Genomic DNA, 115343 nt, shown 5'->3' with positions numbered 1-115343 from the left:
CAGCGCCGCCTGCAGATCGGGAAAGCCCTCAAAGCCGATGGCCTGCGCGGTGCGGACGACGGTCGAATGGCTCACTTCCAGAATTTCGGCGATGCGCGCCGCCGATAGGTACAGCGCTTCTTCACTGGTGATGAAGAACTCGGCGACTTTTTGCTGGCTCTTGCCCATATCTTCGTAATGGTCGCGGACGCGCTGAATCACATCCCCGTCGTGCATATCCCCTCCTTGATGGCCAACGCGCGGCTAGACGTAGGCGTGCATCGCCTCCCACGCGGCGGTCGCTTTTTCGATGCGGTCGAGTTGTACGGCCACCCCAATGCCCGGTCCGGTGGGAACGGTGATCGTGCTGTCGGCATTCAAGCGGAAGGGCGGTTCCGTTATATCTTCCACATAATAACGGTCAGTGGCTGAAATGTCACAGGGCAAAGTCACGGCGGGCAGCGACGCCAGCGCGAGGTTGGCGGCGCGGCCGATACCCGTCTCCAGCATGCCGCCGATCCACAGGGGGAGTTGATGTTCGGCGCACACGCGGTAAATGCTCAAGGACTCGGTGAAACCGCCAACGCGCGCAGGCTTAAGGTTGAGAATACGAATTGCGCCGATTTCCAGCGCGAGGTGCAGGTCGTCAGTCGATTTGATGCTCTCGTCCAGGCAGATGCGCGTTTTGAGCTGCGGTTGGAGTTTGCTGTGCTGGTAAATGTCGTCGTGGCCAAGCGGCTGTTCGACCATGAGTAGATTAAAGGCGTCCAACTGTTTGAGGTGCTCGGCGTCGGCCAGCGTGTAGGCGCTGTTGGCGTCCAGCATGAGCAGAATCTCGGGGAATTCCGCGCGAACGGCGCGCGCTAGTTCGACATCCCAGCCGGGGGTGATCTTCAGCTTGATACGGTTGTAGCCTTCTTTGACGCGCTTCCGAATAATCGCTAGTGTCGCTTCCGCAGTGGGCTGCATGCCAATGCTCACGCCGACCGGGGCAGTCGCGCGCGGGGTGTGGCCTTCCGGCAGGAAGGTCGCGAAGTAGTGGGCGAGCGATAGGTTGTTGAACTGGGCGAAAGCATCCCACGCCGCCGCTTCGACCCCGGCACGCGTGTGTTGATGCCCACGAATCGAACGCATCGCTTTGGCGACGGCGGGCGGATCAGCGAACGTTTTGCCGATCAGCAGCGGTTCGATGAAATTGCGGATCACGTGGATCGCAGTGCCGACCGTCTCCGAGCCATAGCCGGGGCTGAGTTCGACCGAGGCTTCGCCCCAGCCGCACACCCCTTCGGCGGTGCACAATTGGACGACAACGGCAGCTTTGAGCGCATTATCGCCGAAGCTTGTCTTCAGCGGTTCAACATAATTCAGGGCAATGGGGTACACCGCAAGCGACTGGATCGTTAGGGGCATAGCATCCTCCTCTTCGACACGATATTCAATATTATGTGTATAAGTGATGAATTGTCGCAATGTTTTGTGCAAAGTGAAAGGGGGAGTTGCCGATCCAACCTAATGAACACCCCCAGACCGCAGCTTGAGACCGCCCTCTGGGGGTGTTGGATTACAGGTGTTTTGCTTAATGCAACGGCCGCTGTGGATTCGCCCTTACGCGGGCTGAATGTTGTGGTTCAGCCGGAAGAGGTTGCCGGGATCATAGCGCCGCTTGATCTGCGCCAACCGGGCGTATGTCGCCGCCGGATAGGCTTCACGTAGACGGGCTTCGCCCTCATTCCCAAGGAAGTTGGAGTACACGCCGGTCTCGTCGCCGCGCAGCGCCGCCATGAAGTCGTCCGTCCACGTTTCGTGCAGTGCCGCTTCCGCTGGATTGTTGTAGAGGGCGGCGACATTCAGCATCAGCCGCCGCTGACGGTGCGCGAAGGCGGTCGCGTCGTTTGGAACGCGGGCCATCGCTCCGCCGAGCACTCGGATCTGGGTCACGGCCATAAACGCGGTCGAGGACTGTAAGCGGTCGACGATCAAGTGGGCGCTGCGCTCGTCAAACGTGTCGACGAACAGGTTGCGGCCTGCCGCCAACGGATGATAGTCTTCCTCATCCGGCGGGTACGAATCGACATAGCGCATCGGGCGCACCATATCAGCGAGCGGCGGCGCCAGTGCGCGGAACCGGGACATGATGCGCTCACCCTCGTTCACATCCCCGACATAGGTCAACAGCCCCATGATGATCAGCTTACCGTGGACTTCGGGCGGCAGGAAGGGCATGGGCGGGGCGGTCATCACATTGGCGATGGTCGAAAGTTCATCGGGTGCGGCTTCCGCTGCCTGAATGAACCGGTAAATCGTGTCCGCCGTCGCAGGCAGGATGAGCATGCCGCCGACGATCTGATCGACGGGCTGCAGTTGATACTTGAAGCGCGTCACCACGCCGAAATTGCCGCCGCCGCCGCGCAGCGCCCAGAACAGATCGGGATGGTGTTCGGCGTCCGTGGTGATGAGCTGGCCGTCGGCGGTGACGATCTCCGCGGCGAGCAGGCTGTCGATGGTGAGGCCGTACTTGCGCACGAGGTAGCCGACGCCGCCCCCTAAGGTAATCCCGCCAATGCCCACCGACCCGGTATCGCCAAAGCCGACGGCCAGACCGTGTTCGGCGGCGGCATGGGTGACTTCTCCGGCGGTCAGTCCGGCTTCCGCCCATAGTGTCCGCCGCTCGCCGTCGATCTCCAACCCCTTCATAGGTGAGAGGTCGATCACGAGGCCGCCATCGGATACGCCGAAGCCCGCCATGCTGTGACCACCCCCACGCACTGCCAATTCCAGCCCCGCCGCGCGCGCGAAGTTCACGACCGCGGCGACATCGGCGGCATCAGCGACCTGCACGATAGCGCTTGGGCGACGGTCAAAGCCACCGTAGAAGACCGTGCGCGCCTGCTCATAGGCGGCGTCTGCCGCGGTGATGACTGTGCCTTTGACACTGGCACGCAGTTGTTCCAGCGGTGTTGGCGGCGAGGTGGTCGTCATGCCCGGTTGGCCTGCGCGGTTGTTCGATTCGCTTCCCATATCATCCCTCTCTGTATGTGTTTTGCTGCCAACCAGAGAGCTGCTAAACACTGCTGTAAACTACTGTGAGTCATTGTGGAGCTGTACATCTGTTCTACGGTTGACCGTTCTACAATAGCATGCTTTGGTCGATTCGCTCATCTGCCAAAAGGCCGATGCGGCCCTGTCCATCTGGGCAGGGTGGCGCGAAATTAAGCGTTGATGAAGGGCAGTATTCCAGTGCAACGGGAGGCGGAGTCGCGTGTTGTATTGTTATGTGGTGAGACTACCAATTGCTGGAGGCTGAATGCGGATTGCGCTGAGCGTCGAGACTTTTCTTCCTAAAATCGACGGTATTGTCAAGATTGCTTGTTTAACGCTGGATTATCTGCGTCAGTACAACATCGAAGCCGTCATTTATGCACCGGATCAGGGGGTGAAGAACTACAAAGACGTGCCAGTGATCGGACTGCCGTGCTTCGTCGATCCCTGGTATCCGGAGGGGAAGATCAGCATTCCTACGCCCAACACCTATCTCTCGCTCCGGCGCTTCAAGCCCGATCTGGTGCATCTGATTGATCCGGGGTTTGTCGGGCTGGCAGTCGGCTTGTCCGCGAAAGTGCTCGGTGTACCGACGGTTGGCTCATACCATCTGTCGATTTCGCAGATCGTTAAAGACTTCGGCATCCCCTTAGCCGAAAAGCCGATTCGCGCGCTGCGGGTGTGGGGCTTCAACTATGTCGATCACGCGCTCGCCCCTTCGAAGGTGGCGCGGCGGCGCATGCTTCAGCATGGCGTCCATCAGGTAGGGCTGTGGCGGCGCGGCGTCGATTCACAGCAGTTTCACCCCCGCTTTCGCTCACAGGCCATGCGTGAACGTCTGAGCAACGGCAAGCCGGACTCGGTCATCTTGCTGTACGTCGGTCGCTTGTCGCCCGAAAAGCAGGTGCACATCCTGAAAAAGGCACTGGAAGAGACGCCGAATGTCTGCCTCGCGCTGCTTGGCGGCGGGCCAAAAGAAGAGGAACTGCGCGAACTGTTCGAGGGGCTGCCCGTGAATTTCGTCGGCTATCTGCAGGGGCAGGAGTTGGCCGAGGCGTATGCCAGCGCTGATATTTTCACCTTCACTTCCCGGCATGAAGCGTTTGGTCTGGTGCTCGGCGAGGCGATTGCCTCCGGTCTCCCGGTCGTCACCACCCGCGTCGGTGGTGCGGAAGATGTGGTGCAGCACGGATCATCCGGCTACATCGTCGAGGTGGATGGCGTTGACCAGATGGCGGACTATATCCGCGAATTGGCTGCTGACCCGGACAGGCGTGCTCTGATGGGGCAGCGTGCCCGCGAAACGGCGGAAACGCTGCAGTGGGACGATATGATGCGCGAGCTGATTTACTTTTATGAGGATGTCGTCCGCACCTCAACCGGGCGTGACCCGCGCCTTTCCCCGCAAGGTCGTCCGAAAAGCCCCATGTTTCTCCCCAAAACCTAACTGCGATCTTGTGTGGCAGCAGGCTCGATGAGAGACGGCTGCCACGTGCGGCTGATGTGTCGCTCCCGTTTGGCCGCGATCCGGGGCTGGGTACACTTGTGCCACAGGCGTGAACCAAACAGCGGAGGCAGTGGGCGGCTCGACCGGAAGGCGGCCGCGTGCGCTGGACCGCGAGCCGTTACTGGGTTGACACAAGGCCAAGAGCGATGATCGGCATGAGCACACTAGCGGATCTGGGGTGGCTGCGTCCGGGAGTCAAGCGGAAACGCGCTTCCAGTTACGATCCGAAAGGCGGCAATAGCGACTGGTGGGAAGCTAGGCGTGTGGCTTGGGCGACACCCAATCTTGCAAGGGAAATCAACTCTGTCATTCTCGAAGCGGTGGGCAACGGACACTATGTCAGCTGTCATCTCGACATCGACTGTTTCACCCGGCAAGCGAACGATTGGTACATGCGCGAAGCCGGCTGCTTCCCCTGTCGGTGGCACATCCACACCAACGGCATGCCATCGGGGGTGACGAGCCCGACCTCGTTACGAATTTTGAGTAAATTGAGGTCCATCACCCCATGCACGCCCGTAATCGTGACGTAGTGCTGTTCCCGCTTTTAGTCCATCCGTCAATCGTTTGCAGTGCAAGTTTCAGACTGATCGCACTGACCTAGGCACCAGAACAGTTACGCGTTCGATCACAGGCGACATGGGTTGCTAACCTCTCAATGATGGGAATGTTGTCGCTATTTGCCGACGGCCACCGACGCGGCAAGCTCCGGATGGGCTTCCAGCTTCGCCTTCACCTGCGCTTCGATCCATTCGTAGGTGCGCGCCAAGCCCGCTTCCAGCGAAATATCCGGCTCCCATTTGAGGACTTCGCGCAGGCGAGTGTTGTCGGAATTCCGACCACGAACGCCCTGCGGACCGGGGATGTGCTTCTTTTCGATCTTCACGCCCGCGATCGAAGCGACCAGGTCGGCCAGCTCATTGATCGTCACCATGCGATCCTGACCGAGGTTGATCGGTTCAGAGTAGTTGGAACGCATGAGCTTGTCGATGCCGACGACGCAGTCATCCACGTGGCAGAAGGAGCGGGTCTGTTCGCCGTCGCCCCAGATTTCGACAACCGGGTTGCCCGTGAGCTTGGCCATCGCCACCTTGCGGCACATCGCCGCCGGGGCCTTTTCGCGGCCACCTTCCCATGTACCGTATTCGCCGAAGATGTTGTGGAAGCGCACGACACGCATTTCCATGCCGTAGTCGAGGTGATAGTGGTGCGCGAGCACCTCGGTCACCAGCTTTTCCCAACCGTAGGCGTCCTGCGGTTGCGCCGGGTACGCGTCTTCCTCCTTGAGCGGTACCACCGCAGCATCGGTCTGACGATATTCCGGGTAAATGCAGGCCGACGAGGTATACAGATAACGCTTGACTCCATGAAGGCGAGCGGCTTCCATCGTGTGAATGTTGATCAGAGCGTTGTTGTGCAGGATCAACGCATTATTAGACGAGATAAAGCCCATCCCGCCCATGTCAGCGGCCAGAGCGTACACTTCGTCGATCCCACCACGCATCGCGCGCAGCGCATCATCGGAGCGGCGCAGATCCAGTATTTCGAATTCGTCGGCTTCAGTCTTTCGATAGTCGGGATACTTCAGGTCCACACCACGAACCCAATACCCTTGCTTCTTAAGATGAGCAACCAGATGATGACCAATGAAACCGCCAGCGCCGGTAACGACAACTTTTGTGCTGGTGTTTGACATGTTGCTTTTGCCTCGCTAGGTAGTTCGAGTTTTATAAGGACTTAGAACGCGCCCTTGCCCGTCAAGTTACTGGGTATGTCCATCAACATGATATTGAGATCCAGCCGGAACGAATAGTGCTGGAAATAGTATAGATCTTTTTCGGTGTGAGATGCAGAAGCTTTGCTTGCTTACGACCGCTCACCTGCCACCACCCTGCGATCCCTGGACGAACGGTAAAGCGCTGCTTCTGCCACGATTCATACTGGGTATTCACGCGCAGCGGCAGTTCGGGGCGCAGACCAACAAGCGACCTATCACCCTTCAGCACATTGAGGAGCTCTTCCGCGCGTTTATTGCTGTGCGGCGCTCGCCGATGTCGTGCGCAAATCAACAAGGTGCTGCCGGAAGGCAACGCCTTTGTGATGCACACGCTCGGCGGGGCGAACGGCGAACTGTGGGCCTACGGTGGTCAAGCGCCGCTGCCAACGGTGAGCGAGCGGCGACCAGAAAGGGCGCTGTAGGGTAGTCTTCTGGCAGGATGCCAACAACTACCCGACGCTCAACTGGAACGTCGCGCACTTTCTGGCCGTTCCTCGCAGCGTATAACAGAACCGGCCGCCTGTGCTGCAGGCGACCGGTTGTCGGTTTGAGCTGGGGGATACGAAGACGAGCTGGCGAGGTTTTTACTTCGCGGGCTGCAGCACGGGCATGGGCAAGCTGACGATCACGTCGGTGCCCGTCTCCGAAATCGCCTGATACTCGATCTTGCCGCCATGTGCTTCGATGATGCCGTGCGCGACGAGGGTCCCCAGTGACATCCCCTGTCCCCCCTGGAATGAGCGTTCCTGTAAAATTGAAACAACCGCTTGATCACGCTTCACATTGAGCGTGATGATGACCTCGGTCGACGGCATTGAACTGTTGACAACTTCGGCGATCAGTTCTGCTAGCGCGCGGGTTAGCGCCTGCGCATGCGCGAAGACCTGCACATCACGAGCCGATGTGCGGACACGAACGGGCGAGTCGGTGCGCTGCGTCAGTGTCGAACCGAGCTCGGCGGCGCGGCGCAGGGTCTGGTTCAGGCTGATGGGCTTGCCGCTTTCCTGAATCACCTCTTGCTTGAGGATGCCCGTTTCCAGATGCGTGAGGTAGACCATCTGATCGACGACGCGCGAGAGTTGATCCACGCCCGCGCTCATGCCAGCGATCAGTTCCTGCAGCATGGCCGGGGTGAGTTTGTCGACCTGCCGCTGAATGATATCGGTCACGAGACGCATGGGGACGAGCGGCGCTTGCATCTCTTCCATGACCAAGCGTGTGATCTGCGCTTTGGCGTCTTCCAGATCCGAGACGAAACTCGCGTTGATCGCCGACGAGCGTTCGAGGCGGGCATGCACCGCCGAGAGCAGTTCCGCGCGTGAGAAGGGCTTGGTCAGGTAGTCATCCGCGCCGAGTTCCATGCCGTGTCGCATGAACGAGCGGTCAGCGCGAGCGGTCAGGAAGATGAACGGGGTGCGGGCATGTTCCGGGTGGCGGCGCAGGTGATCGAGCACGCCATAACCATCCAGTTCGGGCATCGAGATGTCACACACGATCAGCGTGGGGCTGTGCGCGAGCGCCAGCTCCAGCCCGGCGCGCCCATCCCCCGCTTCCAACACGTCATAGCCTTCGAACAACAGAATGTCGGTGATTTCCGCGCGGAGGGGAGCTTCATCTTCGATAACGAGAATTTTGGTCATTGCTTTGTGCCTCAGTGAATGCGAATGGGAAGGGTGACGATGAAGGTCGTGCCAACGCCGACCGTGCTTTTGACAGAGATAGTGCCAGCGTGCAGTTCAACTGCGCGTTTGGTGATCGCCAAGCCGAGGCCCGTGCCGGAAATGGTGCCGGTGTTGGACGCCCGGTAGAACGCTTCAAAAAGATGCTTCTGATCATCCTCGGGGATGCCAATGCCGCTGTCCACGACTTCGATCACTGCGGATGTGACCGATTCCGTCAGCCGCACCTGAACGGGCGCACCGTTGGGTGAGTACTTACGGGCATTGGTCACGAGATTGGTGATGATCTGGCGCAGCAGTTTGATGTCCGCGTCCACCGAGACGGCGCCGACTGCGTTACAGGCGAACATGATTTCGCCACCCTTGGTATTGCCCGCCCGCAAATCATCAAGGACGGTCTGGCAGAACTCCACAAGATTGATCGGCTCTAGGCTGGCTATGAGGACGCCGGACTGAGCTTGACCGAGTGTGAGCACGTCTTCCAACAAGCTGACCATATGCTTGACCGTCGACTGGATTTTGTCGAAGCGCAGGTCGATCTGGTCGGGTGTCATTTTGACCGAGTAGTAGCGCAGAACATCAGAGGCGGCCTGAATAGTGGCGAGGGGCGTGCGGAACTCATGCGACACGATGGAGACGAAGCGCATCTTCATGTCGCCGAGCTCTTTTTCACGCGCCAGACTCTCGCGCAGTTCATGCTCAATGCGCTTGCGCTCGGTAATGTCGCGCACGATGCTCTGAATGTGCATGGGGCGACCGTCATCACCGCAGACCAGCGCGACGTTGATTTCAGCCTCGATGATGCTCCCGTCAGCGCGGCGAAACTGCCGCTCGTAGATCGGCACGGAACCGCACGAAAAATCCGGGAACATGGATTCAGCCGAGCTGTCACCTGACTCAGCGACAGTGAAGCGTGAAGCGTGCGAGCCGATAATCTCGTCCACTGGATAGCGCAGCATGTTCACGGCGCGCGTGTTCGCGGCGAGAATGATGTTGTCGAGCCCGATAATGAAGACCGCATCATTGTTGTTCTCAAACAGACCGCGGAAACGGCGCTCGTTCGCGCGCAGCGACTCCTCCATCTGCTTGCGCTCGGTGATGTCGCGCAGACTGCACACGATGTCACCGTTTAGTTCGGCAGGGAGGCGGGCGAGGGCGATGTCCGCCGCGAACTGACCACCATCCGCGCGGCACGCGGTCACATCGATGTGCGTGCGCTCCCCGGTTGCGATCACGGCGTTCAGGGCTTCGCTAAATTCGATCCATTGATTGGGTGAGATGGCGAGAACCAGCGGTTGATCGAGCATTTCACCTGGCGCAAGGCCAAACAATTGATTGAACAGCCCATTGGTCTGGTTGATGTGTCCGGCGGAGTTAGCCAAGACGATGGCATCGCTGCTGTTATCGAGAATCGATTCGATGCGCGTCTTTTCCGCGTTGAGATCGGCAGTATGCCGCCGAAGCATTTCTTCGACCTTGAGATTAGACAGTTCGATGACCGCGTTGCGCTCGTCCGCCACCATTTGCATCGCCTTGCGTTCGGTGATGTCGTGGGCGTTGATGATCCATGCTTCGTCAATACCGCTCACGACGTGCCGGATGCAGCATTCGAGATAGATCGGGAATTCGAGCTTATGCTGCCAGGTGGTCTCGAAAACACACAGCTCGCTGGTCTCCGCCGCGTCCAACCACAAACAGCGTACGCGTTCCCGCTCGTCCGCCTCCATGTAATCGTAGATGCTTGTGCCGACCATCTCGTCCGGGCGGTATCCGAGGATCCGTTCGGCGGAGGGACTCTGGTAAGTGATGGTCCCCTGCGCCGACACAACGGTGATCAAGTCGAACGCATATTGGAGCAGCGTACTGAGGTACGCGCGGGGTCGGGATTGTGAACTGGTTACAGAGATATTCATAATGGAGATGCAATCCGATAGTGGGAAGTACTCAATTCTTCCTTAATTTAAATTATAGGCTGTTTTCGAGAACAGATCCTTTAGAATGTGAAAATAGCATTAAATTTACCGAGTTTATGAATGTGTAATTACGGTTTTACATCAACTTAAGATTGGTAAAGTGTAGGCGAGCGGGGGATGTTGGCGTACAATGTAGCTTCCGCACATCCACTATCGCTGGAGCAGCATGAACGCGCGTTACGCCATTTTGAACCGGGTACGCCAACTGGACCCCGTACAGGATCATCAGGAGATCGTGTACCTCGTCGGGACGTATGAGTCGCCGTTTCTCATTCAGCGCGCGCTCGAATTTGCGCTGTTCCGCACCTTCGCGCTGCCGCGCACCGCGCAGCTCCTCGCCGAAACGGGGGAATTTGAGCAGCGCGGTCAGAAACGCTACGACGACACGACGCTGCTGATCTCGGAGTTTGTCGAGCATGGGTATGACAGCGAACGCGGGCGCGCGGCGATCAAGCGGATGAACCGCCTGCATCACCGCTTCGCCATCGACAACGAAGATTATCTCTATACGCTGTCGACATTTATCTACGAGCCGATTCGCTGGAATGAGCGCTTCGGCTGGCGACCAGTTGATCCCAATGAGCGCGAGGCGCAGTTCATCTTTTGGCGCGAAGTGGGTAAGCGCATGGCGATCAAAGACATCCCGGAGACGTATGCCGAATTTGAGCAGTTTAACCGGGATTACGAGCAGAAGTATTTCCAGCCGAACGAATACAGCCGCCGCATCGGGCAGGCGACGATCAACGTGTTTCTGCATTGGTATCCGGCGCTGCTGCGCCCACTAATCAAGCCGTGCCTGTACGCTTTGATGGATGAACCGCTGCGCCGCGTGTTCGGCTACCCCGAAGCGCCGGGTTGGGCGAAGGTGCTGGCCGTGGGCGGGATGAAACTGCGCGCGCGGATCATCCGCTGGCTGCCGCCGCGCCGCCAGCCGCGTTTGTTCACGCAGGAACGCAATCCGACGTATCCACACGGCTACGCCATCGACCGGTTGGGGCCGGAAGACGTGCCCTAAACCGCGGAAAAACAGACGAAGTTGAGCAATTTTTGTGAATATGCATTCGAATGCACCAAACCCCTTGCGGCCTGTCGAGTCCTCCCTTTATAATCTGCTCCTCAACTGAAGCTGATCCGAATTATTGGGTCTAAAGAACAGCTCAGCAGCGCCGCGGCGAGCGGATCGCCGCCGAAGTCACTGTTTGATCGACCACTGCTGACACAAAGGGGAATTCGCTTTTATGTCTCATTCTTCCAAAGCCCAAATCTATATTGATTCCAACCGCACCATCAGTTCGATTTCCCCACTGGTGTTCAGTGGCTTCCTCGAACACATGGGGCGGGCGATTTACGAAGGCATTTATGATCCCGCCTCGCCGCACGCCGACGCCAACGGGCTGCGCACCGATGTGCTGGCGGCGCTGCGCGAAATCAACTATCGTTCGATTCGCTACCCCGGCGGCAACTTTCTAAGTGGCTATCGCTGGTTAGACGGCGTCGGCCCCAGGGATCAGCGTCCGCGCCGCCGCGATCTGGCGTGGCAGTCGATTGAAACCAACCAGTTCGGCACGAACGAATTCATTGACTTCTGCAAGCAGATCAACACCGAACCGATGCTCGGTGTGAACCTCGGGACGGGTACAATTCAGGAAGCCGCCGATCTGGTCGAGTACTGCAACGCGCCTGCCGAGACCAAGTTCGCGCAGCTCCGCGCCGAACACGGTTATCCTGATCCGCATAACGTCAAGTACTGGTGCCTTGGCAATGAGATGGACGGCCCGTGGCAGATCGGTCACCTGGAAGCGGAAGAATACGGTCTGAAGGCGCGTGAAGCTGCCAAGATGATGCGCTGGCACGACCCGGACATCAACCTTATTCTGTGCGGCTCGTCGAATGCGTACATGCCGACGTACCCGGACTGGGATCGCACCGCGCTGGAAATCTGCTGGGATGCAGTCGACTACCACTCGATGCACCATTACGCCAACAACCGCGACAATGATACGTCCAGCTTCCTCGCGCTGGCGGCAGAATTTGAAGGCTATGTCGATACGCTGGCGAGCGTGCTGCGTTACGTCAAGGCGAAGCGCCGCTCCAAGCACGACGTCTACCTCTCGTGGGACGAGTGGAATGTGTGGTACAAGGCGACCACGCCGAGCGATTTCCGCGGTGGCTGGACGGAAGCGCCGCACCTCAGCGAAGAAATCTACAATGTGGAAGATATGCTGGTGGTCGCGCAGTGGATGAACGTGTTCCTGCGCCGTGCCGATGTCATCAAGATCGCGTGCGTCGCGCAGTCGGTCAACGTGATTTCGCCGCTGCACACCACCCGCGATGGCATCCTCAAGCACACGACCTACTACCCGATCATGCTGTTCAGCCAGTTGGCGAGCGGCGCGGCACTGGATGTCGCGGTGAAGTCACCGCGCTACGAGACGCCCAAATTTGGCGATATGCCCCTGCTCGACGTATCCGCCTCGTATGACGAAACGACGGGCAAGAGCGCGCTGTTCATCGTCAACCGCAGCCAGACGGACAGCCTCCCGGTCGAACTGAACTGGCAGGCGCTCAGCCCGCGCGCGATCAGCGCCGTGCATCAGATCTCCGGTACCAACCCGAAGGCGGTCAACAGCTTCGAGAACCCGTTCAATATTGCGCCCGTGCGCGTTGCGCCGCCGGTCGTGCAGGACGGCCGCGCTGAACTGGTGCTGCCGCCGCTCTCGTTCACGGTGGTCGAAACCGACCTCGCGTAAGTGTGCACCCCGAACCGCCGATCAGCTCATAGGCTGGTCGGCGGTTTTTTGATCCAACCCATGCTCGATCTCTGCCGCAAAGCCTGCGATAATCCCCACCAAAACAGTGACGATTGAAGCGAGTAAATGATGAAGCAGTTGGTGTCCTACCTCGAAGCACGCCTTTCCGACTATCTGGCCGATCTGATCACGCTGACGGCTATGGACTCGTATTCGTATGACCGCGACGACGTCAACCATGTGGTCGATTGGCTCGACGCGCGGTTTCAGCGTATCAACGGCGACGTGATCAACGGCCCCGGCGCGTGTGACATGAAGGGCGGTTTGCTGGCGGGCATCTACGCGCTGGAAGCGCTCGACGCGGTCGGCTTTGACGACTACGAGCAGATTGTGTTTCTGATCGTCTCGGACGAAGAGATCGATGAGCGCCACGCCGTGCCGCTCATTCGCCGCGTGAGTCATATGGGCGATGCGGTGCTGACACTCGAAGCGGCACGCGAAAATGGCGATATCGTCACGGCGCGCAAGGGCATTCGCGCCTTCGCGGGCGAGGCGTTTGGGCGGGCGGCGCATTCCGGCGTCGAACCGGAGAAAGGCCGCAGTGCGATTCTCGCCATGGCGCGGCAGATCGAGGCGCTGCACGCGCTCAACGACCCGGCGCGCGAAATCAGCGTGAATGTGGGCTACATCGAAGGCGGTCAGCTCCGCAATGTCGTGCCGGATTACGCCAAGATCAAGTTTGAGGGGCGCTCGTTCACGCCGCAGGGCTTGGCGGAGATCGAAGCGGCGGTGCGGGCGATCTTTGCACGCGCAGTTGTTCCGGATGTCACGTTCCGCCTGCACGTCGAAGAGGACAGCCTGCCGCCCATGCCGCGCACGGCGGAAGTCGAGCGGTTGGAGCGCATGGCGATTGACATCGCCACCGAACTTGGCTTTCCGCTCAAAGGTGCGAAGACGGGCGGCGCGGCGGACGGTTCGATCTGCGCGAGCGAAGGCTTGCCCGTGCTGGACGGTCTCGGCCCGGTCGGCGGACTGGATCACAGCCCGAACGAGTACATCCTCAAGAGCAGCATCGTCCCGCGCACGGCCTTGCTCGCCGAACTCATCGCGCGGATTTGCCAGTCGAATCAAACATAACTGACAGTCTCAGGTAGGGGCGCACCTATGTGTGCGCCCAAAGCGGGCAGACACACAGGTCTGCCCCTACAAACGACACAGTCTGTCTACACACGCGGGATGCTCAGCCCGGTTTCGGCTTCGATCATGAGCAGACGGTTGTACTTGGCCAACCGCTCCGACTGCGTGATCGAGCCGACCTTGATGTAATCACCGTGCCAGCCAACAGCAAGATCCGCTAACCAGTTATCTTCAGTTTCGCCGCTGCGCGCGCTGACCACGATCTGCCAGCCCGCCGACCGTGCAAGCTGTGCCGCCTGCGCTGCCTCGGTGAACGTGCCAATCTGGTTGACCTTGAGCAGCAGCGCGGTCGCCGCTTGCAGGCGAATCGCTTTGCCGATGCGTTCCGGATTGGTGCACAGCAGATCATCGCCGAGGGCGAGCACTCGCGCGGGCAGCGCCGCCGTGAGCTGTGTCCAATGTGGCCAATCTTCTTCGGATAGTCCATCCTCTACGCTGATCAGCGGGTAGGCGCGCGTCCAGCGCTCGATCTGCGCAATCATTTCCGTCCCGGTCAAGTCCTGCCCGTTCAGGTGATAGCGCCCGTCCGTATAGAAGTGGCTGGAGGCCACATCAATCGCCAAACCGACATCCTCGCCGGGACGGTAACCTGCACGTTCAATGGCTGTGACCGCGTCATGCAGCATGGTCTCGTCGTCGGGGAAGTTAGGCGCGAGGCCGCCTTCGTCGGCGGTGAGCAGGCGCATCCCATAACGCTCGAAGATTAACTCAGCGGCGGTCTGGTAAACGTCATACAGCATGGCCAGCGACTCGCGCACGCTGGTCGGCTTGAGCGGCACGAGCAGCACATCCTGAATCGCGACTTGACCGCCCGCGTGTTTGCCGCCGCTGAACAGATTGACGGTCAGGCGGGGCAGGCGGCGCGGCACGTCACCGAGCAAGCCGCTGAAGTAGGCGTAGAGCGGTAGCGCTTGTTCAGCGGCACAGGCGCGGGCAAAGGCGAGCGACACGGCGAGCAGGGCATTGGCACCGAGTCGCCCTTTGTTCGGCGTGCCGTCGAGGGCGATGAGGGCGGCATCGAGCGCGGCTTGATCGGCGCAGGGTTGACCTTTGAGCGCGGGCATGATCACTTCGTTCACGTTGTGCACCGCTTGCTGACAGCCGAGCCCGCGGTAGCGCCGTGGATCTCGGTCGCGCAGTTCGTGGGCTTCCGCCCGTCCCGTCGACGCGCCAGACGGAATCGAGCCCGCACCGATTGCGCCGCTGGTCAGCGTGCAGGTGCAGTAGAGGGTGGGGCGTCCGCGGCTGTCTAGTATTTCGAGCGCGTGCAGTGCAGCGATTTCGGGCATAAGTCTCTCGTCCTCGATGAAGCTATCTGTGAAAAGCTATCGTTGTGCGGTGAAGTGTACCGCAGTTCGCTTGACAAACGCCGAAACCTCGCATAGGATAGTAGCAGTGAATGAATACTCATTCACTTCAGTGAATGAGTATTCAGTATGGGGATAGAAACGCAGATGTGGAGCACAATCCCGTGACCGATCCGATTCAAGAGCAGTTGATCGCCGCGCGCAAGCAGCAAATACTGGATGCTGCTGCGCTGGTCTTCGCAGAGAAGGGGTTTCACTCGACGACCATTCGCGATATCGCCAAACGGGCCGGTATCGCCGATGGGACGATCTACAACTACTTCGACAGCAAACCCGCGCTGCTCATGGGCATTTTTGAACGAATGCGCGCCTCCATTCTGCAGGATGCGGTGCTGCCCGATCCTGCTTCACTGGATGTGCCGACATTCGTCCGCATGTTCCTGTATCACCCGCTGATGGCGCTCAAGCAGGACAATTTCGGCCTGTTTCGCATCGTGTTGTCGGAGATGCTGGTCAACGACAACCTGCGGCAGCGCTATCAGTCGCAGGTGCTGCAGCCGATGCTGGCCGGCGTTGAGCCGTACTTCCTCGCCTACGCGGCGCAGCAGGGCATCAACGACCTAGAAGCACGCTTGATTGTGCGGGCGATTGCGGGGATGATCCTCGGTTTGACGCTCGAATACACGCTGCACGACGACCTGCTCACCGACCACTGGGAGCACCTGCCCGACGTGCTGACCACGTTTATCCTACACGGCCTCACGCCGCGGACCGCCTGAGCAAACGACCGACTCACTACATAACATTGGAGCACACAACCCTATGACTACGATCACCGTCGTTGCGTCCGGGACGCGCGGAGACGTTCAACCCTACCTCGCGCTGGCGCGGGGCTTGCAGCGGGCGGGCTACACCGTCCGTTTGGTATCCAGTGATAATTTCGCCACCTTAGCCGCCGAAGCGGGTCTCGAATTCGGTTCGATGGGGTTCAGCGCCGAAGAACGCTTGCAGAGCGACGAATGGCGTCAGCGCGTGGAAGGCGGCAACTTCCTCAAAATCCTGCGCGGCATGCAGTCGGAAATGAAGACGGTCGCCGCCGATATGGCGCGCCGTTTGCCGCCGCTGCTCGATGGCAGCGATGTCATTGTTACCGGGGTGGCAGGAACGGGCGGCGTGTTCACGCTAGCGGAACAGTGCCGGATTCCGGTGATTCAAGCGTATGTCTTCCCGTTCACGCCGACGACCGCGTTCCCCGCGCCGGTCACGACGCAGTTACCGCTCGGCGCGGTGCTCAACCCGCTGTCGTTTCGCGTGCTGCACCAGATGTTTTGGCAGATGTCGAAGGCGGGCGATGCGGCGGTGCGCCGGGAAGTCGGGCTGCGCAAGCCGCCATTCTGGGGACCATTTGGCGCACTTGACCGCGCGGATACCCCCGTGCTCTATGGCTACAGCGCGCATGTGCTGCCACGCCCAGCCGACTGGTCAGCGCGGTACACGGTGACGGGCTATTGGTTCCTCGATGAGCCGGAAAGCTGGCAGCCGCCCGCCGATCTGGTCGATTTTCTCAACGCCGGGGCATCCACCCGTGTACATCGGGTTTGGCAGCATGAGCAGCCGTAACCCGGAAGAGTCTGGACAGATCGCGCTCGAAGCGCTCCGGCGCTCCGGTCAGCGCGGGGTGTTGGCGTCGGGCTGGGGTGGGCTGAAGCCGACCGAGCTGCCGGACAATGTGCACCTGATCTCGGCGCTGCCGCACAGTTGGCTCTTCCCGCGCATGGCGGCGGTGGTGCATCATGGTGGCGCGGGGACGACGGCGGCGGGTTTCCGCGCGGGCGTGCCGTCGATCATTGTGCCGTTCGGTCTGGATCAGCCGTTCTGGGGCAGCCGCGCGGTGGCGGTCGGCGTGGGGCCGCGACCGATTCCGCGCAAGCAGTTGACGGGTGCACGGTTAGGTGAAGCGATCACCGCCGCAGTGACGGATCAGGGGATGCGGCAGCAGGCGGCCGATCTCGGACAGAAGATCCGTGCGGAAGATGGCGTCGACAGCGCGGTCGCTAGTATAGAGCGCTATTTGCGGTCGAAACGTTAGACGGCGGCACTTGGGTTGCGGTGACAGCGGACGCGATCAAACAAGTCCCGACGAGAAGAAGTTTCTGTGTCGGGACGGCATTCAGATGGTGTCCAATCAGGTTATCACCTGTAGGGACGAGGCATGCCTCGTCCTAATTTCTAGAGAAGGATAGAGAGGACAAGGCATGTTTTGTCCCTACAAAAAACCTCTCACATCAAGATAGCGCTGTGCTTTCCAGACACCTTTTCATGGCATCCACTGTCCCCAAATCATCTCTACGCTATGCCCCCAAGTTACCGCGCGATTTCCCCGTCAAGATCCCACAGGTCTTCCCAGTCTTTCGCGCCTTCCCACAGGAACACCTGCCCCTTGATCAGACGGCAGTTCTTGTCGATGCCGGCGATGGCCTGCATGTCCGCCGCGGTGAGCGGTTCGCCAACGATGGCGCGCAGCGTGCCGAGGAACTGTGAGCGCTTGACCGAGAACGGAATCGGCACCTGCCCACGCTGAATCGCCCACTTGATGCACACCACTGCCGGGTGTAAACCGAGGCGTTCGGCAATGCGCACGATGACGGGATCGTCCACGTCGACCGTGTCATCGGCGGTGCGGTCGCGTTCCGGGCGGCTTGGCGATCCAATCGGCGAATAGCCAATCGGCACCAGACCGTTCGCCTGCACGAAGTCGAACAGTTCCGTCTGCTGGAAGTGCGGATGCAGTTCCATTTCGTTGACCGCGGGCTTGATGCGGGCGTCACGCAGCAGCAGCTTGAGCTTAGGGACCGTCATATTCGACGTGCCGATGTGGCGCACGAGGCCGCGGTCGACCAGCGTTTCCAACTGCCGCCACGTCTGCATGAAGTTCTCGTGGATGTAGGGTACGGCATGTGGATCGCGCGAGTTGACATCGACGCCCGGCGCGTGGTGATTCGGGAATGGCCAATGAATCAGGTACAGGTCAAGGTAGTCAAGCTGAAGTTCGCGCAGCGACTTCTCAAAAGCGGGGATGACATCCGCCTCCGCGTGTTTGTCGTTCCACAGCTTCGACGTAATCCACAATTCTTCACGTGGCAGCCCTTGCGCGATGGCTTCGCTCAGCACTGGGCCGATCAGGTGTTCGTTGCCGTAGACGGCCGCGCAGTCGATGTGACGGTAGCCGACGCGCAGCGCCTCTTTGACCGCCGCGGCGACTTCCGGCGGGGAATATTTGTCTGACCCGAAAGTGCCTAACCCGATAGCGGGGATTTTGCTGCCCGTGTAGAGCTGGCGGTACGGGACGAGGGCGGGATCAACTCCGTCCTCGGCGGGGAGAAAGCGCGGCGCGTTCGACATAGCGTTGGGAGTCCTTCTATCATATGAGCAGATCAAAACGCACATAAGTGTGCCGCGTTTCGCCCAAAATTCCAATTTGGGGAACTGCTACACGCGCGGCGGATTCTTCGCTACACTCAGGAGATGCAATTCGTTTGCCAGTCGCACATCAACTCTGCTTCCACTGTCTCTGACCGAAATGGGCGCTGTCTGTCATCTCAGCGAGGACTGAATGGGGAATTACATCGTCAAACGGCTCATCCAGAGTGTGCCGACGTTTTTCGGCATCACCATCATCACATTTATGCTGATCCTGTCCGCGCCCGGTGACCCTATCGCGCTGATCACGTTCAATCCGGTGTCGTCGAATAACCCAGAGCTGACCGAGGCGCTGCGGCGGCGCTTGGGGCTCGATCAGCCGCCGCTCACGCAGTACCTGTACTGGTTGGTGGGTAACGATTGGCTGATGATCGATACCAACGGGGACGGGGTCGGCGACGAACGCGGTGAGCGGCTTGGGCTGCTGCGCGGCGACCTCGGCGACTCGATCAAACAGAATCGTCCGGTGCTGGAGTTGATCGGCGAACGCATTCTGGCGACGACGTTGCTCACCTTCAGCGCACTGCTCGTCGGCTATGGGCTGGGCATCGCGCTCGGTGTGCTGGCGGCGGTCTACCACAAAACGTGGATCGATCATGTGGTGCGCGTTTTGTCCGTGCTCGGCAACTCGATTCCGGCGTTCTGGCTCGGGCTGGTGCTGATTATCATCTTCAGCGTGCAGCTTGACCTGCTGCCGATGGGTGGCATGCGCGACATTGCCAGCCGCGACACGGGCTTCAACCTGTGGGAGACCCTGCGCTTCATGATTTTGCCCGTCACCGTGCTCTCATTCGGCACAATCGCCTATGTGTCGCGTTTCATGCGCACCGAACTGCTCGAAGTCTTAGAACAGGACTATATTCGCACGGCGCAGTCGAAGGGCATGCGCGACCGGCGGGTGTGGTGGCTGCACGCCATCCGCAATGCGCTCATCCCGATTGCAACCTTCATCGGCCCAGCGCTCGGCAGTTTGCTCGCGGGAGCGGTGATCATCGAGCAGGTCTTTAGCTGGCCGGGGTTAGGGCGGTTGGTGGTCAACGCCGTGTTTCAGCGCGACTATCCGCTGGTGATGGGGTCGGTGGTCATCGCCTCAATCCTGTTCATCCTCGGCGTGTTGATTTCCGACGTGCTGTATGTCCTGCTTGATCCGCGTATTCGCCTGAGATGACACAATGAGCCGAGTTGAGAGTATGCCGAGCATTGTCAAATTAGATCCGGCTGAGAAACGCCGCGCCCGGTCGCTGTGGCAGGTCGCTTTTGCTCATTTTCTGCGCGACCGCCTGAGCATGCTGGCGCTGTTGACACTGCTGCTGTTGACGGTCGCATGTATTATCGCGCCGCCGATCCTCGAAGACACCTTTGGCTTGAACGCCACGCGCACGGCCGTCACCGACCGTTTCCAGCTTCCCGGCACGGAAGGACATCTCTTAGGCACGGATCACTTAGGCCGCGACCAGTTGATCCGCATCCTGTACGGCGGGCGGATCTCGTTGGCGATTGCCTACAGCGCCAGCGTGCTCGCCGTGCTGATCGGCGTCACGCTGGGCCTCGCCTCGGGCTATTACAGCGGGCGCATCGACGATCTCATCACCTGGCTGATCAACACGCTGAACGCGATTCCGCCGTTGTTCCTGCTGCTCGTCGCGGCAGCGCTCTGGCAACCCTCTGCCGAAGTGCTGATCCTGATTCTGGCGGCGCTCGGCTGGATTGGGACGAGCCGCCTCGTGCGCGGCGAAACGCTGGCGCTCAAGGAGCGCGATTTTGTGCTGGCCGCACGGGCGGTTGGCGCGAGCAACCTGCGCATCGCCGTGCTGCACATTCTGCCCAACATCCTGCCACTAATCATCGTCACGCTGACGATCATCGCGGGCAATCTCATCCTGACCGAATCCGGCCTGAGCTATCTGGGCGTCGGGGTGCAGCCGCCCACGCCGACGTGGGGCAACATGCTGACCGATTCACGCTCGTACTTCGTCACGGGGATCCATCTGGTCGTGTGGCCGGGGATTTTCATTCTGGTGACCGTGCTGTGCTTTTATCTGGTGGGCGATGGTCTGCGCGACGCCCTCGATCCGCGCCGGAACCGCCGATGAAACGCCGCTTACCCGCACTGATCGCGGTTCTGATCGTCGTCGCGCTGGTGGTGGCGGGGGTGATCGTGTCCACTCAGCAGAGCCGCTCGGCGCTGATTCACACCTATACGGGCAGCCCGACCGCGTTCTCGTTCCAGTATCCGGATGGTTGGCAGGTGTCGATCCCCATCCAGAACATTCTGCTGCTGGCCGACCCGGCGGCGCAGCGCGGCGAACCGGGCGCGACCTTCACCGTGCAGCGCAGCACCGCGCTGGCGGACGAGGGGAGTCTCGGCGCGGCGCTGAACACCTATTTGCGGCAGGGGGCGCTGCGCCCTGACCGAGCATGGCAGCAAATCGGCGAGGTGGTGACGACGGCGCTGGATGGCCGCGAAGCTTTACAGCTCGATCTGGAAGGCGGGGACAGCCCGACCGACCCGCAGTTTCACTCGCGGGTGGTCGCGGCGCAGGCGGCCAACGGCCTCATCTATGTGTTCGCGCTCAACGCGCCGCTGGCGCAGTGGCCGACGAGCGCGCCGCTCCTTGAAGCGGTGCTGGCGAGCGCGCGCATTCTGGAATAAAGAAAGACCTCGGCGGAAATAGGCCGCCAAGGTCTTTAGCTGCTGACCGACAAGACCTGCGTTGTCCGCAGAGGCTCTAGTCCGCCGACTGCGTGCGCGTCACGCGCTGTTCTGAGTCGACCATGGTGGCTTTTGAAATATGAAATGGGCCGCCGGCTGTCATCAGTGCCCAGAATGCGCCCCAACTGGCAAAGATCGCTGCGCCAACCACCGCGAGCGTCATCGGTGAACTGCCCGCTTGCAGCGCCAGCCCGAAGAACAGGGTTGAGATTCCTGATCCGAGGGTGCCAAGCCCGCTGTTGACGGACAGTACTCGCCCCCGCAGCCGATCTGGTGTGGTGATCTGGAGCAGAATGCTGCCCACTGCCCACACCACTCCACCGCCGAAATGCGCGACCATCAGCCCGAGAAACGCCAACCACAAGGTGTTGTTCCAAGCGGCAAGGGCGACGATCAGGTAGCCTATACCGGCCAACATAAAGGACAACCAGACCGCCCGCCGCAGCTTCTTGATGTCGTTTCCGGCAACGACGGGTACGACGAACGGACCCATGAGCACACCCAGTCCCCGCCCCGCATACAGAACCCCGATCCCGGCATCGCCCGCCTGGAAAACCTGGGTTCCCAACACACTCAGCAGCACGACGACGCCGACTCCAAAACCCCAACCCAACTCGATGCCCACCAGTGCCAGTGCGGGCAGATAGCGGCGCAGATAGCGCATCCCCTCGATGAAATCCTTGACTGGACTCAGCGGTTGGTTGGTCACATGCGGACTCGGTATCTCGACCCGGGCGATCAGGCCGGCCGCAATCAGGAATGACAGGGCATTGATGACAAACGCGATGTCGCGGCCCAAAAGTGTCGAGACAATCCCGCCCAATGCGGAACCGACCATCACCATGACGCCCCAAGACGCGCCGGCGAGGGCATTGGCGGCAAACAATTCGCCGCGCGTCACGATATTTGGGATGCTGGCCGAACTCGCCGGGCTAAAGAACGAGGCTGAGACGATCAGCAGAATATTGGCGACGTACAGCAGCCAGACCATGTCTTCCGTTTTGACGAGGATGAACAGGAGCGAGACGGCTGCCGAGAAAAGATTCGCGAGGATCATCAGGGTGCGCCGGTCAAAACGATCGGCCACGGGGCCGGCGATGGGCATCAGGAAGAACATCGGGACGGTGCTGGCCAGCAGAACCAGGCTCGCGCCGAATCCACTGCGCGTCAGCTGCAAAACCAACCCCAGCACGGCCACACTGTTGAACCAGTCGCCCGCCATCGAGATCAACTGGGCGATCCACAGCGTTCGAAAGCGAGAATTCTGTTTGATAAGCTGCCAGTAGCCAACCGGCCGATCGGCATCGTAAGTGGGATTTTGCGCTACTGACATAAATTTCTAGCCTCTACTTTTTTGTTCAGCACACGCTGTATTAAACCAGACTTCTCGTGTCACTTCTGTAACCGGACTGAATTGTGCCAAAACTACTTGAATCCTAAGCGTACATTTGGTAAGGAAATGCTGCGTGGAGTCTGTTCTGTGGGGTAGTGAAGCGCGTTTCCTAATCAGTTTAGGCCAGGGTAGGTCGGTAGCTCCGCCGAACAGCGTGAAGTCTGTTTAGGGGCGGCGGACGCAATGAGCTTAATAAAAGGGGACAAAAAAATTGCGTCCCTACACAAAAGCGATTCTTCTCGTAGGGGCTCGATCTATCGCATTCGCAAAATCCCCAAATATTCCAAAAGATCTATTCATCTTTACTTGAAGGGTTTATCGGGCACGTATTTCAAAGTGTAGGGGCGCACCGCGGTGCGCCCCTACCGAAACCAATTCAGAGAAGATTAAACGACTAGTCCCCGATAGACCACTCAGCAACGTGATCGGTGTAGCCGTAGAACACCCACGACGGGCCGGGGTTGAAGCCGTTCACGCGCGCGTTCATCACCTGGAAGATGTTCGGCGTGAAGGTGAAGTCGTAGGCGACATCGTCGTGCAGAATCTGCTGAATCTGATAGTAGGAAGTAGCCCGATCAGCGGGCGCGCAGCCGGGGGTGGTGCGGCCTTCGAGGATCAGGCGGTCGACTTCCGGGTTCACATACGACGCCAGATTGTTACCGCTGCCGGGCACGTCTTCCGCGCTGTTGACCAGCGACATGAAGTCATTCGGGTCGGGCGGGGTGGTGCCGCCGCTGTTGCTCATCGGCGTCGCATCGTACATCTGACCGAGATACACATCCTGAATGTAGTTCGCCCATTCCACCTTATTCAGCGTGACATCCATGCCGAGCTGGCTGAGCTGATCCTGCGCGACGAGCGCGGTCGTTTCGAACAGCAGCAGAATGTCGCTGTAGGTGATGGTGAAGGCGAGCGGCACACCATCCTTTTCACGGATGCCAGTCGCTTCGTTGATCGTCCAGCCCGCTTCGTCGAGCAGGGCGGCGGCGGCGACCGGGTCAAACGGATACGGCTCGATCTCGCTGTTATACGCCCATGTGATGGACGGGGCGACGGTGCCGATCAGCGGGGTGCCGCCTTCGGCGCCGCCGAGCGTTTCCAGAATGTCGCCCTTGTTATAACCCATGGCGACCGCGCGGCGCACAGCGACATCACTAAAAATCGGATGTGGCGCTTGTTCGATCAGGTTGCCCGCGTCGTCATAGGCGGCCTGCGGATTCGTCGGGTCAGCCCAGTTCATCGACAGGAAGTTGACGGTGAGCTGCGGGAACGCCTGATACTGCAAGCTGCTGGTATCGAGAATTTGCGCGAACAGATCGCCCTGGAAATAGGTGTAGTCGATTTCGCCCGCCTGAATTGCCTGCACGGCGACCGACTGCTCGCCGATCACGCGGTTGATCAGGAACGGAATCGGCACTTCACCGCCCCAGTAAGTCGGGTTGGCGCGGAAGCGCTGGAATTCGTCAGGCGCCCACTCTTCGAGGATGTAGGGGCCACCGCTGACGTCGGGGTTCATGTTGAAGTCGCTGGTTTCAAAGTCGCTGAAATCGGCAGCGAAGCGGTGCGACGGCAGAAAGCGGAACGCGCCGAAGTCGCTGAGCGCAGTGCAGCTAACGGCACTGAGCACGACTTCATACGTCCGGTCGTCGATGAGGTTGACCGAGTCGATCAGCGCCGCGTTGGATTCCCACACGGTTTCGACGTCCGACATGGTGGCATCAATGACGAACTTCATATCCGCGGAGCTGATCGGCGTGCCGTCGCTCCACATGGCGCCTTCCTGAATGGTGAAGGTGTAAGTCAGCCCATCGTCCGACACGGTCCACGTCGTGAGGCCGGGGATCGTCTCGCCCGTGAAGCTGTCCACCTTGACCGGGGACGGCCAGATCAGGTTGGACGCCTGATACGACGCGCCGTCATTGGTAAAGGCCGGGTTGAAAGTCACGATGTTCCCGAAGCCGCGAATGACGATGGTATCGCCATCCTGCGCGAGAACGAGGGATGCGGGTAGAGCAAGCAGCAGTAGGAGTGCTAAACAGAATGCCAACCGTCTCATAAAGAAGGCTCCTCGCGTGGAAATAGGGTAAATAAATCTGGTCATTCTCATCGTAACAGGCTTCTATAATGAATGCAACAAATTTGTAAAGCGCTAATCCTTCCCTGACAGCCGATTCAGTTCTCCGTGTGCCGAGCGATCGATCATGCTCATTTTGACCTGTGGCAGATGCGCCGCCGCTCGCATAGAATACGCGCCTAACCTAAACCTGATGCGAAGGATAATACTGATGACCAAACGACTGCGGTGGGGGATTATCTCGACAGCGAAAATCAACGACGCGCTGATTCATGCGATTAACGGGGCGCCGCGCAGCGATCTGCGCGCCGTGGCCAGCCGCACGACGGAAGCGGCGCGTGCCTACGCCAGCCAGCGCGGCATCCCGACCGCCTATGGAACGTATGAAGAACTGCTCGCCGACCCGGATATCGACGTGGTGTACAACCCGCTGCCGAACAAGCTCCATGCCGAATGGACGGTCAAGGCGGCGCAGGCGGGCAAGCATGTGCTGCTGGAAAAGCCGCTCGTGACCACGATGGCCGACTTCGACTTGATTGCCGCGGCGGCGCAGGCGAACAATGTGGTTGTGTTCGAGGCGTTCATGGCGCTGCACGCGCCGCAGAACCGCAAGGTCGCGGAACTGGTGCAGCAGGGGCGCATTGGCAAGCTGCATCTGATCAACAGTTGGTTCAGTTATCACCTGCCGCCGGAGAATGCGGACAATATCCGGCTGCATCCCGATCTGGATGGCGGTTCGTTCTGGGATGTGGGCGTGTACCCCAACAGCCTGTCGATCATGGTGACGGGTGGGCGCGCGCCACAGGAAGTGTGGGCGGTGCAGGAGATCGGCGAGAGCGGCGTGGATGTGAGCATGAGCGCGCAGCTCCGCTTCGCCGACGATGTGGTCGCGCAGATCTACTCCGGGTTCCGCGCGCCGTTGGTACAAGGGGCGCAGTATATCGGCACCGAGGGAATGATCCGCACGTCGGCGCCCTGGTTCCCCGGCATGCAAGGACGCACAGCTTTTGGTGCTGACCCGGTCATCCAGATCACCAATCGTGACGGCTCGGAGGAGAACATCGTCCTGCCTGCCACCAACCCTTGGCAGATGGAAGTCGAAGCGATGGAAGCCTGCCTGCTGGATGGCGCGGCGCCAGTCGTGCCGCTCAGCCTGAGCCGCGAATTCCTGCGCAGCGCGCTCGCGGTCTACGAATCGGCGCGGACCAACAAACCTGTCGCCCTCACGTCATAAGCGTCACTTAGAGAACCCGGCGATGAAGGCGTGCACGAAATCGAGCAGGTCTTCATCGCGAGGCTGACCCGCGCGGTCCGCCGCCGCGAGGATCGCCGCTTCATCGGCGCCGTGAACGGCCACCAGGTCAGCGACGAGCCGCATCTGCCCCGTCAGGCGCGTGAATTCCGCCTGTGAGACCAAGCCCGCCCCATGGCCTTCGAGATAGTGCTGCGCCCCGAATGCGCTCACCTTGTCGAGTAGCGGGAGCACGCTGGACCGCGTGTACTGCCACGTCGGCACGCCGTAGATGAGCGGATACAGGCAGTCCCCAAGGAACAGTACACGATCCGGTTCGATATAGGCGACAACCGAATCCGCCGCATGCTCGCCGCCCACGTGCTGGAGCGTGCACGTCACGCCCCCGAGGTCGAGGGTGAGGCGGTCGGTAAAGGTGAACGTTGGTGGGACGATGCGCACGCTGCGCGGAGCCGGCAGCTCAAGCTTGATGTTCTCCGCCGAAAAGCTGCTTTCTGCGCCACTTGCCACACGAGCATCCAGCGCCGCGTCGTCCCATAAATACGTTGCCAGCGGGACTAACTGCTGCGCAGTCAGCGCATGCGCGATCACGGGGACGCCGAGCGCTTCCGCGCCGAAAACGTGATCCCAATGCCAGTGCGTCAAGGCAACATACTGCGGCAGTGGGACATTGGCTGACTTGAGCTGGTCGAGGAACAGCCGCGCGTGCGCGGTCGATGCGCCCGCATCGAGCAGCAGCGTCGCCCGTTCCCCGACGACCGCGCCGAGCGTTGGGCGATCCGGCGGCCCAGGTGCCAGCCAGTAGAAGTGATCAGTCAGTTGAGCAAATTTTATCTCAGTCATGCGCGCAGTATATCCGGGACGTCGGGCCTGTCAAGCGGACTCGCGCCGCGTGAGCAGGTAGCCGATCCCCAACATCAGCGCGCCCCACACCAGAAAACCGCTATCCCACAGGGCTTGATCCGGGCCGGGACGCACATGGTGAATCTGTAAGATGTGATGATCGACGATGCCTTCGACGAGGTTGAAGATCCCCCAGCCCATGAGCACGCTGCCGATCAAGATGCTGATTGAACGCACGCGCTGTCCGCGCTGGTACGCGCGCCAGAACAGAAACAGCGCGACGACCGTCAGGATCCACGTCAAGGCATGGAACAGACCATCGGCCAGCGTGTTGATTTGCAGATTTTCGAGTGTGGTCGGCGGGTAGCCTGCGTCGCTCAATAGATGATGCCACTGCAGAATCTGGTGCAGCACAATGCCGTCGAAGAAACCGCCCAGACCCAACCCGAAGACAACTCCAGCGCGCACAAAGGTGCGCCGTCCCGTGTGTGGCGTCATCGCCTACCCCCTGACAGATGCTGCGGTCATAGCGTCATTATGGCGGTTGGAGGGTGACCAGGTGGATGATCTAGCGCGCATGCACAGCAAATTCTAAGGCGCAGACATGAGGGTGTCTGGGAAGCCAATCGAAAGATCGATTATTTTTTGCTTGTGTAGGGGGAAGGTGTGCTCGTAATTCCGTTGAATAGCGTGATCGTCGGCCAAACTGTTCAGCACGAGGCATGACGCTATTGCATAATTGGTGCAATTGCCGTATCACGCCCCTCACCCCCTGGCCCCCTCTCCCACGCAAGCGGGGCGAGGAGGAAATCGGTCTCCCCTCCCTGAATTCGGGGAGGGGCCGGGGGTGGGGTCGGAATTCCCCTTTTTTCAACGCGTTTGTGAGCCAACACTCACGCTGGATATTTGAAGTAATTCTGTGCTATAATTTCGTATCCCCAGTTTTTTCTTCCAGAACCACTGGCGCACATGCGTCTGTTGGATGCCATTCTGGGAGTCGATGTTAGAGGTTACATGAAATTTAACGAACTGAATCTAATCGATCCTTTGCTGCGCGCAGTGAGCGCCGAGGGTTATGCTGAGCCGACACCGATCCAGGTGCAGGCGATTCCGCACATCCTCGCCAGCAAGGACGTTGTGGGCTGCGCGCAGACGGGCACGGGTAAGACCGCCGCGTTTGCACTGCCCATTTTGCAGCGGCTGACCGCCCAGAAGTCGACCCGCCCGGCGGGTACGACGCGTGTGCTGGTCTTGTCGCCAACCCGCGAGCTCGCCAGCCAGATCGGCGACAGCTTCGCGACTTACGGGCGGCATTTGCCCCTGCGGCACACGGTGATCTTCGGCGGTGTCGGCCAGCAGCCGCAAGTGACGGCGCTGCGCCGCGGCGTGGATATCCTCGTCGCGACGCCGGGACGCCTGCTCGACCTGATGGGACAGGGGCTCGTGCGCCTGAACACTATCGAAATCTTCGTGCTGGACGAAGCCGACCGCATGCTCGACATGGGTTTCATCCATGATGTGCGCAAGATCATCCAGATGCTGCCCACCAAGCGGCAGACGCTGCTGTTCTCCGCGACCATGCCCGCCGACATTCAGGAACTGGCTGACCAGATTCTGGTCAACCCGGTGCACGTGGAAGTCACGCCGCAGGCGACGACCGTCGAGAAGATCGCGCAGTCGGTGTATTTTGTCGAGAAAAATGACAAGCGCGCGCTGCTCGAACACCTGCTGGACGATAAGTCGATCCGGCGCGTGCTGGTGTTCACGCGGACGAAGCACGGCGCGAACAAGCTCGTGCAGCAGTTGGAACGCTCGTCGATTCAGGCTGAAGCGATCCACGGTAACAAATCACAGAGCGCCCGCGAACGCGCGCTGGAGAACTTCAAGACCGGCAAAACGCGCGTGCTGGTGGCGACCGATATCGCCGCGCGCGGCATCGACGTGGAAGATGTGACACACGTCATCAACTACGACCTGCCCAACATCCCGGAAAGCTACGTGCACCGCATTGGGCGCACGGCGCGCGCCGGAGCGTCAGGGGTGGCGTACTCGTTCTGCGATTTCGAAGAGCGTGCCTATCTGCGCGATGTGGAAAAGCTGATCCGCCTGCGGGTGCCCGTGGTGTACGATCACCCGTGGGCATCGACGGTATCCGCCGCACCTGCAGCGCAGCCCAAGCAGCGTCAGCAGCAGAATCAGCCGCGTCGCGATCAGTCGCAGCGCAATGGTGGCGGTCGACCGGGTGCCACCTCGTCCAGCAGTGGCGCGCCGCGCACCGGGACGCAGGGCAACGGCTCGGGGCGGGCGGCTGCCAGCCCGACCAGCGGGACACCGCGCAATGGCTCGAACAACAGCGGGTCGGCGGGGCGCACGAACGCGAACACCAACGGCAGCGCGCCGCGGCACAGCTCGAATAATCGCCCGCAGTCGCGAAACAACCAATCGCGCAAGAGCAGCCAGTACGAATAGCGGCATCCGGGGCAAACTAAAACGCTCACCAATCAGGTGAGCGTTTTTGATTCAGTCACTAGCTGCCTTGGCTGTTAGTGTCCGGCGACCAGCGCGGGCTGTTCCGCGCGCAGTCGGTCGATAATCCCGGCGAGCGTATCGACCGCCGTGTCGATGTCGGCGTCGGTGGTGTGCAGCCCGACCGTGAGGCGCAGGCTGGCCGAAGCGAGTTCGCGCGTATAGCCGAGCGCGGTCAGCACGCCGGAGGGTGCAGAACTGCCCGCTTTGCACGCCGAGGCGCTGCTCGCACAAATGCCCGCGCGATCCAGTTCGCTGACGAGCACGCCGCCGGGTACATCCGCGAAGACGAAGCTGGCATGGGTGCACAGGCGATTTTCGGGATGCCCGGTGAGCTGTGCGCCCGGGATGTGGCTGAGCACACCGTCAATCAGGCGGTCGCTCAGGCGGGCGAAGTGGGCGCAGCGCGCTTCGAAATCGGCGTAGGCGAGTTCCAGCGCTTTGGCGAGACCAACGATCAGCGCGACGTTTTGCGTGCCCGCGCGGATACTGAATTCCTGCCCGCCACCCGTCTGGCTCGTACACAGATCCACGCCGCCGCGCACGTACAGCACGCCGATCCCCTTGGGACCGTAAAACTTGTGCGCTGACAGGCTGAGCAAGTCCACGCCGAGCGCCTGTACATCGAGCGGCTGCTGGCCGCCCGCCTGCACCGCATCGGTGTGGAAGATGATGCCGCGGGCGCGAGCGATGGCCGCGAGTTCGGCAATCGGCTGCACGGTGCCGATTTCGTTGTTCGCATACATGACGCTGGCGAAGGTCGTCTCCGGGCGCAGCGCGCGTTCAAATGCCGCGGGCGTGACTGTGCCGAAGCGATCTACCTCGATCAGCGTGCGGGTGAAGCCCTGCACATCGGCCAACTGCTCGACCGTCTTGAGCACCGCGCCGTGTTCAATTGGCGTGGTGACCAGATGCGTGCCCCGCGTACGGTTCGCCCACGCCGCCCCGCGCACGGCGATGTTATCGCTCTCCGAACCGCCGCTCGTGAAGATAATCTCGTTGGGTTGGCAGTTGAGCAAGCGGGCGACGGTCGCGCGGGCGGTGGTCAGCGCATGTTCGGCGTCGCGGCCAATGGTGTGGGATGAGGACGGGTTGCCGAACTGGTTGGTGAAATAGGGCAGAAGGGCGTCCACAACGCGCGGATCGGTGGGCGTGGTCGCAGAATGGTCGAGGTAAATCATGGTATAGACTCCTTTAGAAACAAAAAACCCGCAGCATCAGGCGGGTAAAAGAGTCCACTGTTTGGTAGTTGCCGCAGCACAGGGTGTGCGACCACATCTCCACAACGAGTGGATGGGCACCTTGGGCACAGTTGCCGAGGTTGCCGGACTCTGCATCAGCAGAGCCGCTCTTAATGCATGCGGATAAAGATAGCGCGCATTAGATGACTTGTCAAGTCGCTTATGTCATGTGTTGGTGGGTGACAGCGCCTTGACCCCGACCGCGATGAAGATGTTGACCGCGGCGCGCTGCGTGCCACACTCCGAATCAGCGCAGCAGTTCGAGCCTACGCTGGTCACGGTGACCTCGGTCAAACCTGCGTTCACGAACCAGCGTGCGATCTCGGCGCGGTCAAAGCGATCATGCTGCTCTTCGACCAGAAAGCGGAAGGTGTGCGGGTCGAGATCGGTGATGATCAGCTTGCCGCCGGGACGCAGAATCCGAGCCATCTCACGAATCGCGTTGGGCGGCGTTTCGACATGGTGCAGGCACATGTTGGCGAAGGTGTAGTTGACCGATGCATCGGGTAGGGGAATCGGCTCGGCTGTGCCCAGGTGCAGTTCGAGACGGTCGTTCGCCCCGAATTTCTCACGCATAATGGCGAGCATGGGCTCAGAGGGGTCGACGGCGGCGACGGTCAGCCCGGCGTTGAGCAGGACTTCGGTGATGAAACCGCTGCCCGCGCCAATATCGGCGGCACGGTCGCCGGGCTGTGCATCTGCCGCGGCGAGGGCCGCTTCGCGTACGGCATCCGGAAAGAAGCTCTGCCGCATGGTATCCCATTGATCGGCGATCTGGTTGAAATAGACGGTACTGCTCATGCTACGCCTCCGCGTTTAAGGTGAAAACGATTAGCTATCACTGTAATGAGATTTGGCGCGCGTGACCATGCACGACCGAAGGTATTTGCGCTAGGATAGTTTCAGATTGAAGGTAAAGGACGGGGGCGGCTGTGCGCTTTGAAATTGACGACACCAGTCGGCGGATTCTCGACGAATTGCAGACGAATGCGCGGGCAACTTATTCGGAGATTGGCCGCCGGGTCGGGCTGACTGCGCCGGCGGTGGCCGAACGTGTGCGCCGTCTGGAAGACGATGGCATCATCACCGGGTATCACGCCGCGATCAACCCGCGCCCGCTCGGCTTGCCGATTACCGTGTTCATTCAGGTGATTTCGAAGACGGGGCAGTGCACGCCGATCAGTGAGTTTGCGCTGCGCCAACCGGGGGTAACGGAGTGCTATCACATCACCGGAGATCGCGATGTGCTCATCAAAGCGAGTCTGGATTCAGTGGAAGCCGTCGAAGCGCTTGTCAACCGTTTGAGTATTCACGGCAACGTCTCCACGTCGCTGGTGCTGGCCGAACGGTCGCAGCCGTTAGCGTTTACGCCGCCGGAAAAATAGTCCGAATTTCGTTGATGCATGCATTTGTTTAACGTTTCAGAGCCTGATAACATCATAGTCAAACTGAGTTGTGTCCCTGCGTTTTTAATAGACCAACCCAAGCAAAACAACTTTATAGCGGGGCTGGTGGTGAAGCAAGCCGTCAGCCGCAGATCCAATCACTGGCGTGGACATAAAAGTTTGTACCTGCCGCACCTTTATCTTGCATGGATGTCTAAAGAGGTACCTCGATGACTCTCCCTCGTAGTGAATATCCTCGCCCACAGTTTGTGCGCGCGGACTGGTTATGCCTGAACGGTGAATGGCAGTTTGAGGCGGATCAAGGCGACAGCGGTCTCGACCGCGGCCTGCTCACCCGCGACCTGAAAGATCGGATTACTGTGCCATTTTGCCCAGAATCGCTGCTGTCAGGCATCAACAATCTCGACTACTACCACGCTGTGTGGTATCGCCGCACGGTGACCATCCCGGAGGCATGGGCTGGCCAGCGCGTGCTGCTGCACTTTCAGGCAGTCGACTATGACACGACCGTGTGGGTGAACGGTCAGGAAGTCGGGCGGCATCGCGGCGGTTTCGCTTCGTTCACCTTTGACCTCGACGGGGTCGCCCAGCCGGGCGAGACGGTCACGCTGGTGGTGCGCGCGCGCGATCCACGCACGGCACCGCAGCCGCGCGGCAAGCAGGCACGCGAATATGGGCCGGAAGGCGCGATCTATGTGCGCACGACCGGGATCTGGCAGACGGTCTGGCTCGAACCCGTGCCGCAGCTCGCGCTGCGCCGCCCGCGCATCACGCCGGATGTGGCGAACAGCACGATTCGCCTCGAACAGCCGATCACGAACAATCGCCCCGGTCTGCGCCTGCGTGCCGTGCTCAAAGATGCGGCGGGCGTGGTCGTGACCGCGGAAACCTCGGCGGAATACGATCTCGCCCCGCGCCTCGACCTGCCCATTCCGGCAGACCGCAAGCGCCTGTGGTCGACCACCGATCCGCACCTGTATGATCTGGAGATCAGCTTGATCGACGCGCAGGGCAACGTCGTCGACCGCGCGCAGAGCTACGCCGGGCTGCGCAGCATCGCCATCGTCGGCAAAGCGGTCAAGCTGAACGGCAAGACCGTCTTCCAGCGGCTAGTGTTGGATCAGGGCTACTACCCCGATGGCCTCATGACCGCGCCTTCAGACGAAGCGCTGCGCCGTGATATCGAACTGAGCATGGCGGCGGGCTTCAACGGGGCGCGCCTGCACCAGAAAGTCTTCGAAGAACGCTTCCTGTACCATGCAGATCGCTTAGGTTATCTCGTGTGGGGTGAGTTTGGCGACTGGGGGTGCAGTCACAACGGCCCGCTGGACGGCGAACATCAGATGCCAACGGCGGCGTACATCACCGAGTGGTTGGAAGTGCTGGAACGCGACTATTCGCACCCGGCGATCATCGGTTGGTGTCCGCTCAACGAGACGTGGCAGTCGATCACGGACAACATCACGCAGTTGGATGTGATCACGCAGGGCATGTATCTGGCGACCAAGGCGATGGACACCACGCGCCCCGTGCTGGATACCTCCGGCTACTCGCACCGCGTGCCGAACGCCGACATCTACGACAGCCACGATTACACGCAGGACCCGGACACCTTCGCCAAGCGCCACGCGGGGCTGGCCGAAGATAAACCGTTCCTCAATCACTTCAACGACTGGGGCGTGCCGTCACATATGGTACGCAACCCGAACTGGTCGCTGCCGTACAAGGGACAGCCGTATTTTGTCAGCGAGTTCGGTGGCATCTGGTGGAACCCCGATGTGAAGCCGGGTGAAGTCTCATGGGGCTACGGCGAACGTCCCAAGACGCTCGACGAGTTCTACGACCGCTTCAACCGCTTGTTCGCGGCGCTGCTCGATGATGTGAACATGTTCGGCTATTGCTACACGCAGTTGACGGACGTGTTTCAGGAGCAGAATGGCGTTTACCGCTTTGACCGCTCGACCAAGTTCGATATGGAATGCATCCGTTTGGCGCAGCAGCGTCCGGCGGCGATTGAAATGGCCGAGGGCTAATCAGCAAAGCTAGCCCAGCATCCCCTCTTCCGTGCAAGCGGTGAGAGGCGGCAGGTCAATCAGTAGGGGAGGGGCTCGCCCCTCCCCTACTGTGCGAGGCAGGCGCAGGTTGAAAATGTTCAGCTGCCGACCCCACCCCCGGCCCCTCCCCGAATTCAGTTGACGGAGGGACAGTTTTAACTATCGAGGGGAGAATTGTAGGGACGCCCAACGGGGCGTCCGCCGGAATGCGGGCGAAAACGGACGCGCCGTTGCGCGTCCCTACACAACACATTTTCCCTCAAACGAGCGCCTTAATGGTTCCCCATGTTAAAAGTGTCCTGTCCTCAACCGAATTCAGGGAGGGGAGCCAACATTGCTTGCCCAGAAGTGCGCCCCTACCATGACTCGCGTTACTTCCACACCTGCTCGAAGACGCGCAAGTAGTTGCCGCCGAGGAACTTGAGGATCGTCTCGTCGGAGTGGCCCCGTTCAACCAACCGCTGTGTAAGTACCGGGACTTTGGAGATGTCCTCCAAACCGGGTGGCGCGAGTTCCAGACCGTACAAATCTGAGCCAAGCCCCACGTGATCCGGCCCCATAATGTCTAGCGCCGTCTCGATGTCGCGGATCACGGTATCGACATCGCGCTGATAGAACCAGATGATTCCCAACACGCCACCCGTTTTGGCGACCGCTTCGAGCACGGCGCGATCCCGCTGTGGATCAAGGTGTGGGCGGGGAATGCTGCCGAGCGCCCCCGCTTCGGTGTTCTCGTCGGGGAACTGCGTGCTGGTCGAATGCGAGAGGATCACCGGGGCGGTGGTCAGACCGATGACTTCCCAGAAGGCGGGCCAACCGATGTGCACGAGATCGATGACAATGCCGAGTTCGTTCATGCGTTTGACCGCCTGCTTGCCGAGCTCAGTGAGGCCGCCGGGTTGATCGGCGGCGTAGCAGCCATCGGCGAATGGTGTACGGCGCACGTGGGTCAGGCTGGCGACGCGCAGACCCAGCTTGTAGTAGAGGTCAAGCAGGCGTAGGTCGGAACCGAGCGGTTCGAAGCCTTCAAATGAGAGAATCGCGCCAGTTTTACCCTCGCGCTTGATGCGGCGAATATCCGCCGCCGTCGTGACAAGTTCAAAGCCGGGGTTCTCGGCAACCGCCTGATGCAGTGCCCACGTCATCTCCAGCCCGCGTTTGAGACTCCAATCGAGCTGCCCGTCTTCAATGTAGATCGCGCAGATCTGCACCGTCACCCCGCCATCGACCAGCTTGGGGATGTCGTACTGACCCATCGGCCCGTAGGTGAGCGCGTGCTGCGGAAAACCGAAAACCTCGTTCATGCCGTGTGTCGCTGTAAACGGCGGTTGCCAACCGAGCGGATCCGGCACGACGACGCGGTCGCCGAGCCGCATTTTACCGTCCGTGACTGGAATCAGAATATCGCTGTGCCCGTCGATCACCAGCGCCTGCCGCTGGAGTTCCCGAGCGCGGGTGGCTGCGTCTGTCATGTGGACTGCTTTCGCTTGCATCTAGGCCGGATGGGAAAATTCTACAGGGCGCTCACGCGGTCTGCCAATGCGCTTGACTCGCCGGGTTCTAGGGCTATTATCAGGTGCGGATGAGCGGTGCGGTCAAGGAGACGTGATGATGCGTGGGCTGCTGCTGGTGAATGTGCTGGTTCTGCTGGGGCTGACGGCGTACGTCGTCTCCGCCCAGACCGATTACACCGAACCCTACCGCCCGCAGTACCACTTCTCGGCGAGCACGGGCTGGCTCGGCGACCCCAACGGCATGATCCGCTATAACGACCTGTATCATGTGTTCTGGTGGGGGCACGCGACCTCGCCCGACCTTGTCCACTGGACTGAGCAGCGTTACCCGATGGCTGGCGCGGATGGTTCATTTGACTATTTCTCCGGTTCAGTCGTCGTCGATGAGCAGAATACCTCTGGCTTAGCGCAGGGCGAGTCTGCGCCCCTGATCGCCATCTACACGATGCATGACCGCGCCACGGAAGCTGAAGCGCAAGGTTTGTCGGTTAGTCAGGATGGCATCACCTTTGAATATTTTGACGGCAACCCGGTGCTGGATACGCCCGAGGCCGTGTTTCGCGATCCGCAGGTGTGGTGGGACGCCGACCATCAGCGCTGGCTGATGATCATTGCGCTGCCGGAACGCCGTAAGGTGCGCTTCTATGCGTCCTCCGACTTGCAGACGTGGGAGCATTTGAGTGATTCTGGCCCGGTCGGCGCGCGCGCGAACTGGTGGGAAGTGCCGGACTTGATTCAAGTGTCCGTCGCTGGCGACGCAAACACGAAGCGTTGGGTGCTGATGTGCGGCATGGGGCCGAACAGCGTGCAGTACTTCGTCGGCGACTGGGATGGCACCCAGTTCACGCTCGATCCGCAAGCGAATGGCTATCTCCTGCGGGGTGATGGTCTGCCCGGCACGGTGTTCGCCGATTTCGAGGCGGGTTTGCCCGCTGGTTGGACGGCGGACGGTGACGCGCTCAGCGTGAGTGATGGCACGGATCTCGGACTTTATCGCATGAGTGGTTGGTTGGGCGGCGGCTTCCTGAGCACCTTCACGCCCGGTACTGCCTTCGGGTATCGGGGCACCGTGACGATCACCTCGCCGGAATTCACCATCGAGCCCAGCGCGATCAACTTTTTGCTGGCGGGCACGGATGACGCTGAGCAGGCGGTCGTCAATTTGCTGGTGAATGGTGAAATTGTGCGCAGCGCGACAGGGGCAGGGGATGTCCTGATGCGCTGGGTGGGTTGGGATGTATCCGAGTTCAGCGGGCAGACCGCCCAGCTTCAGATTGTCGACAGCACAAACAGCGCGGATGCGGGGTTCCTGAACGTCGATCACATTCTGTTTTCGGATGTGCTCATGCCGAGCGGGCGCGAACATGCCAACTGGCTCGACTACGGGCCAGATTACTATGCCGTGCGTGCGTACCGGGACTACGATGAGGCCGAAGACCGCGCGGTGCTGATGGGCTGGCTGGGCAACTGGGAATACGCGCGCTGGGTGCCGACGACGTGGGGCAAGGGGGTGTTGGCCTTGCCGCGCGAAATCGAACTGCGCACGACGCCCGGCGGACTGCGTATCGCCCAGCGACCGATTCCCACGTTTGAAACGCTGCGCGGCGGCACGGTCGAAGTGGTCAATGTCGATCTTGATGGCGTGCGCCCGCTGACAGAATTCGCGCCGCCGCGCAATACCTACGAACTGGATGTGGAATTCGCCGTGACCGATCCGGCGGCGCGCTTTGGGCTGCGTTTGGCGATCAGCGGACGCAATGGGATCACCGTGGGCTATGACGCGCGCACGGGCAACCTCTTCCTCGACCGAACACGCCCGGAGAACGCCAGCGTCGTTCCGGATTTCGCGAAGTACGTGCCCGCGCCGCTGCTGCCCGTCGACGGTCGGATCCACTTGCACATCTATGTCGATCAGTCGTCGGTTGAGGTTTTCGCTGACGACGGGGCGCTGGCGCTCTCCGCGGTCATGTTCCCGAGCGCAACCAGCACAGGTATTGAGCTGTTTGCGGAGGGCGGGACGGCGCAGCTCACGCACCTGCAAGCGTGGGAGCTGGCGTCAATCTGGGAGATGCCGTAGCTGAACCAACTCGCCGGACGTGGCCACGGATTGGACTCTTGTGGCACACTCCCCTTTGGCGGACCATCACGCACTCCGTCCGCGCTTTTGGACGTCATTCTCGCGGACAACTGCGCCGGACGCTGTCGTGCGCTGTCCCACTAAGGAGCAAGTGTCGTGCCTCACACTTTCACCCGCAGCCGAGCCACCTGGCTGATCTATCTGCTGCTTGGTTTTTACGCCTACTGCCTGAACATCTTCGGGCCGATCACCCCCTTTCTGAAAAATGAACTCGATCTGTCCTATACGGTGAGCAGCTTTCACTTTTCCGCCTTCGCGCTCGGGATGATCGCTGCCGGGTTGATCGGCCATGCGGTGATTCAGCGGATTGGGCGCTGGTGGGCGGCGTGGGTCGCCGTGTTCGGCATGAGCCTGAGCGCGGGGCTGCTCATCAGCGGGCAGACGCCGGTGTTGACGATCAGTGCATCGTTCCTGATGGGGTTGATCGGCTCACTGCTGCTCTCGGTCGTGCCCTCGGTCTTGGCGGATGAACATGGGGCACAAACAGCCAAAGCGCTCTCCGAGGCGAACGTGATCGCCTCGTTGATCAGTTCCGCTGCGCCGGTGCTCGTCGGTTGGCTGGCGGCGTCCAGTCTTGGGTGGCGCACGGCCCTCCTGCTGACGCTCGCCGCCGCTCTCATCCTCCGGTTGGCGTTCAATGGGGTGCAGTTGGCCTCCGCGGAGGTCACGGAACACGTGACCCAGTCGAAGCAGCGCCTTCCCCGCCGCTTCTGGGTGTACTGGCTGGCGTTGATGTTCGGCGTGTCGGTCGAATTCTGCATGATCTTCTGGAGCGCGGATTATTTCGAGACGATTTTAGGCATGCCCAAGGCGGACGCGGCGCAGGCCGTGAGCCTGTTCCTCGGCGGCATGATCGTCGGTCGCTTCCTCGCCAGCCGCCTCGTCCAGCGGTTCAGCGTGCACCAGATCCTCACGGTGTCGGTGCTCGTCGCCGCCGTGGGATTTCTCCTGTATTGGACGGCGACCGCGCCGCTCGTCGGCATGATCGGGCTGGCGCTCACGGGGCTCGGCACCGCCGCGCTCTACCCGCTGCTGCTCACGTTGACGATTGCAACCGTCCCGGGGAACACCGCCCGCGCCAGCGCGCGCGCCTCGCTCGCTTCCGGTGTGGCGATCTTCGCGCTGCCGCTGCTGCTCGGTCGCCTCGCCGACGCGCTCGGCATTCACCTGGCCTATGGCATCATCCTGCTGCTGCTGATCGCCGTATTCGCGATCTTGCAGGGATCCGGACGGCTGGCGCAATCGGCGTAAACGCCAACGGCCTTGTGCGCTATAATCGCGCCGCAAACTTTGTTGAAGGAACGCAGCGATGAAGAAACTGATTAATGCGGTCGAAAATGTCATCCTCGAACAGCTTCAAGGCATGGCACTGGCGCACCCGGAACTCAAAGTCAGCCTAGAGCCGAAATACATCATCCGCGCCGATGCGCCGCTCACCGACAAGGTCGCGGTGATCTCCGGCGGCGGCAGCGGGCACGAGCCCATGCACGGCGGGTTCGTCGGGCCGGGGATGCTGGCCGCGGCCTGTCCCGGCGAAGTCTTCACTTCGCCCACGCCCGATCAGATGTACGAGGCGGCGAAGGCGGTCGCCGGGGCGGCAGGTGTGTTGTTCATCATCAAGAATTACACGGGTGACGTGCTCAACTTTGAGATGGCCGCCGAGCTGGTGCACGGCGACGGCACTCCTGTGCAGACTGTGCTGGTCGACGACGACGTCGCAGTCAAGAACAGCCTCTATACGGCGGGGCGGCGCGGCGTGGGCACGACCGTGATCCTCGAAAAGATCGTCGGCGCGGCGGCGGAAGCTGGTTACGACCTTGACCGGTGCGCCGAACTGGCGCGCAAAGTCAACCGCTACGGGCGGTCGATGGGCATGGCGCTGACTTCGTGCACCGTCCCTGCGGCGGGCAAGCCGACCTTCGAACTCGGCGCGGATGAAGTCGAAATCGGCATCGGCATTCATGGTGAACCGGGGCAGTATCGCGAAACGCTGCGCTCGGTCGATGACCTGACGACCACGCTGGCGACGGAAATCCTCGACGATCTCGCCTACAGCCGGGTGCTGCGCGAATGGGATCGTGTCAATGGCGCGTGGGTGGAGCGCGAAGAGGTCGATGAACCGTTCGCGGCAGGCGATCAGGTCATTGCGTTCGTCAACAGCATGGGCGGCACTCCGCTCTCCGAACTGTATTCGGTCTATCGCAAGCTGACGGAGATCTGCGCGGCGCGCGGCATCATCATCGCCCGTAATCTGATCGGTCCGTATATCACGTCGCTGGAAATGCAGGGCTTCTCGATCACGCTGGTCAAGGCGGACGCGGAAATCCTCAGCCTGTGGGATGCCCCGGTCAAGACGCCGGGGCTGCGTTGGGGCGCGTGAGCCATGACGACGATCACGGCTCAGCACATCCGCGCGTGGTTGGAACGCAGCGCGCAGACCTTTGAGGCGCAGAAGGGCTACCTGAGCGACCTCGACTCCCCGATTGGTGACGCCGATCACGGCACGAACATGGCGCGCGGCTTCGCCAAAGCGGTTGAAAAGCTGGCGACCACCCCCGACGCCGACATCAGCGCGCTCCTCAAAGCGGTGAGCATGACGTTGATGTCGACGGTCGGCGGTGCGAGCGGCCCGCTGTATGGCACATTCTTCCTACGGGCGAGTGCTGCTGTCGCGGGTAAAGCGGAACTGACGCTTGCGGACCTCGCGGCGCTGCTGACGGCGGGCATGGACGGCATCATCCAGCGTGGTCGCGCCGAACCCGGCGACAAAACGATGATCGACGCGCTGCTGCCTGCCGTCAACGCGCTCAAATCCAGTGTCGAACAGGGCACTGATCTGATCACAGCGCTGGAAGGCTGCGTCAGCGCGGCGGAAGCGGGGATGCAGGCGACGATCTCGCTGCAAGCCCGCAAAGGCCGCGCCAGCTATCTGGGCGAACGCAGCATCGGGCATCAAGATCCCGGCGCGACTTCGGTCATGTACTTGCTGGCGGCGCTGCGCGACGCGGTGAAGGGCTAACGCGCCATGATCGGACTCGTCCTCGTTTCCCACAGCGCCGCATTGGCGGATGGCGTGCGCGCCTTGATCGAGCAGATGACGCAGGGGCGCGTGCCGATCGCCGTGGCGGGCGGCGTGGACGATCCCGATAACCCCATCGGCACCGACGTGATGAAAGTCGTGGAGGCGATCAGCACGGTTTACAACCCGGACGGGGTGGTCGTGCTCATGGACCTGGGCAGCGCCCTGCTGAGCGCCGAAACCGCGCTCGAATTGCTTGATCCTGATTGGCTGCCCAACATTCATCTGTCCGACGCGCCGTTTGTCGAAGGGGCGTTGAGTGCGGCGGTGCAGGCGAGCACGGGCAGCCCCATTCATCACGTACTCGCCGCGGCGCGGGGTGGTCTGGCGGCGAAACAGGGGCACTTGAACACAACCGCGGTCGAGTCACCCCCGCCGGCGTCACCCGTGCTGGTGAGTGAGCCAAGCACTTTGACCTTGACTGTACCGAATCGGCTCGGCTTGCATGCTCGCCCGGCGGCGCGCTTGGTCACGCTGGTGGGGCAGCATGCCGCACAGGTCGTTATTCGTAAAGGCGACCGGAGCGCAGACGGACGACAGATCAATGCGGTGGCGCTGCTGGATGCGCGGCAGGGCGATTCCCTGACGATCACGGCGACGGGCGTTGACGCACAGGCCGTGCTCAACGCCATTCACCAGTTAGCCGCCGACAACTTCGGCGACCGCGATGATCCAACGGACAGCCGTCCGACCGTGCCTCACGCTGTGCCCGCCGAGGTATGGGTGGGTATCAGTGCCGCGCCGGGCATCGCCGTTGGACAAATCCTGCTCTTGGATGATGTCCACCCGCAGATTCCCGCCGGAACGAGTACCGATCCTGCGAGTGAGCAAACGCGCTTCGCTGACGCGATCCATTCGGCGCTGGTTGAACTGGATGTGCTGAGCCGCCATGCCGACGCCGGGGCGATCTTCGAAGCGCAGGCCTTGATGCTTCGCGATGATGAGGTGCTGAGCGCAGTACAGTCGGCGATTATAGAGCGAGCGTGCAGCGCCGAATGCGCCTGGTGGGGCGCGATCGAAATGCTGGCGGAACGCTATCGCGCCAGCGGCAGCGAACTCTTGCGCGGGCGCGCAGCGGATGTCTTTGACGTGGGGCGGCGCGTGCTGCGTCAGCTTGCGCCGGAAACAACTGCCGCGATCACCGTCCCCGAGGGCAGCATCCTCGCCGCGCCGGATTTGTCGCCGTCTGAGGCGGCACATCTGGATCGGGCGGCGGTGCGCGGCATCGTCACGCAGACAGGCGGCGCGACGTCGCATATGGCGATCATCGCGCGTGGACAGTCGATTCCGGCTGTGGTCGGCCTGGGCACAGCGTATTCGATGCTCATGACCGGGCAGACCGTGATCATCGATGGTGATCGCGGTTGGCTGTACCCCCGTCCAACCCCCGAACAGATCATTGCGGCGCAGTGGGCGGGTGAACAGCGGCGGAGCGAGCGGGAGCAGCAGCAGGCCGCAGGGCAGGGACTAGCGTTCACACCGGATGGTCGGCGGGTTGAAGTCTCCGCCAACATTGGCAGCGCTGCTGACGCTCAGATCGCGGCGGCGGCAGGCGCGGAGAGCGTCGGCGTGTTCCGCACGGAACTGCTGTTCATGAGCCACGCGCGCCCGCCGACGGAAGACGAACAGTTCCGCGCCTACACAGCGGCGGCGGAGCAATTACACGGCCAAGCGGTGATTATCCGGACGCTCGATGTGGGCGGCGATAAACCCATCGCCTATCTCAATTTGCCGCGCGAAGCCAACCCATTCCTCGGCTATCGCGGCGTGCGCTGCTGGTTGGATCGACCGGAATTGGCGGTGACGCAGCTCCGCGCCATTTGTCGTGCCAGCGCGCAGCACCCCATCAAGGTGATGTTCCCGATGATCGGCACGCTGGAAGAAGTGCAGGCGGCGTGTCAGCTCGTGCGGGATGTACAGGCGCAGCTCTCCGACGAAGACATTGATTATGACCCGAATATGCAGATGGGCATCATGATCGAGGTGCCGTCCGCGGCGCTGCTGGCGCAGGTGCTCGCCGCGCACGTGGACTTTTTGAGCGTTGGCACGAATGACCTGACGCAGTATCTGCTGGCGGCGGATCGCGGGAACACGCACGTCAACGCGTTGGTTTCGCCGTTCCAGCCCGCGCTGCTGCGCGCGCTGCAGCAGGTGGTCGAGGCGGCGCACGCGCATGGCAAATGGGCGGGCGTGTGCGGGGAAATGGCGGGCGATCCACGGCTGACGCGGTTGCTGATCGGCTTGGGCGTGGACGAATTGAGCATGAATGCCCCGGCGATCCCGGCGGTCAAGACGATCATCCGGCAGACGAATTACGCCGACGCGCAGGCCGTCGCCGCGCACGCGCTGACCCTGTCGACTGCAGCGCAGGTCGAAGCTTACTTAACCCAGAAAGAGTCATGATGACCAAAATCACCTTTGTTGGCGCAGGCAGCGTCGTGTTTACGCGCAACCTGTGCAGCGATATTCTGCTCACGCCCGCTCTACAAGATGCGACGATCACGCTGATGGATATCGACGCGGTGCGCCTCGAACGCAGTCGCGCGCTCGTACAGGCGTTGATTGAGCAGCGCGGCCTATCCGCGACCGTCGAGGCGACACTGGATCGGCGGGAGGCGGTGCGCGGGGCGCAGTTCGTGATCACCACCTTCCAGCAGGGCGGCTTGGATGCCTATCAACTCGACATCGACCTTCCGCTCAAATATGGGGTGGGGCAGTGCGTTGGCGATACGCTCGGCCCGGGCGGAGTCTTTCGTGGGCTGCGGACGATCCCCGTGCTGCTCGATTTGTGCAGGGACATGGACGATCTCGCGCCGGACGCGCTGCTGCTCAATTATGTGAACCCGATGGCGATCAACTGCTGGGCGGTGGCGGAGGGCGCCGGGCGACCGCATGTCGGCTTGTGCCACAGCGTGCAAGGCACGTCAGAAATGTTGGCGCGCTGGATCGGCGTGCCCTACGACGAAATCACCTACCTGTGCGCGGGCATCAATCATCAGGCGTTTTTCCTCGATTTTCGCCGGGGTGCGGAAGATTTGTACCCGCGCTTGTGGGCGGCGCTCGATCGTGCGGATGTGATCAGCGAAGAACCGGTGCGCGGCGAACTCATGCGCTATTTCGGCTACTTCGTGACTGAATCGTCGGGGCACGCCAGCGAATATGTGCCGTACTACCGCAAGTCGTCGATTCACATCACCGAACACCTCGTGCCGCGCTTCACCAATCCCGGCGACTCCTGGTTCAACTTCGGGCAGACGGGCGGTTATCTGCGCCACTGTCTTGAACGGGTTGATACAGCGGAACAGGAATTCCGCGATTTGATCGACGGCACGACGCCCGCGCCCACCGAGCGCACGCATGAATACGGTGCGGCGATCCTCGAAGCCGTGGTGACGCGCCAGCCTGCCCGCATCAACGGCAATGTGCCGAACACGGGATTGATCACCAATTTGCCCGCAGGCTGCTGCGTGGAAGTGCCGTGTCTGGTCGATGCGAACGGCGTGCAGGGCGTCTATGTGGGCAAACTGCCGACGCAATTGGCGGCGCTCAACCGGACGAACATCAACGTGCAGGAGCTGACGGTCGAGGCGGCACTGCGCGGCGACCGCGACGCGGTGCATCATGCCGTGCTGCTCGACCCGCTGACGGCGGCCGTCTGCACGCCGCCGCAGGTGCACCAGATGGTCGACGAACTGCTGGCCGCCCAGGCGGAATGGCTGCCGCAGTTCAAACAGTAGATCACGGCAGCGCGCGGACGAAGTCGGCAGCAGCCTGCCAGTGGCGCACATCCCATGTGCGGATCGCCAGCCCGGAAGGTGAGGGCAGCACAAACACGGTCGTCGACCCGAACAATTCGGGTTGGCGACCGAATGCGATCCGCTTGGAGCGCAGGAAGATGCTGCCGGCGTTTTTGCTGGTGAAGGCGAGCACCCGCGGCTGAAACAGCGCGAGTTTGGCAGCGAGGGTGGGAACGTCGAAGTCGTCAGCTCGGAGTTGATCGTCCGTGCCGGAGACGAACTTCGCCAGATCCGTCAAGCCGATGCCGTACGCCAGCACGCTCGGAAATTCGGCGGGGCGCAGTTGATGCGGCGTCAAGCCGATGTGGTGCAGCGTGCGCCAGAATTTGTTGCCCGGGTGCGCGTAGTAAGCCCCCTGCCGAGCTGATTCGTTGCCCGCAGCCGTCCCGCAAAACACGATCTGCAAGTTCGGCGCGAGCACATCGGGCAGAACTTCGGCCATCTTGAACAGTTCCTTTCGTCAGCCACCAACCCATTTGGATGATAATCAAGACATAAACGCAGAACACTTTAGAAAGGACCTTTCCATGCAGGCATCAGAGCGGGGCTTGAAGTGGTTTCAGGACGTGCGTTTCGGCATGTTCATCCACTGGGGATTGTACGCGATTCTCGGCATCGAAGAATGGGTGATGCACACGCGGCGCATCCCGGTACCAGAATATGAAATGCTCGTCGGACAGTTCAACCCGACGAAATTCAACGCCGACGAGTGGGTGAGCATCGCCGCGGACGCCGGACAGAAATACATGGTGATCACCAGCCGTCATCACGACGGTTTCAGCATGTATGATACGGCGCTGAGCGAATACAAAGTCACCAATACCCCCTTCGGGCGTGACCCGATCCGTGAATTGGCGGATGCCGTCGCTCGGCGCGGTGACATCAAGCTCGGCTTTTACAGTTCGCTGCTCGACTGGCATCATCCGGCCTACCGCTTCCGGCAGGAGAGCGGTTTGGCGTGGTCAGACTACCTCGAATTTTTGCATGGTCAGGTGCGTGAACTATGCACGAATTATGGCGAGATCGCCTGCATGTGGTTTGATGGCGATTGGCCGCATCACAAACTGGACGAGAGCAACATGCACTTTTTGCCGGGCGGCTCGTTCGAGTATGAGCAGTTGTACGGCATGATCCACACGCTGCAACCGGACGCGGTCGTCATCAACAACCGCCACGAAGCGCCGCTCCCTGGCGAAGACATTCAGGGCTTTGAGCAAGACCTGCCGGGGATGAACACGGCGGGTTTCAATACCACGCAGTCCTATGGCCTGCCCGTTGAAGTCTGCACGACCATTAACGATCACTGGGGCTACAGCAGTGCCGACCGCAATACCAAGCTGCCGCGCCGCCTGGTCGAACTGTTAGCACGAAGCGCGAGCGTCGGCGCGAACTATCTGCTCAACGTGGGGCCGACGGCGGAGGGGCAGATCGTGCCCCTGCATGCGGCGCGCCTGCGGTCCGTTGGGGCGTGGCTGCGCGTCAACGGCGAGTCGATCTACGGGACACGCGCGGGCGTCATTGCGCCGACGGCGGCCAGTGTGAGCACGCATGCGGGCAGCATGCACTATGTGCATGTGCTCAATCCGATCAGCGATGAGTTGGTTTTGACGGGTGTGCCGGAGACGGTCAGCTCAGCGCGGCTGCTGCGCGACGATACCCCGCTGGAACTGTACCGGCGTGGCGCGGAAACGGTCGTTGCACTGCCCTTCGAATTGTGTGATCCGCTGGATACGGTGGTTGTGCTGGCGTAAAGAATGACCTCACCCCCAACCCCTCTCCGAAAAGAGGAGAGGGGAGCCAGATATAACGCTTGTGTAGGGACGAGGCAGGGCTGTGTTGAAAAAGGTTCTCCCCCCCCCCCCCCCCCCCTCCCCCCTCTCCCGGTGGGGGGGGGGGCAACCGCCCCCCCCCCCCCCCCCCCCCCCCCCCTTTGGGGGGGGTGGGGGGGGGGGGTGTTAAACGCCCCACCCCCCCCCCCCCCCCCCCCCCCCCGCCCCCCCCCCCCCCCCCCCCCCCCCCCCCCCTGCTCGTCCTTAGCGTCTACGAGATCCTGTGGTCAGAAATCAGTACGTTGCGCGGCCACCCGTGAGATCAAAGGTGAACGCGGTGGTGAAGCTGGCCTGCGGTGAGACGATGAACTGCACCATATCGACCAGTTCATCCAGCGAGCCGGTGCGCTTCATCGGGATTTTGTCGGTCATGTAGCGCACTTGCTCGACGGGCATAGCGTCGACGAGCGGCGTGCGAATCACGGCGGGCGCAATCGCGTTGACTGTCACGCCCGTCTCCGCCAACTCTTTCCCCTGCACCTTCGCCATGCCGATTACTGCCGCTTTCGACGCGGAGTAGGCGAGCATGCCCGCGTTGCCTTCCTTGCCCGCAATTGACGCAATGTGCAGCACGCGCCCATAGCCGCGTTCAACCATGCCGGGGAGCAGCGCGCGCGACGTGTGATACGAGCCGAAGAAATTGACGCGAAAGACAAGCTCGACATTCGCGGGATCGACCTCATAGCTGCGCAGATTGGTCTTGCCCGTGATGCCCGCCGAGTTAATCAACACGTCGGCGGGGATGGGTGAGAGCGCGCGTTCGACCATCGGCAGATCGGTCACGTCGCACACGACGGGTTCAATGGCGCCGTTGAGCGCCGTTTGCAGCTCGGTTAGCCGCGCAGTGTCGAGGTCGACAGCGTAGACCCGCGCCTTGAGGTCGACAAAGCGCCGGACGATGGCCTGACCTAGGCCGGAGGCTGCCCCGGTGATGACTACGGTTTGTTCAGCAAAGTCGCGCATCGTTTATTCTCCTGTGGCCGCTGGCCCGCGCTGGCGGAAATGCCAATCATCCTGATACAAGTTGAAAAAGACTTCCTGCCGCGGGTGTTCCGCGAGGAACTTTTCGTCCACGGTGACGCCTAGACCCGGCCCGGTCGGCAGCGAGAAGCAGCCATCCGCCGCGTCGACTTCGGGCAGACCCGTCACCGCCTGCTTGATCCACGCGTCGGCGAAGTCGTTGAAGTGTTCCTGCACTTTGAAGTTCGGGGTGCTGGCGGCGACATGCAGATTAGCGGCGGTCGCAACGGGTCCGCACACGTTGTGCGGCGCGATCAGCATGAAGTAGGCGTCCGCCCAACCCGCCAGCTTCTTGAGCGCCAGCAGCCCGCCAAAGTGCGAGAGATCGGCTTGCAGAATGTCCGCCGCCTGCAGTTCGATCAATTCGCGGAATTCGTAGAGCGTGTGCAGACGTTCGCCCGTGGCGACTGGGACGCCCGTCGCGCTGATGGCCTGCGCGACCTTGTGCAGCGCCTTGAGGTTATCCGGCGGCACGGGTTCTTCGACCCAACCGGGGCGATAGGGCAGGAGCGCCTGTGTGATTTCGATGGCGGTCACGGGGTTGAAGCGCCCATGCATCTCGATGAAGATCTCGGTATCTTCGCCTACCGCGTCGCGGATGGCTTCGACCAGCGCGACCGAGCGCCGCTTTTCCTGCCGCCCGATTTCGTAGAAGCCCGCGCCGAACGGATCGACTTTGAGCGCGCGATAACCGCGCTCGACCACCTTCTGCGCCGCCGCGTGGAACTGTTCCGGCTGGCGTTCGACCGTGTACCAACCATTCGCGTAGGCCGGGATGCGGTCGCGCACTGCGCCGCCGAGCAGTTGGTAAACGGGGACGTTGAGCGCCTTGCCGACGATGTCCCAGCAGGCCATTTCGACAATCGAAATGCCGGACATGGCGATTTGCCCGACGCGCGCGAAGTCGTTGAGCATCATGCGCCGCACCAAGTCTTCGATCTTGAAGGGATCCGCGCCGATGATGTGGTTCTTAGCGGCTTCCTGCAAATAACCGAGCAGCGCGTCGGTGTGGTTGAGCATGCGGACTTCGCCCACGCCGCTCACGCCCTCGTCGGTATCCACGAATAAGTAGGTCAGGTTGCGCCACGGCGTGCTGACCACGTAGGGACGCAAAGCAGTAATTCTCATCGCAACGACTTTCCAGTTTGGAGTAAGTACCTGTGTTGATTGTACCGTGCGGCGCCGAATCCGGGTGGACATTGAAGGACAGTACCAATGTGGCTATGCTCAAACTTGTGTGATCAGAATGGTTTGACCCCACCTCGGCCCCTCCCCGAATTCAGGGGAGGGGAGCCAACAAACCTTTCCCCCCCCCCCCCGGAGGGTTAGGGTGAGGGTAATCCGTATCGTTTTCTTAAATGCTCATTGCGTCCCTAGCGTCTGGCTTGACAGGCTCTGTTGGCTCCTCTCCCCGAATTCGGGGAGAAGTCGGAATCTGACCTTTTTCAACACCCTCAGGCCTGTCCTGCAGTTGCCTAATTGTGTGCCGACCAAAATTGGTTCATTGAGGAGAAGCTAGTGCAATACTTTAAGCCCGAAGCCCCGTATTTTGTCGGCGACTGCATGCCGTTCTTTCACGACGGCACATTTCACCTCTATTGGCTGGTGGACGAGAATCATCATCAGGCGAAAGGTGGCTTGGGCGGGCATCAGTGGGCGCACGCCAGCACCCATGATCTGATCGATTGGGTGCATCATCCGCTGGCAATTGCTTGCACCGAGGAATGGGAAGGTTCGATTTGCACCGGATCGACGTTTTATCGCGATGGCACGTACTACGGCTACTACGCGACGCGTATGCCCGATCGCACCGAAAAACTGAGCTTGGCCGTCAGCACCGACGGCATCACGTTTGCGAAGACGCTGCCGAACCCGTTTGCGGTGCCGGGAGCGGGGTATCGCCCGCAGCATTACCGCGACCCGTTTGTGTTCGTCGACGAGACGACGGGCGAATTCAACATGCTCGTCACCGCCGCCATTCAGGACTATCCGCTCTATGGGCTGGGCGGCTGCCTGCTGCGCCTCACCTCACGCGACCTCAAAAAGTGGGACGTGGCCGAACCGTTTCTGATCCCCGGCAGTCAGCCCGGTCATGGGTCGATTCCCGAATGCCCGGACTACTTCAAATGGCACGACTGGTATTATCTCGTCTTCGGGCTGGATGGCGTGGCGCACTACCGGATGTCGCGCCAGCCGCACGGTCCGTGGCTGCGCCCGCCCGTCGACACCTTCGACGGTTCGACACTGGCGGCGGTGATGAAGACGGCGGCCTTCACGGGCGATCGGCGCTTGGGCGTGGCATTCCTCAATGCGCGTAAAGATAACAAGGACGACGGACCGCGGATTTACGCCGGGAATGCCGTGTTCCGTGAGATTTTCCAGCACGCGGATGGCACGCTCGGCACGAAGTTCCCAGCGGAGATGATCCCCGCGCATGGCGATCCGCTCGCTCTGTCGTTCGCGCCGCTGACGAGTGGCGCAACGGGTGACGGAAGTTGTGTGCAGATCGACGCGCTGGAAGGGCTGGAAGCGGGCATGATCACGGGCGTGCCGCGCAACGCCCACATCACGGTGACAGTCACGCCGCAAGCGCCGACCGCCGCAATCGGGCTGTGGCTGCGCGGGTCGGGCGCGTTAGCAAGCGGCTATCAACTGCGCTGCCTGCCATATGAGCGCCGCGTGACGCTGAATCAGCAGGTGTTGACGTGCGTCGATGGGCTGGATCAACCGTTCCAACTCGACATTATCCTCAAGGATGACATTATCGATGTGTGTGTCGATCAACGCCGCTGCGTGATTGATCGCTGCCCGGAATTGTCAGGAAATTGTCTGTTTTTATGCGTAGAAAACGGCGCGGTGAATTTCGCCGATCTGCGCATTTTCCCGCTGGCCTAACCTCAAAAAGCCCCAAAACGTGGACTAGGCGGATGGTACTATGCTTACTTATGAAGTTTGTAAACTGTAACCGACCCTCCGCCTAAAGTCGGTTGCGCCGATATTCGGCTGTCCTATACTGAGAACATATAGGTTACGAAGCATTACATTTTTGCAACGGCTGTTTTGTCGAATCTTGTGCAAACGCTCTTCGAAGATTTGCGACCTGTTCGCGTCTGCACTCCACAACCGAATACATCATCTAGGGGGTTACTATGGCGTCTCTAGTTGTTCCTGGTGTCCGGGTCGAAGCGCGGTTTGATGTGCTGCCGCCACTGCCCGCGCCATCTGGGATCGTCGGCGTCGCGGGGATTGTTGATCGCATCCCAGCGGCTGGCGGCCTGATCGGTGTGACGAAGGTGTCGGAAGTGCGCGAACTACTCGGTCCGGGGACGGAAGTCAGCATGCCGGAAGTGGTGCACGCACTTGCCAACGGAGCCAGTGAAGTCGTCATTTCGCCTGTTGCCGGTGGCTCACCGGCCTCGCTGACCCTGCGCAACGGCGACAGCGCCCCCTGCCTCATTCTGCGGGCCCGTGCCAACGGCGCGTGGGGCAACCAGCTCGCCGTAGAAGTGCGCGGCGTCGCCAATGCGGCGGGTGACATCGTCCGCGCGACCATCCGTGTGCTGCGCGGCCGCACCGTGCTGGAAACCTTCACTGATCTGCAGGTCGATCCCACCCAACCCGATTACATCTTTGACACGATCAACACGCAGTCGCGCTACCTCGTCGCGCTCGATCCCGATTTCAGCGACGACGAGCCCGCCGACAACACCTACGCGTTTGATGCGGATGACACGTTCCTGGATATCCCGGTTGAAGGTGCACCGGCGCGCACGCTCTTCCAACTGCTGCCCGCGAGCGGTGCCAGCACCACCGGGTTGAGCGTGGTCGTCGCGGCGGCCTCCGGCAAAATCAACGTGAATGTGTTTCAGGGTGGGCTGCAAGAGCAGTTCGCCGACCTGGTAATGAACCCGGATGACGACAAGTTTCTGCCCTATGTGCTGCTGACACAAAGCCAGTTGGTGCGCGTGCGCCTGCTCAATTCGCTGGTCGCCGCGGCGCGTTTGCCCGCGCCGACGGCTGCGCCCGCCGCGCTGACCGGCGGCACATCGCCGACCGTGCAGCAGTACGTCGACGCAATTGATCTGCTCTCGGATGACACACGCATTGACCTCGTCATGGCGTCGATTGAATCGGGCCGTGCAGATGCCGATGTGCGTCAGATTCACCAGTCGCTTGCGGCGCATGCCGTCCGCATGGCCGAAAACGGCGCGCCGCGCATCGCTTTTGGGTCGGTGACCGCCAACGAACAGAAGAACCTCGGCGCGATTAAGGATCACGCCGCGCTGGTGCGCAACCGCCGCTTCGTGCTGGTCTCGCCAGCGGGCGCGGAAGGCGCAGTGATCGGGCTGGTCGGGCGGCTGAACCCGCAGGACTCGCCGACGTTTAAGCCCGTGCCGCTGTTCGGCATTGCTCCGGCCACCTACCGCGAGAGCGAACTCAACCGTTTGCTCGGCCCGACGACCAATTTGCTGGTCGTGCAGGATCGCGCGGGGCGCGGGGTGGTCGTGCTGCGTGGGTTGGATTCGACGGGCGATCAGATCTCCGTGACGCGCGTCGCGGATCAAGCTATCCGCGAGACGAAAGCCATCTCGGAGAACTTCATCGGCCAGCTTAACACGGATGACGCCCGTGTGGCGCTCAAGCAGCAGATCGTCGCCACCTTCACGCGGATGGAACGTGCCGGGGCGCTTGTGCCTTCGACCGATGGCACTGATCCTGCCTTCGTGGTCGATGTGTACTCGACGCAGTTGGATTTCGCGCAGGGCATTGTGCGCGTGGATATCGCTATTCGCCCGGTGCGCGCCATCGACTACATCTACGCGACCATTCGGGTCAAGAACTAAGCGGGTGACTGCCCGTGCCAGCCTGTCAACTTAGCTCATGTCTGGAGGATGTGTATGGCTACCCTCTTTGCCGCCAGTGAGAGCAGCATCATGGTGGATGGCGAAGCGATTGAAGGCGTGCGCGCCATCGAATATCGCTACCAACAGCAGCGCAGCAACGTGTATGCGCTGGGCAGTACCGAACGTGTGGGCATGGTCTCCGGCGGACAGACCGTCGAAGGGCGGCTGCGCGTGGCGTCGACCAGCGGCAAGCTCAATGGTTTGAGCGGGCCGTTTCAGGTGATCGCGACGCTGCGGCACACGGCTGCGGATAACAAGACCAAGACGATGACCGTCACTTTTGACGAGTGCTACCTGACCGACAAAAGTTTCGGCATCGAAACCAACGGACACGGGGAAGCTGTGTACAGCTTTTCCGCCGTACGCCTGCGCGAAGAGATTAGCGAGGCCTGATGTCCACGTCGGTCGCCTTTGAACCGGGCTCTGTCCTCATCGCCGGGTCGCGCTATGCGATCCGCGATGTGGGCACGCGCGGGGAAATCCAGCTGGGTGGTGAGGATGGTCTCGTCCTGCGTCCGCTGACGTACGGCGAACGCTCGCGCATCATCGGACGGCTGGCAGGCGCGCCGAATACGGTGGACGCGGTGGGCGCGGCGATGCTGCGCGCGGCGACGGTGCAGTCTGGCGCGGGTGATCGGTCGCTGGCCGAGATCCTCGCGCTCGTGCTGGCGGGGGCGAACGCCGAAGCGCCGCCCTACGCCACGACGCTGCTGACGGTCGCGAGCGCGGCGGGCTGGAGTTTGCGCGACATTGACGAGGCGGACGCGGAGATAATTGATCAACTCGCCATGCAGCTTGGCGCGGCGGTGGACGACCCCGACGACGGTTGGAGCCGAATCGTGCTGGTGGATGATGCGCGGGCCACGTCGCTAGATGAGGTGCGCCGCGAATTGGCGGAACGCCTCATCACGCGCGCCGGGGTCGTGGCGAACGTCACCGCACCGGAGCCGGATGCTCAAGCAACGGCTGCTGGGGGTGACTAAATCGCCGACGATACGCCGACCTCTGCGTCAACAGTGGCCTAACCCGGACGCTGAAGCGAGGCGGATCAGACGGTGCGCCCAGCGCCACGTCCGACCGGATGCTCGGACTTCGCCGTGAAACACGCGAGCGCGCCAACCCTACCGGAGGACAGCAGGACCATGCTGGTAACGCCGGGCCGTTTGTTGGGCGTGACGGGCACAAACGCAGCGACTTCTCCGACACAGCGTGAGCGTAGCAGGCTGCGCCTGCGGAAGTGCGCCCAAGGTTCCGCTTGCTCGGATCGTCCGATCGCAGCGGTCGCTGACTAGGCCCGCGCTGTGACGACACCGAACTTGAAGACACTGCGCCGCGTCCGGTGAACCGGGTGAGCTATCAGCCGGAGGCACGGGCCGCCCAACGCAGCCTGAACCCGCAGCCACTGCCGCCGAAACAGCCGTTGAACACTGCGCCCACGCTCGAATTGGTGCGCGCGCCGCAGTCGATTACGCCGATCCCACTGCCCGCACTGCACCCTGCACCCGTCGAAGCGACGCGCCTAACCGGATGGAACGCTGCACCCGTGAGCGAACCACTGCTCGGCGGGCTGCCCACCCTTGCGCAGATCGAAACGCTGGTCGGCGATGAAGTGGCGGAGGCGTTGGCGGCGCTGCTCGATCACGAAGCCGATTTGAGGGGAATTGACCGATGAGCGTGCCGCTGCTGGGCGACCTCTCGCTCGAATACGTGCAAACCATTGAGCATTTCCATGACAGCGGTTTTGTCGCCACCCGTATTGCCGGGTTGGCGGGCGAACTCCAGCAGAACGCGGGACGGCTGTCACATCGCATTCGCATTCAAGGCTTGCTGTTCGGCGATGGCGCGGCGGACGCGCTTAAGTCGCTCCAACAGGCGGCGACGGACGGCGCGGAACTGAGCTTTTCGGCGGATATCACCTCCGCGCTCGACTTGCAGAAGGTGGTCATCACCTCGCTGCGGGCGGTCGAAAGCGCGGGCCAGCAAAACCGCTTCAGCTACGAGCTGCATCTGGCGGAAAGTCCGCCGCTGCCGCCGCCTGCCGAAATCAGCGGGTTTGGCGGGCTGGATGATTTCGGTCTGGGCGATCTCGGCTTTGACACCGATATCCTCGGCGATCTGCAAGACCTGGCGGGCGATATTGCCGGGGCGGTTGACGCCGCGCTCGACGTGATCGATGCGCTGTCGGCGCTGACGAACCTCGACGGTCTGGAGCTCGGCAACTTTATGGAGCCGATCACGAATACGACCAACGAGATCAGCGACATTGCCGCGGACTTCAAAGACGCGGCGCGCACGCTCGGCGACCTGTTCGGATAAATAAGGATCAATGGTGGCGATTAAACCGCTGGCGTCGGTGACGCTGGGCAACCTGCAATATACCGAGCAAGCTGTCGCGATCACGGCGACGCTGGCGCTGCTGCCCGCCGTCAATGCGGTGACGGTCACGCTGCCCGCCGGGGTGCGCTTCGAAGCCGCGCCGGACGATGACGGTGTGCTGGAACTCGACAGCGGCGACGCGGACGGCGCAGGTGCGGACACGATCCTCACCGGGAAGGTGCGCGCGATCCGGCGCACGCCGCGCGCCGTCGAAGCCACCATCGGCGACGCGGGCGCGGAACTCGCGCGCTATCGCCCCGCCGGAACCTATGAAAAGAGCAGCGCCGCCGATGTCATCCGCGCGCTGGCGGGGGACGCTGACGCTTCGGTGGCTTCGATTGACCTCGATCTGCCTCTCGCGGCGTATGTGGCACATCAGGCGCGCACGGCGGCGGAACACGTCGCGACACTGGCAGCGTGGGGCGGCGGCTTCGCCGGGGTCAACGGCGACGGCGAACTGTTCGTCATGCAGCTCCCTGAGGGGCAGCCGGAACTGGCGCTGCGCTGGGGGCGCGAATTGATCGATTACGAAGTGCGAGAACTGCCCGCGACCGCGGCCAAGCGGCTGCGCGTCGGGTTTGGCACCGCGGGATCGGAGTCTGCGCCCGAGGCTTTGCGCCCGAGCGTCGATCCGCTCCCAGCGGATTCGCCCGCACCCGGAAGCGACGCGATCTGGGTGGCTGCGCCCGCGCTGCGCGTGCCCAAAGCGGCGGCGACGGCTTCGGCGGCGGCGGATGCGTTCGCGGCGGCGGAAGGCAAACGGGTGCGCGCGCGCTGCTATCTCCAGCCGAAACTGCGCCCCGGAACGGTGATCGAAGTGCAGGATATGCCCGATGGGTTATCCGGTGGCCCGTGGATCATCACGCGCGTGACCCATCGTCTGCGCCCCGCTTACGGCGGTTTGACCACCTTCGAGGCGGTCACGGGCGAGGGCGGCGGTTTAGGCGATTTACTGGCGGCGGCGCTCGGCGCATTGGGGAGCTTATTCTAATGAGGACACGACGATGACCAGCGCCCTCTACGACAGCATCGCGCGGATTGCGCGGCATGAAGCCCGGGCGCATGCGACGGCCGGGGTCGGCGTCGTCACCGACATTTACCCCGCGGACGGCGCGACGCCGGATTACGCGGCGACCGTCGAAATGCGCGATTCGGGTTTGGTGTTGCCGCGTGTGCCGGTTGCGACGGGGGTGCTCGGTGCAGTCGCTATTCCCGCGGTCGGCGAACTGGTGGTGATCGTGTTCATGGATGGCGACTACAACGCGCCCGTGATCGTCGGGCGGCTGTATCACCCGGATCAAGACCCGCCCAAGCACGCCGACGGGCAGATTGTGCTGGCGCTGCCCTCCGGGGCGAGCGACCCCAAGCTGCGGTTGGACGTAGAAGGCGACAAGCCGTCGATCAAGCTGGAACTGCCGGACAGCGAACTGACGATCACGATTGCCGAGAAGAAGGTCGAGATCAAGGTCGGCGAGATGGCCGTGAGCGTGCTCGGCAGCGGCGGAGGCCGCGCGGAGATTGCGGCGGGCGGCTCGAAGATCACGCTCAAGAAGGATGGTGACATCACCATTTCGGCGACATCCGGCAAGCTCAAACTGGAAGCGAATGAAATCGAACTCTCGGGTTCGGCCAAAGTCAAGATTTCGGGCGCACAAGTTGAGGTGAACTGACATGGGCAAGCCAGCAGCAACTGCGAATCATTCGGTAGTCGGCGTGGATACCCATATCGTCATGGTGCCGACGCCCGGTGGCCCGGTGCCGACACCGCTCCCGCACCCCTTCAGCGGCAAGCTGGATGGCGGCTTGATCAACACGGTCAAGATTGGTGGGCAAGCCGCTGCCGTCGTCGGTTCGACGGCGACGAATCAGCCGTCACATACCCCAACGCCGCCGGGGACGAGCTTCCAGAAGCCGCCCGCGAATCAGGGAACGGTGTTCATGGGCAGCCCGACGGTCAAGATCGGCGGGAAGGCGGCGGCGCGGATGGGCGACCCGGTGAAGACGTGCAATGACCCGGCGGACGTTCCGGTCGGGCAAATCATTGCCGCCGGCACCGTCATGATCGGCTAACCGCGATGGCAAACGGTAACGACAGCCTCCTCGGCATCGACCTGCTGGTCATCCCGAATATGGTCGCGCATGACGCTTCGGCGCTCGATCTGGTCGGACGCACGCGCGTACTGCGTCAGCGCCTACCGGGGACGGACTTGCTCGAAGCGACGGACCTGCAAACGATCAGTTCGCGCGAAAATCTGGCGCAGGCGCTCATGCTGCGTTTGCTCACGGCGCGGGGCGCACTCGCCGCGCTCGGTCATGCCAGCTATGGGTCGCGCTTGCACGAGCTGATCGGGCGCAACAAAACGGACGCGTTGCGCAACCTGTGCCGGGCGTTCATCCTCGAAGTCGTGGCGCAGGAGCCGCGCGTCGAAGATCAGGCGGTGGAAGTTACGTTTCACCCGGATGAAGAGACCGCATCGTCGTTCGTGTTCACGCTGGCGGTTAAGCCGCGCGCGGGCGACGCGCCCATCGGACTAACGTTGGAGGTGGGGCTGTGAGTTACGTAACGCGAAACTACGACGAGATCGTGCGCGATATGCTGACGACGCTCACCGGCGGTACGGTGCGCGAAACCGTCACCGCGCCATCCGGCGATGTGCCGATCATCCTCGAAAAGCTGCAGAACCGCCCGGTGCGGCGCATTTCGCACCTCGAAGGTACGGTCGTCGTGGGAGTGGGCGCGGCGGCGCGCGATGTGCCATATCGCTTTTCCGCCGCGGACTTCGAACTCATTTCGACGACGGGCGACGACGCCAATAAAGACAGCATTCGCTTTCGTGAGGGCGGTCGGCGTCCCAAGCCGGGGTCAGCGCTCACAGTCAACTACTACCCGGTGCAAACTCTGCCCACGCCGCTGACCGATCTGAATGTCGGCTCGGTGATCCGCACGCTGGTCGAAACAGTGGCGCGCGAAATGGCGATGGCGTATTTGCAGCTTGAACATGTTTACGACTCGGCGTTTCTCGATACCGCCGAAGGCTCATCGCTGGATAAAGTGGTCGCGCTGGTCGGTGTGCGCCGCCTCCCGGCGGGCTACCCAGTCGCGCGGCTGCGCTTCACCCGCCGCGCCGATGCGGGCGCTGGATCGCAGGTAACGATTCCGGCGAACACCGCCGTTGTTGATGCGACCGGGGCGCGCTACCTGACATTGGACGCGCTCACGCTCGAACCGGGCGAAACGACCCGTGAAGTCAACGCACGCGGCGAGTCGCCGGGGACGAAGCTGGTCGAAGCGGGCGCGCTGAATCGGATGGAAGTGCTGATCGGCGGGGTGAGCGAAGTCACCAACCCGCAGCCCGCCTACGCACTCAGTACGCCAGAAACCGACGCCGAACTGCGCCGCCGCACCTCTGGCAGTTTGCATGGGGTGGTGCGTGGCACGCAGGACGCGCTCAAATTCGGGCTGCTCTCCATTGAAGGCATCAAGAATGTGAACGTCGTGGAAGCACCGAACGGCGTGCCCGGCGAAATTCGCATCGAAGTGGCGCACGCCAGCGATGATCCCAACATCGAGGCGATCATCGACCGGACAATTGAAGAAATTCGCCCGGCGGGCATTCGCGTGCTGTGGAACAAGGCGCAAAGCCAGCGCGTCGGCGTCAAGGTGGCGCTGACGCTGGCCGGATCCGGCGCAGGGGTGACAGGCGGCGTGTTGAGTTCGATCAACAGCGGCATCGAAGCCAGCCTGCGCGACTACCTGACGAGTCTTGCGCCCGGCGGCAAAGCGCGGCGCGCGCAAATGCTCAAGCTGGTGCTGGCGGATGAGCGCGTAAGCGACGCAACCGTGACGCTGACGCCGGAAGGCGGGAGCGACGTGGACGAGCTCCAACTGCCCGCCGATACCATCCTCGAAGTGACGCTGGTGAGCTTCCCGCCGCCGACCTATGAAGTCGAATCGGTGACGGCGGCGACGGTCTCGACGGTCAGCTCGTACCTGCCGATTCACTTAGCGGCGGGCGTGTCGCTCGCACAGGCGACCAGCGCGATCACCCCGGCGCTCGACAGCTACCTCGCCGCACGCGCGCCGAGCGCGCCGCTCGATGTAGACAGCCTCGCCGCGTCCATCCGCGACGACAGCCGCTTCGCGCTGGTGCGCAACGAAGTGGTCGTCACCGTCGAAGGCGGCGGACGCTTCCTACAGCTCACCGATGGCGTCGGCCAGTACGCGCTGGCGACCAACGAACGCCTGCAAAAAGGCGAAGTGACGATTGAACCGCGGGAGGGCGCGCTGTGACGCACCTGTCCGAAATGCTTGACCGCCTGCCGATTCTGTACCGTGATGGCGCGCTCGTCGCCGACACGCTGCGTGTGCCAAGCCTCGGCTTGGACATCCTCGACGAAGACGGGATCGAAGTGCAGCGCGCGCACTGGTTCGACAGCGCGCTGAATTTGCAGGAAGTCGCACGGTTAGCGGCGGTGCTGGATATCCCGCTGGAAAGCTGGCAGAACCTCGCCGAGTACCGCGCATGGGTGCATGCGCTGCGCGATGCCATGCTCCAGTACGGCGCGGTGACAGTCGAGGCGATTGAGAATTTCGTGCGGCAGTACGCGCGGCTGTATCAGGCGTCGGCGAACATTCTGGCGATTCCGCAGTTGGAACGCTGGCAGGCCGTGCCGTCGACCGTTGACCCGGCGCTGATTGAGAATGTGCCCGTGCGCCGCTTCCAGCGCATTCCCGACCTCGGCGGCGTGGAACCGCTCTGGCAGTTCTCGGTCGAGAACAAGGGGCTCGATCCCGCGTATCTCGACGTGCTCATGGTCGGGTTGTTCAGCGGGCCGGAGTACGTGCCGACGCTCATCAACATCACGACGGGCGAGGCGCTGTTGTTCCTCGGTCAAGTGCCGCCCGGTCAGCGCCTGTGGCTGGACGGTCAGCCGGATGGCAGCGTGCGCGCCCACCTCGAACGGACGGATGTAACCGCGTCTTTACGCTCCGTGACCGGGGTGATCCCCGGTACGCCGTGGGATAACGCGCAGGTGCAGACGCCCGCCAAAGCGATCACGCTGGCGCGCGGGCGCAACGACCTGTGGTTCCTGCCGTTGGCGCACTATGACGCGCTCGGGCTGGATCGCTTTTTGCTGGCGCTGGCGGATCTCGCTTTGCAGCAGGGGCGCTACGATGCCGCCACCTTCGATCACGCGCTGTTCTATCAAGACCCGGCGGTCAACCTGAATGTCTCGTGGGTGGAGACGCAGCCCGCGACCTTTCGCGTGGCGCTTCCCGGCGGCGCGCTGCGTACTGATGCCGGACGCACGGCGACGGGCGTCACCAGCCGCGAAGAACTGCAAACGTCGCTGGCGGTCGCGGTTAACAAGCTGCGCGCGGTTGGCGTCGCCAGTTCGGTCGAGATTGAGCCGTTCCGCGAAGTGCAGCCGATGACCGATTACTTGACCGCCGTGCTGCCGATCACCGTGCGCGAGGCGGCGTCGATGGGCGCGGATCAATTACCCGATGCGGGCGGCGTGTTCGGCGTCACCCCGTTTGATGAATCGACTTTTCGCTAGGAGAGAAACACGATGGGAGCCTTCTTACGAGTCGAACTCACAACGCTCGACGGCGAACTGGTGGCCGTCCGCGAAGCGCATAACGCCGTCATGCAGAGCGGCGCGCGTTTGATGGCGGATCTGTTCGCCGGGAAGGGCACGCCGATCACGCATATGGCCGTCGGGACGAGTGATGCGCCGGAGAGCGAGACCTTTACTACGACCGCGCTGACCAACGACCCGAGCGCGCCGCTGGTCGCCCCCGTCGACGCGCCGATCCCGGCGGACGCCTTTTCCGCCCCGGAGATCGACACCGAGCGCCGCCTGGTGCGCATCCGTGTGCGCGGCACGCTCCCGGCGAATGCGGCGGTCGGCACGGTGCGTGAAGCCGCGCTCATCTCGCGGGCGGGCGAGGTCACGACCTTATATAACCGCGTGATCCTCGCGCCGATCACCAAAGGCGATGATCACGAGCTAACGTTGTTCTGGGAAATTACCTTCCCGTACGGGGATTTACAGTGGCTGCCGTAAAGATCAGGAGAGAGCACAATGGCAACAGTTAATCGGGCTGCTTTTCAGGTGCAGCTTCAGGGTTACCCGATCGCCAACCGTGATGCGACGGTCAAACTGGTCAACGAGGCAACGGGTGCGGTGGTTGAGCGCAAGCCGTTCCTCGACGGTTCGCTCACCGTGCGCGACCTTGACCCCGGCTACTATCAGTTACAGGTGGCGCATCCCAACCTCGTCAATTTGATTGAAAATCGCCGCGTGCGGTTATTCCCGCAGCCTGCGCCGACCTTCGTCCCGGTGCCGATTCGTCCGGAATTGTTTCGGGATACACCGATTAGGGACATCCCTGACGCCGATCTCGGCCCCATTCAGAGCACGGCAGCGGCGGTCAAAGAGCAGCTCCGTCCGCTCGGCGTGAAAGGCCCCGGCGAAGCGATTCGCGCGGCGGACTGGAACTCGCTGGTCGATGCGGTGAGCGATCTCGCGCAGGCGGTGCTGGAACTGACCAAGCTGGTCGCGCCACAGGGGCACGATCACCCGGAAATCGCCGAGAAGATCGACGAAGTGCAGGGCAACATCCGCCGCTTCTCCGAGGCGTTTGGCAAGAGCCTCGTCGAACTGCGCCGCGAGATCGAGACGGAAGACCTCGACCGCACGGTGCGCAATGTGCTCGATCTCGGTGCGGCGACGCCGGAAGTGCGCGAACGCGTGACCACGCGCCTCGGCGAACTGCGCGCGGCGGCGCAAACCGATACGCCCAACTTCACGCAGAAGCTGGCCAATACCGGGTCACTGTATCTGACGACGATCAACGAACTGGCACAGGCGCAGGGCGCCGAAGCGGATAACTTCCGCGCGAACCCTGAAGTCGTCAAGCTGGCCGGACTGGCGCAAACCTACTACACCGCCGGGACGCAAACGCGACCGGAGTCCGAACTCAACGTCTACATGCAGTCGACGCGGGCGGCGGGCGGGACGAAGCTCAAGAACATCATAGGAGGCTAGATCATGCCGACCGTAGCCGATCTCGAACGCCTGAACGCGCTCACCACGCGCCTCGTCCCGTTGGGGGGGGCGGCGCAGGGCGAGGTTATCAAGGCGGAAGACTGGAATACGCTCGTGGGTGCGATTGTGGAGATCGGGCGGGTGGTGCTCGGTGAAGAGCGCGAGATCGTGCCGGCGCCGCACGAACACCCGGATCAGGTCACCGTCGGTTGGCTGGAACCCAAGCTGCGGGCGCTGATCGAGCGCGGCCCGCTGAGCGACCCCGCGATGGAAACGCGTTTGCAAGCAATTGAAACGCGTGTGGATCGGCTGGCGGGCCGCCTGGAAGCGCTCATCAACAGCCTCGGCGAAGTGCGCGACCGGGTCACCGAAGTGACCACGCGTGACCTCGTGCGCCAATCAGAGATCACCAATGTGCGCCGCGTGGTTGAAGGGCTGGACGTGGGGCGTGAATCGGTGCTGGAACTGCGCGAAACGCTCGGCTTGCTGCAAAAAGACGTGACGACCGCCGTGACCATTGGGCAGCGGCTGACGGTCGATGGGCAACCGATTGACTTCAACAAGGTGGTCGAGCGGCTCAACCGCGCGGATGCGCTGGCAGAACGGTTGACCGGGCCGACGGGGGAGGCTTTCGACGCGAAAGCGTTTGAGAATCGCCTCGCCGAACTGACTAACACGCTCGTCACGCAGGACGCGCTCGACGCGGCGCTTGATACGGTGCGCACCCGCATCCCCGAAGATCTTCTCGGGGGACTAGAAAACAATCTGCGGAATGAACTGCTCGAACAGATGAATTCGTCATTTGGGACGTTCCGCACCGAGTACGACGCCTCTCTCAGCGAACGCTTTGCCGGGGTCGACGCGCAGATCAGTACGCGCATTGCCGATGCTGTGCCCGACATCACCGGAACGGTGCTGGCGACCGTGCGCCCGGAGACGGCGGCGGCGCTGGAGGCCACGCGGGCTGACCTGCAAACGGAGTTCACCAAGAACCTCGATACCGTCGCCGGGCAGTTGAAAGAAGACTACACGCGCGGCTTTGAGTCGCTGGACGTGAACATGCGTGAAATTGTCGGTTCGCTGGCGTCAGAAGCCGTCGATCAGCGCTTGGGCGAAGTCAACGGGCGGATCGGACGCATCGAAGAGAACCTCGTGCCGATCAACGAGCGGATCTTCAAGCTGGAAACGCAGGTGATCGACTTGGGGCGGCTCACCGATCTGAATACCGGGTTGATCGATGCGCGCACGAATACGCTGCGCACCGACCTGCTCACGGAAATGGATCGGCGCGATCAACTGCAAGCGGATCAATTTACGCGACAGTTGGGCACGCTGGATACCAGCGTGAATACGCGCATCAACACGGCGATCACCGATAACAACCGCCTGCTGCTCGATCAAACGCGCACGATTGCGCGGGAAACCGCGCTGATTGAAGTCGGCACGCTGGAAACCCGGCTGCGGGCGGATATCCCGGTGATCAGCCGCGACGCGGTGACGACGGTGGTGCGCTCGGAGATTGCCGCGGCGACGCCGACGCTCACGCGCAGCATCACCAATAATCTGCGCACTCGTCCGAATGGCTAAGTGAGGCTGCCGTGATCAGCGACTTTGAACGCCGTCTCGCCGATGTGCTGAGCGCCCGTTTGCCCGCTCCCTTCACCGGGCGCGTTGATGTGCCGCCGGGATCACTGCCGGGCAACGGGCCGCGCATTCTCGTCGGGGTGACGCAGGTGCAGGGCGCGGATGGGCAGTTTGGCAGCGTCCGCCCGGAAGTTGTGCCCGGCGCGAATGACCCGCGGCGCGTGCTGCGGCTGTCCTGCGCGGTTACAGTTGAAGTGCGGGCAGGTGCGCCGGCCAACAACCGCACCCAGCAGATGCAGGGGCTGGAGCAGGTCATGTACCTGCTGGATGCCCCCGATCTGCGCAGCGGCCAAGCGTTGGCAAGCGGTGCGCCTGCCGACCCCGGTTTCTTCATCCAGTCGCTGACGCTCGGCGAGAGCATCGCACCGATTGATCCCACGCTTGATGATGCGCTCCCGGTCACGGTGAGCGCGCGGGCGGACGGCTATTTTTGGCCGATTGGGGTAGTGGGACAGGCGGGCATCGCTATTGGCGAGATTCGGCTGCGCGGGGCATCACTGCCGCTAGCCGTCGCCGCTGCTGCCCCCTTGATTGCGGGCGCGCCACCCGTCAACCTGACGGTGCAGGTCGGTGTGGGGACGTTCGGCACGTTTGCGCTGATCGATAAGCCCGCGCTGCCGTTTGGGTCGCTGGCTTTCAGCGTGGTCGATGCGGGTGGACGCCCCGGCAAAGGGACGCTGATTGGCGCGGTGGATAACGTGCGCCTTGTGCCGCTGGCCGATAACAGCGCGACCGTCAGCTATGACCCACCCGACGAACCCGCCGAGGATGTGCTTGTCGTCATGCTCGACGATGGCGCGGGCGGTGCAGGCATCGAGATTGGGCGCGCCCCGCTGCGCGTCCGCGGAGCCTAGGCAAACCAACATGGCGATCAATGCCGCGCAGCTGGATAAGGGGCTGGTCGTGAGCGAAGTCAACGGCTTCGTGCTCGATCAGATCGAGAAAGGGTACATCACGACGCTGCGCGATCTGCTCACGCCGGTCGAGGTGGTGGGCGAGGGCTATCCGCTGCGCGTGACGTGGGCTCCGGTCTACGGCGCGACGCGGGCTGAAATCACGAGCGCGCCCGTGCGTGTCGGCGTGGCAGTGGTTGAGGAAGCGCTGGGCGATTTGTCCATGGTGACGGCAGGCAATGCCTATGTCGTGACCATTCCCGGTGGCAAGCGGATCGCGTCGCTGACGCTGCATGGTATGAAAGCGGCCAACGGCAATTCGATCACCTCGCAGGCCTCGCTGCCCACTGACCCGGAACAGCATCGACTGGTGGTGCGGGCGCAGGTCGGCAGTCAGGCCGAAGCGCCGATCCACACGGTGCCATTTGTCCCGGCGCGCGGGGCGATTCCCGCATCGCTGACCGGGGCGAGCTTTTCGAGCGGTGTGCTGTCGCTGCCCAACGTGCTCGCGCCCAAACTTCGTTTGTCGCTGGCGATCAAATCATTTCCCGAAGAATTCTCCGATCAGCCGTTCACGCTGGATCGGGTGTCAGCGGTCGCGGCGGTCTACCCGACTGACCTACAGTTAGTCGACAATGCGGGGACGGTGCTCTGGGCGTTCCCCGGCGAGTACCCGTCGACCAACCCACCGTTCGATCTCGATCTGCGCGTCAACTTTGAACCGGCGCTCAATGCTGCGCTCGCCGCCGCGCCCGATCAACCGCTGGATGTGACTTTCCGGCTCAAGGGTAAAGCGCCGAGCAAAGCTGGTTTGTCGTTCCCGAAACCGCAGGGCGCGCTGGTCCGTGATTTCCCTGATACGCCCATCATGAGCGTGACGCTGGCAGGCGATCCGGTCGTGCTGCCCATCGCGGATCGCTTGGCAGACGAGATGCCGTCCTCGGTCACCGGAGATTTGACCATCACCTACAGCGGCATTCGCATTTTGACCGAACTTTCCGATAACCTGCCCAACGGCGCGGTGAGCGGCTTTGTTGTCACCGATCAGCCGGTAGCTCGGGCGTACCCGCCGCAGGCCCTGATCGACACGGTGCTCGCCCGCATCGGCGTGATCGGGCGCGTGCCGCTCGGCGTGACCGAGTGCGAACTCGCGGTGCAGCTCGTCCAAATGATCGGCGACTTGCCCGGTGAACCGTACGGTGCGCCCGGCGTGCTCAAACTCACGACCGAGACCGCTGTGCGCACGCACTGGATCGACGTGCCCGCGGGCATTGATTTGTCGCGGGGCAACGTCGGCATCAGCGTGCGGGCGAACAGCGGTCGTTTCCTGTGGGCGAGCGCCGATGGTGTGCCGCTCGTCAAGCTGGCGATCTACGATCCTGATCCCGGTGGGCGGGCGCTTAATCTGAACGGGTTGCACCTCGCTTCGGTGACCAGTGCTGACGAAACCACGACGCCGGGAAAAACGTTCCCGACGCAGCAGTTCCGGTCGCAACCGCCCGTCTTCGACAGTTCACTGTTTATGACCGTGGACGTGTCCGATTTGACCCTGAGGTATGCGCGATGAGTCTACTCGAAGATCTTGAAGCGCTCGATCTAAGCAATATCCTCAATGCCCGCGCGGCGATCTCCGTCTCCGTCAATGGATCGGACATTCAGGCCCTGCTGAGCGGCGGCGCGGCGCAGACCGTGCTCGGCGACCTCGGCACGACGATTGCCGACTTACGCGCGTCGGTCGATAACCCGGCGGCGCTAATCGAGCCGCTGGTCAACGCGATTGCCGCCCTGCCGCTCGACCTCGATGGGCTGGATCTCGGACCATACCTCGCGGCGGTGCGCGAAGGCGCGGAGATTCTCACACGCTTGCTGGCGGACTTCGACGGCAACCCGGAGTCGCTCGGGCGCAGCCTCGGCATGTCGCTGACGGAAGTGCTCGAACGCGCCCGCGCGAACGATATCGCGCTGCCGAGCACGCGTACGGCGCAGTTGGTGCTGTCGCTGGATGCAGTAGCGACGGCGGCGACCGCGGGCGATCTCCCGGCAGTGCAGCGGGCGCTCGCCGAACTGGAACAGGTGCGTATGAGCACCCGCGCCGCGCTGGAAACCGATCTGGGGCGCGTCGCCCAACTGATTGATGGGTTGGGCATCGAAAGCGCACTTTCCGCGGTGGGGCAGGTCAATGGCGCCATGAACGGTCTGTCCGATGGCATCCTCGACTTTATGGAAGACATTCGCGCGACGCTGGCCTCGCTTCGGGAGGGGATTGAAGGCGTCGACGCGACACAATTAATGACGTTCCTCTCCGGTTTGCTGGACGCGCTGGAAGCCCAACTCCGTGTGCATGTGGTCGAAGCCATCGATGCGCAGGTCGAGCGGCTCAAGGAATGGCTGCGCGACTTACTGCGGCATTTGCCCCTGCGGCAGCTGCGCGCGGAGATCACGCGTTTCATCGATGCGGCGGTGCAGGCGATCATTGACGCCGATCTCGACCGCTACGCGCAAACCGTCTACGACCTGCTGGACAACCTGCGGGCGCAGATCGGCGGGCTCGACCTCGGCGATCAGGTGCGGGCGGGCTTGGAACAGATCGGCGCGCAGGTTGAGGCGACGTTGGGCACGGTCACTGATGCATTGGCGACGGTCGGCGGGGAGATTACCGCGCTGGCCGAGCAAGCGCGCGGCTTGCTGGAACAGTTGGTTGCGGCGCTGCATGGCTTTCAGGAGACGATCAACGGCATTGCCGATGCCGTGAACAACCTCGGCATTGAAGCGGCGGGGCAGCAGGTAGTCGATATACTGGCACAGCTCCGCGCGACCGCCGAAGAACTGCTCTCGGTCGCGCCGCTGCCAGAACCGATGCGCCCGTTGGTCGAGCAGTTGATCGAGACGGTCAAGGGTGTCGACATTGATGCGGCGCTCGACCCGGTGCGCGAGATCGTCGCCGAATTCCAGATTCCGCCGGAGGTTGAGTCGACGATTGAGGCGGGCTTAGCGAAAGCGCAGGAACTGCTGCAAAACCTGATTCCCGCCGAACTGATCGCGTCGATTGAAGCGGAGATCACCGGAGTGCTGGACGAAATTCGCAATTTTGACCCATCGTCGCTGCTGAGCGGCGTGACCGACTTCATCGGTGACGCGGCGGGTTTTATCGAAGGACTCGACCCCACGCCGCAGATTACGACCATTCGCGCGCCATTTCAGGCTGTGCTCGATGCGATTGACGCGGCGCACCCGGCGCGTTTACTCGCCCCGGTGATCGAAGCGTACAACGAGTTATTTGGCGCGATTCACGTTCCGCCGCCGCAGGATACCGCCCGCAACATCGGGCAGGCTGTCGGCACGGTCGGCGAGTCGGTGGGGCGCGCGGTGATCGAACCCGTGCGGCAGGTGTCGCCGCCGGGGTCGGTGAGCGTGGGTGGCACAGGTGGTTCAGGTGTGCCGCGCGAAAGTATCTCGCTGGAAGGCGCGAAACCGGGCGACATTGTGCGCTTGTTCGGCTACCTGCCCAACAAGCTGCGCGAAGCCCTCGCTGCGCTGGATGCCAGCGCGGCGGGCGATTTGCTGCACGAACTGGATCGACTGCTCGGCGGACTGGCGGCGAGTCTGCGCCGCGTGCCGGAAGTGCTGTGGGAACTGGATCAGCGCCTCTCCGATCAACTGGACGCGCTGCTGCTGCCGCTCGGCGCGGCACAGCTCCGGGCGCAGATCGCGCTGCGGGGACAAGCGAGCTTTGGCGGCGCGTCCGCATCGTTCGATTTGAATGCGGCATTGACGACCGTTGCCTCGGCAGGGCCGGGCGCGCTGCGGGTTGGCTTAGACGGCTCAATCAACCGGGCGCGGGGCCGCGCGCAGGTGGCGGTGAGCCATACGGGCGGCGATCTCGGCGTGACGCTGGATCGCGTCGCCACCCTGATCGAAAGCCTGAGCATTACGCGCGTGCTGGGGAACGTCGATGACTTCCTCGCCGCGCTCGATCCCGAACCCGTTGCCGCCGAACTGGACGCGCTGGCGGTCGCCATCATCAACAAGACGCCGGAGTTCATTTCGGCGATTGAAAATGAGCTCACGCTGCTGATTGACCGAGCCAAACGCATGGTCGAAATGTTCAACCCGGCGACGCAGGCGGCCAAGTTCCTCAGCGTGCTGGACGTGCTGCGCGAAGAATTGGACGTGTTCAACCCGGCGCGCCTGGCGGCAGAACTGGCGGAAGTCCACGCGGCGATTCGCGCGGCGATTGCGGCCTACGATCCGATTCACATCGCCGAACGCATCAAGGCGATCATCACCGAAATCGCGAATGAACTGCGCGGGCTCGACCCGGCGGCACTGCTCGGCGACCTGACGTTCCTCGACAATATTGTCGATCAGGTGGAGGCGGCGCTCCCGCTCAACGCGCTGAACGGCATTGGCGAGTCGCTGACCGATGTCGGTGCGGAACTGGCGGCGATTGACCCCGGCGCGCTCATCGAAGCGGTTAACGGGCTTCCCGAACGCGTGCTGGACGGCATTGAACAGGTCGTCGAAGCCATCAAACAGGAATTGATCGCGCTGCTGGAATCGCTCGACTACTTTGCGACGAGCGCCAGCGCAGAAGTGTCTGTGGGGGTGGGCTGATGGTCGACAATCACACTGACTCGTTTCTGATTCCGGGGACGACGGCGCACGCTCATTTGACTTATGACCGGAACGGTCGCCTGACCAGCCTGACCTGCGGTACCGACCAGCAGCGCACGTATGTGGAGCAGGTCGGCACCAAACGTGTCTTCGCGGGCGGTTGGGTCACACAGTCGGAGATCGTCGCCGGGCAGCGCTTACTGCGGCAGGTCGCTGCAGGGGATGATTTCTGGGTGGAGACCTACGAATGGGATCCGGCCGGGCGCTTGGTCCTCGTGGATGGCGTGCGCGTGGATCGCGATGATCGCGGGCGAGTGAGCGCGTGCGTCACCGAGTTCGGCAGTTGGCACTACGGCTACAAGGGCGATCACATCGCGGAGATCGCATTTGCGCCGGTGCCCGATCAGGTCGCCTTCGCGCGGCGGGTCGGTCGTGGCGCGGATGGGCGTGCGCTGCGGCTGAAACAGGACGGGCGTGTGTATCCGGTTTCGTTCGATCAGCGCGGCGGGCGCACAGATGTACCGACACTCCCGGCGAACTACCACCGCGATGCCTGGGGGCGCTTGTGGACGATCACCGACGAAACTGGTGCGCCCATCGTCACCTATCTGTGGGATAACTATCGCTGTCTGGGGCGGATCGACGGCGCGCCGGGTGATCCGTTGAGCGCGGTCTTCTCGCTCGACCCGACCGGGACGCCCGTCCGTATGATTGAGCAGAATGGGGTAACGCGCATTCCGCGCGACGCCTACGGCGAAAGTCTGCTCACCTACGAACGCGTGCCGGGGTTGTATGGCGGCACGGTCTACGGCAACCTGCATCATTACGCGGCACGGTCATTTGATCCATTGAGCGCGTCCTTCACCACACCTGATCCGCTGGATGGCACGGCGGCGGATCCCCGGCGCGCGGGGGGCTACGCTGGCCCACTGATGGTCGAACATGGCGCGTCTGGCCCGTATGCGCTCTGCCAGCACGACCCGATCACCCGCGCTGATCCGACTGGGGCGTTCTCGTGGTGGATTCTGATCACTGACTTCACTTGGGCGTCGCAGAACAATATGCTCGGCCTCTTGGGGTTGGATTTCATCTTTAACTTCTGGGCCAGCCTGTTCAGCGGCAACATCGGCGCATTCTTCGACCGCGAGTTCTTCTATTCGGAACAGGCGGGCACGTGGGGCTGGCGCTCCGATGGCGTGATGGGCAAGATCACGGGCGGGCGGGCGTTCGCCTTCCAGCATCAGATCTGGTCGCCCTCGCACGAATTCAACGTGCTCGACGATGCGCGCGGTTTCATCCCGAATGCTGCTTTTAGGCCGACCCACTACGGCACGATCCTGCGTGGCAAACCGAAGGACAAAGACGCATTTCTGCTGACGGCCGATCCGCGCCTGTTCGCAGCGGGGATGAAACATTGGACGCGCGCGGGCGGAACGGCGGAGGCTGTCATTCCCGGTTCCTCTGTGCCGATCTTCCCCTCGGGCGGGCTGCACTTCGATTCGCCGATCACCGATTTGCGCGTGAGCGAGTGTACGCTCACCGAAATCGAGCCGACGGGTGTGCTGCTGAGTGGCAATGTGGGCGACCGCGTCTTTATCGATGTGGCGGCCACGGGGTTGGGACTGCGCCCGGATACGCTCGTGCTGCTCACCGACGCGACGCGGCAGGCGCGCATCGAAGACATCGCCGCGGCGGACGAATCCGCGGGGCGGACGCGGGTGTACTTCAAGCGCGATGTCCCCGCCATCGGTCCGGCCAACGTGCGTTTGCGCGGGCTAACGCCCAGCGGCGCGGCGGAAAATATCAACCACAACGCGGCTACGCCTGCCGAATACCTTGATGTCACCGGGACGACGCAGCCCTATGCGGCGGGTGATCCCGTGCGTTTGAACCAGAACAGCGCGGTCATGGGCTCGGCGCTCATTGACCGCCTCGAAGTCAAGCTGACGATTGATGCGCCGCTGACGGCGCTGACCGCGCCCCTGAGCATCTTCCGGGCGCGCTCGCTCGGCGTGACGACCGCAGGCACGCTCGGCGCGAACGCCGATCAGGTGGATTCGGCGTCACCGCCGTCCGTAGGCGACGCGGTGGTGATCGCGAATGCGGGCGGCACGCGGGTCGCGGCCAGCGTCATCGAGCGAACGGGCAACCTGTGGCGTGTGGATCGGCCCCTGCAGCCGGCGCTTGGCGCGGCGGGCGGTGCGATCACGTGGGAACGGCTGTCGGTCGTGCTGACGCCGATTGGCAGCAAAGCGGGCACGTTGGAAGCTGATGCGATGCTGGTCTATACAGCGGTTGCAACCCGAACCGCGCCCACCAGCGATTTCGTTGTCGTCCGCGACACTGCGGGCACGCAGGCGGTGCGGGCGGTCAGCGGGGCGGTCTACGATGCCATTGTGCTGGCGACGCCCCTCCCCGGCAACACCGCGAATCCGTACAGCATCGAACGCTTCAACTTCGCTGCGCCGGATCGCAGCAACCTGACGATCTCCCGTGGGCAGTCGTTCATCCTCAATCCCGCTGTACCGAATGATGCCGTCGCCTTTTTCTTTCACCAGTACGTCGGCGGCGTAATGGCGACCGGGAACACGGTCAGCGAACCGGGTGTCGGCGCGATCCAATTCGCGGTGAATGGGACGCGCGCAACGGCTGCGGTCACTGGACTGACGCTCGCCGGGCACAATGCGCTCCGACCGAGCGCGATTGTAGGCTTCACCACCGGCACAACCACGACCCCCGCGCTCATTACCAAAGTGCGCGTGAGCGTGACGCTGGATCGGCAGCTCACCCTCGCGGCGAACGGCCTCGAAGCGGTGCCGTTGAGTGCGGTCGGGTGGCGCTACGATGGCGTGCCGCTCCCTGGTGCCCGGCGGCAGTTTGACAGCGGCAGTCGTCACCGTCAAGCCGCGCACGTCCGTGCCGGCGGCGAATACGCGCGTGCAGATGCCGCGTTTTCAGGCTGGTGACTTTGTGCGCGTCGATTACGGCGCACCTGCCGGACAGCGCATTTTTCGTGTAGGTACGCTCGCCGGGGATGCCGTACCGGCCGTCGATGGCCTGACACTCGGCCTGTCCGACGATCTCGCGCCTGCGGCATTGCCCGCCACGGTCACCGTCCAGCGGCTGGAACCCGGCGTGCCGTTTCCGGCGACGGGCGGATCGCGCATCGGCATTCGCGGATCGGCTATTCCTACGGCGGGCACGACGACCAACCGCGTCGCCTTCGACGTGTGGGCGGGCGACACGTTGGGCGTCAACCAGACGATTGCTATCGTCAACGGGGCGCTGGCGCACCCGGCGGTCATCACAGCGATTGACACTATTGAAGTGGAATTCGCCGCGCTCACGCCGCTGGCGAACGGCAATTACACCATCAGCGCTGATGCGCCCGACCGCACGAGCACCGTGCCCGGTTTCGTCCGCGAGGGCTCGACCATCGTCGTGACGCGGCAGGATCTGGTCAGCGACACCCTGCGTTTGGTGCTGGCCGTGCCGCTCAAAGAGGGGGCGGCGCGCGCCGATGGCAACCTGACGGGCGGCACTGTCATCGTGCCCGACGAGTCGGACGACCGCGAACTGACGCGCCTTGACAGCCTGAAAGCGCACGAACTGACGCATACGCGCCAATGGTCGATGGTCGGCCCGTTGATGCTGTTCGGCTTCCCCACTTTCGTTCTGGAAGGGATCGTCGAAGCGGCGACCGAGGTGGAAATGCCGGAGTTTTCGGCCTATGTCCCGGCGACGCTGGTGCCGGAAGGCAGTGTGCGCCTGCTGCAAATTGGCGCGTCGGGCGCGATTGACTTCAATGAGGGCGACAAGGTGCAGATCAGTTGGGCGTCGGCGCAGCCGAACGGGGCGACGGCGGCCAACGCGGGGATTCCGCGCACCATCACCCTGGGGCCGGAGGAGTCCCCCAATTCCAACCTGTTCCGGGTCATCCTCACGCCAGATATTGTGCCCGTGGAAGTGGTCAATGCGCAGGTGCGCCGTCACCGCGCCGACACCGACGCGTTGGCGCGCACACTCGACGTGCTGCAGGTCATCTCGGCGGGCGGGTTGATGAATTTCCTCGGCGGCGCGGTCTACGGCGGCCTGTTCAACCTGATCGGACGCGGCATCTACGCGCTGGTGCGCTTGATTGGTGGACAGGGCAAGACGTATCCGGCAATGGTCGAGGGGCTAGCGGCGGACGCGGGCAAGCTGCTGCGCGTCACCGATGCCGATGGACGCAGCGCGCTGGAAGGCGCATCCCGGATCATCGTCGAAAAGGATGACAATAAGCTGGTGCGCTCCGTGGTCCGGATCAGCGGCGAAGTGGTCACGCTGGCGGATGCGCTCGACGTGACCGGAGAGGTGCGCGTCGCGCCGTATTCGACGTTCCGACCCGACAGCACGTTTGACTGGCATCAGTATTATCCGGCGTCCATTCCCGATTTGAGCCGCCCGGCAACCGTGCAGATCGACCCGGCCAGCCCCGGCGATACCTTGTCGCTGGATCCGTTTGATCGCGTGCAGATTGTGCGTGGAGACGCGACCTATGGGCGCATCGTCACGGCGGTGTCGGGCAATCGCGTCGACCTCAACGAGACGCTCCCCGGCACGGAAACGACGTTCCGTATCGCCAAAATCGGTGAAACCGACCCGATTGGCAACTTTGACAGCGTGCTCATGACCAATGAACTCGGTACGGATTGGCTCAAGTGGGTGTTTGACCCCTATTCGCAGCTCCAATACGACTTGCAGCCCGACCCGACCTCGTTTGCGGGCGTGCTGGCGCGCATCGGGCGCTATGCCTTCGGCGCGCAGTCGTGGAGCTTCATCTGGGCATCCGTGTTGACGATTGACCGCGTGCATCAGGCCGAACATCTGGCACGCATCGAGCAGGCAGCGTCGAGCAACAGCGGTGACACCTATTCGCCGCTCGGACGGCTGCGCGAGGAGATCGCCGTCGTGGGGGATATCGCGCGCTACTGGCAGGTGCCACTCGGCGGCGCGCGGGAGTTCGATACCTATGTCGCGCCTGGCGATACGACGCCGGGTAACTGGCTGATGAACGGCGCGACGAATGCACCCGGATTGCAGGATGCGCCGGGTGTCAACTTGCAGGATACGCCGCGCGTCATGACCTCGCTGCGCGACGCGACCGACGCCGAAGATGGGGATACCGACCTCAACGACGATGTGCGCTCCGATGGCACAGCCGATCCCGGCAATGATGTACCCGATATCTTGTTCGCCAAACTGGCTGCCGATCCGACCGTGGCGGCGGCGACTGATCCCGATGGTTTCATGCCCGCTCAGCGCGGTTGGATTCCCACCACGCCGCGCATGCAGCGCTCCACCGGAATGTATGTGGCGTTCAGTCGACCCGGCAAACACCGGGTCACCGTGCGCAACAATGTCCGCGATCAGGCTGAAGCGCGCGAAGCTCAGGAAAAAGGCAAAGGCCGCCAGACGATCTGGTATGACAAGACCGTGGCTGATATTGTGGCCGTCGTGAATGGCCAACCGATTACTGCGGGCGCAACTTTGACGTTCGTACAGACTCAGCGCGCGCGGATCGCGGTCTTGCCGAACACTGCGCGGCGTTATGCCCTCACGCTCCAGCGGCAGACGGGCGGCGAGGTGCTGCGTGCCCCCGACCCCGCCGATCCGCTGGTGATTGAAGCGGGGCGCGTCAACGGGACAGAAGATGTCGAAATCAGCCGGTTATATGCCTTCAACACGACGACTGGACGCTATGATCATCCGGCATTGGCGCGCCACAGCGTGCATCTGCCGACCGATATCCACATCCCGGTGCGCTTATTCAGCATTGAGGTGGTCGATACGCTGCCCGTGCGCCGCGCGTTGACGCTGAATGCCGCGGACATCAGCACTGAATTGGCGCTGAACGGCACCGCTTTCCTGCTGGTACCCGCGACCATTGGGCCGCAGGGCGCGCGTATCACGTCCGCGACCGCGGGCGGCGCAGCGGTGCCGGTCGCGCCGCTGCAAGCGTTGATTCAGCCAGCGCCCGCCAGCATTCCGGCGGATGTACAGGTGTTTGTCGGCACAGGCGGCGTGATCCAATTGAACTTCACGCCTGCGCTCAACGTGACGGCCGAGACGGACATCGAGATTCAGGTGGAAGTCGGCGTAGGGACGTTCGCCCAGTTGAAGGCGACGCTCAAACTTAGACCATAGTCCTAATGACGGCGACATGTGCGCTTGGGGGGCGGTATAACAGGTGTATTCATCAAAGTGGTAAAGGAATCCGTGATGAGTCATCTGTCAAAGCGTCACAGAGTTCAGGTGCTGCTGCTGGTTGTCAGCGTCCTCACAAGCGTGTGGACGGTTCGGGGACAGGGTGAAACGGTCACCGTCCCGGATTTGACCGGGCTCTCTGTCCCCGTCGCTGCCGCACAGTTGAACGCTGCTGGGCTGCGGCTCGGCGGTCAAGAGGTGATCCCGTGGTCGGAGAGCAGCGGCCTTCCGGCGGGCAGCATCAGCACGCAGGATGTGGCGGCAGGACAAACCGCGACCGCGGGCACGGCGATCAACGTGCAGGTGCTGGCGTCGCCCAACGTCACGCTGATCTACGACGAGAACGACCTGACCATCCTCAACCGTACCGGACAAGATTTGCCCTTTGGTGGGCTAAGCTTTGAAGTGGCTGACGGAGCGATGCCCGCCACGTTTCAAGCGACGCGTTGGGCGGGTGGCTTGCAGAATGGTCGCTGCGCGCAGGTGTGGTCCGTCGTGCGCTACGAGGCGAAGGCGGTTGATGGCTGCGATGGCATTGCCAACTGGCTGACAACCAACAATCCGGGCGAGCACTTCTGGACACAGCTCAATGGGGTGAACCGCTTCCGGGTATTGCAAAATGGCGTGGAGCGCGGAGCCTGTGCGTCTGCAGCAGCGGGCACCACACCGATCACGTGCAGCTTTTATATCCCCGCACCCAGCAGTTCGGATGTGACTGAGTATGTCTACTTCGCGTATACGCCCGGGCGCTTGGCGATCATCAATCAGTCGCCCGATCGCTGGATGCCGTTGGTTGGAACACAGGTCATTAACAATAATCCGAATTTGACGCCGCCGGGGCAGGGCGTGCCGATTGGCGATCCGGCACTGTACCTTCCGGTCAATCCGGTGGCTGATGTCACACGGCTCGCACCGGGGCAGTGTGTGCTGTTCACCGACTCGACCGGGCTGGAGACGGACAACCTGCCCCAGCCATGCACCGTGATTGCCCGACTCGATATTGGACAGCAGTTGATCTTCTGGGCGGCGGATTTCAACATCGTCAGCGTGACCGATGGGCAAACGCGGACCTGCCGCGCAGCCACTGTGGATCGTCTAACGATTTGTGTGATGCCCCGTTAGGGAGAATTAAACGGGGATCGGCTTACTGTGCGATCCCCGCAGTATTGCTAGGCGTTGGAACTAATCATCATCATCGTCATGACCGCGTCCGCCGCCTTCGCAGCGCCGCCGCCAACCGTTCGCCGGAGCCCACGGCGGTGGCCCATTCGAGCAGTCGCCCTCGTCACGCCAGACTTCACCGTCTACATTCACAACCACATCGACATCGACAATCACGACGAAGATCGCGATCACAATGAGATTTTGCTGGTCGTCGTCGAGCGCGGTATCGCCTTCGACGCGGATGAAATCGCCGATTTGAATCACGTTAAGAATGGGATCGTCCGCGTTGATCTCGATATCAATATCGTAGATGGTGACGATATTGGCGTTGATAATCTGCACGGGGCCTTCAATGATGATGGTCACGGGCAGCGATGTGTCGCCGCCGAGGTAGCTGGCGGTGTCGCTGTCGGTCACGCTCACGCCGTTGAAGCTGGCGGTCACCGTGGCCGTGTTGGTGTGCTGTCCCTCCACCGCCGGAACAGGGCCAACCACGCATTCGACGCTGGCCGCGGGCTCCAGCGTGGCGGGCAGGACGCAAGTGGTGGTTGCAAGCGTTGTATCGGTCAACGTGAGCGCGGTGAGCGGCACCGTGCCCGTGTTCGTGATGACGAACCGGAACGAGACATTGCTCCCGACAATGACCTGCGGGCCGGGCGCGGCATCGACATCGGCCCACGTCGCGCCATCCGTCATGACGTATTTTTCGATGTCGATGGCCGGACGGTCACCGCCAAAATAGTTCGCGCCGTCGCTGTCCGTCACCGATTGGCCTTGGTACAGGGCGGTGACAACGGCGGTATTGGTGTGCTGACCCGCTTGCACAGGCTGCGCTGTCAGCGTGCATTCGAAGAATGAGCTGGGTTCGAGCGTGGCCGGAAGGGTACAGGTTTGCAGGTCGTAGACCGTATCGGTCAATGTGAGGTTGGTCAGAGGGACACTGCCTGTGTTGGTCACGACGAAGCGGAACGCGACTTGCCCGGCGAGCGGCACGGTTGGCCCCGGCAGACCGTCGGCATCCTGCCAGGTGACGCCATCGACTGAAATGTACTTTTCCACATCAATGGCGGCAGTGGGGGTGGTTTGTGCTAACGCGGGCAGCAATGAGACCAGCACGGTGAGGATCGTTAGGAACGCGACGAGCAGTCGACCCAAATGACGATGAGGACGTGTAGACAATTTCTCCTCCATGACTTAACAAACGAGTTACATGACCTAAACCGTAGGTTTTTCACAAATGTTGCAATCAATATAGTCGAATCGTTGGGAATTGGTACTATTCTGCTACGGTTGCAGGTATGCATTGGCGGAGGTGAGCCGGGACAGAGAGTTACGATCCCGGCTCTGTCTGGTTGCAGCTTAGGATAGATACTGCGCGACGCCTGCCTTGAGGAACTCATAGCCGCCGCGCGCGATCTCGTCGGATGACTGCAGCGGCGGACGCCACAGGCAGGTCGCCGCCGTGAGATCCGGGTTGATCGCGGCAAATGATTCGAGCACGAGGTAACCGGAGAATTTCGCCCCGGCCAACCCTTGCCAGACTTCATCCCACTTGCCCGTGCCTTTGCCGACCTGCCCGCGGTGGCTCTCGCTCATGTGCACGTAGCCGATCACATCGGCGGCATTGATGAAGGCCGTGTCGAAGCGTTCCTCTTCGATGTTCATGTGATAAGTGTCGGCGTGCAGCTTGAAGTTGCTCGCGCCGACCGCGAGGATCGCGTCGCGGGCATCGGCCAGCGAGTTATACATGTACGTCTCGTAGCGGTTGCAGGGCTCCAGCGCCACGGTGATGTCACGCTTGGCGGCTTCGGCGCACACCTCTTTCATCACGTCGATCACGGTCTGCCGTTCGGCGGCGGTCGGGGGTTTGCCCGTCAGCGTGCCGAGCGAGTACGGGGTGCAGCCGCCAAGATAGTGACAGCCGAGTTCCTGTACCTTGTCCAGCGCTTTGATCAAAAAGGCTTTGGCGGCATCGGGATAGAAGGGCAGGTGCAGCGAGGCGGGGAGCGCCAGAGAACAGGTCGCGTCGATGCCCGCTTGGTCGAGCGCGGCGCGGTGACTCGTCACATCGAACTCGTCGGGTTTGAGCAGCGGTATTTCGATCAGATCAAAGCCGATCTTGCCGCACTGCTCAATGGCATAGTTGCCGCTCTCGGTCGTCCATTCGCCGACCCACACAAATGCATGCGAACCAATCTTAATCATGAAAAATTATCTCCTCAACAGTGACTTGGCGATATAGTTCTTCAACTTGTCGACGCTGACACACAGCCGTGCCCGCGTTCATGACCACAGAGGAGGCAGCGGCTGTGCCCCACGCCAGCGCCGCCGACCACGACTCGCCGCGTGATAGCGCGAGCATCAACCCGGCGTTGAGCGCGTCACCGGCGCCAGCCGTGCTGACCACGGGTACGTTGAGCGGATGCACACGGTAGCCGCCATCTGGTCTGACGGCGAGCGCACCGTCACGTCCCAGCGTCACGACAATCGCTTCCCGTGCCCATCTGCCGAGATAGCGGCGCAGTTGATCAAGGGCGGCGCGCACGTCGAGGGCGGACGCCACCGACAGCGCGAGATCGCCGTCCAGTGAGCGTGCCTCATCCGCATTGATTTTGAGTACATGCGGCAGTCCCGTGACGCCCGCGCTCAGCGCCGCGCCCGAGGTATCGAGCAGAGTGACAAGGTTGGTTGCGTGCAAACGGCGCAGAATCGTCGCGTAGGCGTCGGCAGGCAGACCGGGCGGCACACTGCCCGCGCAGATGATGCCCCACGCTGAAGCAGCCGCCAGCCGATCCAAGAGATGAGTGAAACCGGGCTCATCGACGCGCAGCGTGGCCGCGCTCACCGTTGATTGCAGCCCGGAGTGTTGATCCACGATCAGTGTGGCGATGCGCGTTTCGCCCGATGCGGGCAGTAGTTCATGGGGAATGCCCGCTTGGTCCAACAGGGCGGTGAGCATGCTGCCGGTCAGACCCGCGGCAAAGCCGAACGCCCTGGTGTCTGCGCCGAGTTCGTGCAGCACCAGCGAACTGCCGACGCCTTTGCCGCTCGGCGTGCGCGTCTCGCTCGTAGCCCGAAGCGTATGTCCGAGTTGGAAGTGATCGACCCACAGCACGTGATCGATGGCCGGGTTGAGGGTGAGGGTGAGGATGGTCATGGCTGCCGCCGCGCTAGATATTGGTCGATCAGATAGTTTGCGCCGATAAGCTGCGCGAAATCGATTTCAGACTCATCATGCGTGCCGACGCGAAGCATATCTGTCCTTTGCCGCAGCGTGTTAGACGATCTGCACTTCGACGTGGAGGCGGAGCTGCTCGACAAAGTCGGCGGGTGCACCGCCGTCGGTGATGAGCAAGTGAGCTTCGCCGAGCGGCGCAACCGGCGCTAACGCCCGCCGCTGAAGCTTCGAATGATCGGCGACGACGATGATCTGCCGCGCGCATTTCATCATGGTCTGTTTCGTGTGCGCGTCGAGCAGATTGGGCACGGTGAACCCGGCTTCCAGATCAATCGCATCGACGCCGAGGAAGAGTTTATCGACATTCAACCCGCGCAGAAACGCTTCGGTCTGCGGGCCGATGAGCGAGAGCAAGCCCTTACGCAGCATGCCGCCCGCGACGAAGACCTGAATTTGCGGGAAGTTAGCGAGCTCCGCGGCGATGGCCAGCGCATTGGTGATGGCGGTGATCTGCTTTTTGGCGAGGTGCGGCACAATCTGCGCGGTCGTCGACCCGGTATCCAGCAAGACCGTATCGCCATCACTGATCAGGTCGGCGGCGGCCTGACCGATGCGCTTCTTCTCGTCGACGTACTGGCCGATTTTGACTTTCCACGACAGTTCATGCAGGCGCGTCTCGTTGGGTTTCGCGCCGCCGTGCGTGCGCTGCACGAGACCCTGCTCTTCAAGCTCCACCAAGTCGCGGCGAATGGTCATCTCGCTGACTGCAAACTCAGTGCTGAGACGCGCCACGGAGGCCGACCGCTCTTTGAGCAGAATTTCGAGGATTGCGCTGTGCCTTGCGGTAAGGGTCATTCCAGTCGCTTTTCTCTAACTTCACAGGCACGCTCACAATAGTCGCACATTTTTATGTTTGAGTCAATCACGCTCTTGATTGACGTAAACATTAATGTGTGCTAGATTGTTGTAAGGTGCGGAAGTCAATCTGGTCACAACGAAGCGAGCGATCTGCATATCAACACGCGATGCTCGCTGAGTTGTGACTCCATAAAATACAAATAAGTGCAGCCCCCTGAATGAGGACATCACTCGTATGGTTCGACAGGACGACCGGGCGGTCATTTTAGAGATAGACAACGTTACGAAAACATTTGGCGCGGTACAGGCTTTACAGGGCATCAGCTTCAACGTTCACAAAGGCGAGATCGTCGCGCTGGTCGGCGATAACGGCGCGGGCAAGTCGACGCTCATTAAGATCATCGCCGGGGTGCACGGCCCGACGAGCGGTACGCTGCGCCTGCGTGGGACGGTGTGCGACTTTAAGTCGCCCGCCGATGCGCTGCATGCAGGCATCGAAACGGTGTATCAAGATCTCGCGCTCATCGATCCGCTTGATGTTGCTGATAACGTTTACTTGGGGCGCGAAGTGCTCAAACCGGGTTGGTTGGGGCGGGTGTTCGGCGTGCTCGACCGGGCGCAGATGCGCCGCTCGACGGGTGAAGCGCTCAGCCAACTGCACATCAAAATCCCCGCGCCGACCATGCCTGTGCGCCGCATGAGTGGTGGTCAGCGGCAGGCTGTCGCCATTGGCCGCGCCGTGACATGGGGACGCCAGCTCATCCTGCTCGATGAGCCGACCGCCGCGCTCGGCGTCGAAGAGACCGAACAGGTCTTGCTGACGATTGAGAAACTGCGCGACGACTATGGCATGACCTTCATCGTGATCAGCCACAACATGCAGAACGTGCACCGCATCGCCGACCGCATCGTCGTGCTGCGGCAGGGCAAACAGGCGGCGACGCTCGACAAACACGCGACCACACCGGAAGAGATCGTCGCGTACATCACTGGCGCTAAAGTTCAGGCTCACTGATTCGATAGGAACCTCAATGGCTGATAGTTCGCACGTTCCAGCGCGAACCGGGACGAATCGCCCGCAGGCGTGGATCAACTGGTTATCCCGATACGGCATTTTTCTGCTGCTCGTCATCCTCGTCGTCGCGCTGTCGATCATCACGCCGCTGGTGCGCGGGGAGCAGTACTTCCTCACGCCGCGCAATTTGACGCAGGTGATGCTGCAAGGTTCGATCAACGGGATCATTGCGCTCGGCATGACGTTCATCATCACCAGCGGCGGCATTGACCTGTCGGTCGGGTCGATTGTAGCGCTCGCCGGGGTGATCGGCGCATCGGTGATGGCGCTTGGCTCTGGCCCGTGGGTCGGGGCGCTGGTGGCGATTGCGACGGGCATTGCGTGCGGGTGCTTCAATGGCTTTCTGATCACGCGCATCAAACTGCAGCCGTTCATCGCGACGCTCGGCACGATGGGCATCTTCCGCGGGTTGACGCTCATCCTCAGCGATGGCCGCCCGATCTATGGGTTTGACAGCGCGTTCGTTGACATCTTCTCGCAGCGCGTCTTCGGCGAAATCCCGCTCCCGGTGATCGTCGTCGCCGTGCTGGCGGTGCTCTGCTGGCTCGTGCTGACCAAGACGCGCTTCGGCAAATACGTGATCGCGATTGGCAGCAGCGAAGAGTCCGTGGCGCGCGCGGGCATCTCGATCCGCCGCTACAAGCTCGGCATCTACACCTTCGGCGGTGTGCTGACCGGGATTTCGGCGGTGCTGCTCACCGCACGTTTGAGCTCCGCCGATCCTACTTCCGGCACGATGTTCGAACTGGACGCCATCGCCGCGACCGTGATGGGCGGGACGAGCTTGTCCGGCGGCGAGGGCACGATTGCCGGGACGATTGTCGGCGCGCTGATCATCAGCATCATCCGTAATGCGCTCAATATTCTGAATATTCCGGCGTTCTGGCAGCAGTTTGTCATCGGGGCCGTCATCATCATCGCGGTCGCGCTGGATCAAGTGCGCCGCCGTTACGCGCAGCGGGTTGGGTAAAGCCACCCCACACAAGTTCACCACTCCCTCAACCGCAGGGATGCTAGCCGGGCAAGGCCGAGAAAGGAGTCTTTTCGGCGCACCATCTATTGAGCATGACACCACTCACTGCAATGATTTTGATGAGTATAAGGATGGTAAATATGCTTCGTTTTTCGCGTCAGATTTCGATTATCGTGGCTGTGGTCGCCCTCCTGCTTGTGACCAGCGCCTCTTTCTCTTTAGCTCAGGACGCGCCCCTGCGTTTCGGCGCGATCATCAAAACGGAAGCCAACGAATACTGGCAGGCGATGGCCGCGGGCTATGAATTCGCCGCCGCACGCTATGGCGTCGAAGTGGTGGTTGGCTCGGTGCCGACCGAAGCGGATACCGACGAACAGTTGGCGCTGGCCGAATCGTATCTCGATCAGGGCTTCGATGCGCTGCTCGTCTCGCCGATCACGCCGAGCAACCTGAATTCGGCCTTGGCGGCGGCGACCGAAGCGGGCATCCCCGTGATCAACGTTGACGAACTGATCCCGGCAGATGCGGCGGCGGACGCGGGCATCGACATCGCGCTGCGCATCGCTTCGAACAACTATCAGGCGGGGCAGTTGGCGGGCAACTACGTGCTGGCGAACCTCGAAGCCGGGTCGCAGTTGGCGATCCTCGAAGGGCTGGCGGGTAACGTGTCCGGTCAGGCGCGGCGTGATGGTTTCTTCGACACGGTCAATGGCACGATGGAAGTCGTCGCTAGCCAACCGGCCGACTGGGATCGCACGCGCGCTCTCGACGTGACGACCAACATCCTGCAAGCCAACCCCGACGTCAAGGCGATTTACGCGGCGAATGACACGATGGCACTCGGTGCGACCGAAGCGGTGCGCGCGGCGGGTCTCGAAGGCCAGATCATCATCATCGGGACAGATGCGGTGCCGGAAGCGCTGGACGCAATTCGCGACGGGCGCATGACCGGGACGGTCGCGCAGTATCCGTTTGAAATTGGCGTGCTGGCGGTCGAAAACGCGATCAAGCTGGCGGCAGGTCGCCCGATTCCTACTCGCATCGACGCGCCGATCCGCCTGTTGACGGCGGGCGACCTCGAGGCCCCGGTGCAGCCCATGCCTGATCCCGCGATTGGTGATCTGAGCTTCGGCGCGATCATCAAGACGGAAGCGAACGAATACTGGCAAGCGATGGCGGATGGCTATGCGTTTGCCGCGGAAACCTACGGCGTGAACGTGCAGGTGGGTTCGGTTCCGACGGAAGCGGACACCGACGAACAGTTGGCGCTAGCGGAATCGTATCTCGATCAAGGGTTTGATGCGCTGCTCGTCTCGCCGATCACGCCGAGTAACCTGAATTCGGCGCTGGCGGCGGCTTCGGAAGCGGGTCTGCCAGTCATCAACGTCGACGAACTGATCCCGGCGGCTGCGGCAGCGGACGCGGGTATTGACATTGCGCAGCGCATCGCCTCGAACAACTATCAGGCGGGGCAGTTGGCCGGTAACTACGTGCTGGCGAATCTCGAAGCCGGGGCGCAGGTCGCCATTCTCGAAGGTCTGGCGGGCAACGTGTCCGGTCAGGCGCGGCGGGATGGCTTCTTCGACACGGTCAGCGGCACGATGAATGTCGTTGCCAGCCAACCGGCCGACTGGGATCGCACGCGCGCGCTCGACGTGACGACGAACATCCTGCAGGCGAACCCGGATGTCAAGGCGATTTACGCGGCGAACGACACCATGGCACTGGGCGCGGCGGAAGCCGTACGCGCGGCGGGTCTCGAAGGCCAGATCATCATCATCGGCACGGACGCGGTTCCCGAAGCGCTCGATGCCATCCGCGAAGGCCGCATGACCGGGACGGTCGCCCAGTACCCGTACGAAATCGGCGTGCTGGCAGTCGAAAACGCGATCAAGCTGGCGGAAGGCCGCCCGATCCCGATGTCGATTGACGCGCCGATCCGTCTGCTGACGGCGGACAACGTCGGCTAGAGCAGGGTAATGGATCCACGAACGCCTGTAGGGGCGCACCTGCGTGTGCGCCCGAAGCATCCGGGCAGACACATCGGTCTGCCCCTACACTCGGGATGTGCGTAATCATCGTGAATGCCTAAAGTGGGTCGTTTAGATGCGGCACATCACCGAATCGAACGACCCTCTGTTTTTGTGTCAGTCCATCGATGAGTCCAGATGTGGTTGCGAGGTCTGAAAGTGCGGCACAATGGTGGTCGTACCCGTGGTGACCAGCACTTAAGGAGCGTATTCGATGTCTAATGCCCAACGAGCGCTTGAGCATGCCAAAACGCAGCGCAGCGCGTATATGTCTGGTTTCAGCGAACTGCTGCGCATTCCCTCGATCAGCACCGATCCCAATTACAAGGCCGAAGTCGCGCGCTGCGCCGACTGGGTGCGCGACGAAATGCGGCGCATCGGGATGAAGAACTGCCAGACGATCCCGACTGATGGGCATCCCGTCGTGTATGGGGAATGGCTGGAGGCGGGCGCGGATAAGCCGACCGTGCTGATCTATGCGCATTATGATGTGCAGCCCGTCGATCCGCTCAACTTGTGGGTGACGCCGCCCTTCGAACCGACCGAACGCGACGGCAAACTCTACGCGCGCGGCTCCGAAGATGATAAAGCGGGCGTGTGGGCGAACCTCAAGGCCATCGAGTCGATCCTCGCAGTCGATGGTAAGCTGCCTGTCAATGTGAAGCTGTTCTTTGAAGGCGAGGAAGAGTCCGGTTCGCCGAACATGCACCCGTTTGTCGCCGGGAACAAAGACCTGCTCAACGCGGATTTGTTCGTGCTGTGTGACGGTGAATTCGTGCGCGATCAGCCGAGCATCGTCTACTCGGGGCGCGGCATCGTCGCCGCCGAAGTCACGCTCACCGGGCCGGATCACGACCTGCATTCGGGGACGTATGGCGGCACGGTGCACAATCCGCTGCACCTGGCCGGGAAGATCATCGGCTCGTTCCACGATGACGCGGGGCGCATCCAGATCCCCGGCTACTATGACGCCGTGCGCGACTTGACGGCGGCGGAACTGGCGAACCTAGAGCAGTTGTGGGCGCGGACGGGACCGCAGTTCAAAGAACGGTCGGGCGCGGCGCACTTCTGGGGCGAATCAGTCGCGTCAACGGCGGTGCGGGCGACGGCACTGCCCACGCTCGATGTCAACGGTATGTGGGGCGGGTATCAAGGTCCCGGCACCAAGACGGTGCTGCCGTCGAAGGCGGGCTTCAAGGTGACCATGCGCCTCGTCAACGATCAGGACCCGGTTGAGATTGGCCGCATGTTCAAGGATTATGTCATGAGCTTCGCGACTGAGACCGTCAGCATTGAGGTCAGCGTGCCGGTGGCAGGCTACCCGTTCAGCACGCAGTTTGAAGGCGCGGGCGTGGAAGCAGTGCAGCAGGCGCTGGTCGCGACGGTGGGTAAGCGCGCGCTGATGGAACGCGCGGGCGGGTCGGTGCCGATTGCGGGCATGTTCCAGCGTGAGCTCGGCATCCCGATGACCCATCTTGGCTTAGGGCCGGGCGATAACATCCACTCGCCGAATGAATACATCGTCATCGAGGACTTCTATCTCGCCATCGACACGGCGATCCATGTGCTCTACAACCTGATCTCGTTCAAGTAGAGGTCTGCATTCTCCGACCCCACCCCCATCCCCTCCCCGAATTCAGGGAGGAGCAAACCCCCCCCCCCCCCACGCCCGAATTCAGGGGGAGTAGGGACAGTAGCTGCGCTGTCCGCTATGAACGGACAAGTCAATGCGGCTCAGTACGATAGTGTGAAGTCCACTTGGGTACAAGCGGACGCAATGAATTGCGTCCCTACACTAGACCGCTTTCTCTTAGGGGCGTGATTTATCGCGTCCGCTGGTGTTCCATTCCCGCAGGCAGGCGCTAGCTGAACGTCACACCGGAACGAAACGAGTCGTAGATCTGCCGCAGGCGACCTGCCCGCGCGCTGATTTCCTCGTAATTGTCCGCGTCGAGCAGCTTCTGATTGACGAGCGCGCTGCCCACGCCGAGCGCGCTTGCGCCTGCTCGCAGAAAGTCGGCGGCGGTGTGCTCGTCGACGCCGCCCGTCGGCGTGATGCGCACCTGCGGCAGCGGCGCTTTGACCGCTTTGAGGTAGGCCGCGCCGCCAATGTCTGCCGGGAACAGCTTGACGATGTCCGCGCCTTCTTCCCATGCCGTGAGAATCTCGGTGGGCGTGTACGCGCCCGGCATCACCGGAATGCTGTAACGGCGGCACAGCTTGATCGTGGACCGCTTAATCGTTGGGCTGACGACGAACTGCGCCCCGGCTTGAATCGCTGCGCGGGCGCTTTCGGCGTCCAGCACTGTCCCGACGCCAATGATCATCTCTGCGCCAAACTGCTCCCGGGCCTGCGCGATGACGGCGAGCGCGTTGGGTGTGGTCAGCGTGATTTCAGCGACGGTCACACCGCCAGCCTTGATCGCCTCCAGCGCCTTGAGCAGTTTCGCGCTTTGATCCGCCCGGAGAATGGCGATGATGCCCGTATTGAGAATGTGATCCAGAATTGTGCGACTCATGGTGATCCTTTCCGGGGTTAGCCACCCCAACGCGGGTTATCAACGACCGTCGGTTGGCCTTGCATCTCGACGACCAGCTTGCGGAAGCCCTGCTGCTCAATCGTGCCGTAGTTGTGTCCCGCGTGACCGGGATAGACGAAGAAGAAAATCAGCGGTTCGGTCGCGCTGATGTTGACCGTACGGTGGGCCCAGCGCGGCAGCACGTAGAGCACCGTCCCCGCATTGAACGGTAGGACGGAGGTGTCGCCTTCGGGCGTCTCCATGACGAGCATGCCCTGTCCGCTCAGGCAGTAGTAGACCTCACCCGTTTCCAGCACGTCGTGAAAGTGACCTTTAGTCATGTGGTATTCCGCGCCGATCTTGCCGGGGTGCAGTACGGTCACGCCGTGCAGGAGTTCACCGGAGTTGTGCGGACGGTGAATCTCGTAGACTTCGTAGAGCACCGGATCGGCGGCGATCTGCGCGGCATACGCGTCCGCGTCGAGGTACATATTCGGCATTGAGGACAGCCGCCGCACGGTGTGACTGTCATATTCGGAGGGAATGCCACCCGTTGCTGGGAGTTGGAACGTAAATGGAGTCGTGTGCATGATGTGCCTTTCAGACAGCGTTCGCAATCTACGGCGATTCTAGATGCTTCTGCGGCCTTTGCCAGCGTGGGCGGGAATTCCCCACTCAAAACGGAGAGCTAGAGGGCGAAAGTTCAATTTGAGGCAACAGAATGTAGGGGAGGGGCTTGCCCCTCCCGTGAGCGGGAGAGGGGATAGCGTGAGGGGGCAAATGTGTCTTGAATATCACTTGTTGCCTCCCTCAAGCCAAAAGGGAGGAGAAACCTGGTCTAAGATAAGGTGTGCTAATTATCGTAGGTCTGAATACGCTTGGCCGGGTCGAGATACGATAGGCGATCCATGCGGGAACGCACCTGCGCGATCACCTCGGCTTTGTTGATGGTGAGGAGTTGACGGTCGCGCATGACAACTTGCCCGTCGATGATCACCGTCCGCACATCAGCGGATTGCAGGTTGTAGACCAGCGACGCGCCGACGTTATACAGCGGCTGGTGATGCGTGCCGCTCAAGTCGATCAGCACGAGATCGGCGAGGTAGCCGGGCCTGATCGCGCCGAGTTCGTTTGGTTGACCGTAGACTTTGGCACTGCCATGCGTCGCAATCGCCAACGTTTCGGCAATCGGCAGGGTTTCGCCCATGCCGGTGCGCGCTTTCTGCGTGAGCGCCATGAGGCGCAGCGTTTCCCACAGGTTGAGCGTGCTGTTGCTCACCACGCCATCGGACGCCAAGCCGACCGGAATGCCCGCCGCTCGAAACTCGATGACCGGGGCGGTCGTTTCGCCGAGCTTGAGATAGGTCTTCGCGGCGTGCGCGATACCGGTGTCGTACTGCTCCAGCAGGCGAATATCAGCCGGGGTCGCGCCGCACACATGCGCGAGGATCGTTGGCACGTCGAGCACGCCCGTCTGCTGCAAGACTTGCAACGGCGTGATGCCACGCTTGCGGTAGCTGGCGATAGTCTGCTGCGGTGTCTCGGATACATGGATGTGAATGCCCACGCCGAGCTTCTGCGCGATCTGTGCGGTCGCCCGCAGGAAGTCGTCGTTACAGGTGTAGGGCGCATGCGGCGCCATGATGGTGCGGATGCGTCCGTGCGCCGCGCCCTGAAAATCCTGCGCGAAGCTGGCCGTCTCCTCGATCATGTTCAGACCTTGACTGCCGAACATCGCATAACCGAGCAGCGCCCGCGCGCCGATCTGCTCGACGGCGCGGGCGGCGTGCGCCATGTGGAAGTAGTGGTCGGCGACCGAGGTGACGCCGCTCTCAATCTGCTCGATCAGGCCAAGCAGCATGCCCCAGTACACATCTTCCGGCTGCAGATTGTTTTCGAGCGGCCACATCAGGTCATTGAACCAGCGGTCGATGGAGGCGTCTTCGGCCAGTCCACGCCACAGCACCATCGGCACATGCGCGTGACAGTTGATCAGCCCCGGCGCGACCAGCATGCCGTGCGCGTCGATCACCGTGTCAAAGTGCGAGGGATCGACTGCGCCGGTCGGCTGTACGGCTTCGATGCGCTGCCCGTTGACGAGCACATCTTGCTCCTCAAGGATCGTGACGCTGCTGCCCGTCGGGCTGACTTGCAGAACTTGCGCGTTGGCGATCAGCAGACGGCTCATACGATTCTAGTCCTGACCTTGCCGCGCGTTGTAGACCAGCGCGCCGCTGTTGGCGAAGTCGCGATAGACGGCCAGCGCTTCTTCGGTCAGCACATTGTCGATCAGCTCGATGCCGCGCTTGGCGAGTTCTTTGTCCCACTCCGGATGAATCGGGCCTTCGTCAAACCCGGTGATCGCTTCCAGTTCCGGGCCGTGCCCCGCAATCGCCAGCGAGCGCACACCCGACCACAGCACCGCGCCGAAGCACATGGCACACGGTCGCCAGTTGACGACCATCTGGTAGATCGGCTGGCTGGGGCCGCCCAAGTCATATGTGCCGAGCAGCTTTTGCGCGACCGAGAGTGTCATCACTTCAGCGTGCGCGGATGAGCAGTTGTACGCCACCACGCGGTTCACGCCGATCACGACGGGTTTGCCTGTGTCGCGCTCGAACACGCCCGCCGCGAACGGGCCGCCCGTGCCGTTTTCAAAATTGAGCCGTGAAAAGCGAATCACAGCCGCCATGCGTTCTTCAACCGTCGGTATCACAGCCGGTAAACGGTGATTTTCTTCAATTGCCCAGTCAGGCAGCGCTAACGTAAATTCCATCGTTTCCTCTCCTTCCAGCAGGCACAGATTGTGGACTGGGCTGGGGGTATCCGTCAAGCACAATTGTGTACAGTTCCGGGGGGCGTTTGGTTGTGGGATCAGCGCGGGAATCCGCGTGAACATGCTACACTGGGCGCTGCACCAGCGGCGGTGAGCTTTGACGCCGCCGCCCTTACCACACAGGAGGTTCTCTATGACACAAGCGCAGCGCTTGCTGCTGTATGTCGGCACGTATACGCGACCTGCTCCTTATCTCAAAACCTATAGCGGGCAGGGGATTTATCTCTACAGCCTTGACCGGGTTACCGGCGCGCTGACGCCCGTCAGCGAGACGCACGGTATCGACAGCCCGTCGTATCTAGCGATCAGCCGCGATCAGCAGCGGCTGTACGCCGTCAGCGAGGTCTGGTTGTGGCCAGAAGGCACGATCACGGCCTATGCTATCGACCAGCAGACGGGCGCGCTGACCTACATCAACCGGCAGTCCACCCGGGGCACGGTCACCGCGTATGCATCCGTCGATCAGGCGGATCACTTTGCGTTTGCGGCCAATTACTGGGACGGCGAAACGGTCGCGGTTTTCCCGCTGCGCGCTGACGGCGGCGTGCTGCCTGCCAGCGACAGCGTGCGCCACCTCGGACGCGGTCCCAAGCCTGCCCAGGATAAGTCGCATGGACACTGCATCGTGACTGACCCGACCAATCGCTGGGTGCATGTCGTCGATCTCGGCCTTGATCAGGTCGTGACTTATCAGCTCGATCACCAGTATGGGCGGCTGATTCCGCACGGCACGACCCAGCTCGAAGCGGGGATGGGGGCGCGGCACATGGTGTTCCACCCCAATGGCCAGTCTGCCTACGTGATCGGCGAGTGGAATTCGACCATCACTGCGCTGATAGTCAATGCGGAGACGGGCGGGCTGATGCCGCTCCACTCCGTGCCGACGCTGCCGGAAGGGGTATCGGCGGAGACGAGTTACGGCTCCGACATTCAGATTCACCCGTCGGGAAAGTTCCTGTATGGGGGCAATCGCGGTCACGACAGCCTCGTGATCTGCGCGGTGGAGGAAGGAACGGGGCGGCTCACGGTGATTGGGCATCAGTCGACGGGGGGGAACTTCCCGCGCAACTTCGTCATCGATCCGACGGGGATGTATCTGCTGGTGGGCAACCAGAACAGCGACACCATCGTCAGCTTCCGCATCGATCAGCAGACGGGACTGCTCGAACCGACCGGACAAGTGGCGAATGTGCCAGCACCTGTGTGTCTGAAGTTCGTGACGCTGGGTTAAGGGTTGTTTTTCCGGGGCAGATACGCAAGTTTGCCCCGGCCCTCTCGTCAGATGCTAGTCAATCTCGACCTCAAATTCGGCAGTGTAGATGGCCGTCCCACTGATGCGCACTAAATCACCGTCCACGGCGACCAACACGCGGCCAGCCCGCCCAATCTCTAGGCCTTGCTCGACGCTCAACTCAGACGCAGGCCGAATGTAACGATTGTGGTATGCGCCCATCACGCCCGAAGCTGTTCCCGTCACCGGGTCTTCGACTGTGCCGGAGAAGGGCGAGGAGAAATGTCGGGCGTGCATATCAACTGCCGGATCGACCGTTTCAAAGCAGATGGGATGGATCGAGGCGTGGGGCTGCTGCGTGAGGAGGTCAGGAAACAGCGCATTTTGCGGCTGCATGCGGCGCATCGCGTCGAGACCGCGCACGGGCAGGATGAGCGTCCAGATACCAGTGCTGCCATAAACAATGGGCAGTCTGTCGTCCAGATCGCTCACTTCCAGCCCAACTGACGCGGCGACGGCAGCACGATCCCCGGCAAACGGGATGAACTGCGGCGGCGCTTGCGTCATCCAGATGTAGGGAAGATTCTCGCGCACTTCGACACTGATGGGCAGGATGCCCGCTTTCGTCTCGACGGTGAGCGCTGTCCGCTCATCGAATGCGCCGCGCTGATGCAGCGCCGTGAAGCTGGCGACAGTCGCGTGACCGCACAGATTCATTTCGCTGCCCGGCGTGAAGTAGCGCAGCTTGATGTCAGCCCGGTCGGAGGGCAGCACAAAGGTGGTTTCGTTGAAGCCGACTTTAGCCGCGATCTGCTGCATGGCGTCGTCGGTTAAGCTTCGCGCGTCAAAGACAATGCCAGCGGGGTTACCGCGGCCCGGCGTTGTCGTGAACGCATCGTAATGGTGAACAAGTGTCGGCACAGCGCATCTGCCTCAGTCAGTGAGAGAGGCATAAGTATAGCGGGAAAACCGCCGGGCGCGGGAATCAAACCAAGGGATCGTTGCCGATCCCCGTTTGGTGGTTTGTCAATGTATGCAGCTTTGTCGGTGATTACGAACGGCGGGCGGTACAACTGCGGTCGAGCAGGTGTGTCCGCTCACGTGCACGGGTTTGGCTTACTTCGCGTCGATCCCGGCCTGGGCTTCCTGACGCGATAGCGGACCCGGCGTTGGCGCGGGCAGGAACTTACGCACAATGGCGGGGAGGCGCTGCATGTCTGACTTGCAGACAAAGGCCGTGGCGCCGGCGTTCAAACAATTGTTGATCGTTTGCGGGTCATTCAAGGACGACAGCATGATCACGGGTGTCCCACGTGTCGCTTCGTGCGCCCGCAGCGCACGACACAGCTCAATCCCGCTGATGCCCGGCATCATAATGTCCAGTACGAACATATCCGGGACGGTGCTCTTGACGATTTGCAGCACCTGGGCGGCGTCCTGCGCATACAGCAGTTCAAACCCACTGCGCTTCAGGAAAGTGGCCGTCAGCGTTCGCATTACTCTATCATCATCAGCGAGCAGAATGGTCATTTTGGTACTCCGACCCTACTTCGTTGTTACAACACAGCGGTGTGCAGTGTCGGCCACAACAACTATGCGAACGATCGGTGAAACAGCCTAGCGAACATTATCGGCGGTGATCGCCCGGGCAAATTCGGTCAGGTTGGCGGCTTGGATGGAAGCCAGCCAGGTCTGCGTTTCCGGCGACAAGCCATATTCCGCGAAAATCGCGTGGTCACGGGTCTGCACCAGTCGATCACAGAATTTGCGGTCGAGCAGGGCACGGCCCATCAACTTGTCGATCTGGGTCATTTCGTGCGCAGTCAGGCAGTAGCCTTGCCACAGGCTCTTCTTGAACGGATCCGGTTTCGGATGGGTGCTGCGATCTACCTGGTAAAGGCGCTCACTTAACGCCATGATTTGGTTCTCCCTGATGAACTGCGTTTCAGCGTACGTAACGTGCCGGGTGTCGTTGAATGTTATTCGCTCGTGGGCACGGCGAGGGTCGCGAAGGCAATACGATCCGGACCACCGTCAATCGGGCCAGCGTGAACGCGCGCCACCGGCGCGAGGGTAATCGCGAACACCAGCGAAGCGACGACAACGGCGACCAGCTTCGTGCGGAGGGAGTTAATCTGCGTGTTCATGTAGGTATCTCCTGATGAGAGTTAATTTCCAACGTTTGACACTACGTTAGCCGGGGGTGTGCAACAAAGTGCTGACCAAATGAACGCAAAAATAAAAAACCGCCATGCTTGGCGGTTAATTAAATTCGGCAAAAATGAGTTCTAGCTGAGCAAAGTTCTGGCTAAATGAATAGTATCTTTTGATGGTTCGGTTCTTAAGTCAGTCCACAGAATTTTCTTCAGCTCTTGAATATGGGCATAGATCTTGTGTTTTTCCCCTTGTTCGGCGTAACACATCATGATCGAACGGTGCACGTCCTCGCGGTAACGGTCGACCTTGAGCGCCTGCTTGAACAACTTCAACGCCTGCCGGAAATCGCGCCGCGCCTGACCACAGCGCGCCAAACCAATCAGCGCTTCCAGATACAGCTCGCCGAGGTTTTCCCGGTACGGGGTCAGCCATTCCTGATCCAGCAGCGGCAACAGTTCGCCTTGATACAGGTCGACGGCGCGGCGATACAGGTCTTCGGTGCGAGCGTCGCGCACGCTCAGGTCTTGCGCGCGTTCCACCAGTTTTTCGAACTCGTGCGCATCGCACCAGATGTCGAGGTCGGGATGAATCATGTACTGATCATCCTTGAAGACGATGATGTTGTCGCCCAATGCCTGCCGCACGCGGTACAGCGTTGTGTGGAAGTTCGACCGTACCTTCTGCGGGTCGGTGTCCGGCCAGAAGTCGAGGCTGATCTCCTCGCGGCGTTTCGCGCCCATGAACAACAGGTAGAAGAACAGTTCGCGGGCGGCGGTCGCGCGCCATTCGCCGGGGAGAATCGGCACGCCGTCGCGCTCGATCTTCTCTTTGCCGAGCGTGAGGATGCGCAGACTGTAGGTGTAGTCGTTTGCCAGCCGATCTTCAAGGCGGGTGACGACCGCTGTCCCGACACGGCTCTTCTGTAGATGTTTGAGGCGCGCAATCAGGTGGGGGTAGCTGCCGCTGTTGGCGAGGGCAAACCCTTGCAGCTTCGGCGTGTAGGTCAGTTCCGCGATGACCGGCTGCGCACTCGCGCCGAGGTTGATGAGTTCCGCCGCGCTGTCAAGGTAGTGCCGGGCGCGCGCTTGATTATCTTGCGCGAGGCTGACTTCAGCGCACAGCGCCAACACCTGCGCGGCTTCACTCACGGCATGCTTCTGACTGAGCGCCTGACCGAGACGGACGAGCTGTTCGAAGGCGTTCGACGCATCGCCTTGTAAGCCCTGCACCGCCCAGAAGTGCGCCTGACCGACCAGTGTTTCGATGCCGAGGCTGTGGGTTTCGGCTAAGGCGACCGCTTCTTCGGCGAGGGACGCGGCTTCGATCCATGCGTTTTGCCAGCGCCGCAAGATCGATGCATTGATGAGCACGTTGCAGCGCAGGTTGGGGTCACGGTTGCCCGTGAATTCCAGCGCGCGGCTGTACAACTGCCACGCTTCGTCAAAGCTGCCGCGGTCGCGCTGCAAGTCCGCCAGACTCCACAGGAGATAGCTTTCGATGCGTTTGTTGCGAATGCGCGCGACGACGCTCAAACCTTCTTGGATGGTCGCGTAGGCTTGCGTATAGTCACCATGCTGATGGTAGTGGTAGCCAAGGTCGTTGAGCGCGCGCGCCAGCAGGCTGGAAATGCCCAGCGCACGCCGCAGCGCGACGACTTCTTGCAGGCAGGCGCTCGCCTCGCTAAGCCGACCGAGACGGAGGTAGACGATCTGCAGATCTTGGAGCAGACTGGAGAGCGCCAGCTTATCGCCGTTGTCGCGGCTGAGCGGCAGCGCTTCTTCGAGATATTTCACCGCGATATCGGAGTTGCCAAGACGCAAATAGGCGAAACCGATGACGCGCAGCGCACGCCCATGCAGATTGGTCGCGTCCTCGGTGCGGTGCAGCAGTTTCTCCGCACCCGCAATCGCCGCCAGATAATAGCCGTTGATGAGGTTCATACGGGCGCGCTGGAGCTGAATTTCCGCGACGCGCTCGCCGTTACCTTCTTGCTGGAAGAGCGCTTCTGCCTGATCAAGCTCAGGCGTCGCCGCTTCGTAGTTCAGGCGGTCGATGTGGATGATAGCCGCGTAGTACAGCAGCTTCGCATTGTTGATCCCCGCGTTTTGCAGCTCGGTATTCCACTGGAGCAGCGTTTCGGCGCGGCTTTGCGCAAAGTACAGATGCAGCACACCATCGATAGCGGCGCTGGCTTTATCAGCCGCACCCCCGATCATGAAGTGCTCAAACGCTTGCACAAGCTCGCCCTGATCGACGAAATAGCGGGCGGCTTTCAGGTGTAAATCGACGAAGGCGGTTTCATTGATGCGCCGCAGTTGACGCTGCAGGAACGCGCGAAAGAGCTTGTGATAGGCCAGCCCGCCGGGAACGCGGGACAGGAACATATTCTGTTCGAGCGCTTCGCCGAGCCACGCCGCGCCATTTTGCAGGCCGAGTACATTGGCTGTGAGTTCCGGCGTCATACGGGCGAGGGTTGAGGAGGCGAGCAGGAATTCGCGCAGGCCGCGGGGCTGCGCGTCGAGCATGGAACTGGCGAGCGCATCAAACAGGGCTTCGGGCGTGACGCTGCCCGTAGGCAGCAGCTGCTCGACGGCGGTCGGCAGGGGACGCAGCGCGAGAATGATCCCCGCGGGCCAACCCTGCAGGCGATTCGTGAGTTCTTCGGCCTCACTCGCGCCGACGCGCGCACCGCGCATGTGCAGCGCGAGTTCTTCGATTTCGCTGTTCGTAAACCGCAGTTCCTCTTCGCTCATGGCGACGACTTCGCGGCGGGCGATCATTTCAGTCAGCGAGAGTGCGGGCGGCGTGCGGCTGATCAGAATCAGGTGGCATTTGGATGGCAGCAGCGACACGAACGATTGCAACCACGCCTCACAAATCGACGAGCCGCTGATGTTCTGCACATCGTCCAGTATGATCAGCAGTTTGTCTTCAGGCGTTTTGCGCAGCAGGTTGGTCAGGCTGACGGCGAGTTCACCGGGTTCATACGAGGGAGGATTGGCATCAATGGTCAGGCGCGGGAAGACGTTCTGCAGAGCGGCGGTGAACTGCTGATACAGGATCGGAAAGTCGCGTTCCTGTTCATCAATCGTATGCCATATAACAGTATGCGGCGTTGATCGAGCCAACTGCGCGACGGCAGTGGTTTTGCCAAAACCGGCTGGGGCGCACACGAGCAGCAATCGGTGATCAAACACCTGCTCGAGGCTGTGCTCCACGCGTGGGCGCTCAATGGCGCTGGCTAAGCGTGGAATTTGCTGTTCGCGTAACTGTTGGCTCATACCTCGCTCGTGAGGTGCCCGAAAATAGCGACAAATTCTAGTTTCATGTGAATATTAACAAATTTCAAGAAATGAATCGTTGGAATGTTATAACGATCACTTTTTGCGCGATTCAGCCATGTCTAGACTGCCGGGCAGTTGGGTCGCCAGTTGCGAGCGCGTTAGGAATTAGTTCCGATCCGCTTGTCGCTCAAGTTGTGCCCAGACTGCAAAATACCACCACTAATTCGTATTATCATCCCGAACAAGTGCGCACGTAAGGTCATCTGCCATGGTCTGACTATGACTTAAGTTCTATTCGCTGGTCGTTGGGCAGCTGCAGTGCGTTCGGCAATCTAAGTGATTCTCAATGTTCGATGGAGAATCGCCTAGAAATCGCGCCAGGTTGGGGCACTTGGCGCGGGTAATGTGAGAATCACGGGGAAAGTGACCTGCAGAAGATGGAGTTATTAACGTAAATATTAGAACATTTGAACTGTTCTTTCGTCTAGGCAAAATCCGCCCAAAACAACTAGTCGCACTGCCGATCAATATAAGTTTGTAAACAAATATACTAAGGACATTCGATCACTACCCTGATCTGCGAACAAAGAATGGTTTTTTCCAACGTATCCCTGCGCCGCTCTCAGCCCATATTGACTCGCCCAGCCACCAGCACTGCTGGCGGGTTGCGCTTCGGCGCCTTTTTGGCTACGTTAGCAGTCACATTACTGGGATGTTCCCCCACCGTTTCGACATCCGCACCGCCCACCGCGCAGCCGCCGGTCAGCGGTCTTTCATTTTATGGTTGGCCGGACTACATTCCGCAGTCGGTGCTCGAAGCCTTTGAAGTGGAATACGGCATTGAGGTAGTCCCCTCCAGCTATACGGACGCCGACGAAGCGATTGCCGCGATGCGCGGCACCCCCAGCTACGATGTGGTGCTGCTGGACAATGACTACATTCCCGAGGTAATTCAGGCCGGGCTGCTCGCTCCGCTCAATTACGAGAATCTCCCGAACTTCCGCAATGTATCCGCCAATTTCCGCAATCTGGTGCATGACCCCGATAATCGCTACACCATCCCGTTTCACTGGGGGACAACAGGCATCCTCGTACGGACGGATTTGGTGCCGGATCCGGTGCGTAATTGGGATGCGCTGTGGGATCCGCGCTACGCGGGGAAAGTTGGTATCTGGGAATTTCAGAGCTACATGATCAACATCGCGCTGAAAAGCCTCGGCTACTCGATCAACTCGGAAGACCCGGCGGAACTGGAAGCCGCGCTGGTGCGTCTGCGCGCCCTGCGTGCCAATGCCACCATCATTGATCCCAGTCTGGCGACCTCGATTGGACTGCTGGAAAGTGGTGAGCTGACGCTGGCCTACGGTTGGGTTTACGATTTGTTTGCCGCCAGTGATCCCTCACTGCCGATTGAGTATGTCATCCCCGAAGACGGCGCGCTGTTGTGGGGGGATAATCTGGTTATTCCGGCGAACAGCGCGCATCAAGCCACTGCCGAACTCTTCCTGAATTTCCTGCTGCGGCCGGATATCAGCGCGGCGAACGTCGTCGCCACCGGTTATGCGACGACGGTCGAAGGCGTGCAGGACTTAGTGCCAGCCGAAATTCGCAATAATCTCGCCATATTTCCGACCGAGACCATGCTGCAAAATGCCGAAATTGGACTGCCATTGAGCGCGGAGGGGTACGCCCTGCGTCAAGCGATCTGGCAGCGCTATGAAGAAGGGGATGCACCATGACCCTAACGTCTGTGCCCAGTCCAGCCACGCTGCCGACCGGGCCATTTACGCCCACGATCAGCGTGCGCAAAAGCCTGCCCATCATCATTGGGGTGGGGCTGTTGGTGCCGTTTGTGCTCATCAGCGTGGCCGTGTATACGTTCATCTACCGCACCGAAGAACAGTCGTGGCATGATCGGCAGGCGGAAGCGGCGGCCTTCGCGAGTACGACCGTAGCGCATTTCGTCGAAGATGCGCTGGTGCCGCTCGACACGCTTGGGCTGATACAGCGAACGTATCTCGAACTGCGCCCGGAATTCGCTGACGATCTCCTGCAGCAAAATGATGCGCTGCTCGAACTCTTGCGACTTGATCAACGCGGTCAGGTGTATGTCTCCGCTTACCGGGATGAGGCGACGCTGGCGCAGCAGCTTACCATGCGCCAATCGACCTGGTTTGCGCGCGCGCTTGCCGGCGAGCGCTACATCAGCGAGGTGCAGTTGACGGGCGATAATGCGCTGTATTTGATCGTATCTGCGCCCGCGCCTGATGGCGGCGTGGTGGCCGCGCGCTTAAGTATGAATGTGCTGTGGGATACGGTTGACAGCATTCGCTTTGGCCAAACGGGGACGGCGTATGTGATCGATGCGGAAGGTGATTTGTTCGCGCATACCGGATCGCGCGGCTGTCATCAACCGCGTCAACATGTTCAATCAGGCGGGTCTCAGTCAACTGCGGGCGCAACCGGACATGGCGTGGTCGGGCATCACTACGAACCTTGCGGGGCAATCGGTGTTGGCGGCGACCAGCCCGGTTGCTGAGACGAATTGGCTGATCGTTACCGAAGTCCAAGAAGCAGAAGCGTTTGGCGTCAGCCGAACCGCGCTGCTGCTGCTCATCGCGATCATGGCGGGTTTCTACGCCGTGATTCTGTTTGTGATGACACGCCAGTTGAGCCGCTACATCTTTCAGCCGCTGACCACCTTGGCCGCCGGTGCCGCGCGCGTGGGGCGGGGTGAGCTCAGTCAGGTCATTCCGATTGTGCGCTCGGACGAGCTGGGTTCTGTGACCGATGCGTTCAACCAGATGACCACGCGTCTGCACCAGCGTGATCAGCAGTTGGCGGCGGAGGCTCACCAACGTGAAAACCTGATCGCCGAATTGCAGATCGCGACGGAAGCCGCCGCGGAATCGTCCCGCTTGAAGTCAGAATTCTTGTCGACCATGTCGCATGAACTGCGCACGCCGCTGAACGCCATCATCGGCTTCTCCGGAATCTTGCTCGAGGGTATGGCTGGCCAGCTTGACCCGATCACGCGCCCGATGGTGTCCAGCATCTACAACAGCAGCAAACACCTGCTGGAACTGATCAATAACATCCTCGATGTGTCCAAAATTGAAGCTGGGCGCGTGCAATTCGTCTATGCGCCGACGCCCGTGCGCGCCATGGTCGACGACTGGACGACGCAGATCAGCGTGTTGGCGACTGATAAACAGCTTGCGCTGAAGACGGTCGTCGAGCCGCAGGTTCCGCCCGTGCTCAAGCTCGACAAAGCCCGCGTCACGCAAATCGCGATCAATCTGCTGGGCAATGCGGTGAAGTTTACGGACGCGGGAACCATTGTATTGCACTTGCAGTGGGACGACGGACTGCTCTTCCTGCGCGTGACGGATACCGGCATTGGCATCCCCTCGCACGCGCTCGGTTTCATTTTCGATGAGTTCCGGCAGGTGAACAGCACGTCCAATCGCAAGTATGAAGGGACGGGCTTAGGTCTCGCCGTCGTGCGTAAGCTGTGCAACGCTATGGGCGGCTCGGTCGCGGTGCGGAGCACGGTCGGCGAAGGCATCGAGTTCATCGTGACGCTCCCGGCCCCCATCGTCAGCGAAGCTGAACTGGTTTCTTGAAGGAGCTGATATGGTAGCCCGTCTCAATCCCCCGAATCGCGGCGTCCTGTATGGCTGGGAGGTGGTGGTCGTCGACGATGACCCCGGCAGCCTCGAAGTGGCGCGCATTCTGCTCGACTTTTATGGCGCAAACGTCAGCACAGCGGTCAACGGTCAGGAAGGGCTGGATCTGATTTGCAGCGTGCGTCCGCGCTTCATCGTGACCGATCTCTCTATGCCGGTCATGGACGGCTGGGAACTGATCAAGCGCCTGAAAGCGGATCCCGTATTGGCGCCGATTCCGATCATCGCGCTCACGGCCCATGCGATGCTCGGCGACCGTGAGAAAGCGATTGCCGCTGGTTGTCACAATTACATGTCCAAGCCGTTGACGCCGTCCACTTTCATGCAGGACCTGCTGCAGCTGCTCATCATCATCCCGGAATTCACCGAAGCTCTCTCTGCATAACTACGATCAAAGGACTACACGACATGAACCTCGCCCGAACCCTGATTGTCGATGACGACCTGGCAAGCTGTCAGGTACTGGCTCACATCCTTCGCTACAACGGTATCGAGGTTGATGTTGCAGCCAACGCGTATGAAGCGCTGGAGTATCTGGCCAACAACGCGTACTCGCTGGCGATTCTCGATCTGGCTATGCCGGAAGTCGATGGCTGGCAGCTCCTCAGCACCATCCACGAAAACCCGGCGACCGCGGCACTCCCGTGTATTGCCGTCACCGCCTATTATGACCCGGTCGTCGCCGTAGACGCGGAAAACGCTGGTTTCGTCAAATGCTTTCCTAAGCCCGTGCTGCCCACGTTCGCGCAGGATATTGGTGCGATTTTCTCGTGAATAAACCAGTCTGGCGGGAGAAGTTAGGGCACTTCAAGGCGCAATCGCTGATGTCGAGCCTGCGCACGAAAGCGCTGCTGGTCACGCTGGTGGTACTGGCGTTGTGCTTTATCGCCATTTACGTGGTCAGCCGCACCATTCTGGAACGCGGTTACCAGAATCTGGAACGGCAGGCGGTTCAGGAGACGTTGTACCGCGGTGAAATCGCGCTCAAGGAACAAATCGGCTTTCTGGCGAACATCACCCGCGACTATGGTCACTGGGATGACACCTACGACTTTGCCGAATCCGGTGATCGCAGCTACATCAACTCCAATCTACAGTCGTACTTCTTCGAGTCGTTCAAAGTCGACGTCGTGCTGTTCATCGATGAGGCGGGGACTGTCGTCTACCAGCGGCTCTATGATCCCGAACAACCGCGAACAGTCTTTGATGTTCCGGCAGCGGTGCGCGATACGATTCTGTCAACGGACGCGTTGTTCGACTATGAGACGAGCCAGAACCGCAGCGCCGGGCTGATCGCAACGCCGCAGGGGATTATGCTCGCTGCCGCCGCGCCGATTGTGCCGAGCACGCATGCCACCGAGCCGAATGGCAGCCTCATTTTTGCCCGTTTTCTGCAGTCGGATGATATGGCGGTGCTCATCGAAAGCGTTGGGCACGAGTTGTCGCTGTACGATTTAGCAGCGCCGGATCTGCCCGCTGACGTGGTTACTGTGTACGCGGAGATGCTGGCTGATGACAGTCCCTTCAGATTGTCGGTCGCTAACGACCTCGTCTATGGCTATCGCTGCCTGAATGATTTAGCGGGGAATCCGCTGTTCATGCTGCGCGTGAGCATGGCACGCAATATCTATCTCGAAGGGGTGGCCACTCAGAACTATTTCTTGACCGCCCTGCTGCTTGTCGGGCTGATTTTCGTTGCGTTCACGTTCATTCTGCTGGATGGGCTGGTGATCTCGCGCATCGGCACGCTCACGCGGCGCGTGCGTGAAATTGCGCCGGAACAGCATGATCGCCGGATTGAGTTTGATGGGAACGACGAAGTCGCGCAGCTCGCGCAGCAGATCAATGTGCTGCTCCAGGATATTGAGCACTACGACGAAACGATGGCCGCGCTCAACGAAGAAATGGAACGCAAGAATGTCGCGCTTCGCGCTGAGCAGGAACACAAGGATCGTTTCTTCGCGCACCTGAGTCAATGGTCGAGATGTCGCACATGCAGCGGGGCATCATCCCCATCGAGCACCAGCCCATCGATTTTCAAACGCTGGTGAATGCCGCGGTTACGGGCTTGAATTCGCGGATTGCTCGCAAGGAACTGCGGGTGACCGTGGCCTGTGATACGCCCGCGCCGATGGTCGATGGTGACCCGGAACGGCTCGGCGTCGCCGTGAGCAATATCACGCGCTTCTGCGTGCAGTCGGCGGAAGCCAAGAGTGAGATTCGCATTCAGCTCAGCCATCGCGTCGTCGAGAATATGAACTGGTCCGTCCTCAGCATCTCGTGTCAGACGCAGGCCTTCCGCGCGGCGGATCTGTACGATTTGCTGATGCCGTTCTTTGTGCCGACCGAAGCCGACAAGACGGGGACGCGCCTGCATTTGTCGCTGGCCAAGACGATCATCGAGATGCACATGGGGCGTATCCGTCTCGAAACGGATGAGGACGACCGCAAGAAGTTTATCGTGGCGCTACCCCGGCTCACCAAGTCGATGCCGAGCGCGCAGCAGCTCACACTGCAGGCCCAAAGTATCTAGGCACCGTATGTGCGGTAAATAGTCGAATATGGGGTTGTAGGGGCGCACCGCCGTGCGCCCCTACGAGCAAGCACCTATGTCAGCGGACGCGATCCATACACTGGATCGCGTCCGTTGTTTTTCCGCTTAACGCGGCGGGGCTGCCGGGAACGGATTGCGTTCGTGGAAGCCGTTTTGGTGCCAGTAGGGGTACGTTTTCTCGCGTTCGCTGGCCGCGTCCAACCGGGCGACCTGCTCAGTGCTGAGGTTCCAGCCGACCGCGCCGAGATTCTGCTGAAGCTGCTCTTCGTTGCGCGCGCCGATGATCACGCTGGCGACTGTCGGACGCTGGAGCAGCCAGTTCAACGCCACCTGCGCGACCGATTTGCCCGTTTCGGCGGCGACCGCGTCCAACACATCGATCAGGTTGTAGAACCAGTCTGCTGGCAGCGACGGTCCCTCGCCGCCGCCCTGCTGAATGCGCGTGCCTTCCGGCATGGGGTTGGCGCGGCGGAACTTCCCACTTAAGCGACCACCCGCGAGCGGACTCCACACCAGCGTGCCGACCTTCTGATCGAGCGCCAGCGGCATGAGCTCCCACTCGTATTCGCGCCCGACGAGCGAGTAATACGCCTGATGCGCGACATAGCGCGACCACCCGTAGCGGTCGGACACGGCGAGCGACTTCATCAGATGCCAGCCGGAGAAATTGGAGCAGGCGAGGTAGCGCACTTTGCCCGCGCTGACGAGATCGTCCAATGCGCGCAAGGTTTCTTCAACCTGCGTTTTCGCGTCGAAGCTGTGCATGGTGTAGATGTCGACGTAGTCGGTGCCGAGGCGTCGTAAGCTGGCTTCCACCGAGCGGATGATGTGAAAGCGCGAGGAGCCTACGTCGTTCGGATCATCGCTCATGCGGAAGGTCGACTTGGTAGAGAGCAGCAGCCGGTCACGCCGCCCCTGAATCGCCTGACCCAGAATCTCTTCCGACAGCCCGGTCGAATACACATCCGCCGTGTCGAACAGCGTCACGCCCGCGTCGAGGCAGAGATCGACCATGCGCGTCGCTTCGGCAAGATCGCTCGTCCCCCATTTGCTGAAGAAATCGCCCCCGCCGCCGAAGGTCGCCGTGCCGAGGCTCAGCACCGGCACGCGAAACCCGGAACCGCCCAGTAACCGATATTCCATCATGTGTTCCCTTTCTGCAGAGTTTCCTCTGATGAATAAACTCTAGATCACGCGATCATTGCCGCCGTCGATGGGCACCTGCGCGCCCGTCGTGCGCGAAAAGGCCGGGCCGCACAGCTCGGCGATCAATTCGGCGACGTGGTGGCTGGTCACTTCGACGTGCAGCACATTGTTCGTCTTGTACTGCTCGACGGTCAAGCCATAGTTGGCGGCGCGCGCTTGCAGCACAGCTTCCGTCCACAGCCCCGTGTCGAACACCGCGTTGGGATGCACCGTATTGACGCGAATGCCGTCCGCACCCCATTCGAGCGCCGCCACCCGCGCCAGTTGATTCATGGCCGCTTTGGACGCCGAATAAGCCGCTGCGCCCGGCCCCGGCGCTGGTACATTCTTCGATCCGACGATGACCACGCGCCCACCGTTCGGCGCCAGCTTGAGCAGCGGGTGCGCCTCGCGCAGCAGCACGACGTTGGCGTCGAGGTTGATGCGCATAACGCGCTGCCAGTAATCGAGCTGCAGCGCCTGAATCTTTGCGCTCGGCGGGAAAATGCCCGCGTTCAACACGAGCATATCCAGCCCGCCAAACACTTGGGCGCCCGCTTCCAACGCCTGCTGAATCGCCGGCTCGTCGGTCACGTCGCACATGAGGCCGAGGAAGTCGCGCCGCGGGAACAGCGTCGTGATCGTCGGGTTGATGTCCAGCCCGATCACCGCCGCGCCCCGCTTGAGCAGGGCTTCAGCACATGCTTTGCCGATGCCCGATGCTGCCCCGGTGACGAGCGCGATCTCCCCAGTGAAGATGGGCGCTTTAGTCGGCGCTTTGAGCTTGGCTTGCTCCAGTTCCCAGTACTCCATGTCGAACAGGTCAGCGGCGGACAGCGCTTGATACCCGCCGAGCGCTTCCGCCCGGAGGATGATATCGATGGTGTGGCGGTAGATATCTGCGGCAAGGGCCGCATCTTTGGCGGTTTTTCCCAGCGTGATTAATCCGAGTTCCGGGTCGAGGATGATGCGGGGCGCGGGGTCGAGCATGGTCAGCGGCGCGTCGGCACGCGGTTTGTGTGCATCAAAATACTCGACATAAGCCTGCACATAGGCAGCCACATCCCGCCCGATAAGCGGGAGGCGTTTGGTGCGGATCACGTGATCCGGCGTGGCTGGTCCCTGCTGCGCGATCTTGCTCACAGCGGCGCGCTGGACAAAACTGAGCGCTTGCGCGTCGGTATGCGCTGCCATGATCAGCGGCGTGCCTGCTGCCGCGGAGACGGCTTTGCGTAACGCGGCGCGTTCAGCGCGCAGTGCTTTGTTTGACACGGTGATCTCGGGCACGGCGATGTGCCACGCGCCCCGGTTGGCGAGATACGTTTCCGCGCGCTGAACCAGTTCGATCATGCGTTCGTAGGATTCGCGAGCATCAGCACCAAACGAGAAAATGCCGTGATTCAGCAGCACCATCCCGACTGTCCCCGCGTGTGCCGCTTGCGGGTAGATCTCTGCGCACAGGCGCGCGAGTTTGAACCCGGGCATCACATACGGGATGATCACCACGCTGTCGCCATAAACCCGGCGCACATGGTCGCGACCGTCGGGGGTGTTGGTCAGCGCGATGATCGCGTCGGCGTGCGTGTGATCGACGAACTTGTGTGGTAGCACGGCGTGCAAAATCGCCTCGACTGAGGGTGACGGCGCGGCGGCATCCGTCATGGCGCAGCGCATGGCATTGGCCATCGCCTTGTCGGAGAGCGCGGGCAGTGTCGCCAGGTCGAGCAGAGCGCGGCGGCGCACCGGCGCGAAGCCCGCCGCCTCGATGGTCGCCAGATCCCAGCCGCTCCCCTTGATGTAGAGGATCTCCTCCGGGCGACCGAGTAAATCCGGTTCGGTGAGTTTGACCGAGGTGTTGCCGCCACCATGCAGCACCAGCGCGGGATCGCGCCCCAGTAGGCGAGAGGTATATACGCGCTGCGCGAGATCGCCAGCATAAGCGGCGGCCTCGGCGTCATTCCAAAGGCTGGACATCACAAACGGCTCCTGAAGTGCGGCGGATAGCTGCAACTGATTCTGCCTGTATTCGCGTGAAAACGCTATAATTGCGCCACCTTCCGCACTCTGACTAAAAGGCCTATTCATGAAAGTTGGCGGCACGCATTATCAGACCATCTGGCTGAAGCCAGATGACCCGACGATTGTCCAGATCATTGATCAGCGCCGGTTACCGCACGAGTTTGTCGTGCTCGATCTGCGCACCGTGGCTGAGGTAGCGCACGCCATTCAGGCGATGATCGTGCGCGGAGCCGGACTGATTGGCGTGACCGCCGCCTATGGTATGTATATCGCCGTGCTGACCGCGCCCAAAACGACCCGCCATGCCTTCTGGGAGTACGTCGAGGCGGCAGGCGCGCAGCTCAAGGCGACGCGCCCGACCGCGGTTAATCTCGCATGGGCAGTGGATCGCCAGCTAGAAGCCCTTCAGCAGGTCGAACCGCTGGACGAGATGATCGCGTGTGCGCGTGAGACCGCGCTGCGCATCGCCGCGGAAGATGCGGAGAACTGCCGGAACATCGGCACGCATGGCCTTCAACTGATCGAAGCCCTTGCCGAACGCAAGCCGGGAGAGACGATCAACATCCTGACACACTGCAACGCGGGGTGGCTGGCGTTTGTCGATTACGGCTCGGCGACCGCGCCGATCTACGCCGCACATGACCGCGGCCTGCCGGTGCATGTGTGGGTGGATGAGACGCGACCGCGCAATCAGGGCGCGCGCCTCACAGCGTGGGAACTCGGGCAGCATGGCGTGCCGCACACGGTGATCGCGGACAACGTCGGCGGGCATTTGATGCAGCACGGGCTGGTCGATCTGTGCATTGTCGGCAGCGACCGCACCACCGTGACAGGCGATGTCGCCAACAAGATCGGCACGTACCTCAAAGCGCTGGCCGCGCACGATAACGGCGTGCCGTTCTACGTCGCGCTGCCTTCGTCTAGCTTCGACTGGGACATGCGTGACGGACTGCGCGAGATTCCGATTGAGCAGCGCGGCGGGGACGAGGTCAAGTACATGGATGGGCAAACGGCGAGCGGCGCCATCGAGGTAGTGCGGCTGACGCCGGAAAGCAGCCCGGTCGCCAACTTTGGGTTTGACGTGACTCCGGCGCGCTTGGTCACCGGGTTGATCACCGAGCGGGGTGTCGTTGCCGCCGACGAAGACGCGATTCTCAACCTGTATCCCGAAAAGCGGCGGCTGGCGTCCCGCTGACGGTCGCCGCACGGATAGCCGGATAATCGGGGCTGACTGACTTTCTCAATACTTTGATGAATGCTCCCATGCATGTGGGCTGCTTAATTGCGTTACAATTAACTCAGATGTTCTCAGTGCTAGAGCGGTAATTCTTCGTTAGCGTTCTGAATTGCTAACGGGAAAGCAAACCTTGTGAAACAACCAGATACCCGTGCCATCACGCCCTACGTTGTCCTCAGCATTGGTACGCCTTTCACTCAGCCGGATCTCCTGCTAGAGCGTTTGCGCGAACTGGTTGATCGACCTGTGAAACATGAGCCATTTCTTACACTCGCTTCTCTGGAAGCTGCCCTGACGCGCACGCCCGACGCCGTCATTGTGTGTGACTTCGACAACCCCCAAATTGATCCTGAAACGATTGTGCGCCGTGTGCAGCACCTGCTGCGGTCAGCCCCGGTCATCGTGGCTGCGCACACCGCGCACGTCAACGTTGCGGTGGACATGATGCGGCTCGGCGCGAGCGGCTTTGTGGCGAAGGCGGATACTGATCGGCTGCTCCAGCTCATTCAGCAAGGGTTCAGTCAGCGTGCCGGCGTGACTGCGGAGCCCACGACGGGGGAAGCGCCCGTGGAAGCTGTGCGCGCCTTGCGGGATCAGATCCATGCTATTCTTGATACCACCCAAGATGCCTTGATGAGCATTTCTTTGCCGGATCGCCAGTTGATCTACGTCAGCGCGTCGTATGAGAAGATCTATGGTTATCCGGTGGCATTGGCACTGGAGGATCCGGACTTTTATAAGCACGTTGTGCTGCCCGACGATCTCGAACTCGCCACCGCCGCGATGGAAACGTGTCTGCGCGAAGGCTTCGTCGAGGTGGATCACCGTATTGTCCTGCCTGATGGCCAGGTACGCTGGCTGCACCGTCGTGCGTGGATCACCTATGACGAACAGGGTCGTCCGGCTCAGGTCAACGACAGCGCCCGGGACATCACCGCGCGCAAAACGATGGAAGCGGCTTTGCAGCAGAGCGAGGGACGGCTGCGCAGTCTGTTTGTCAACTTGCAGGATGTCGTCTGGTCGGCTGATATTCCCAGTTACGAGATTGAGTATCTGAACCCAGCGGCGCGGACCGTATTTGGGCGACCGGAATCTGATTTCTACGAAGATTGTGAACTGTGGCGCAAGATCATCCATCCGGATGATGCGCACCGCGTTGAGGAACTGGGAAACAGCCTCTTGCACGGTGGCCGTCGAGACGCCACCTATCGCATCCTGCGACCAGACGGTGAGGTTCGCTGGTTGCACGACCGGGCGTGGATCGTGCGCGATGCGGAGGGACAGCCCGTGCGCATGGAAGGTATCGCCAGCGATATCACTACCCGTAAGCTGGCCGAAGAAGCCTTGATCGCCAGTGAGGCCAAGCAGGCCGCTCTGTTTGCGGCGATCCCGGACAGCATTTTCTACCTGCGCTCAGATGGTACGGTGTTGGAGTATCATGGAGCATCCGACAAAATTCTGCTGCCCCCTGAACAAATCATCGGCAACAATCTCTATGATTTCTTCAAGTTTGCGCTCGTTCCCCAGATGATTTTGCAGCAAGCGATTGCCGCTGTGCAGACGGTGATTGCTACCCGAGAGCTGGCCGTGTTTGAATATACAATGCCGGATCTCCGTGATTATGAAGCGCGCATGATCCCGGTGGGCGATACCAATGCGCTGATGTGCATTGTTCGCGAAATCACTGAGCGGAAGCGGGCGGAGCGCCAGTTGCAGCAGAGCGAACAGCGTCTGCGCCTGTTCATCGAACATGCGCCCGCCGCCATCGCGATCTTCGATACGCAGATGCTCTATCTCGCGGCCAGCCGCCGCTGGTCGCAGGATTACCGGTTGCCCGATGAAAGTATCATCGGTCGCAGTCACTATGATGTTTTCCCGGAAATCCCGGAGCGCTGGAAAGTAATTCATCAGCGCTGTCTCAATGGGGCAGTCGAAAAGTGCGAAGCCGATCCCTTCCCCCGGGCTGATGGCACGCTTGACTGGGTGCGCTGGGAAGCGCATCCGTGGCGCGACATCGATGGCGCGATTGGTGGCATTTTGCTGTTCTCCGAAGTCATCACCGAGCGCGTGCAGGCCGAAGCGGCGCTCCGGCAGAGTGAAAGCTATCTCCGGTCGCTCGTCGATTCCCAGACCGCCTTCAATATGCGCACGGATTTACTCGGTCGAATCACCTACTGCAATCAACGCTATATCGACCAGTTTGGGTGGGTCGCGCCGGATATGATCGGCAGACTTTCGATGGAGATGGTGCTGCCCGCCGACCATGACAAGGTGATTGCCGCGGTCTCGGGCTGTCTGACGAGTGTGGGGACGCCGTATCAGGTGGAAATCCGCAAATATGCGAAGGGCGGCGGGCACATCTGGACGCTGTGGGAATTCATCGCCGTACAGAACGCGGATGGCAGCGTCGGCGAGGTGAACTGCGTTGGCTTTGACATCAGCAAGCAGAAGCAGGCTGAACTCGCGCTGCAGGAAGCGAATGAGCGGCTGGAACAGCGGGTTATCGAGCGCACCGCAGAACTCGAACGCGCCAAAGATCGCATTGAAGCGATCTTCCAGCACAGCGGCGATGGGATTTTGCTGCTGGATCTTGCGGCGGGCATTCAACAGGCGAACTACGCCTTTGATGAGATGCTCGCGCTGGCGAGTGGCAGCACGCATGGAGCGCAGTTGGCTACCTACCTCCACCCCGATGATGCCGTTCGCATTGATGCCGTGATTGCCGAAGTCGCGGCGACGCATCAAATGCAGCAGATTGAGGCGCGAGCACGCCGCGCCGAGGCGACATTCATTGATGTGGAAATCAATATCGCGCCGGTCAATCGCTCGGAACAGGCGGTCACCAATCTCGTCTGTATTATCCGCGACATCACCGAGCGCAAGCACGCCCAGGACGCGCTGCGTGCCAGTGAGGAACGCTTGCGGATTCTGTTCGATACCAGCCCGGATGCCATTTGCCTCATCAATTTAAAAGGGGTGTTCGTCGACGTCAACCCGGCGGGACTGATGCTGGTCGGCCTGAGCCGGGAAGAACTCGTCGGTAAATCTCTGTCTGAACTCGGGCTATTCACGAATCCAGTCTATCAGCGGCAGACGGTCGATGGGCTGGGCCTGACGCGGCAGGGCAGTGGACGCACATCCGAATATGAAGTCCGAACGAGTACTGGCGAGATCATTGTCATCGAAGCGGTGACGCACCCGATCAAGCTGGAGGATGAACTGCTGCAGCTCGCCGTCATTCGCAATATCACCGAGCGGCGGCGCGCCGAGGCGGCGCTGCGTGAGAGCGAGGAACGGTACCGGCGGCTCATCAGCACGATGTCAGAAGGTATCGTGCTGCAAACGCGCGACGGGTCAATTCAGACTTTCAATGTGGCAGCCGAACGTATTCTTGGCTTATCCGGCGATCAGCTCATGGGACGGACTTCGGTCGATCCCCGGTGGCATGCGGTCCATGAAGATGGCAGCCCGTTCCCGGGCAATACGCATCCGGCTATGGTCGCTTTGGCGACTGGCCAGCCGCAGTCGAACATCATGATGGGGGTCCATAAGCCCGATGATGAGAATATCACGTGGATTCTCGTCAATTCCCAGCCTTTGTTTGAGCCGCATCAGGCTCAGCCGTATGCCGTGGTGACGACCTTTACGGACATCACCGCTAACAAGCTGGCGGACGCCGCGCTGCGCGAGAGCGAAGAACGTTATCGACTGCTCGCTGAAAATGTGAACGATGTGATTATCCGCTTGGCGCCGGACGCGACCCTCACTTTTGCGACAGCGTCGATCACGCGCCTGCTCGGTTACCCACTCGAAGAACTTATCGGTCAGGGCGGCTTTTCGATTGTGCATCCCGACGATCTCGTCATGTCGCAGACGACCGTTGCCAACGCGCTGGTCGCCCACCTGCCATACTTTACGCTGGTCGAACGGATTCGGCATAAGGACGGGCATTACATCTGGGTTGAGGGGGGCAATTCGAATGTCTACGATCCGGCGACGGGTGAACTTGTGGAAATGGTGGGAGTGCTTCGGGATATGACGGCTCGCCGCCAAGCGGAAGAAGCATTACGCGAAAGTGAAGAACGGTATCGCCTGCTGGCGGAAAATGTGAATGACGTGCTGTTTAGGGTGGATGCGAAGGGCGCAATCACGTTTATCACGGCGTCCGCCCATAACGTCTTGGGGTATGCCCCCGACGAGCTGCTCGACGTCCCCGTTTCCACGCTCGCTCATCCGGATGATATGGCGACGGCAATTGAAGTGGTTCAAAACACCTTCATTGCTCAGGGGACGCATCTGACCTTGAATGCGCGCGTGCTGCACAAGACCGGGGTGTATGTGTGGGTGGAAATCGCGGCGACGCTGGTTCACGATCCGCGTACTGCCCAAGCTGTCGAACTCATTGGTGTGCTGCGCGATGTGACGGAGCGGAAGCTCGCCGAAGATGCGCTGCGCGCCAGTGAAGAAAAATTCCGCACCTTCCTTGAAGCCGCGCCGATTGCAACGGTGATTGCGAATATGCAGGGGCGCGTCGTGGTGGTGAATCAGGCGGCTGCCGAACTGTTTGGCTACGAGCGCTCCGAACTTATCGGCCGGTCGATTGGCGTGCTCGTCTCGGAGGAATACCGGAAAGAGCAGTTTAACCGGGTGAACAGCGGGAGTACGCAGTCCAACCAGCGAACTTTCTTCTTTGAATCGATGGGACTGCGCCGTGATGGGTCACGCTTCCCGTGTGACACGCAGTTGAGTTTCATCGAAACGTCGGAAGGCGCGATGGTGATGAGCCATGTCATCGATACCACGCAGCGCAAACAGGCGGAAGCCGCGCTCAAGCAGTCGCTGGCACAGGAACGCGAACTGGGCGAGTTGAAGTCCCGCTTTGTCTCAATGGCCTCGCACGAATTCCGCACGCCGCTGGCCGCGATTCTCGCCGCTACGGAAACCCTCTCACTGTATCGAGATCGGATGGACAAGGCGCAGATTGAGGGACGGCTAGAGCGCATTCGCCAGCAGGTCACCTACATGCGCGACACGATGGAAGACGTGCTGAATCTGGCGCGTATGCAGGCCGGACGCGTCAAGTTTGAGCCGCGTTCCGGCGATGTGGCGGCTCTGGCGCGCGAGATTGTCAATGAATTTGACAGTCAGATCGAATTTCAGGGACGACTCGTGTTCACCTGCGCAACCGCGCCGCTGCACGCTGAATTCGATGAACGACTGCTGCGGCAAATCTTCAGCAATCTCATTCACAACGCCCTCAAGTACTCAATCCACAACCAGTCGGTGTCCGTCCATCTCCTAGATAGCGAGGCTGCTTTCCGGTTGCGCATTGAGGATCACGGCATTGGTATTCCTGACGACGATCTAAAGCACCTGTTTGAGCCGTTTCACCGCGCGAAGAATGTTGGCACGATTTCGGGGACGGGGCTGGGGTTGAGCATTACGCGCCAGTCGGTCGAGCTGCACGGTGGGACGATCACCGTAGAGAGTCGGGAAGGAGTGGGGACGACCTTCGAAGTGATCATTCCGAAGGTCGCCCAACCGCGCGTTGACGTGTCGTGAGTGGTTTTCGAGGAGCGTAGGGCGCATCAGCGTGCGCCCCACAGCCAATGACCGGGCTCTGTCGCGTTAGGTGCGATCCGGGACGACGGCCATGACGATGGCGGTCGCCGGGCCGCCCAAGCGCATATCGATGGCCGCGCTTGCGTAGGCGTAGGCGTCAAACGAGTCCAGACCCCATTCCGCCGTCAACAGTTTATACGCTTCATCCAGCGCCACCTGATGCGCTGCTGCCAGTGTGTCGCCCATGCCGATGCAGTAGGTGCTGCTGCCGACGCGCAAGCGCGGGTACGTCAGCGCCATGCCTTTGGCGACGCTGACGCGCAGTGTCGCTTGTCCGGCGGCTTCGAGACTCACCCACGTTGGCTCGGCGACGCCCATGGCCGCATGCAGATCGCCCATCGCCAGCAGCGCACCGGGAACTTGGATCGGCAGGTAGAGCGTCGTGCCCGCTTCCATCTCGCGCAAATCCATGTTGCCGCCGAACGGATAGGCGGGCATGAACGTCGACCCCGCGCCCTCCGCCGGAGCGACACCGATGCAGCCGATCATCGTGCGGATCGGCACGCTCAGTGAGTCCGAAATGTACGCCCGGCCGTTGCGCAGCGCGATTTCTTTCACGCGGGTGGCGTCGGTCTGCGCGCCCAAGCCGCCGAACTGCGGCAGCCACACCGACCACGCGCGCCGCACCTGCACGTCGAGAATCTCGACCTTGAGCGCGTCGCCGGGTTCCGCATCTTCGACATAGACCGGGCCGGTCACCGCGTTGAAGTTCTCCAGCCCGATGGCCTCGACGGCTTCGCCTTTGGAGAGGCGTTCGTAGGCGACATCGCCCGTTTCAAAGGTGACGGTATCGCCGCTGACGATGCGCAGCACGGGCGGAATGGTGCGGTCAAACGAGAATGCACGTTGGTCTTGCTTGAGCTGATAGGTAGCCATGCGGTCAACTCCTATTGGTTAGTCATATTGGCTGATGAACTGCGTCAGTACCTGCATGTAACGGTCGGCTTCTTCGACATGCGACGAATGCGAGCTGTTTTCGAAGATCACCCACTGCGCGCCGGGGATGCCGTTCTTGACCGTCTCGGCGATCAACGGCGTCGCTTCGTCGTGCCGACCGGACGTGACGAGCGTCGGCGCTTTAATTTCGGGCAGGCGGTCGATGATGTCCCAATCGCGAATCGTGCCGATGACGTGGAATTCGTTTGGTCCGTTCATGGTGTTGTACACCTCACCACCCTCATCGAGGTAGTCAAAGCTCCGTTTCACATAGTCCGGGTACGGCAGCAGACGACAGACGTGCCGATCATTAAAGACCTTCGTCGCGTCCTTGTATTGTTGGCTGCTGGTTGTGCCGGCGATTTCATGTTCCAGCAGCGTCGCCTGCACTTCCGGCGGCAGTTCCTCGCGCAGTCGATTGGCCTCGGCGACCCATTGCTTCATGCTGGCGGGCGAACTGGCAATCGTCAGGCTGGCGATCCCTGGCGGTTGCGTCAACATGTACTGCATCGCCAGCATGCCGCCCCACGACTGCCCGAGCAAATGAATGCGGTCGAGGCTCAGCGCGCGCCGCACGACGTCGACTTCTTCGACATACAGCTCGACTGTCCACAGCTCCGGTTTGCTCACGTCAATAGCGGAACGCCCGCAGCCCAACTGATCGTAGTAGATCACACGGCGTCCGGTATCCGCCATCGCGTCGAGCGATTCGAGATAGTCATGGGTCGCGCCGGGGCCACCATGCAGGCAGAGCAGGGGCGTTTTGTCGCCCTCACCGACGATGCGATACCACGTCTGGTAGCCTTTGAAGGGGATCGTCCCTTCGACAATGCGGTGTGCCATGAATAGTGCCTCCTTAAACTTTATATTTGGTGCGGGGATCGAGCGCGTCACGGAGCGCGTCGCCCAGCAGGTTAAACCCTAAGGTGGTGACAATGATACCAATGGTCGGCGCGATGATCGTCCATGGGGCGATGCGATAGCGCGTTTGCCCCTCAGCGATCATGTTGCCCCAACTGGCAGTCGGCAGTGGGACGCCGACGCCGAGAAAGCTCAGCGACGATTCCACTAGGATTGTACTGGCGAAACTCAGCGTGCCCCACACGACCACCACGGTGATGATCTGCGGGAGAATTTGGCGCACGAGGATGTAGCGGTCGCGGCAGCCGATGGCGCGCGCGCTTTCGATGAAGGGCCGTTCACGCACGGTCAGCACCTGGGCGCGCACCAAACGCGCCAGCGGCGCCCACGTGATGAACACGAGGATGATGATCACCGTCGGGATGCTCGGTCGCAGCACCGCGCCGAAGCCGAGCGCCAGCAGAATGGCCGGGAAGGCCAGCAGAATATCGGTGACGCGCATGAGCAGGTTGTCGAGGATGCCCGCGTAATAGCCCGCAACCAACCCGACCGCCGTGCCGATGATCGCCGCGCTGATATTCACCGTCAGGCTGATGAGTAGCGAGATCCGCGCGCCGTAGAGCATGCGGCTGAACA

General features: G+C 61.5%; 93 protein-coding genes and 1 pseudogene (2 of these 94 only partly in view). 56 read left to right on the top strand and 38 right to left on the bottom strand.

Features of this window, described 5'->3' with window-relative positions:
- The 3 genes from IPK17_RS28430 to IPK17_RS28420 form a co-directional block, all read right to left on the bottom strand.
- Window positions 1-216: the beginning of a MurR/RpiR family transcriptional regulator gene (locus tag IPK17_RS28430; RefSeq protein ID WP_343421074.1), read on the bottom strand. The gene continues 690 nt to the left of window position 1, outside the view; only the first 216 of its 906 coding nucleotides appear in the window; the start codon lies at window positions 214-216; its stop codon lies beyond the left edge, outside the window.
- 27 nt (window positions 217-243) lie between these two features.
- Window positions 244-1389: an o-succinylbenzoate synthase gene (gene menC / locus IPK17_RS28425; protein WP_343421073.1), complete on the bottom strand. Its 1146-nt coding sequence runs from the start codon at window positions 1387-1389 to the stop codon at window positions 244-246.
- A gap of 195 nt (window positions 1390-1584) precedes the next feature.
- Entirely contained in the window at window positions 1585-2997 is a 1413-nt protein-coding gene (locus IPK17_RS28420; protein WP_502749232.1) for an FAD-binding oxidoreductase, read from the bottom strand.
- Between the two features lie 286 nt (window positions 2998-3283).
- Between IPK17_RS28420 and IPK17_RS28415 the strand changes: the two genes are divergently transcribed.
- Window positions 3284-4465, top strand: a complete 1182-nt coding sequence (locus tag IPK17_RS28415) for a glycosyltransferase family 4 protein (RefSeq protein WP_343421072.1) — start codon at window positions 3284-3286, stop codon at window positions 4463-4465.
- Window positions 4466-4871: 406 nt separating this feature from the next.
- On the opposite strand, the pseudogene IPK17_RS41145 reads toward IPK17_RS28415, so the two are convergent.
- The 3 genes and pseudogenes from IPK17_RS41145 to IPK17_RS28405 form a co-directional block, all read right to left on the bottom strand.
- A pseudogene (locus IPK17_RS41145) lies at window positions 4872-5057 on the bottom strand (WecB/TagA/CpsF family glycosyltransferase); the annotation flags it as partial.
- A gap of 144 nt (window positions 5058-5201) precedes the next feature.
- Entirely contained in the window at window positions 5202-6221 is a 1020-nt protein-coding gene (locus IPK17_RS28410; RefSeq protein WP_343421071.1) for an NAD-dependent epimerase/dehydratase family protein, read from the bottom strand.
- An 82-nt stretch (window positions 6222-6303) separates the two neighbouring features.
- Complete coding sequence (locus tag IPK17_RS28405) at window positions 6304-6531, bottom strand: sugar transferase (RefSeq protein ID WP_343421070.1); 228 nt, start codon at window positions 6529-6531, stop codon at window positions 6304-6306.
- A 67-nt stretch (window positions 6532-6598) separates the two neighbouring features.
- Here IPK17_RS28405 and IPK17_RS28400 point away from each other — a divergent pair, with 67 nt between their 5' ends.
- Window positions 6599-6724: a hypothetical protein gene (locus tag IPK17_RS28400; RefSeq protein WP_343421069.1), complete on the top strand. Its 126-nt coding sequence runs from the start codon at window positions 6599-6601 to the stop codon at window positions 6722-6724.
- A gap of 162 nt (window positions 6725-6886) precedes the next feature.
- Here IPK17_RS28400 and IPK17_RS28395 read toward each other — a convergent pair whose 3' ends face one another.
- Window positions 6887-7942 (bottom strand): hybrid sensor histidine kinase/response regulator, encoded by a 1056-nt coding sequence (locus IPK17_RS28395; protein WP_343421068.1) that lies wholly within the window; start codon window positions 7940-7942, stop codon window positions 6887-6889.
- Window positions 7943-7953: 11 nt separating this feature from the next.
- The gene (locus IPK17_RS28390) at window positions 7954-9894 is read right to left on the bottom strand and encodes a PAS domain-containing sensor histidine kinase (RefSeq protein WP_343421067.1); all 1941 of its coding nucleotides are present in this window, start codon (window positions 9892-9894) and stop codon (window positions 7954-7956) included.
- A 226-nt stretch (window positions 9895-10120) separates the two neighbouring features.
- Here IPK17_RS28390 and IPK17_RS28385 point away from each other — a divergent pair, with 226 nt between their 5' ends.
- The 3 genes from IPK17_RS28385 (at window position 10121) to IPK17_RS28375 (ending at window position 13841) form a co-directional block, all read left to right on the top strand.
- Window positions 10121-10969, top strand: a complete 849-nt coding sequence (locus IPK17_RS28385; protein ID WP_343421066.1) for an oxygenase MpaB family protein — start codon at window positions 10121-10123, stop codon at window positions 10967-10969.
- Window positions 10970-11192: 223 nt separating this feature from the next.
- Window positions 11193-12704 (top strand): arabinosylfuranosidase ArfA, encoded by a 1512-nt coding sequence (gene arfA / locus IPK17_RS28380; RefSeq protein ID WP_343421065.1) that lies wholly within the window; start codon window positions 11193-11195, stop codon window positions 12702-12704.
- 126 nt (window positions 12705-12830) lie between these two features.
- Entirely contained in the window at window positions 12831-13841 is a 1011-nt protein-coding gene (locus IPK17_RS28375; RefSeq protein WP_343421064.1) for a M20/M25/M40 family metallo-hydrolase, read from the top strand.
- Window positions 13842-13927: 86 nt separating this feature from the next.
- Here IPK17_RS28375 and eno read toward each other — a convergent pair whose 3' ends face one another.
- Complete coding sequence (gene eno, locus IPK17_RS28370; RefSeq protein WP_343421063.1) at window positions 13928-15190, bottom strand: phosphopyruvate hydratase; 1263 nt, start codon at window positions 15188-15190, stop codon at window positions 13928-13930.
- 182 nt (window positions 15191-15372) lie between these two features.
- Between eno and IPK17_RS28365 the strand changes: the two genes are divergently transcribed.
- Genes IPK17_RS28365 through IPK17_RS28355 form a run of 3 tightly spaced genes read left to right on the top strand, consistent with a single transcriptional unit; the run spans window position 15373 to window position 17297 of the window.
- The gene (locus IPK17_RS28365) at window positions 15373-15987 is read left to right on the top strand and encodes a TetR/AcrR family transcriptional regulator (protein ID WP_343421062.1); all 615 of its coding nucleotides are present in this window, start codon (window positions 15373-15375) and stop codon (window positions 15985-15987) included.
- Between the two features lie 43 nt (window positions 15988-16030).
- The gene (locus IPK17_RS28360; RefSeq protein WP_343421061.1) at window positions 16031-16828 is read left to right on the top strand and encodes a glycosyltransferase; all 798 of its coding nucleotides are present in this window, start codon (window positions 16031-16033) and stop codon (window positions 16826-16828) included.
- Entirely contained in the window at window positions 16815-17297 is a 483-nt protein-coding gene (locus IPK17_RS28355) for a glycosyltransferase (protein ID WP_343421060.1), read from the top strand. The genes IPK17_RS28360 and IPK17_RS28355 overlap by 14 nt, the downstream gene beginning before the upstream one ends.
- A gap of 275 nt (window positions 17298-17572) precedes the next feature.
- Here the strand turns inward: IPK17_RS28355 and IPK17_RS28350 are convergent, their stop codons facing one another.
- Window positions 17573-18610 carry an aldo/keto reductase gene (locus IPK17_RS28350; protein WP_343421059.1) on the bottom strand — a complete coding sequence of 346 codons (1038 nt, stop codon included), beginning with the start codon at window positions 18608-18610 and terminating at the stop codon, window positions 17573-17575.
- A 211-nt stretch (window positions 18611-18821) separates the two neighbouring features.
- Here IPK17_RS28350 and IPK17_RS28345 point away from each other — a divergent pair, with 211 nt between their 5' ends.
- Genes IPK17_RS28345 through IPK17_RS28335 form a run of 3 tightly spaced genes read left to right on the top strand, consistent with a single transcriptional unit; the run spans window position 18822 to window position 21341 of the window.
- Window positions 18822-19856, top strand: a complete 1035-nt coding sequence (locus tag IPK17_RS28345) for an ABC transporter permease (protein WP_343421058.1) — start codon at window positions 18822-18824, stop codon at window positions 19854-19856.
- Between the two features lie 22 nt (window positions 19857-19878).
- Entirely contained in the window at window positions 19879-20781 is a 903-nt protein-coding gene (locus IPK17_RS28340; protein ID WP_343421057.1) for an ABC transporter permease, read from the top strand.
- Window positions 20778-21341 (top strand): hypothetical protein, encoded by a 564-nt coding sequence (locus IPK17_RS28335; RefSeq protein ID WP_343421056.1) that lies wholly within the window; start codon window positions 20778-20780, stop codon window positions 21339-21341. The genes IPK17_RS28340 and IPK17_RS28335 overlap by 4 nt, the downstream gene beginning before the upstream one ends.
- Window positions 21342-21417: 76 nt before the next feature.
- On the opposite strand, the gene IPK17_RS28330 is transcribed toward IPK17_RS28335, so the two are convergent.
- A complete protein-coding gene (locus IPK17_RS28330; protein ID WP_343421055.1) occupies window positions 21418-22734 on the bottom strand; it encodes an MFS transporter in 1317 nt (438 codons plus the stop codon).
- 454 nt (window positions 22735-23188) lie between these two features.
- Entirely contained in the window at window positions 23189-24850 is a 1662-nt protein-coding gene (locus IPK17_RS28325; RefSeq protein ID WP_343421054.1) for an ABC transporter substrate-binding protein, read from the bottom strand.
- Window positions 24851-25079: 229 nt separating this feature from the next.
- On the opposite strand from IPK17_RS28325, the gene IPK17_RS28320 reads away from it, so the two are divergent.
- Complete coding sequence (locus IPK17_RS28320) at window positions 25080-26102, top strand: Gfo/Idh/MocA family protein (RefSeq protein WP_343421053.1); 1023 nt, start codon at window positions 25080-25082, stop codon at window positions 26100-26102.
- A gap of 3 nt (window positions 26103-26105) precedes the next feature.
- On the opposite strand, the gene IPK17_RS28315 is transcribed toward IPK17_RS28320, so the two are convergent.
- Both IPK17_RS28315 and IPK17_RS28310 read right to left on the bottom strand, forming a co-directional pair.
- Complete coding sequence (locus IPK17_RS28315; RefSeq protein WP_343421052.1) at window positions 26106-26963, bottom strand: MBL fold metallo-hydrolase; 858 nt, start codon at window positions 26961-26963, stop codon at window positions 26106-26108.
- A 30-nt stretch (window positions 26964-26993) separates the two neighbouring features.
- Window positions 26994-27461: a DUF2243 domain-containing protein gene (locus tag IPK17_RS28310; protein WP_343421051.1), complete on the bottom strand. Its 468-nt coding sequence runs from the start codon at window positions 27459-27461 to the stop codon at window positions 26994-26996.
- Window positions 27462-27977: 516 nt separating this feature from the next.
- Here IPK17_RS28310 and IPK17_RS28305 point away from each other — a divergent pair.
- Window positions 27978-29432, top strand: a complete 1455-nt coding sequence (locus IPK17_RS28305; protein ID WP_343421050.1) for a DEAD/DEAH box helicase — start codon at window positions 27978-27980, stop codon at window positions 29430-29432.
- A 74-nt stretch (window positions 29433-29506) separates the two neighbouring features.
- Here IPK17_RS28305 and IPK17_RS28300 read toward each other — a convergent pair whose 3' ends face one another.
- A complete protein-coding gene (locus tag IPK17_RS28300) occupies window positions 29507-30670 on the bottom strand; it encodes a cysteine desulfurase family protein (RefSeq protein ID WP_343421049.1) in 1164 nt (387 codons plus the stop codon).
- Window positions 30671-30895: 225 nt separating this feature from the next.
- Window positions 30896-31531 carry a class I SAM-dependent methyltransferase gene (locus IPK17_RS28295; RefSeq protein ID WP_343421048.1) on the bottom strand — a complete coding sequence of 212 codons (636 nt, stop codon included), beginning with the start codon at window positions 31529-31531 and terminating at the stop codon, window positions 30896-30898.
- A 131-nt stretch (window positions 31532-31662) separates the two neighbouring features.
- Between IPK17_RS28295 and IPK17_RS28290 the strand changes: the two genes are divergently transcribed.
- On the top strand, window positions 31663-32115 hold the full coding sequence (locus IPK17_RS28290; RefSeq protein WP_343421047.1) for an Lrp/AsnC family transcriptional regulator: 453 nt from the start codon (window positions 31663-31665) through the stop codon (window positions 32113-32115).
- A 230-nt stretch (window positions 32116-32345) separates the two neighbouring features.
- Entirely contained in the window at window positions 32346-34169 is a 1824-nt protein-coding gene (locus IPK17_RS28285) for a glycoside hydrolase family 2 protein (protein WP_343421046.1), read from the top strand.
- Window positions 34170-34561: 392 nt separating this feature from the next.
- Here IPK17_RS28285 and IPK17_RS28280 read toward each other — a convergent pair whose 3' ends face one another.
- Entirely contained in the window at window positions 34562-35662 is a 1101-nt protein-coding gene (locus IPK17_RS28280; protein WP_343421045.1) for a dipeptidase, read from the bottom strand.
- A 136-nt stretch (window positions 35663-35798) separates the two neighbouring features.
- Here IPK17_RS28280 and IPK17_RS28275 point away from each other — a divergent pair, with 136 nt between their 5' ends.
- From IPK17_RS28275 to IPK17_RS28250, 6 genes are all read left to right on the top strand, one after another.
- Entirely contained in the window at window positions 35799-37781 is a 1983-nt protein-coding gene (locus IPK17_RS28275; RefSeq protein WP_343421044.1) for a glycoside hydrolase family 32 protein, read from the top strand.
- Window positions 37782-37937: 156 nt separating this feature from the next.
- Entirely contained in the window at window positions 37938-39092 is a 1155-nt protein-coding gene (locus IPK17_RS28270) for an MFS transporter (protein WP_343421043.1), read from the top strand.
- Between the two features lie 58 nt (window positions 39093-39150).
- Window positions 39151-40221, top strand: a complete 1071-nt coding sequence (gene dhaK, locus IPK17_RS28265) for a dihydroxyacetone kinase subunit DhaK (RefSeq protein ID WP_343421042.1) — start codon at window positions 39151-39153, stop codon at window positions 40219-40221.
- Between the two features lie 3 nt (window positions 40222-40224).
- A complete protein-coding gene (dhaL, locus tag IPK17_RS28260) occupies window positions 40225-40860 on the top strand; it encodes a dihydroxyacetone kinase subunit DhaL (RefSeq protein WP_343421041.1) in 636 nt (211 codons plus the stop codon).
- Window positions 40861-40866: 6 nt separating this feature from the next.
- Entirely contained in the window at window positions 40867-43323 is a 2457-nt protein-coding gene (gene ptsP / locus IPK17_RS28255) for a phosphoenolpyruvate--protein phosphotransferase (RefSeq protein WP_343421040.1), read from the top strand.
- Window positions 43323-44657 (top strand): alpha-glucosidase/alpha-galactosidase, encoded by a 1335-nt coding sequence (locus tag IPK17_RS28250; protein WP_343421518.1) that lies wholly within the window; start codon window positions 43323-43325, stop codon window positions 44655-44657. The genes ptsP and IPK17_RS28250 overlap by 1 nt, the downstream gene beginning before the upstream one ends.
- Before the next feature lies 1 nt (window position 44658).
- Here the strand turns inward: IPK17_RS28250 and IPK17_RS28245 are convergent, their stop codons facing one another.
- Window positions 44659-45159 carry a mismatch-specific DNA-glycosylase gene (locus IPK17_RS28245; RefSeq protein ID WP_343421039.1) on the bottom strand — a complete coding sequence of 167 codons (501 nt, stop codon included), beginning with the start codon at window positions 45157-45159 and terminating at the stop codon, window positions 44659-44661.
- On the opposite strand from IPK17_RS28245, the gene IPK17_RS28240 reads away from it, so the two are divergent.
- Complete coding sequence (locus IPK17_RS28240) at window positions 45089-46468, top strand: alpha-L-fucosidase (protein WP_343421038.1); 1380 nt, start codon at window positions 45089-45091, stop codon at window positions 46466-46468. The two genes, IPK17_RS28245 and IPK17_RS28240, sit on opposite strands and share 71 nt — an antisense overlap.
- 312 nt (window positions 46469-46780) lie before the next feature.
- Here the strand turns inward: IPK17_RS28240 and IPK17_RS28235 are convergent, their stop codons facing one another.
- Both IPK17_RS28235 and IPK17_RS28230 read right to left on the bottom strand, forming a co-directional pair.
- Entirely contained in the window at window positions 46781-47509 is a 729-nt protein-coding gene (locus IPK17_RS28235; RefSeq protein WP_343421037.1) for an SDR family NAD(P)-dependent oxidoreductase, read from the bottom strand.
- A 3-nt stretch (window positions 47510-47512) separates the two neighbouring features.
- Complete coding sequence (locus IPK17_RS28230; protein ID WP_343421036.1) at window positions 47513-48694, bottom strand: mandelate racemase/muconate lactonizing enzyme family protein; 1182 nt, start codon at window positions 48692-48694, stop codon at window positions 47513-47515.
- A 390-nt stretch (window positions 48695-49084) separates the two neighbouring features.
- Here IPK17_RS28230 and IPK17_RS28225 point away from each other — a divergent pair, with 390 nt between their 5' ends.
- The 20 genes from IPK17_RS28225 to IPK17_RS28130 all read left to right on the top strand — a co-directional run bounded on the left by IPK17_RS28225 (window position 49085) and on the right by IPK17_RS28130 (window position 76421).
- The gene (locus IPK17_RS28225; RefSeq protein ID WP_343421035.1) at window positions 49085-50461 is read left to right on the top strand and encodes a glycoside hydrolase family protein; all 1377 of its coding nucleotides are present in this window, start codon (window positions 49085-49087) and stop codon (window positions 50459-50461) included.
- A 254-nt stretch (window positions 50462-50715) separates the two neighbouring features.
- Window positions 50716-52410, top strand: coding sequence for a phage tail sheath C-terminal domain-containing protein (locus tag IPK17_RS28220; protein ID WP_343421034.1), 1695 nt, complete (start codon window positions 50716-50718; stop codon window positions 52408-52410).
- A gap of 54 nt (window positions 52411-52464) precedes the next feature.
- Window positions 52465-52863: a hypothetical protein gene (locus IPK17_RS28215; protein WP_343421033.1), complete on the top strand. Its 399-nt coding sequence runs from the start codon at window positions 52465-52467 to the stop codon at window positions 52861-52863.
- Window positions 52863-53453 (top strand): hypothetical protein, encoded by a 591-nt coding sequence (locus tag IPK17_RS28210; protein ID WP_343421032.1) that lies wholly within the window; start codon window positions 52863-52865, stop codon window positions 53451-53453. Before IPK17_RS28215 ends, IPK17_RS28210 begins: the two co-directional genes overlap by 1 nt.
- Before the next feature lie 365 nt (window positions 53454-53818).
- Window positions 53819-54142 (top strand): hypothetical protein, encoded by a 324-nt coding sequence (locus tag IPK17_RS28205; protein WP_343421031.1) that lies wholly within the window; start codon window positions 53819-53821, stop codon window positions 54140-54142.
- Window positions 54139-54786, top strand: coding sequence for a hypothetical protein (locus IPK17_RS28200; RefSeq protein ID WP_343421030.1), 648 nt, complete (start codon window positions 54139-54141; stop codon window positions 54784-54786). Before IPK17_RS28205 ends, IPK17_RS28200 begins: the two co-directional genes overlap by 4 nt.
- A gap of 10 nt (window positions 54787-54796) precedes the next feature.
- The gene (locus IPK17_RS28195; protein ID WP_343421029.1) at window positions 54797-55837 is read left to right on the top strand and encodes a hypothetical protein; all 1041 of its coding nucleotides are present in this window, start codon (window positions 54797-54799) and stop codon (window positions 55835-55837) included.
- A gap of 13 nt (window positions 55838-55850) precedes the next feature.
- Window positions 55851-56516, top strand: a complete 666-nt coding sequence (locus tag IPK17_RS28190) for a phage baseplate assembly protein V (RefSeq protein ID WP_343421028.1) — start codon at window positions 55851-55853, stop codon at window positions 56514-56516.
- 1 nt (window position 56517) lies between these two features.
- The gene (locus IPK17_RS28185; RefSeq protein ID WP_343421027.1) at window positions 56518-56916 is read left to right on the top strand and encodes a PAAR domain-containing protein; all 399 of its coding nucleotides are present in this window, start codon (window positions 56518-56520) and stop codon (window positions 56914-56916) included.
- Between the two features lie 5 nt (window positions 56917-56921).
- Complete coding sequence (locus IPK17_RS28180; RefSeq protein ID WP_343421026.1) at window positions 56922-57401, top strand: hypothetical protein; 480 nt, start codon at window positions 56922-56924, stop codon at window positions 57399-57401.
- Window positions 57398-59137: a baseplate J/gp47 family protein gene (locus IPK17_RS28175; RefSeq protein ID WP_343421025.1), complete on the top strand. Its 1740-nt coding sequence runs from the start codon at window positions 57398-57400 to the stop codon at window positions 59135-59137. The genes IPK17_RS28180 and IPK17_RS28175 overlap by 4 nt, the downstream gene beginning before the upstream one ends.
- On the top strand, window positions 59134-60408 hold the full coding sequence (locus IPK17_RS28170; protein WP_343421024.1) for a hypothetical protein: 1275 nt from the start codon (window positions 59134-59136) through the stop codon (window positions 60406-60408). Before IPK17_RS28175 ends, IPK17_RS28170 begins: the two co-directional genes overlap by 4 nt.
- A 12-nt stretch (window positions 60409-60420) precedes the next feature.
- A complete protein-coding gene (locus IPK17_RS28165) occupies window positions 60421-60918 on the top strand; it encodes a hypothetical protein (protein WP_343421023.1) in 498 nt (165 codons plus the stop codon).
- 18 nt (window positions 60919-60936) lie between these two features.
- On the top strand, window positions 60937-61902 hold the full coding sequence (locus IPK17_RS28160; RefSeq protein ID WP_343421022.1) for a peptidase associated/transthyretin-like domain-containing protein: 966 nt from the start codon (window positions 60937-60939) through the stop codon (window positions 61900-61902).
- A 3-nt stretch (window positions 61903-61905) separates the two neighbouring features.
- Window positions 61906-63489 carry a hypothetical protein gene (locus IPK17_RS28155; RefSeq protein WP_343421021.1) on the top strand — a complete coding sequence of 528 codons (1584 nt, stop codon included), beginning with the start codon at window positions 61906-61908 and terminating at the stop codon, window positions 63487-63489.
- 11 nt (window positions 63490-63500) lie between these two features.
- The gene (locus tag IPK17_RS28150; protein ID WP_343421020.1) at window positions 63501-64400 is read left to right on the top strand and encodes a hypothetical protein; all 900 of its coding nucleotides are present in this window, start codon (window positions 63501-63503) and stop codon (window positions 64398-64400) included.
- A gap of 10 nt (window positions 64401-64410) precedes the next feature.
- Entirely contained in the window at window positions 64411-66006 is a 1596-nt protein-coding gene (locus IPK17_RS28145) for a hypothetical protein (protein WP_343421019.1), read from the top strand.
- Window positions 66003-69053, top strand: a complete 3051-nt coding sequence (locus IPK17_RS28140; protein WP_343421018.1) for a hypothetical protein — start codon at window positions 66003-66005, stop codon at window positions 69051-69053. The genes IPK17_RS28145 and IPK17_RS28140 overlap by 4 nt, the downstream gene beginning before the upstream one ends.
- 2844 nt (window positions 69054-71897) lie before the next feature.
- The gene (locus IPK17_RS28135; protein WP_343421017.1) at window positions 71898-75239 is read left to right on the top strand and encodes a hypothetical protein; all 3342 of its coding nucleotides are present in this window, start codon (window positions 71898-71900) and stop codon (window positions 75237-75239) included.
- 75 nt (window positions 75240-75314) lie between these two features.
- Window positions 75315-76421 carry a PASTA domain-containing protein gene (locus IPK17_RS28130; RefSeq protein WP_343421016.1) on the top strand — a complete coding sequence of 369 codons (1107 nt, stop codon included), beginning with the start codon at window positions 75315-75317 and terminating at the stop codon, window positions 76419-76421.
- Window positions 76422-76481: 60 nt separating this feature from the next.
- Here the strand turns inward: IPK17_RS28130 and IPK17_RS28125 are convergent, their stop codons facing one another.
- The 4 genes from IPK17_RS28125 to IPK17_RS28110 form a co-directional block, all read right to left on the bottom strand.
- Window positions 76482-77642: a CLIPPER-2 domain-containing protein gene (locus IPK17_RS28125; RefSeq protein WP_343421015.1), complete on the bottom strand. Its 1161-nt coding sequence runs from the start codon at window positions 77640-77642 to the stop codon at window positions 76482-76484.
- Window positions 77643-77822: 180 nt separating this feature from the next.
- Window positions 77823-78668, bottom strand: coding sequence for a sugar phosphate isomerase/epimerase family protein (locus IPK17_RS28120; protein ID WP_343421014.1), 846 nt, complete (start codon window positions 78666-78668; stop codon window positions 77823-77825).
- Window positions 78661-79620, bottom strand: coding sequence for a 1-phosphofructokinase family hexose kinase (locus tag IPK17_RS28115; RefSeq protein ID WP_343421013.1), 960 nt, complete (start codon window positions 79618-79620; stop codon window positions 78661-78663). Before IPK17_RS28115 ends, IPK17_RS28120 begins: the two co-directional genes overlap by 8 nt.
- 120 nt (window positions 79621-79740) lie before the next feature.
- Complete coding sequence (locus tag IPK17_RS28110; protein ID WP_343421012.1) at window positions 79741-80496, bottom strand: DeoR/GlpR family DNA-binding transcription regulator; 756 nt, start codon at window positions 80494-80496, stop codon at window positions 79741-79743.
- A gap of 238 nt (window positions 80497-80734) precedes the next feature.
- Here IPK17_RS28110 and IPK17_RS28105 point away from each other — a divergent pair, with 238 nt between their 5' ends.
- From IPK17_RS28105 to IPK17_RS28090, 4 genes are all read left to right on the top strand, one after another.
- Window positions 80735-81514: an ATP-binding cassette domain-containing protein gene (locus IPK17_RS28105; RefSeq protein ID WP_343421011.1), complete on the top strand. Its 780-nt coding sequence runs from the start codon at window positions 80735-80737 to the stop codon at window positions 81512-81514.
- Between the two features lie 16 nt (window positions 81515-81530).
- Window positions 81531-82544 carry an ABC transporter permease gene (locus IPK17_RS28100; RefSeq protein WP_343421010.1) on the top strand — a complete coding sequence of 338 codons (1014 nt, stop codon included), beginning with the start codon at window positions 81531-81533 and terminating at the stop codon, window positions 82542-82544.
- 143 nt (window positions 82545-82687) lie between these two features.
- Entirely contained in the window at window positions 82688-84517 is a 1830-nt protein-coding gene (locus IPK17_RS28095) for a sugar ABC transporter substrate-binding protein (RefSeq protein WP_343421009.1), read from the top strand.
- 274 nt (window positions 84518-84791) lie between these two features.
- The gene (locus IPK17_RS28090; protein WP_343421008.1) at window positions 84792-86171 is read left to right on the top strand and encodes a dipeptidase; all 1380 of its coding nucleotides are present in this window, start codon (window positions 84792-84794) and stop codon (window positions 86169-86171) included.
- A 268-nt stretch (window positions 86172-86439) separates the two neighbouring features.
- Here IPK17_RS28090 and IPK17_RS28085 read toward each other — a convergent pair whose 3' ends face one another.
- The 4 genes from IPK17_RS28085 to IPK17_RS28070 form a co-directional block, all read right to left on the bottom strand.
- Window positions 86440-87096: a bifunctional 4-hydroxy-2-oxoglutarate aldolase/2-dehydro-3-deoxy-phosphogluconate aldolase gene (locus IPK17_RS28085; protein WP_343421007.1), complete on the bottom strand. Its 657-nt coding sequence runs from the start codon at window positions 87094-87096 to the stop codon at window positions 86440-86442.
- Window positions 87097-87113: 17 nt separating this feature from the next.
- Window positions 87114-87686, bottom strand: a complete 573-nt coding sequence (locus IPK17_RS28080) for a glucose-6-phosphate isomerase family protein (RefSeq protein ID WP_343421006.1) — start codon at window positions 87684-87686, stop codon at window positions 87114-87116.
- Window positions 87687-87949: 263 nt separating this feature from the next.
- The gene (locus IPK17_RS28075) at window positions 87950-89284 is read right to left on the bottom strand and encodes an amidohydrolase (RefSeq protein ID WP_343421005.1); all 1335 of its coding nucleotides are present in this window, start codon (window positions 89282-89284) and stop codon (window positions 87950-87952) included.
- Between the two features lie 6 nt (window positions 89285-89290).
- The gene (locus IPK17_RS28070; protein WP_343421004.1) at window positions 89291-89872 is read right to left on the bottom strand and encodes a nucleoside deaminase; all 582 of its coding nucleotides are present in this window, start codon (window positions 89870-89872) and stop codon (window positions 89291-89293) included.
- A gap of 193 nt (window positions 89873-90065) precedes the next feature.
- Between IPK17_RS28070 and IPK17_RS28065 the strand changes: the two genes are divergently transcribed.
- Window positions 90066-91163: a lactonase family protein gene (locus IPK17_RS28065; protein WP_343421003.1), complete on the top strand. Its 1098-nt coding sequence runs from the start codon at window positions 90066-90068 to the stop codon at window positions 91161-91163.
- A 54-nt stretch (window positions 91164-91217) separates the two neighbouring features.
- On the opposite strand, the gene IPK17_RS28060 is transcribed toward IPK17_RS28065, so the two are convergent.
- From IPK17_RS28060 to IPK17_RS28040, 5 genes are all read right to left on the bottom strand, one after another.
- Window positions 91218-92084 (bottom strand): PhzF family phenazine biosynthesis protein, encoded by an 867-nt coding sequence (locus IPK17_RS28060; protein ID WP_343421002.1) that lies wholly within the window; start codon window positions 92082-92084, stop codon window positions 91218-91220.
- Window positions 92085-92279: 195 nt separating this feature from the next.
- On the bottom strand, window positions 92280-92693 hold the full coding sequence (locus IPK17_RS28055; protein ID WP_343421001.1) for a response regulator: 414 nt from the start codon (window positions 92691-92693) through the stop codon (window positions 92280-92282).
- Between the two features lie 87 nt (window positions 92694-92780).
- Entirely contained in the window at window positions 92781-93080 is a 300-nt protein-coding gene (locus IPK17_RS28050; protein WP_343421000.1) for a hypothetical protein, read from the bottom strand.
- 62 nt (window positions 93081-93142) lie between these two features.
- Entirely contained in the window at window positions 93143-93310 is a 168-nt protein-coding gene (locus IPK17_RS28045; protein ID WP_343420999.1) for a hypothetical protein, read from the bottom strand.
- A 141-nt stretch (window positions 93311-93451) separates the two neighbouring features.
- Entirely contained in the window at window positions 93452-96601 is a 3150-nt protein-coding gene (locus IPK17_RS28040; RefSeq protein WP_343420998.1) for a winged helix-turn-helix domain-containing protein, read from the bottom strand.
- Window positions 96602-97287: 686 nt separating this feature from the next.
- Here IPK17_RS28040 and IPK17_RS28035 point away from each other — a divergent pair.
- Genes IPK17_RS28035 through IPK17_RS28005 form a run of 7 tightly spaced genes read left to right on the top strand, consistent with a single transcriptional unit; the run spans window position 97288 to window position 102826 of the window.
- Window positions 97288-98343, top strand: a complete 1056-nt coding sequence (locus tag IPK17_RS28035) for an ABC transporter substrate-binding protein (protein WP_343420997.1) — start codon at window positions 97288-97290, stop codon at window positions 98341-98343.
- The gene (locus IPK17_RS28030) at window positions 98340-99143 is read left to right on the top strand and encodes a cache domain-containing protein (RefSeq protein WP_343420996.1); all 804 of its coding nucleotides are present in this window, start codon (window positions 98340-98342) and stop codon (window positions 99141-99143) included. The genes IPK17_RS28035 and IPK17_RS28030 overlap by 4 nt, the downstream gene beginning before the upstream one ends.
- Window positions 99028-100230 (top strand): sensor histidine kinase, encoded by a 1203-nt coding sequence (locus IPK17_RS28025; protein WP_343421517.1) that lies wholly within the window; start codon window positions 99028-99030, stop codon window positions 100228-100230. Before IPK17_RS28030 ends, IPK17_RS28025 begins: the two co-directional genes overlap by 116 nt.
- 10 nt (window positions 100231-100240) lie before the next feature.
- On the top strand, window positions 100241-100678 hold the full coding sequence (locus tag IPK17_RS28020; protein WP_343420995.1) for a response regulator: 438 nt from the start codon (window positions 100241-100243) through the stop codon (window positions 100676-100678).
- Between the two features lie 23 nt (window positions 100679-100701).
- A complete protein-coding gene (locus IPK17_RS28015) occupies window positions 100702-101067 on the top strand; it encodes a response regulator (protein ID WP_343420994.1) in 366 nt (121 codons plus the stop codon).
- Complete coding sequence (locus IPK17_RS28010) at window positions 101064-102344, top strand: CHASE4 domain-containing protein (protein WP_343420993.1); 1281 nt, start codon at window positions 101064-101066, stop codon at window positions 102342-102344. The genes IPK17_RS28015 and IPK17_RS28010 overlap by 4 nt, the downstream gene beginning before the upstream one ends.
- Complete coding sequence (locus tag IPK17_RS28005; protein ID WP_343420992.1) at window positions 102287-102826, top strand: sensor histidine kinase; 540 nt, start codon at window positions 102287-102289, stop codon at window positions 102824-102826. The genes IPK17_RS28010 and IPK17_RS28005 overlap by 58 nt, the downstream gene beginning before the upstream one ends.
- 126 nt (window positions 102827-102952) lie before the next feature.
- Here IPK17_RS28005 and IPK17_RS28000 read toward each other — a convergent pair whose 3' ends face one another.
- Together IPK17_RS28000 and IPK17_RS27995 are read right to left on the bottom strand one after the other, a co-directional pair.
- On the bottom strand, window positions 102953-103990 hold the full coding sequence (locus IPK17_RS28000) for an aldo/keto reductase (RefSeq protein WP_343421516.1): 1038 nt from the start codon (window positions 103988-103990) through the stop codon (window positions 102953-102955).
- Between the two features lie 42 nt (window positions 103991-104032).
- The gene (locus IPK17_RS27995) at window positions 104033-106006 is read right to left on the bottom strand and encodes a bifunctional aldolase/short-chain dehydrogenase (protein WP_343420991.1); all 1974 of its coding nucleotides are present in this window, start codon (window positions 106004-106006) and stop codon (window positions 104033-104035) included.
- A gap of 109 nt (window positions 106007-106115) precedes the next feature.
- Between IPK17_RS27995 and mtnA the strand changes: the two genes are divergently transcribed.
- Together mtnA and IPK17_RS27985 are read left to right on the top strand one after the other, a co-directional pair.
- Window positions 106116-107246 (top strand): S-methyl-5-thioribose-1-phosphate isomerase, encoded by a 1131-nt coding sequence (mtnA, locus tag IPK17_RS27990; protein WP_343420990.1) that lies wholly within the window; start codon window positions 106116-106118, stop codon window positions 107244-107246.
- Between the two features lie 174 nt (window positions 107247-107420).
- Window positions 107421-112850 (top strand): PAS domain S-box protein, encoded by a 5430-nt coding sequence (locus IPK17_RS27985; protein ID WP_343420989.1) that lies wholly within the window; start codon window positions 107421-107423, stop codon window positions 112848-112850.
- A gap of 66 nt (window positions 112851-112916) precedes the next feature.
- Here IPK17_RS27985 and IPK17_RS27980 read toward each other — a convergent pair whose 3' ends face one another.
- The 3 genes in view from IPK17_RS27980 to IPK17_RS27970 are tightly spaced (at most 18 nt apart) and all read right to left on the bottom strand, a layout consistent with a single transcriptional unit that may run on beyond the window.
- On the bottom strand, window positions 112917-113786 hold the full coding sequence (locus tag IPK17_RS27980) for an acetamidase/formamidase family protein (protein ID WP_343420988.1): 870 nt from the start codon (window positions 113784-113786) through the stop codon (window positions 112917-112919).
- A gap of 18 nt (window positions 113787-113804) precedes the next feature.
- Window positions 113805-114689: a proline iminopeptidase-family hydrolase gene (locus IPK17_RS27975; RefSeq protein ID WP_343420987.1), complete on the bottom strand. Its 885-nt coding sequence runs from the start codon at window positions 114687-114689 to the stop codon at window positions 113805-113807.
- A gap of 13 nt (window positions 114690-114702) precedes the next feature.
- Window positions 114703-115343: the 3' portion of an ABC transporter permease gene (locus IPK17_RS27970; RefSeq protein ID WP_343420986.1), read on the bottom strand. 235 nt of this gene lie beyond the right edge of the window; only the last 641 of its 876 coding nucleotides appear in the window; its start codon lies off the right edge, out of view; it ends in the stop codon at window positions 114703-114705.

The sequence above is a fragment of the Candidatus Flexifilum breve genome (genome assembly GCF_016713355.1).
This window is presented reverse-complemented; position numbering and strand designations above follow the sequence as displayed.

Coding starts and splice junctions, on each gene's coding strand:
- menC (WP_343421073.1), bottom strand. CDS start 1,389: ATGCCCCTAACGATCCAGTCGCTTGCGGTGTACCCCATTGCCCTGAAT.
- IPK17_RS28420 (WP_502749232.1), bottom strand. CDS start 2,997: ATGGGAAGCGAATCGAACAACCGCGCAGGCCAACCGGGCATGACGACC.
- IPK17_RS28415 (WP_343421072.1), top strand. CDS start 3,284: ATGCGGATTGCGCTGAGCGTCGAGACTTTTCTTCCTAAAATCGACGGT.
- IPK17_RS28410 (WP_343421071.1), bottom strand. CDS start 6,221: ATGTCAAACACCAGCACAAAAGTTGTCGTTACCGGCGCTGGCGGTTTC.
- IPK17_RS28395 (WP_343421068.1), bottom strand. CDS start 7,942: ATGACCAAAATTCTCGTTATCGAAGATGAAGCTCCCCTCCGCGCGGAA.
- IPK17_RS28390 (WP_343421067.1), bottom strand. CDS start 9,894: ATGAATATCTCTGTAACCAGTTCACAATCCCGACCCCGCGCGTACCTC.
- IPK17_RS28385 (WP_343421066.1), top strand. CDS start 10,121: ATGAACGCGCGTTACGCCATTTTGAACCGGGTACGCCAACTGGACCCC.
- arfA (WP_343421065.1), top strand. CDS start 11,193: ATGTCTCATTCTTCCAAAGCCCAAATCTATATTGATTCCAACCGCACC.
- IPK17_RS28375 (WP_343421064.1), top strand. CDS start 12,831: ATGATGAAGCAGTTGGTGTCCTACCTCGAAGCACGCCTTTCCGACTAT.
- eno (WP_343421063.1), bottom strand. CDS start 15,190: ATGCCCGAAATCGCTGCACTGCACGCGCTCGAAATACTAGACAGCCGC.
- IPK17_RS28360 (WP_343421061.1), top strand. CDS start 16,031: ATGACTACGATCACCGTCGTTGCGTCCGGGACGCGCGGAGACGTTCAA.
- IPK17_RS28355 (WP_343421060.1), top strand. CDS start 16,815: ATGAGCAGCCGTAACCCGGAAGAGTCTGGACAGATCGCGCTCGAAGCG.
- IPK17_RS28350 (WP_343421059.1), bottom strand. CDS start 18,610: ATGTCGAACGCGCCGCGCTTTCTCCCCGCCGAGGACGGAGTTGATCCC.
- IPK17_RS28345 (WP_343421058.1), top strand. CDS start 18,822: ATGGGGAATTACATCGTCAAACGGCTCATCCAGAGTGTGCCGACGTTT.
- IPK17_RS28340 (WP_343421057.1), top strand. CDS start 19,879: ATGCCGAGCATTGTCAAATTAGATCCGGCTGAGAAACGCCGCGCCCGG.
- IPK17_RS28335 (WP_343421056.1), top strand. CDS start 20,778: ATGAAACGCCGCTTACCCGCACTGATCGCGGTTCTGATCGTCGTCGCG.
- IPK17_RS28330 (WP_343421055.1), bottom strand. CDS start 22,734: ATGTCAGTAGCGCAAAATCCCACTTACGATGCCGATCGGCCGGTTGGC.
- IPK17_RS28325 (WP_343421054.1), bottom strand. CDS start 24,850: ATGAGACGGTTGGCATTCTGTTTAGCACTCCTACTGCTGCTTGCTCTA.
- IPK17_RS28320 (WP_343421053.1), top strand. CDS start 25,080: ATGACCAAACGACTGCGGTGGGGGATTATCTCGACAGCGAAAATCAAC.
- IPK17_RS28315 (WP_343421052.1), bottom strand. CDS start 26,963: ATGACTGAGATAAAATTTGCTCAACTGACTGATCACTTCTACTGGCTG.
- IPK17_RS28310 (WP_343421051.1), bottom strand. CDS start 27,461: ATGACGCCACACACGGGACGGCGCACCTTTGTGCGCGCTGGAGTTGTC.
- IPK17_RS28305 (WP_343421050.1), top strand. CDS start 27,978: ATGAAATTTAACGAACTGAATCTAATCGATCCTTTGCTGCGCGCAGTG.
- IPK17_RS28300 (WP_343421049.1), bottom strand. CDS start 30,670: ATGATTTACCTCGACCATTCTGCGACCACGCCCACCGATCCGCGCGTT.
- IPK17_RS28295 (WP_343421048.1), bottom strand. CDS start 31,531: ATGAGCAGTACCGTCTATTTCAACCAGATCGCCGATCAATGGGATACC.
- IPK17_RS28285 (WP_343421046.1), top strand. CDS start 32,346: ATGACTCTCCCTCGTAGTGAATATCCTCGCCCACAGTTTGTGCGCGCG.
- IPK17_RS28280 (WP_343421045.1), bottom strand. CDS start 35,662: ATGACAGACGCAGCCACCCGCGCTCGGGAACTCCAGCGGCAGGCGCTG.
- IPK17_RS28275 (WP_343421044.1), top strand. CDS start 35,799: ATGATGCGTGGGCTGCTGCTGGTGAATGTGCTGGTTCTGCTGGGGCTG.
- dhaK (WP_343421042.1), top strand. CDS start 39,151: ATGAAGAAACTGATTAATGCGGTCGAAAATGTCATCCTCGAACAGCTT.
- dhaL (WP_343421041.1), top strand. CDS start 40,225: ATGACGACGATCACGGCTCAGCACATCCGCGCGTGGTTGGAACGCAGC.
- ptsP (WP_343421040.1), top strand. CDS start 40,867: ATGATCGGACTCGTCCTCGTTTCCCACAGCGCCGCATTGGCGGATGGC.
- IPK17_RS28250 (WP_343421518.1), top strand. CDS start 43,323: ATGACCAAAATCACCTTTGTTGGCGCAGGCAGCGTCGTGTTTACGCGC.
- IPK17_RS28245 (WP_343421039.1), bottom strand. CDS start 45,159: ATGGCCGAAGTTCTGCCCGATGTGCTCGCGCCGAACTTGCAGATCGTG.
- IPK17_RS28235 (WP_343421037.1), bottom strand. CDS start 47,509: ATGCGCGACTTTGCTGAACAAACCGTAGTCATCACCGGGGCAGCCTCC.
- IPK17_RS28230 (WP_343421036.1), bottom strand. CDS start 48,694: ATGAGAATTACTGCTTTGCGTCCCTACGTGGTCAGCACGCCGTGGCGC.
- IPK17_RS28220 (WP_343421034.1), top strand. CDS start 50,716: ATGGCGTCTCTAGTTGTTCCTGGTGTCCGGGTCGAAGCGCGGTTTGAT.
- IPK17_RS28215 (WP_343421033.1), top strand. CDS start 52,465: ATGGCTACCCTCTTTGCCGCCAGTGAGAGCAGCATCATGGTGGATGGC.
- IPK17_RS28210 (WP_343421032.1), top strand. CDS start 52,863: ATGTCCACGTCGGTCGCCTTTGAACCGGGCTCTGTCCTCATCGCCGGG.
- IPK17_RS28200 (WP_343421030.1), top strand. CDS start 54,139: ATGAGCGTGCCGCTGCTGGGCGACCTCTCGCTCGAATACGTGCAAACC.
- IPK17_RS28195 (WP_343421029.1), top strand. CDS start 54,797: ATGGTGGCGATTAAACCGCTGGCGTCGGTGACGCTGGGCAACCTGCAA.
- IPK17_RS28190 (WP_343421028.1), top strand. CDS start 55,851: ATGACCAGCGCCCTCTACGACAGCATCGCGCGGATTGCGCGGCATGAA.
- IPK17_RS28185 (WP_343421027.1), top strand. CDS start 56,518: ATGGGCAAGCCAGCAGCAACTGCGAATCATTCGGTAGTCGGCGTGGAT.
- IPK17_RS28180 (WP_343421026.1), top strand. CDS start 56,922: ATGGCAAACGGTAACGACAGCCTCCTCGGCATCGACCTGCTGGTCATC.
- IPK17_RS28165 (WP_343421023.1), top strand. CDS start 60,421: ATGGGAGCCTTCTTACGAGTCGAACTCACAACGCTCGACGGCGAACTG.
- IPK17_RS28160 (WP_343421022.1), top strand. CDS start 60,937: ATGGCAACAGTTAATCGGGCTGCTTTTCAGGTGCAGCTTCAGGGTTAC.
- IPK17_RS28155 (WP_343421021.1), top strand. CDS start 61,906: ATGCCGACCGTAGCCGATCTCGAACGCCTGAACGCGCTCACCACGCGC.
- IPK17_RS28145 (WP_343421019.1), top strand. CDS start 64,411: ATGGCGATCAATGCCGCGCAGCTGGATAAGGGGCTGGTCGTGAGCGAA.
- IPK17_RS28140 (WP_343421018.1), top strand. CDS start 66,003: ATGAGTCTACTCGAAGATCTTGAAGCGCTCGATCTAAGCAATATCCTC.
- IPK17_RS28135 (WP_343421017.1), top strand. CDS start 71,898: ATGGCGTGCCGCTCCCTGGTGCCCGGCGGCAGTTTGACAGCGGCAGTC.
- IPK17_RS28130 (WP_343421016.1), top strand. CDS start 75,315: ATGAGTCATCTGTCAAAGCGTCACAGAGTTCAGGTGCTGCTGCTGGTT.
- IPK17_RS28120 (WP_343421014.1), bottom strand. CDS start 78,668: ATGATTAAGATTGGTTCGCATGCATTTGTGTGGGTCGGCGAATGGACG.
- IPK17_RS28115 (WP_343421013.1), bottom strand. CDS start 79,620: ATGACCATCCTCACCCTCACCCTCAACCCGGCCATCGATCACGTGCTG.
- IPK17_RS28110 (WP_343421012.1), bottom strand. CDS start 80,496: ATGACCCTTACCGCAAGGCACAGCGCAATCCTCGAAATTCTGCTCAAA.
- IPK17_RS28105 (WP_343421011.1), top strand. CDS start 80,735: ATGGTTCGACAGGACGACCGGGCGGTCATTTTAGAGATAGACAACGTT.
- IPK17_RS28100 (WP_343421010.1), top strand. CDS start 81,531: ATGGCTGATAGTTCGCACGTTCCAGCGCGAACCGGGACGAATCGCCCG.
- IPK17_RS28095 (WP_343421009.1), top strand. CDS start 82,688: ATGCTTCGTTTTTCGCGTCAGATTTCGATTATCGTGGCTGTGGTCGCC.
- IPK17_RS28090 (WP_343421008.1), top strand. CDS start 84,792: ATGTCTAATGCCCAACGAGCGCTTGAGCATGCCAAAACGCAGCGCAGC.
- IPK17_RS28085 (WP_343421007.1), bottom strand. CDS start 87,096: ATGAGTCGCACAATTCTGGATCACATTCTCAATACGGGCATCATCGCC.
- IPK17_RS28080 (WP_343421006.1), bottom strand. CDS start 87,686: ATGCACACGACTCCATTTACGTTCCAACTCCCAGCAACGGGTGGCATT.
- IPK17_RS28075 (WP_343421005.1), bottom strand. CDS start 89,284: ATGAGCCGTCTGCTGATCGCCAACGCGCAAGTTCTGCAAGTCAGCCCG.
- IPK17_RS28070 (WP_343421004.1), bottom strand. CDS start 89,872: ATGGAATTTACGTTAGCGCTGCCTGACTGGGCAATTGAAGAAAATCAC.
- IPK17_RS28065 (WP_343421003.1), top strand. CDS start 90,066: ATGACACAAGCGCAGCGCTTGCTGCTGTATGTCGGCACGTATACGCGA.
- IPK17_RS28055 (WP_343421001.1), bottom strand. CDS start 92,693: ATGACCATTCTGCTCGCTGATGATGATAGAGTAATGCGAACGCTGACG.
- IPK17_RS28050 (WP_343421000.1), bottom strand. CDS start 93,080: ATGGCGTTAAGTGAGCGCCTTTACCAGGTAGATCGCAGCACCCATCCG.
- IPK17_RS28045 (WP_343420999.1), bottom strand. CDS start 93,310: ATGAACACGCAGATTAACTCCCTCCGCACGAAGCTGGTCGCCGTTGTC.
- IPK17_RS28040 (WP_343420998.1), bottom strand. CDS start 96,601: ATGAGCCAACAGTTACGCGAACAGCAAATTCCACGCTTAGCCAGCGCC.
- IPK17_RS28030 (WP_343420996.1), top strand. CDS start 98,340: ATGACCCTAACGTCTGTGCCCAGTCCAGCCACGCTGCCGACCGGGCCA.
- IPK17_RS28025 (WP_343421517.1), top strand. CDS start 99,028: ATGTTCAATCAGGCGGGTCTCAGTCAACTGCGGGCGCAACCGGACATG.
- IPK17_RS28020 (WP_343420995.1), top strand. CDS start 100,241: ATGGTAGCCCGTCTCAATCCCCCGAATCGCGGCGTCCTGTATGGCTGG.
- IPK17_RS28015 (WP_343420994.1), top strand. CDS start 100,702: ATGAACCTCGCCCGAACCCTGATTGTCGATGACGACCTGGCAAGCTGT.
- IPK17_RS28005 (WP_343420992.1), top strand. CDS start 102,287: ATGCAGCGGGGCATCATCCCCATCGAGCACCAGCCCATCGATTTTCAA.
- IPK17_RS28000 (WP_343421516.1), bottom strand. CDS start 103,990: ATGGAATATCGGTTACTGGGCGGTTCCGGGTTTCGCGTGCCGGTGCTG.
- IPK17_RS27995 (WP_343420991.1), bottom strand. CDS start 106,006: ATGTCCAGCCTTTGGAATGACGCCGAGGCCGCCGCTTATGCTGGCGAT.
- mtnA (WP_343420990.1), top strand. CDS start 106,116: ATGAAAGTTGGCGGCACGCATTATCAGACCATCTGGCTGAAGCCAGAT.
- IPK17_RS27980 (WP_343420988.1), bottom strand. CDS start 113,786: ATGGCTACCTATCAGCTCAAGCAAGACCAACGTGCATTCTCGTTTGAC.
- IPK17_RS27975 (WP_343420987.1), bottom strand. CDS start 114,689: ATGGCACACCGCATTGTCGAAGGGACGATCCCCTTCAAAGGCTACCAG.